Genomic DNA, 89,950 nt, shown 5'->3' with positions numbered 1-89,950 from the left:
CTTTTCTCGACATGCTTTGCGTTAACCCACTCTCCGCTACCTTTTTTTGATACTGTCGATGGCGATATTGCCAACCTTGATCGCTATGTATAATTGGCTTTGAGTTGGGTTTAAGCTTTGATATGGCTTCCGTCAGCATATCCGTGACAAGCGGCAAGCAGGCATTTTTAGCCACTCTATAAGCAACCACTTCCTGAGTAAACAAGTCGACAACGGGAGACAAGTATACTTTCTGCTCTTTTACTTTGAACTCCGTGACATCAGTTACCCATTTTTCATCGGGTTGAGTCGCACTAAAATCTCTTTCAAGCACGTTAGGAGCTGCTGTTCCAGACTCTCCTCGATATGAACGATACTTTTTAATCCTGACCGTCGATTTAAGGTTGAGCTGAGCCATAAGCCTTTGAACCGTTTTGTGATTAAGCTCGAACCCCTGATTTTTTAGTTCCAAGTGAATTCGGCGGTAGCCGTATCGCCCCTTATGCTCATGATAAATTGACTTTATCAACCGCAGCTCACGTTCGTAGCTATTTGGGCGCTTGCTCGTTTGAGCCTGATAATAAAAGACACTTTTTGCCAGCTGTAGAGTGTGCAGTAAGTGCTTTAACGGGTATTTGCTTTTAAGAGTTAGAGCTATGACCGCTTTTTCTTTGTTCGACGGTTTTTTTCCTGCTCCAACTCTTCCAACTTTTTTAGAACGGCATTCTCGGTTCGTAAATAGACCAACTCCTCTTTTAGCTCCTCAAGTGTCATTTCATCATCAGGCTTAGTGGTACGTTGAGGTTGCTGTTTCATTGAGGGTCTTCCTTTCTGGCGCATTTTGAGCCCTTTGATACCGTGCTCATTAAATCGTTTGAGCCAGACAGAGAGTATCCCAGGGGATGAGAGGTTTAATACTGCGCTAGTGTGCGTGAGAGACCATTCATTCGTCCACATTAAATTCAATGCTTTTCGTTTTGTCTGCGCAGTAACCGCTTGGTTAGTTGGTAAAAATGAATCAGCACCATGGATGGCAAAGACTTGAGCCCAATACCGTATCTGTCTTGAAGAAATTGAATATTGTTTTGCTAAGTAGAGAGATGACGTGCCATCTAAGTATTGCCTAGCAATGATACATTTTAGCTCTCGGCTATATTTGGACATAAAAAGACCCCCAATAATTGGTGTCCAACTATTGGGGGTCAGTTCAATTGAGTTGGCTTTTTTCGTTTCTGAGCTTTATCTCTTACTAAACGTGTCTTCTAAAACAACCCTCAACTTCCTAAACACTAACCCGCTACTACAAATAACTAAGCGATCTAGCCCATTCAAACATCAGTGATCCCATACTTCTGCATGACGCTCACAAGCCAGATAAGCAGCGCAGCCTAAACAATGGGTCGATATATGTTCTTCGCATTCGTTCGCAATTATCTGTTTCTGCTGCAAAGTAACCTCAGGCTCCAATACGGGTTCAAAGAACTTTGTCATTACTCATTACATCCAAATAAAATCAGTTAGTTAGTCTCAGGTTAATCCAATCTTTAACTAAGATACATATCATTAGACGCAAAAAAGCCCCTGCTGATTTCTCAGCAGGGGCTTTCTATTATTTGGTGTTATTCCGAATAACTACATCCTATTGATGTTGAGTTAAATCCTGGAATTAACCTTGAATACCAACAATTAACCATGGTGCATTGTTAGTTGTTAGGTCACGCTCTAGATGCCAGATATCAGTGATATCTTCTTCAACGCCATCCGCTGTGTCACGGTAACGACCGCTAAACTGAAGGCTTAGCTGTGCTTTGCTACCATCGTGGTCTGCGCGAACGATTTCAGCATCAACGTACATTACGTCTGTGTGCTGATCACCTTCTAGCTTATTACGCTCAGCTTTTAGGTCTTCAAATAGGCTTGGAGATACGTATTCTTCAATCGTGTTTAGCTCATTGTGGTTCCATGCACCTTGCAGTGTACGGTAGTGCTCACGAGAACCGTTGATGAATGCCGCTTGATCAAAGCCCGGTGGGTAGTTATGTGGAACATCGCTTTGTGCACCAAAACCGAAGCCACCAGCAGTGCCTTGTGATTGAGGTTGTGCTTGCTCGAAGTTATGAACATTTGGTTGTTGCTTAGGTTGTTCAAACTTGTTCTGACCCATGCCGCCGAATGCTGGCTGTTGGCCACGTGCATTCTGCTGATTCATTGAGCCCTGCTTCGCACCCAACATTCCGCGTAGGAATTTAAACGCTAGGAAAGCAATCAGACCCATAATCAGAATATCCATGAACTGGATACCTTCAAATGCGCCACCAAAGAATGCAGCTAAAAGACCACCAGCAAGTAAACCACCTAGCAGACCGCCCATAAGGCCTTTCTTGCTAGAGTTAGCTGCTGTGTTCTTACCTGTTTGATCTTGACGGATCGAATTCGTGTTTTGTTGTTTTGGTGCTGGAGCCGTTTTAAAGCTTTTGCCAAATGACTTACCACCACCAAACTTTTTCGCTTCCGCGATTGGCGTCACCGCGACTGTTACCAACAGGATCGCGACTAGTGAGAAAAATCGTTTCATTATTATCCTTTATAGGTTTTTTATCTTTCGACACCTTAATCATACTCGTTAACAAAGAACAATGAAATATTCACGACGTTTACACATGTATCATAATATTGCGGCTATTAATTGATTACTAAACTAGTGAAGGGATTGACGGCACTCAAGGGCAGCATTAAAATATTGAACGATGTTCATTTAATAGAAAGTACCCATGGCAAGACGAAACGATCATACTCGCGAACAATTAGTGCAATTAACCTTAAAAACGGTAACCGACTTCTTAGAAGAGCACTCTTATCACGAGCTAAGTCTACGTAAAATCGCCAATATGATTGGTTATGTTCCAAGTACCTTGGTGAATGTATTCGGCAACTACAACCTATTGCTATTGCATGTTGTTGCTCAAACATTAGATGAACTGGCGTCAGAATCCGCTGCAGCTGTTGAACAATCGAGCAACCCTCAACAAGCTCTATTCAACCTTGCCTACTGCTACCACGATTTTGCACAGAGACACCCTCACCGTTGGCAACTTATCTTTGAGCACAACATGAACGGTGAAAACCTTCCTGAATGGCAATCGAACCGCATCGATAGAATGACAGGCATGCTAGAGCAGTTGCTAGTAGCGATTGCTCCTGAACATACGAAAAGCGAAGTCGTTAAAGCCAGCCGTGTATTATGGTCTGGAGTACACGGAATTACTCTACTTAGCGTTGATGATAAATTTTTCGCCTCTGAGCCTATTGATGGTAAAGAGCTGATCAATAACCTAGTCTCAAACTACTTAACCAACTGGTAATCATCCAAGGAAAGACAATGAACAACAGCAGCCAATCTTCGCTGTTAACGCAAAAAAGGTTCCTACCCTACTTTATTACCCAATTTCTAGGAGCCTTTAACGACAACATATTCAAAAATGTCCTGTTACTGTTTGTTGCTTTCGCAAGCGTAGACACGCTGCCTATTTCCACCAATCTATTCATTAATTTGGCCGCTGGCCTTTTTATTTTACCCTTCTTCCTATTCTCTGCTTTAGCCGGTGTACTGGCTGACAAATACGAAAAATCGTGGTTTATCCGTAAAGTTAAGCTCCTCGAAGTAGTGATCATGTCACTGGGTGCGGTCGGTTTTATCTACGAAAGCTACGGAATATTACTTCTGCTCCTGTTCCTTATGGGAACGCAGAGTGCTTTCTTTGGTCCGGTGAAGTATGCCCTGCTTCCACAGCAGTTAGAAACAAAAGAACTGGTATCTGGTAACGCTCTCGTCGAGACAGGTACATTCTTAGCGATCCTGATTGGTACTCTAGGCGCAGGCATCATTGCATCTGAAGAAGGCGCGAAGCTCATTGCTGCGGTGTGTATTGTTTCGTTCGCCGTGCTTGGCTATGTATCAAGCTGCTTTATCCCACAAGCGCCAAGTAATGCACCAGACCTTAAAGTAAAGTGTCAACCTGTAAAACTGACCCGCGCGACACTGGCGATTGCAAAAAAAGACCGCCCGACCTTTCAAGCACTGATGTCTATCAGCTGGTTCTGGTTCCTTGGTGCGGCTTACCTAACTCAGTTTCCCAACTTCACTAAACTGCATCTAAACGGCACTGAAAGCTCCGTCGCCTTTTTACTGGCACTATTCTCGGTAGGCATTGCAATCGGCTCTTTAGCTTGCGATAAGTTATCTAATCACCGAATTGAAATCGGCATCGTGCCAATGGGCAGCTTAGGTATCTCGATCTTCGGTCTTCTGATGGCGATATCCATCCCGGAGTCTTTGCCTGACTTTAGTTCTTTCCATCAATTCGTAACCTACTCAGAGCTGTGGCCACTGTTTGCTTACCTTCTGCTTCTGGGTATCTCTGGCGGTGTCTTTATTGTTCCTCTGTATTCACTGATGCAGTTACGTGCCAAGCCCGACGAGCGTGCCCAAGTGATTGCCGGGCTCAATATCTACAACTCACTGTTCATGGTGGGAAGTGCGGTATTAGGTATTGTTTGCCTTAGTGTTCTAGATCTTTCAATTCCGCAGCTGTTTATCTTGCTCGCAGTGGGCAACACTTTGGTGATGCTGTACCTGTTTTATCAGGTGCCTATCTACGCTTTCCGCTTCTTTACGTGGGTGGTCACTCACACCATGTACAGAGTTAAACATAAGAACTTACATCACCTGCCAGAAAAGGGCGGTGCGTTGATTGTCTGCAACCATGTGAGTTATATGGATGCACTGCTGCTGAGTGCGGTTTGCCCTCGCTTGATCCGTTTTGTGATGGAAGAGGATTACACCAAGTTGCCGCCAATTCGACGCTTCTTGAAAAGAGCTGGGGTGATTCCAATCTCCGCGACCAACCGCAACTCGATTCGAAACGCTTTCAAAGAAGTAGAGCGTGCCCTGCATGAAGGTCACATCGTGTGTATTTTCCCAGAAGGAAAGCTCACCTCTGATGGCGAAATGGCTGAGTTCATGCGTGGTATGGAGCTGATCATCAAACGTTCCCCTGTCCCAGTGATTCCTATGGCTCTTAAAGGATTATGGGGTAGCTACTTTAGTCGTTACAAAGGCCGTGCCTGCAAAGGGTTACCCACTCGCTTCTGGACTAAGCTAGAGATAGAAGCTGGCGAGCCGATTTCACCTAAACAAGCCTCTTGTGAAACGCTTCGACAGTCAGTCTCTGACCTTCGCGGATCATTACGCTAGTTAACCAGCCCTTTATTCATATCAGTTGAACAAGCGTTAAGTTTTCCTTAACGTTTGTTCAATTCATTTAGACTTACTTATCATTTTATTGAACGTATAGTGGTCTCATCACAATAACGCCACAACAAAACAAGACTCTAAATACAATGAACCTAAAAAAGTCCGTTCCATTTTATCTTGCTGCACTGTTTTGCTTAACGCCTTGGGTTAGCTCACCGACAGCCCTGGTTATCGGTTTCCTGCTTGCTAGTTTAGGATTAGTCCCTGAACACTTGGAAGTCGGCAAGCTTACCAAAAAGCTACTGGCCTACTCTATTGTTGGCTTGGGTTTTGGTATTCAGTTTGAAAAAGCATTAGCAGTAACAGGCGATGGTATTGGGCTCATTGTAACGACGATTATCGGTACATTAGTCATTGGTTGGTTCTTGGCGAAACAAATGGGGCTAGACCGCACTACGGGCTATCTTATATCTTCTGGTACCGCGATTTGTGGTGGTAGCGCGATAGCAGCAGTGGCACCCGCGATCAAAGCAGACGATGAACAGATTGGCTTGGCATTAGCCACCGTATTCGTGTTGAACTCGGTTGCTCTATTCTTATTCCCGATGATTGGTCACGCGCTTGAGCTCAGCCAACAAACATTTGGTACTTGGGCAGCGATAGCGATTCACGATACGTCTTCTGTAGTAGGTGCAGCTTCAGCGTATGGCGAAGAAGCACTGACGACAGCGACAACATTGAAGCTCGCTCGCGCACTTTGGATCATCCCAATCGCTTTAATTAGTGCGATGATCTTCAAGAACGATCAAAAGAAGATTACGGTTCCCTACTTCATTTTCTTCTATTGCGCCGCTATCGCGGTGAGTGACTTACTGCCACAATTTGAGATGGTCTATCAAGGAATCTTTGATGTGTCTAAGCGAGCACTGGTCGTGTGTTTGTTCTTAATTGGCTGTGGTATTTCAGTTGAGAAGTTAAAAGCGGCAGGGCCGAAACCACTGATGTTTGGTATTACAATGTGGGTCATGATCTCAACGGGTTCATTGGCGTGGTTAACTCTCGCTTAGCCCGCATAGAAACGCTTTAGATGATTGTCTGGTTACCTAGACACTCGGGTTAGCGAGCAGAAAAACAAAAAGGCAAAGCTCCAATGGGCTTTGCCTTTATCGTTTGTGGTAAGGGTATTCTTTGTTGTAACAATCACGAATCAAACAGGGGCTTATCACTCTTCTTGCTCTCTCTTTTCATTAAAACAAGTACCACAACCAACACAAATGCGGTGAGCTCAGCCAACGAACGAGTCAACCCTGACGAGATGATTGCTTGGCCTATCTGCAGTAAAACCGCAATGGTGAGGGCAATTTTCATAATAAGACCTTATTCTATAATCCGTTATTTATATGGCTTATTATGATGGATGGTTATAAAGATAATAAATTCTGTTTTGAACTATCTAATTGCTAAATTAACTAACCTAGCGCAACTGCCCTTCTAACCACTTAATAAAGGTTCTTACCTTAGGGCGTTTTTCCGTGCCTAGCGGGCAGATTAAGTCATACCCTTGGTCTGTATCCATGCTCGGATAAGGTGTTATCAGCTCACCAGTCTGAACATACTGCTTAACAAAATGATAGCGCCCCATCGCGACACCGATATTGCTGAGGGCACTTCTTACGCCCATATCCCGGTGGCTCACACAGTAAAATTGCTCAAACAAGTTCACATCTAAGCCGTGGTGTTTAATCCAACGCTGCCATACATCTGACCCTAGTGCATGAATGAAATTAATCCGGTGCAGCGATTCTAAGCCATCATCAAAGATGTCGTGTTCAGCCGCGTAACTCGGTGTACATACCGGAATATACTTTTCACCAAACAGGCGCTGTCGATGCATGTCTTTGAGATTTTCAGCACCATAGTAAATAGCGACATCGAGATGATTTTGATGAAAATCCTGCTCTTCTTGCGAGAAAATATTGAGATTAAACTTTGGGTATCGCTGTTTAAAATCAGCCAACCTCGGCAGTAACCAACTGTTGGCAAATGCAGGACTGGTACCGATATTGATCTGTCCATACAAGTCTGTGTTGGTAATGTCTTCGATCTCACCAAAAATAGAGCTTAACGACTTGGATAACGTTCGTTGAAAGCGCTGACCTTCTTCCGTTAGTTCCAATTTACGAGTCCCTCGCACAAACAAGTTAAATCCGAGTTCACCTTCTAACACTTTGATTCGATGGCTAACGGCTCCCTGAGTCAAATGCAACTTTCTAGCCGCTAGCGTAAAGCTCATTTTCTCTGCAGCAACATTAAAAGTATGAAGATTTCTAAGTAAAGATTGATGGTTAGCCATACGAACTCATGCATTAAAAATTTTAATTCATACTACTACCCGTTTCGTTTGTTTGCATCAAGAAATAAGTTTTTAATAACCGCAGTTACTTAAAATCCTGCCTCGATCAATATTTGACTCCATACGTTGACGAGCAGAAACATTAAAAAAATTAATTACAAACTTAGGGGCACATATGAATATACTCGGGTATATGCAAAAAGTAGGTAAGGCATTGATGGTTCCCGTAGCCACACTGCCAGCTGCAGCAATCCTTATGGGGATCGGCTATTGGTTGGATCCTGTTGGTTGGGGTTCTGAAAGTATCTTAGCCGCATTCTTGATCAAATCTGGTGGCGCGATCATCGACAACATGGCGGTTCTATTCGCGGTGGGTGTCGCATTTGGTTTGAGCCGTGATAAGAATGGTTCTGCGGCACTGTCTGGCTTTGTGATGTTCCTCGTCGTCACCACGCTACTTGCTCCGGGCTCTGTTGCTCAGTTAATGGATGTTGAACTCAGTGAAGTGCCTGCGGCATTTGGCAAAATCAGCAACCAATTCGTAGGTATCATTGTGGGTATCATCTCTGCTGAGATCTACAACCGCTACTCAACGGTTGAACTTCCTCAAGCTCTAGCGTTCTTCAGCGGTAAGCGTTTGGTTCCTATCCTGACCTCAATCGCAGGTATGGCTCTCTCTTTTGCTCTACTTTACATCTGGCCAGCTGTTTACGACGCTCTGATCGTTCTGGGTATTAAACTAGAAAGCATGGGTGCGGTGGGTGCTGGTCTGTTTGGTTTCTTCAACCGTTTGTTCCTATCAGTAGGTATGCACCACGCTCTTTACCCTGTGTTCTGGTTCGACGTTGTTGGTATTAACGACATTCCAAACTTCTTAGGCGGCGCGCAATCTATCGCTAACGGTACGGGTATTCCAGGTAAAACTGGCATGTACCAAGCGGGCTTCTTCCCTATCATGATGTTTGGCCTACCAGCAGCAGCATTGGCGATGTATCACTGTTCTGATGCGAAAAACAAAAACCAAGTATTCGCAATCATGCTTGCGGCAGCTATGGCTTCATTCTTCACGGGTATCACAGAGCCACTAGAATTCAGCTTCATGTTCCTAGCACCCGTGTTGTTCCTACTGCACGCAGTATTAACAGGCCTATCGCTTTACATTGCAGCAAGCATGGAATGGATGGCAGGCTTCGGCTTCTCTGCTGGTTTCGTTGACCTAGTACTATCAAGCCAAAACCCACTCGCGGTTAACTGGTACATGCTACTGGTTCAAGGTGTGGTGTTCTTCGCGCTTTACTACGGTATTTTCCGCTTCGCTATCATCAAGTTCAACCTACGTACTCCAGGTCGTGGTGAAGAGATGGAAGCAGAAAAAGAAACTGAAACGCCAGAAGCATTGGCTAACCTAACCAACAGCTACATTGAAGCGGTTGGCGGTGCAGACAACATTCTAGAAGTCGATAACTGTATTACTCGTCTACGCTTAACTGTGAAAGACTCAGGTGCAGCAGACAGCGAGAAACTGAAGAAACTCGGTGCGGCAGGTGTGGTACCGGTTGGGAAAGGTGGTCTACAAGTTATCATTGGTCTAGGTAAGGTAGATAAAGTCGCTGAACAAATGAAGAAGGCACTCGCTTAACGCCAAATCTTGAATGACACGATAAATAATTAGAATTTGTGACGGCTTCACCACCGTCACAACCCCCTGAAGCGCAATTACGACTAGTCACCGTGTATTGCGCTTCATTTTATTGCTCTTCGCTCTATTTAGAACGGGTCTGCTGTAACCACTGCGCCAATCCAGCGCGCGAAACCTTAATACCATGTTGTTCCTGCTGAGGCATTCGATAATACTCAATAGGAAATTTGAACCGTTCAAGACGACCAGTTAACTGCTCGATAAACCACTCTTTGGTTGGCAACTCAGCACAATCGACAATCGCTGCAGGTCGAAATCCGAACTCATCATCTTCAATGGGAACAATAAAAGCCTGATTAACCTCAGACAATTGATTGAGTACTCGCTCAATTTCTTCGCAATGAATGTTCTCACCACCAGAAATAAACTGGTTGTCGGCACGGCCAATAATCGACACTTGTTCGCCAAGCCACTCACCAAGATCTTTGCTATCAAACCAACCGCTCTTATCAACTAATGGCGTTAAGTTACCTTGATAGTAATACCCGGACGCGAGCGTCTCGCCACCAATAAAGATACGTTGTTCTTCAATTTTTAGCTGGCGATGGTTAAGGACAAAACCGGCGGTGCTGCCGGCATCAACGGGCTTCGCGGTCACGGTTGAAGCCGCTTCAGTCATGCCGTATCCAAGCCATGTTTCGATGCCCATTTGTTGAGCTTCGAGCCCAAGTGCTTCTGGTATATGACTACCACCCAAAAGTACATGCGTTAAAGTAAGTGCTTGCTTACTCTTTAACAATCGATGTAGTTGAGTAGCGACCAATGAAGCATGACTGCATTCTTCTATATCGGTTTCAAGCTGACCTGTGCCTATTTTGATGCAACCACCAGCCGCCAACCAACGATGAACTATCGCCAGCCCCGACACATGGTACATAGGTAAACTCAGTAACCACGTGTCACCTTGTTGATAACGAAACACCTCAAGCAGCCCTGACGCAGAGCATAGGTGCTGCTCAAGTGTATGAGCGACCGCTTTTGGGTTTCCGGTAGAACCTGAAGTGAATACGATGCTCGCTAGATTTTGCGGATTGAAATTGGATTCTTGAGGTGTCGTTATCTGCTCATCATCACCATCAAACTTCAGTTCACTTAGGCAAGGCAAGGTCACCAACTGAGTATTCAAATCGGCAGTCTCTGATTGCTCTATTCCGCTATTGCCCAAGAGCCAAAGGTAGCTCTGTTGATCTGCTTGATATAAGGAATCGAGCTTTTGCTTCAGGCGTAAACTAGGCTGAGGCATCGTAAACGCACAAACCACACCCAAATTGAGTGCGGCAAGATAAACAGGGATCACTTCAGCTTGATTCTTACCAACAATCGTCAGTACATCACCTTCAGATAGGCCTTGATGAGATAGCTGTTGTTGGTACTCACTAACCAACACAAACACTTGCTGCCAAGTATAAGTGCGGTGAGTGGTCACTAACGCTGGTTGAAGTGGGTTTTGCTGCGCCCACTTTACCCAGAGCGGGGGATGATTAGATTGTGGGCGCATCATATGATAACCAAAAATAGATTAAGAACTTGTTAAGCTAACTAAATAGCCATTCAAATAGCTCGGTCTAAGAAGACCAAATCAATTGTTGCTTTTCAAGCGTAGAGACAGGCAACTGACAGCCCGGCCAAGAAACCTCTAGCTGCTGCTTGAACAAGCCAATCGTATCCAACCCCGGCACTTCATTTGGCAAATATTGCTGCGCCAGACGAGCAATCTGAGTTAAGCCAAGGCTCGACTCAATGCTTGAGCTCAATACAGGTTTCATTCCAAGCTTCTGTGCTCGCTCAATGATTGCCACGCAACGCTCGACAGAACCAATAAGAGTTGGCTTGATCACGACTGCTTTAACACCAGTAAGGTCGCTAAGATCAAATTCCGGGCTGCGCACCGCTTCTTGCAGTGTCTCGTCCCACGCAATCGCCACACCATGGTCAATGGCAAAGGCCAAACTGTCTTCTGGCTTTTGGCAAGGCTCTTCGATAAAGCTTATACGCTGGCGCATTGACGGCGAAATGTATTTAATGAATTGCTTCGCTTTCTCTGGCTTCCACGCACGGTTGGCATCAAGTCTTAGAGTCAAATCAGGGATCGACTCAAGGAATAAGCTAACCAACATGCCATCGCGAATCGCTTCGTAGAGGCCGACTTTCACTTTCGCGACCTTCTCGCCTACCATCTCATTCAATACAGGAATCAGTTCATCTGGATCGCCTGTACACAAAGGCGCCGCTTGGTAGTTACCTTGAGCGTTAAGATCGCCTCGCAATTCCATCATCGCCATTGAAAAGCCAAACGCGACAGAAGGATACAGCTCGTCGAAAGGCGTTTGAGGCTTATTGTGGCTCCAAAGCTCTAATTCGTGTTGAAGCTGAATGCCAGCTTGTTCGGCATCTTCTTGGCTAAAACCGGGCAAAGGCGCAACTTCGCCAAAACCAGTTTTACCATCACACTCAAGTTGGATGATATAGCCAACACGTTCGTTCAACTTATTGTCACGAAGAACCACACCACTATCCATAGGTAATTGATAACGGTAAAGTTTAGCGTGACGCTGAGAATTCACTGAGTTCATAAAGTTTCCTAAAAAACGGGGAACATCAAAACAAAACGAGCCGCTATTAGCGACTCATTTTGAAGAGGAGAAAGACTATGGATTACGCGGGAACTTGTCGAAGTCCGGTCGACGTTTCTCGTTGAATGCGTTGCGGCCTTCTTGGCCTTCCTCTGTCATGTAGAACATCATGGTTGCGTTACCAGCCAACTCTTGTAAGCCTGCTTGACCATCACAGTCAGCGTTCAGTGCCGCTTTCAAGCAACGCAGTGCCATTGGGCTGTGTTGAAGCACTTCACGACACCAACGAACTGTCTCTTTTTCTAGGTCAGCAACAGGAACAACGGTGTTTACAAGGCCCATGTCCAGTGCTTCTTGTGCATCGTAGAAGCGGCACAAGAACCAGATTTCACGTGCTTTCTTTTGACCAACGATACGAGCCATGTAAGAAGCACCCCAACCGCCATCGAAAGAACCCACTTTAGGACCCGTCTGACCGAACTGCGCGTTTTCAGCTGCAATAGTAAGGTCTGCCATCATGTGAAGTACATGACCGCCACCGACTGCCCAACCCGATACCGCTGCGATAACTGGTTTTGGACAAGTACGAATTTGACGTTGGAAATCAAGTACATTCAAGTGGTGCGTACCTGAGTCATCTTGGTAACCGCCGTAGTCACCACGGATACTTTGGTCACCACCAGAACAGAACGCCTTCTCACCAAGACCAGTCAAAATGATTACGCCAACTTTCTCGTCATAACGAGCATCAGCCAGTGCATTGATCATCTCTTTTACGGTTTGTGGACGGAACGCATTGTGCACTTGAGGGCGAGCAATCGTGATTTTCGCAATACCGTCATCAGACTTGTGGTATTGAATATCTTCATATTGACTGCTTTCATCGCGCCAGTTAACGGCTGCGTAAAGTTCTTCTTCTGTGATGCCTACTGTTTTAGCCATGATGATTCCCATTGTTCTATTAGAGAGCGCGACTAGCGTAGAGTCGCGACGGTGTTGCTCTGCTTTCTATAGCGCTTGATACGAGAGGTTCGCTCAGTCAGTTCATCAACGACTGGCGATACATTGGATGATCAGATTTGAAAACATCTCTGGTTGCTCAAAATGAACATTATGACCCGCGTAATCCACCTGACTATATTCAAAGCCACTATTCTCAGCTAGCTCCATGAATTTACGATCTTTTTCTCCACATACATAATGCAATAAATGCTCATGAGATTTCAATGTGGCACGTAAATCCGGTTGCTTAGCTAACGAAGTAGATAACAACATATTTGCTACGGATACTCCAAGGTTACCACTACGCTTTATGACCAAAGTTTGTCTTTGCTCATGATTTAGTGAAGAAAAGACGCTTTGTTGATACCAATCGTCTAAAACATCTTCAATCGACTGCTGTGCAAAGCGAACAGCCCATTGCGTATCGTGTACTAACCTTTGTGCTCTTTCTTCATCACATTCCAAGCCAAAGTTGCCACCTTCAATGATGACTTTCTCTAGGTTGAGTGCCTCAAAGCAAGGGCTTGTCACCCCATACATAGCGAGCCTTCCGCCCATAGAATACCCAATCACCACGATAGGATAATCGGCAGGAAGATCGTTGAGAGCCAGTTGGGATGTGATGCACTGAACTATCTTGGTACAGCAATGATCAAAGCCTACAGGGTCGATAAACCGGCTTTGTCCGTGTCCGGGCAAATCTATGCAAAGACGAGGAAAGTCTTCGAGGAAGGGGTGGCATGCACTCCAATCATCCCCGCTTCCGAGTAAACCATGTAAGAAAACAAGCAAAGGTTTGTCAGAAGAATCTTGTACAGCTGGGTAATAATCGGAGTAAAGCATGTAAAGTCCTTAGGCTAATGCCTCGGTGAGCATTGAACTGAATTGTTTCAGCAAAGTAGACGCCTGTTCGGGAGGCGTCTTAACTTCAACGAGCAAGGTACCCTGACCCTGTTCGAAATGTTGTTCGATAATGTTTTGATAGCAATTCAAAGTTTCTGGCGCCGCATAACCAAGCTGGAATTGCGCAGCAGCGTGTTCAAAACTGAAACCATGAGGCATTTGATAAAGTGACTGTTTTTGCTGCTCTGGTACCGGCAACAAGTCAAAGATCGCACCACCGTCATTGTTGGTCACAACAATAACCATCGGCGTTAAATTATGAGTCAGCAGAGCCAGTGAATTGAGGTCGTACAACAAAGAGGTATCACCAATCAACATCAACAAAGGATTCTGGTTGGCTTTCACCACGCCCGCAGCCGTCGCCACCAAGCCATCAATGCCCGATGCACCACGGTTACTGTAAACTTGATTCGCAGATATTGATGACAGCATATCCACCAGCCTTACCATCAAGCTATTTCCCACAAATAGCTCTCTACCTTTAAGTCTAGACGACAAGTCAACGGCAACACTGAGTTCCGTCAATTGGTCATTGTTGGATATTTGCGCGAGGGCGAGTTGCTGAACAGTATTTGCGACCTCGATTAAAGGAGCCGCCCAACCTGCATGCTGGCCTAACAAGATGGGTAAATGCTGCTCTGACACCCATGACTCGATATCAGCAACGATATGGGTTTGAGGCAGATGATCTTGGTTGATTCGGTGCGTATCTGGTGACACGACAATATATTGTGATGAGCAGAATGATGATGCTTGCGACTTTATCCAATGATTAAGGCGCTTAGAAACAATGCGCTCACCGAACTGAAGGATAAAATCACATTGGTTAAGTTGTTCTTTCGGTACGTCACTCTGCATCCACAGATCATAATGTTTCCAATCACTTGTGACACCTGATTGAGGGTCACAAAAAACTGGCCAGCCTAATGCAGTGGCAAACTGCTGAGCTTTTGTCGCTTGTTCAATATCGAGGGAACCGAGAATAACCACACCCTTACGTCCAAGATACTCACCTGGAGCAATCGGTTGTGTGTTCACTTGATTAGGTAAAAACGTTTGGCTGTAACAACCTCCTCCCGATTTCCACCCAGCGACACTGGATGTGTATTCCGCATACATTTCCGCGCTATTCGCAGAATATAGAGGTTCTGGGAACGGACAGTTGATATGAACCGCACCACTAACATTGCGTTGTTTCACTAGGGCGTGATCAACCGATGTCAGTAACCAATTCAGAGAAACTTGTGTACTAGGGCTTGGTAAGTTTAAAGCACTTTCAACATGGGAAGAAAAGATACCCTGTTGCTGAATCGCTTGATTGGCACCACAGTCGACCAAGTCGATGGGTCTATCAGAGGTCAGCAAGATCAGCTTCTCTCGTGTCAGCCCAGATTCAGCCGTCGCAGGAAGAAGGTTAGCGACAGCAGTACCAGAGGTAACAATCACGGCAACTGGCTTATCACTGGCTTTAGCTAAACCTAAAGCTAAGAATCCAAGACCACGCTCATCAAAGTGCGTATGTAAGGTTAACTTGGGATTAGCTTCCGCTTCGAGAGTTAATGGTGTTGAGCGTGAGCCCGGTGCGACACAAACATGTTCAACACCGTTGCGTGCTAGCTCTTCAAGTAATGTGTGACTCCAAACTCTATTTAATACGGCTTGGTCGTGATTCATGACGCCACACCCAACGGCGGGTGATCCGAAATCAAGCTGAGTAAAGTCGACATCTTCTTGTTCAATTCTTGCCATTCATGCTCGGCAACCGATCCCGGCACGATCCCTGCGCCAGCAAACAGCTGTACTTGATCGTTTACAACTAGCGCACTTCGAATCGCGACACAAAACTCCGCTCTCTGATGACTGATATAGCCAACAGAACCTGCATACCAGCCTCGCGCAAACGGTTCGTGTTCAAGAATGAAATCCATGGCCTCTTTACGCGGTAAACCCGCCACCGCAGCAGTCGGCTGCAATGCAGCAAGCAACTGTACACCGTTAACGCCATTATTAAGCTGAGCGTGGATATTACGCTTAAGATGCTGCACCTTACGCAAGCGCACAAGACGCGTATCCTTTTCAACATGGACCGTTTGAGAATGAGGAGTGAGGCGCTCAATGATGTCATCGACCACATACTGGTTCTCATTGAGGTTTTTACTGTCTTGAGAAAGCCAGTTCGCTAACTCCATATCTTCTGTCGCGTTTTCTCCGCGACCAATGGTTCCCGCTAGAGCTTCAGTATCAAGCTCTGTCCCATATCGGCTATACAAACGCTCTGGCGTTGAGCCAATAAAGCTGTGTTTAGAATCCAATACCAACATAAAGTGAAAGCTGTGATGGTTTTGCAGATAGCTTGCCTTGAGTAATTGAGCCGCGCAGATTGGCGCATCAAGCTGCAGTGTGGTTTTACGCGCTAAAACCACTTTCTTGTACTCTTCGTCGCTAATGCCCTGAAGCACTTTATCGACCAAATTACCCCACTGTTCTCGTTCTGGAACGTGGTTAATCTGTTCAATGTGCGCCGACAAAGGTGCCAATATCGCCGCTTCTACAGAAAGCTTATTCAAAGCATTAATGGAGGCAACGCGATCAGGAGACAAGTTAACCGCTAGCGACCAAGTGTCGTCAAAGCGGATTAATTCAACCTGAGGAAGGAAGAAAAACGATTCCATGCAACGACGGTTCTTTGCGGTATGCCCATCAAATGAACGTCCCCCCCAGATTCGTTGGTCTTCACCAAGAATTGCGTACGCGGGAGCGGGATCAGAAAAAGTGTGCAGTTGACCGAGCGCGACGACCTCTTCACGAGTGTCACGTGACTGCCAGTAGAACTTTGGAAAGAGCGGTTGAGCATGAAGCCATTCTATAAATGCAAACGATGGTTTTTGCGTTAGAACTTCAACACAACGAACTTCACTTGCTTGGGCATTTTGTACTCGCTCAATCAAAGCGGAGATAGTTTGCTGGAAATGTGACAAATCGACCTCGTTCACATCTAAATTATTATTATATTAGTTTGATACTTTATGGGCAGTACCCACTTAGATCAAGAATGTACTATATCTTTTCAACATTCCTGTGATTTTAAGCGATCCCGCCCCTTTATTCATCTTAGCCAATAACCAAGAAAGCGATTAATTAAAATTTAGAAAAGAGTGACAACAAAAAGGCTAAACGTGATACTGAAATGCGACATTCATCAGATTTTTATTCTATCAAACGCCATTTTGCGGTACTTTAATAAAGTATTTAAATTAATTTCAGGAAATCGGCAATGCAAAATATCGGGATGTCGTCAAAACTCAACAGCGTATGCTACGAAATCAGGGGGCCTGTACTCAAACATGCTAAGCGCATGGAAGAAGAAGGGCATAAAATACTGAAGCTTAATATTGGTAACCCCGCCCCATTTGGTTTTGACGCCCCTGATGAAATCCTTGTTGACGTAATCCGTAACCTACCGACATCTCAAGGTTACTGCGACTCAAAAGGCATCTATTCAGCCCGCAAAGCGGTTGTTCAGCACTACCAGAAAAAAGGCCTACGTAACCTTGATGTAGAAGACGTTTACATTGGTAACGGCGCATCAGAGCTTATCGTTATGTCTATGCAAGCGCTACTGGATAATGGTGATGAAATCTTAGTTCCCGCTCCGGATTACCCACTATGGACAGCGTCTGTTGCGCTTTCTGGTGGTACACCGGTTCACTACATGTGTGATGAAGATGCTGATTGGTATCCAGATTTAGACGACATGCGCGCGAAGATCTCACCAAAGACGCGCGGCATCGTTCTTATCAACCCGAACAACCCAACAGGCGCGGTATACAGCCGTGATTTCCTATTACAAGTGGTTGAGATTGCTCGTGAGCACGGTTTGATCATCTTCGCCGATGAAATCTACGACAAAGTACTTTACGACGGTGCGGTACACACTTCAGTGGCAACGCTTGCTGAAGACGTATTAATGGTCACGTTCAACGGCCTATCTAAAGCTTACCGTGTATGTGGTTTCCGTGGTGGTTGGATGTTCTTAACAGGCCCTAAACACCTAGCGAAAGGCTATGTAGAAGGGCTAGAAATGCTGGCCTCAATGCGTTTGTGTGCCAACGTTCCGATGCAACACGCTATCCAAACCGCACTCGGTGGCTATCAGAGTATCAATGAGCTGATTCTTCCAGGCGGTCGACTGCTTGAACAGCGTGACCGTGCATGGGAACTGATCAACAAGATCCCTGGCGTTTCTTGTGTGAAACCGAAAGGTGCAATGTACCTGTTCCCTAAAATCGACACCAACATGTACAACATCAAAGACGATCAGAAGTTTGTACTCGACTTCCTTAAGCAAGAGAAGGTGCTATTGGTTCAAGGTACGGGCTTCAATTGGCCGAAACCGGATCACTTCCGTATCGTGACTCTGCCGCACATCGAAGATCTAGAAATCGCAATTGGTCGTTTAGAGCGCTTCTTACAGACTTACAGCCAAGACGACCTCATCGAAGGTTAATGAGCACAAAGAAAGATGGCTACAATTTGCTGTTTTAAAAGACTTTAACTTGTATTCATTCACTTCTATGCTTAAAAGGCTCCTGTTTAGGAGCCTTTTTTGTATCCGCTGTCTCGTATCCCTGTGCAAACACAAGATACGAGTGGAGTATTGTTTATACCAATCACAGTAAGTAAGTGTTCAGAAATAGCGTAGGGAAAAAGCTTGAGAACAAGGCAGCTCTTTTCGACAAGCAGCTTCGATAAGTAGTTATTCTACAATCAAAAATTCTAACATAGTTATCGAGTTTTTTAACAAGCTAGGATGACCAGTTATTTACTACGATTGGTACTATAAGGACATTTATGAAACAGAGCCATTTCTTTGCCCATCTCGCACGCATGAAGCTAATTCAACGCTGGCCCCTGATGCGTTCGGTATCAAGCGAGAACATTTCAGAACATAGCCTACAGGTTGCTTTCGTGGCACACGCCTTGGCACTGATCAAAAACAAGAAGTTTGATGGTCAGCTTAACCCCGAGCACATTGCTCTGCTTGGCATGTACCACGACACCAGTGAGGTACTGACGGGTGATTTGCCAACGCCAGTTAAATACTACAACCCGGATATTGCACAAGAGTATAAGAAGATAGAAGCCGCGGCAGAACAAAGACTGCTTTCGATGTTGCCAGAAGAGTTCAGAGACGACTTCGCCCCCTTCTTAATATCTGGTACTGCGAGTAAAGAAGAGCAAAGCATCGTCAAGCAGGCAGATACTATCTGTGCGTACCTGAAATGCTTGGAAGAGCTCAGTGCGGGCAATCATGAATACGAGCAAGCCAAGCGCCGATTGGAAGAGACACTCGAACAACGCAAAAGCCCAGAAATGGACTACTTTCTCACCACATTCGCACCGAGCTTTGAATTATCACTAGACGAGATAAGCTAGCTGGGTATAAGTTGTTTTTAATTAGCTAAATAAAATCAATTTGATAGGTGCTATTTTGAATTCTCAACTCGAACCACCCTTTGTACTCGAACAAGAATGGCAGCATCGAAATGACGATGAACATAAAATAAGACGGGATGACCACCGCAGCCCGTATCAGCGTGACCGTGCGCGCGTGCTTCACTCTGCTGCTTTCCGTCGCTTACAAGCGAAAACCCAGATCCATGGCACCACGGTCAACGACTTTCACCGAACGCGCCTTACCCACTCTCTTGAGGCCGCTCAGCTTGGCACCGGTATCGTCGCTCAACTGAAGAAAAAGCAGCCCGAATTTCGAGACCTATTACCCTCAGACAGTTTGATTGATTCACTGTGTTTGGCTCACGACATCGGTCATCCACCCTATGGACATGGCGGCGAAGTCGCACTCAACTACATGATGCACGACCACGGCGGCTTTGAGGGCAACGCTCAAACGTTTCGCATAGTCACACAGCTAGAACCTTACACTGAACATCACGGGATGAACCTATCTCGACGCACTTTGTTAGGTCTAATTAAGTACCCTTCTCTGCTGAGTGAGGTTCAAGCTAAATTGCAGTCTGAACCCGTTAAGCATCAACGACAACTCCGAGCTAAAGATTGGATGCCAGCAAAAGGCATCTACGATCATGATGAAGAGTTGTTTAACTGGGTGCTTGAACCGCTTTCAAGCAGCGACCAACAGCTCCTAAAACAGAAAAGAAAAATGCATACCGAGCCACTTGAGCACAACAAGACCAAATATAAGTCACTGGATTGTTCGATCATGGAACTTGCTGACGACATCGCGTATGGCGTGCACGATTTAGAAGATGCGATTGTGCTTGGCTCTGTGACCAAAGCTCAGTGGGTCGAATCGGCTTACCCTCAACTGAAAGAGATGGCCGACCCATGGATTTGTGAACACCTAGATTCAATTACAGAGATGCTTTTCTCTGGTGAACAGTATCGTCGAAAGGATGCGATTGGTGGGATAGTCAACGCACTGTTGACCAGTATCTCGATTAAGCGAGTGGAGGCTAACTTTGAGAATGTACTGTTGGCTTACAATGCGGTGCTCGAGCCGAGCATGGACGGCACACTCGATAAGCTGAAACACTTTGTCAGCGAGTTCGTTATTCAAGTGCCACAGGTTCAGGTCATCGAATACAAAGGTCAACAGATCATCATGGATATGTTTGAAGCATTCAGCGCAGATCCTGAACGCTTGCTGCCACTGCCCATCAAGAAGCAATGGCTACAACATCAAGATGAGTCTCGAAAAATGCGCGTGATAGCCGATTACATTTCATCGATGACTGATGATCTTGCGCAGAAAATGCATCAGCAACTGTTCTCAGCTCATACCGAGTTTTAATTCCTGACTCACTTTACTAAAACGGCTTAATCTAAGTAGTTTTTCTCAAACACGCCCGGCGGCATTTGATTGATTTGAAACTGAATCATTTGGTCAAATGCCGTTAGCAAAGGGCTAAAGTCGCCATCACGCTCTAACAAGCTAAGTAAATGATAGCCAGCTTCAACGGTTGAAAGGCTATTTTCACTGGGTGCTTTGCGAATTCGGTAATTACCCTTGAGATCTTTCGGTAAATGAACCGTGTTCAACGCATGCAAGTTACTCGATACTTGCCACATCTTGAATGCTTTCTTCCACGTGCCATCCAATAAAATCACACGCAGCTTCTTATTGGGAGATGTCGCCGACTCAACTGAAACAGAGTTTTCGCTTGGGTATAAAATCACATGTTGATACTGTTCATCGCACAACAATGCGTTGAGTTGTTCGTTGTCTGAAAAGTCTTCGCCAACAAACGTCACGCTGTTATTAAGAGATAACGAGAGAATACGCGCTGTTCCCATCGGACGATGCTCTTCTGATGGGTGCTGAAGAATGATAAGCTCAACATTCGATTCGAGTGGTGTAACCCACTGACAAATACAAGCTTTCAAAGCCTTGCTGCATTGGGGGCAATAACGAGACATGGATTTAATGTGTACCCTGTTTTAATTTTCATTTCACTTTTATGCGTCTTATTCCAATTTGAGCCAATACAAGCTTGGGTCGTTTGGGATAGCAATGCGATTGCCGATGGGCAATGGTGGCGAATCCTAACAGGAAACTTTTCACATACCAACTACTCGCATCTTCTGATGAATCTAGCAGGCTTGTGGATCATCAGCTACCTGTTTCAACCGAGTAAAAAACAGCTTGTTGTTGCTTTGCTTGTGATCAGTTTAGTGACTGGCGTCGCTCTGTTGTTTTCAAGTATTCAGATCTACGTTGGCCTATCGGGCACTTTGCATGGGTTGTTTGGCTTATTCGCGCTCAGAGAGGCTTTAAACGGCAGGAAGTCTAGTTGGCTGTTAGTATTCGGATTAGTCGCTAAAATCGCTTGGGAGCAGCTTATTGGCCCTTCTAGCACGACTGGTGAACTGATTAATGCTCGTATCGCGATTGAAGCCCACCTAGCAGGTGCATTGGCCGGAGGCTTCATATCTATCGCTTCATTTCTAACAAGTAGAAAAACGGGTCAAAGTTGAATTCTTTCGCGGTTCTTTTCAACCGTCGCTTCACCTATCCCTTTGACACTCACCAAATCATCAGCAGTAGTAAATGCCCCGTTCTGATCTCTGTAATCGACGATTTCTTTGGCTTTCTTGTCACCCACGCCAACCAATAGTGCTGAAAGTTCTTCTGCCGTCGCGGTATTGATGTTGACCGTAATCTCAATGCCTTCGTAAAGCTCAGCCTTGGTTGGGCTGTCTGCAAACACGGCAGGGCTTAAGAGCATCAGAAATGAAAGAATTAGTGTTGAATATATCGTGCGCATAAATAGTTCCTTTGTTCAAAAAACGTAACTTATGCATTTGCCGCGCTAGATAACACAATCACCAGATAAAAATAAAGCGGATCACCTAAGTGACCCGCTTCGTTATACATCTTATTTTCATCAGCTTGTTTGTTGGCTCACAAATCTGAATTAAAGCCTAACAATCACGTGTTGATTTCAGTAGTAAGCTCTAACTTGAGCTTGCTACTGAGGTAATCAAACGCTTACTGACCTTGACCCACTACGTAGTATTCAACGTCTGCGTTTTTACGAAGTACGTTTAATACGTTAGTCAGGTCTTGCTGGTTACCAACTCGCTCCAACTGTGCACCAATTTGAGTGCTGTAGGCTGGGTTGATCTCAGCCGTTACTTTAGAAAGCTCAACAACAACGATATTACCGTCTTGGTCTTTAGATTGACCGAACACAGCTTGACCTGCTTCTGGTTTCGCTAGAGCGAATACAGATGCCGCTAATGGCGAGTTACGGTCAATCGTTTCAAGTTCAGTGAACTCAAGGTTGTTGTCCGCTAGTACTGCTTCATTGCCTTGCTCAAGTTCGTTCACTAGAGAAACACCTAGCTCAACCGCTTGCTGCTCTGCTTGTACAGCAGACAGTGCAGCGACAACTTGATCTTTCACTTCAGCTAGAGGAAGAACTGTCTCATCACGAGTCTCTTCTACACGAACAACAATTACGTGCTCAGGTGCAACTTCGATAACTTCCGAGTTTAGACCGTCTTCTTTCACTTCAGGGCTCAAGATAGCTTGCATAACTGCAGGCGTCATCAGAACTTCTGGAGCGTCAACTTGAGAGATGAAATCTGTCGTTGTGATCTTCGCGTTGATAGCTTCTGCAGAATCATCTAGAGAATCTGGGAATTCAAACGCTACTTTTTCTAGCTCAGTTTGTTGCTCGTAGAACTGATCAACTGCGTGTTGGTCTAGAAGCTCTGTCTTAATCTCTGCCGCTACTTCAGTGTAAGGCTGAGCTTGAGACGCTTTTAGTTCGTCTAGCTTGATGATGTGGTAGCCGAAATCAGATTTAACTAGGCCAGTAGTATCGCCAATATTCTCAAGAGCGAAAGCCGCGTCTTCGAATGCAGGGTCCATAACATCGCGCTCAATCCAACCTAGGTCACCGCCAACGTCTGCACTACCGAAGTCGTCAGATTTCTCTTCCGCTAGCGTAGCAAAATCAGCGCCTGCATTTAGCTCGTCTAGGATTGCCTGAGCTTTCGCTTCGTCATCGCCTTGAACTAGGATGTGGCTAACTTTACGTTGCTCTTCCGTTGAGTACTTGTCTAGGTGCTCTTGGTAGTATTTCTGTGCTTCTTCATCGCTTACTTCAAGCTGAGACTTAAGCGCTTCAGCAGAAAGCTCAATGTAAGATACCTTAGCTTGCTCTGGACGAGTGTAAGCTGCTGGGTTCTCTTGGTAGTACTGTTCGATTTGCTCGTCAGTTAACTCGATGTCTTTTGCAAGGTCAGCAACAGACAGTGTCACTGTGCGAATGTCACGAGTTTGTGCGATAAGCTTGCTCTGAGTATCGATTTCGCCCTGAAGAACGAATTCACTGCCTTGAAGTGCAGTCACAAGCTGGTTGCGCATAAGGTCACGACGCATGTATTCAGCGAAGCTCTCTGCGCTGAAACCTGCACGACGTAGTGCCGATTGGTAAACTTCTTGGTCGAATTGACCCGCCGTTTGGAACTGAGGCATTTCTAGAATCATGGTGCGGATTTGAGAATCACTGATTCGTAGGCCTAGAGACTCAGCTTGCTGCTCAAGCAGTACGTCATTGATCATGCGATCAAGTACTGATTTACGGAAAGACTCTACGTAAGCAGGGTCTGCAAGCATTTGCGCGAAGTAATCGCCAAGTTGAGACTGCATACGATTACGTTCGTTTTGGTAAGCCTGTTCGAACTCACCACGAGCAATTTCTGTGTTGCCAACTTTAGCTGCTGCGTTGTTACCGCCACCGGTGATGTAGCTGCCTACACCTGCGAATACGAATGACAGGATAATCAACCCAAGGATAATTTTTACCGCGATGCTATTCACGCCTTCGCGTAATCGATCCATCATAATTTAAGTGCTCTCCGGATATGAAGCATTGGCTTCAAAATAAAAATCTATTCACGCGATATTATCAGAAAAAGAAATGCGCATCAGTAGGATGCGCATAATTTAAATAAGTTCAATGTGCTTTGTACACATACTGTTTAAGAATGAAACATCATTTTTCAAACAGTAAACGCATTTTACTGCCTTCCCCTCTTAAATGGAGGTTTCAGCAGTGAAAATTAGTTACATGCGTCTTTAAGTGCTTTACCCGCTTTGAAGCCAGGTACTTTAGCTTCTGCGATTTGGATCTCTTCACCAGTTTTTGGGTTACGACCTGTACGAGCAGCACGAGTACGAACACTGAAAGTACCAAAGCCAACAAGTGCAACTTGGTCACCAGATTGTAGCGTTGTGCCAACTGCTTCGATGAATGCGTCTAGAGCGCGGCCAGCTGAAGCTTTAGAGATGTCTGCGTTTTCTGCGATTGATTCTACTAGTTGTGTTTTATTCACTGTTTTTCCCCTATGTGTCATCTGTGACTACTTCTGATGACTGTACGTTCCATTTTGGTTTTAATTTAGCCGCAAGCCTTATTGCAAAAGGGCTGCCGCTTTGATCAATAACTTAGCGTCCAAAAAAAACGCTGACAAGCCTTTTCGGGCCTATCAGCGTAATTCTTTACTTATTTTTGCTATGCATCACTATTTTTTCACGTCAAACTCGACCCCTGACGGATCTCGTTCTAGCGCGACTTTGAGTACTTCATCAATCCACTGAACCGGGATCACCTTCAAGTCAGCGATTACGTTGTCTGGAATCTCTTCCAAATCACGCTCATTGTCTTTAGGGATCAGTACAGTTTTGATGCCGCCACGGTGTGCAGCAAGCAGTTTTTCTTTCAAGCCACCGATAGGTAAAACTTCACCACGAAGGGTAATTTCACCTGTCATACCGACCTCTGCTTTAACCGGGTTACCCGTCAAGCTAGAGACAAGTGCAGTACACATTGCGATACCCGCACTCGGGCCATCTTTCGGTGTAGCACCTTCTGGTACGTGAACGTGAATGTCACGTTTTTCGTAGAAATCTGAGTTGATACCCAGTTTTTCAGCACGAGAACGAACCACTGTCATTGCCGCTTGAATCGACTCTTTCATCACGTCGCCAAGTGAGCCAGTTTGCGTTAGCTTACCTTTGCCCGGCATTGCTTCGGTCTCGATAGTCAGTAGATCACCACCCACTTGAGTCCACGCTAGGCCTGTTACTTGACCGATACGGTTGCTTTCATCCGCTTTACCGAAGTCGTGGCGTTGAACACCTAAGTACTCTTTCAGGTTATCAATGTTAACCGTTACAGACTTAAGATCGCTGTCTAGCAAGATGTTCTTCACTGCTTTACGACAGATCTTTGAGATTTCACGCTCTAGGCTACGTACACCCGCTTCACGCGTGTAGTAACGAATGATGCCGATGATTGCAGAGTCTTCAATCTCAATTTCATGAGGCTTAAGACCGTTGCGTTGAACTTGCTTGTCCAGTAAATGGCTCTTAGCAATGTTCAGCTTCTCATCTTCTGTGTAACCAGATAGACGAATCACTTCCATACGGTCCAGTAGAGGCCCAGGAATGTCCATCGAGTTCGATGTTGCCACGAACATAACATCTGACAGATCGTAATCTACTTCTAGGTAGTGATCGTTAAATGCGTTGTTTTGTTCTGGATCTAGAACTTCTAGAAGTGCTGAAGATGGGTCGCCACGCATATCAGAAGACATCTTATCGATCTCATCTAATAGGAACAGTGGGTTCTTAACACCAACTTTAGACATCTTCTGGATCAGTTTACCCGGAAGTGAACCGATGTACGTACGACGGTGACCACGAATCTCAGCTTCATCACGAACGCCACCAAGTGCCATACGCGTGTACTTACGACCCGTTGCCGCAGCAATCGAACGACCTAGCGAGGTTTTACCTACACCAGGAGGACCAACAAGACAAAGGATTGGGCCTTTTAGCTTGTTGATACGGTTTTGTACTGCCAAGTATTCAAGAATACGTTCTTTAACACGCTCTAAGCCGTAGTGGTCTTCGTTTAAGATCTCTTCCGCTTTCGCTAGATTCTTTTTCACTTTTGAACGCTTAGCCCAAGGAACGCCCACCATCCAATCAATGTAGCTACGTACTACTGTTGCTTCAGCAGACATTGGCGACATCATTTTCAGTTTTTGCAGTTCTTGCTCGGTTTTTTCACGAGCTTCTTGAGGCATCTTAGAGTCTTCGATCTTCTTCTTCAGAGTCTCGAATTCATCAGGAGCGTCGTCCATCTCGCCAAGTTCTTTCTGAATCGCTTTCATTTGCTCATTCAGGTAGTACTCACGCTGAGATTTTTCCATTTGCTTCTTAACGCGGCCACGAATGCGTTTTTCAACTTGCAAGATGTCAATTTCTGACTCCATTTGGCCCATCAAGAATTCCAGACGTTCAGTCACATCTAAGATTTCTAGAACGTGCTGCTTGTCTACCAGTTTAAGTGGCATGTGTGCAGCAATCGTATCAGCAAGGCGAGCTGCCTCATCAATACCGTTCAGAGATGTTAGAACTTCTGGTGGAATCTTTTTGTTCAGCTTAATAAAGCCTTCGAATTGATTGATCGCGCTGCGAACAACCACTTCTTGTTCTTTTTCGTCAAGTTCTGAGGTTACAACGTATTCTGCGTCCGCTAAGAAAAACTCACTTTCTTTGAATTGGTGAATTTTTGCACGCTGCTGACCTTCGACAAGCACTTTAACAGTACCATCAGGGAGCTTTAGTAACTGAAGAATGGTAGCGACAGTTCCTACTTTAAATAGGTCGTCAATTGAAGGCTCATCAGTGTCCGCTTCTTTCTGCGCTACAAGTAGTACTTGTTTGTTAGCTTCCATTGCCGATTCAAGGCAAGTAATCGATTTTTCACGACCAACAAACAATGGAATAACCATGTGTGGGTAAACCACTACATCACGTAGAGGTAGCACGGGGATTTCGATACGCTCGGAACGTTCCAAGTTCATATATTTCTCTCTTCCGCTTTAACTTATAAAGCAGTATATGGGGCTTAAACGACTGGATTCAATGGAAGAATAAAAAAAAGGAGGTAATTGCTTACCTCCTTTTTCAATTTGAGTGACTTGTCTAAAAAAGACCTACTCTGCAACAGCTGCTTGGTTATCTGAGTTGCTGTAAATTAATAGTGGTTCTGACTCACCATTAATTACCGACTCATCAATCACAACCTTGCTTACATCAGTTGAAGATGGCAGTTCGTACATAGTTTCTAGTAGAACACCCTCCAAGATAGAACGTAGACCACGAGCACCTGTTTTACGGTTCATTGCTTTCTTAGCAATGGCACGTAAAGCATCTTCACGGAATTCTAACTCTGTATCCTCAAGCTCAAATAATGCTGCGTACTGTTTTGTAAGTGCATTCTTTGGCTCACATAGGATTTGGATTAGCGCTTCTTCATCAAGCTCTGTCAGTGTTGTTGTCACAGGTAGACGACCAATGAATTCTGGAATCAGACCATATTTCACTAGATCTTCAGGTTCTACTTGAGTGAACAATTCACCGATAGTTTTGGTTTCATCTTTTGAACGCACTTCTGCGCCAAAGCCGATACCTGAACCTGTTTCTACACGCTGTTCAATCACTTTATCTAGGCCTGCAAACGCACCACCACAGATAAATAAGATCTTAGACGTGTCCACTTGCAAGAACTCTTGCTGTGGATGCTTACGACCACCTTGAGGTGGAACTGAAGCTACTGTACCTTCAACAAGTTTTAGTAGAGCTTGCTGTACACCTTCACCAGACACGTCACGCGTGATTGATGGGTTTTCAGCTTTACGAGAAATCTTGTCGATTTCATCGATGTAAACAATGCCGCGTTCCGCTTTCGCTACGTCGTAATCACATTTCTGAAGCAACTTCTGGATGATGTTTTCAACATCTTCGCCCACGTAACCCGCTTCGGTTAGTGTTGTTGCGTCTGCCATTGTGAAAGGAACGTCTAGGAAACGAGCCAATGTTTCAGCCAGTAGTGTTTTACCACTACCAGTAGGACCGATAAGAAGAATGTTACTCTTACCTAGCTCTACGCCTTCAGCTGTCGTATCACCATTACGTAAACGCTTGTAGTGGTTATAAACTGCAACTGCTAGCACTTTCTTCGCGTATTCTTGACCGATTACATAGTCATCAAGATGCTCACGAATCTCACGCGGCGTTGGCAGCGATTCCGATTCTTTCTTAGGAAGAACATCTTTAATTTCTTCACGAATAATGTCGTTACAAAGATCGACACATTCATCACAAATGTAAACAGAAGGACCTGCGATTAACTTGCGAACTTCGTGTTGGCTTTTGCCACAGAAAGAGCAGTAAAGCAGTTTACCGCTACCACCCTCTTTGCTTTTATCTGTCATTCGCTAACCTCTTAGCCTTAACTCTCTATGCTTGAGTGTATATCAATTTGAATCACTTTGCGTTAAACAATTGCCCTGCAATTATTGACCGCGGTGATTAAGAACTGAATCCACCAAGCCGTATTCTACTGCTTGATCAGCAGACATGAAGTTATCACGATCTGTATCGCGCTCAACAACTTCTAGAGGCTGACCTGTGTGCTCTGCCAATAGTTTGTTTAGCTTTTGTTTGATCGTTAGGATCTCTTGCGCGTGAATTTGAATATCAGACGCTTGGCCTTGGAAACCGCCAAGTGGCTGGTGAATCATTACACGTGAGTTTGGAAGCACGTGACGCTTACCAGGAGTACCACCCGCTAGTAAGAATGCACCCATAGAGCAAGCTTGACCCATACATACTGTGCTCACGTTTGGCTTGATGAACTGCATTGTGTCGTAGATAGACATGCCTGCTGTTACGCTACCGCCAGGTGAGTTGATGTAAAGATAGATATCTTTGTCTGGGTTTTCTGATTCCAAGAAAAGCAGTTGAGCCACGACAAGATTTGCCATGTGGTCTTCCACTTGACCTGTTAAGAAAATGATACGTTCTTTTAATAGACGAGAATAAATATCGTAAGAACGTTCACCACGGGAAGTCTGTTCAACCACCATAGGAACTAGTGCGTCCATAATCGATGGCATTGTATTTTTTTCTTGGTAGCTCATATTCTTATGTCCCTAAAATAAATGGCCCGAATGATTAAATCATACGGACCATTGTTAGCAGAATTGTTGACCGTACGTCAACCTTCTACGTCAGATATTACTATATTAAGCAGGTTGCTGATTCATTAGCTCATTGAAGCTAACTTCTTTATCAGAAACTTGAGCTTTAGCGATGATTGCATCAATAGCTTGCTCTTCTAGAGCAACGTTGCGCATGTTGTTCATCATTTGCTCGTTTTGCTCGTAGTAAGCAATAACTTCTGTTGGATCTTCGTATGCTGTAGCCATCTCTTCGATGATAGCTTTAACTTTCTCGTCGTCAGCTTTTAGCTCTTCAGTCTTGATTACTTCACCAAGTAGAAGACCTACAACTACGCGACGTTTAGCTTGCTCTTCGAACAGCTCACGTGGAAGTTGGTCAGCAGCTTCAGTGTTGCCACCGAAACGTTGAGCAGCTTGTTGACGTAGAACACCGATCTCTTGATCGATTAGAGCAGAAGGTACGTCGATGTTGTTTTCGTTAACTAGACCGTCGATAGCTTGCTCTTTGATGCGGTTCTTAACAGCTTGCTTAAGCTCACGCTCCATGTTCTTACGAACTTCAGCTTTAAGACCTTCAACGCCGTCAGTTGCGCCGAACTTAGCAACGAATTCTTCGTTTAGTTCTGGAAGTTCACGAGCTTCAACTTTGTTCAGCTTGATAGAGAACTTAGCTGCTTTACCTTTTAGGTTTTCAGCGTGGTAATCTTCTGGGAAGTTTACGTCGATTTCGAATTCCATACCTGCTGTTTTACCAACGATACCGTCTTCAAAACCAGGGATCATGCGACCAGCGCCCATCTCTAGTGGGAAGTTCTCAGCTTTACCGCCTTCGAACTCTTCACCGTCGATAGAACCAACGAAGTCGATAGTTGCACGAGAACCAGCGTCAGCAGCAGCTTCAACTTCAGTCCAAGTTGCTTGTTGCTTACGTAGAGTTTCGATCATCTCTTCAACGTCAGCTTCTTTAACTTCTACTGCTGGTTTCTCAACAGTGATGTTTTCTAGACCTTTCAGCTCAACTTCTGGGTAAACTTCAAAAGTTGCGTTGAATACTAGGTCAGCGCCTTCGTTGTTTTCAACTGGTGCGAAAGTAGGTGCGCCAGCTGGGTTGATTTTCTCTTTAACGATCGCTTCGATGAAGTGACGTTGCATTACTTCGCCCATCACGTCTTGACGTACTGCTTTGCCGTACATTTTAGCAACCATCTTCATTGGCACTTTGCCTTTACGGAAACCATCGAAACGACGGTTTTTCGCGATGTTGCGTAGTTCAGCTGTAACTGCATCTTCGATGTTAGCAGCAGGAACAGTAATATTAAGACGGCGCTCTAGGCCTTCTAGCGTTTCAACAGTAACTTGCATTATATAAACCTCAAAACTGGCTCAGTAATCTGAGCATATGAGCCGTAACTTAGCTTTAATTCAAAAGCAGACGTTGTTGGCTGCATCCTTGTGTAGTGCTCTATCCGAACACCTAATTTAAAATCGAGCATTGATGTCTGAATTGATTATTCAACCAAACACCAGACTAATCAGCGATATCTTCGTTCTTCACACGTCGATTAAAACGCAATAAAGCTTGTTTTCAGAAACAAGAAAGGTATCTCCGATTAGCCTCAGGACAGAAATTTTAGACGCGACATTCTAGCGATCTGTTTAATCTCTGTCGAGCCGTTCACCTCTGCATGATGATGAATGCTCTAAATTCGTCCAACTAAGTGATACAAAAACGATCAAATCATCACTTAGCACAACAGAAATGGGGACAATAGCGACTTTTTCAAGGGAATCGAGGGCTTTTTTTGCTAAAAACCTTAAAAAGAGATCTTGCTCTTGTTTTACCCCTCAGAGTCGATAACTTTTTCAACAATCCCCGTTACAAACCCTTAACCTACATCCATCTGTTCACTCTCTGCTTTCAGCAAAAACTACCGCTATTTGCTACCATAAACGAGAGAAGACAGGCTTGATTGTTTACCAAAGAAATCAGCGGAGAGCCTTCATGTTTCAAGCTTTTAAAATCCCAATACTGTTAATGGTCACATACAGTTTACTGATGGTGTTTGGCGGTCATTGGGTGTGGAGCACGAGCCATAAAAGTTTGTTAAATGATCATCAATCTAAGCTGGACCGCTTTTCTGTTCATATTTCAAGCCAATTGGATAAGTTCGCGCACATTCCCGAGCTGCTTTCAAAAGACAAAGAGCTGGTCGATGCCCTGCACTCTCCAAGTAACTCTGCGCAAATCGAACTCACTAATCGTTATCTAGAGCACGTAAACTCGGTGATTCAAGCATCCGACACCTACCTACTAGACAGTATCGGCACCACCATTGCAGCCAGTAACTGGAATCAACCGCGTTCTTTTATTCGTCGTAACTTTGCTTTCCGCCCCTACTTTCAAGAAGCGATTATTGGCAATGAAAATCAATATTTTGCGCTAGGTTCAACCTCTGGAAAGCGAGGCTATTATTATTCTTACCCCGTCTCCTATGCCGCCGAGATTATTGGCGTCATTGTCGTAAAGATGGATTTATCGCTGATTGAAGCAAGTTGGAAAGGCAAACAGAGTTTTTTTGTTGCTGACGATAAAGATCAAATTGTATTTATGTCGAGTAACCCTGAGTGGCTGTTCAAAAGCCTTCAGCCGCTAAGCGAAGTACAACACACTCGAATTCAAGAAAGCAGGCAGTATCTCGATACAAAAATAGAAAGCCTGCACTTCTCCGGCGATTTAGACAGTGCCACCAGTCGTATTGAGTCGCCACACAAACTCGTCCAAGAGCAGTTCTTTAGTTCTTCGCGTTTCCTAGCCGAACCAAGACTCACCATACGGGTATTTTCTCCAACCCACTTAGTTTGGTGGGACTTGGTTGCATACCTTGTGGTTTTGAGCCTAATCTTTGCGATTATTTATCTAACAATGCAGCTCAACCACCATAGACAACAAAGACGAGCACAGATAGACAGGCTGCAATCCGAAGCCAAGCAAAAACTCGAATTTCAAGTGCTTGAACGTACATCGGAGTTACATGTTGAGATCAAACACCGTATCGAAACCGAGCATGTTCTGAGGCAAACCCAAGACGAGCTCATCCAAGCCGCCAAACTAGCAGTGCTAGGGCAGATGTCAGCGAGCATCAGTCACGAACTGAATAACCCGCTTGCCGCGATTCGCAGTTATGCCGACAACGGCCGATTGTTTCTTGCCAAAGAAAAAACCGATCGTGTCGATGACAATCTATCGCGAATCTCGGCACTCACTGATCGTATGGCGAAAATCAGCCACCAGCTTCGCTCGTTCGCCAAAAAATCTACTGCGGAAGAGCTACACACCTTACAAATACTCCCAGTTTTACATTCATCGAAAGAGCTGATGAAGCCACAACTCAAGAGCGAGCGAGTTAAGGTCAACGAACTCCCTGAGACCTTTGATGCTTGCGTGCTCGCCAACGCCATTCAACTGGAACAGGTGATCATTAACCTGCTGACCAACGCGATTCAGGCGGTGGAACAACAAGATGACAAACAATTAGCTATTCTGTTAGAGATTAGAGAGTCCGACCATCAACAAGCCAATACCTTGCTAATTCATGTCGATGATAACGGCCCCGGCTTCACCTCCCCTTCTAGCGGAAACTTTTTTGAACCCTTCCATACCACCAAGAAAAACGGACTTGGACTTGGGCTATCGATTTCTCAACAAATAATCAACGGAATAAATGGCAAGCTCGTTACCGGTAGTAGCCCTCAAGGCGGTGCTCGAATCAGCATAGAGTTGCCCCTTGTTGGACATGAACAGCAAACAAAAACTCAGCAATAACCAGAATACAAAGAAGTAAAGGAATCACTATGTGTCACGTCTATTTCATTGATGATGAATCCGATCTAAGAATGGCGATTGAACAGAGCTTCGAGCTCGCCGACATTGATGCCGAATTCTTTCCCGATGCGGAGTCTGCTCTGCTCGCGATTCAAGAAAACGGCTTACCTCACGTGATCATCACTGATATCTGTCTACCAGGTCTATCCGGGCATGATCTGCTCAACACCGTGATGCACAAAGACAAAGAGATCCCCGTGATCATGATTACTGGTCACGGCGATATTTCAATGGCCGTTCAAGCCATCCAATACGGCGCCTATGACTTCATTGAAAAACCTTTCGCTAATGAACGCCTAATCGAAACCACTAAGCGAGCGATAGAAAAACGTCAGCTCACACTAGAGAACCTTGAGTTAAAACGTTCACTCAAAGCCAGCCAAGCGCTCGGCCCTAGAATCATTGGTGATACGCAATCCATGACTGAGCTGCGCTCCATCATCACCCATATTGCCGACACCAATGCCGATATATTATTGTTTGGCGAGACAGGTACAGGTAAAGAGTTAGTAGCACGTTCTCTGCATGAACAAAGCAGCCGTCGAGAGCAAAACTTTGTCGCGGTCAACTGTGGTGCTGTTCCTGAAAACCTGATTGAGAGTGAACTGTATGGCCATGAAAAAGGCGCATTCACTGGCGCGGAAAGCAAGCGAGTGGGTAAATTTGAATTTGCTCAACGCGGAACTCTATTCTTGGATGAAATTGAGTCCATGCCGATGCAAGCACAAATTCGCCTGTTGCGCGTCTTGCAAGAGCGAGTCATCGAAAGGGTTGGATCTAATGGTTTAGTCCCTCTGGACATTCGAGTGATTGCGGCCACTAAAGTCGACTTAAAGAAAGCCGCTGAAGAAGGCACTTTCCGCCAAGATCTCTATTATCGACTTAACGTTGTGACCTTAGACTTGCCGCCGTTAAGAAGCAGACAAGAAGACATCCCAGCCCTGTTCCATCACTTCTTACTGGTTGCTGCGGCGCGTTATGGCAAGACAGCCCCAGCCCTTCCACAAAAGGAACTGCACGCTCTTTTGGCTCATGATTGGCCGGGAAATGTTCGAGAATTACGTAATACTGCAGAGCGTTTTGTACTTTTAGGTAAGCTTTCTCACTTATCAGACAGCGCCACTGAAACTACTCAAGAACTGTCTTTGGCAGAATTGGTATCTGACTTTGAAAAAAACACGTTGAAGCAGGCACTTATTGAATGCAATGGCAGTATAAAAGAGACCATGGAGAGGCTGCAATTACCGAGGAAAACCCTCTACGATAAGATGCAAAAGCACCAGCTAACGAAAGAATCTTATAAGGTAGAACCAAACTAAATTAGATTTGGGAGCAAGATCACCTATACTTATTTCGACAACAGGATGTTATGCAATAAATATAATAAGGAAGTGGTTATGGGTGAGAAAACAAAAGTGCCATCGATTACAGATACTTTCGAGATAGATGGTATTTTTTATGCTGACAATCATGTCGATCTACACACGCCAGAATTAGAGGCAAAACGCGCTTTGTATGAGCAGATAAAGCCTCATTCAAATCGTGGCAGAAATATAGATGAGGAGGTCTAGCGACCTCCTCATTTTTTATGGATTAAATTCCATGTCAGTGAATGACTCAAATAGCTACTTGGTTATGATCTCTGGTCCCATCAAGGTGGTTGGTAACCATGTTGATACCCAAGGTACGTAAGTGACGATAATCAGGAATAAGAACATCACCCCAACCCACGGCAATGCGGCTTTTACCACGTTCATCATCGACATCTTCGCGACACCTGCGGTCACAAACAAATTGAGCCCGACAGGCGGCGTTATCATCCCTATCTCCATGTTCACTACCATCATGATACCTAGGTGGATTGGGTCGATACCGAGTGCAATAGCGATTGGGAATACCAAAGGAGCAACAATGATCAGCAAGCCTGATGGCTCCATGAACTGCCCACCAATCAAGAGTAAAACGTTTACTACAATCAAAAAGGTGATCGGACCCAAGCCCGCAGATAGCATAGACTCAGTGATCATTTGAGGAATGCGTTCTTCGGTCAGTACATGCTTAAGAATCAGAGCATTGGCAATGATAAACAGCAGCATGATCGTCAGCTTGCCTGCATCGTAAAGTGTGTCTTTGGTGTCTTTATGGAAAAACGTTTGGAACACCTTAACCAAAGCAGGCTTTGTATTGTTCTTGTCAGCGAAAGGCCCCATATCTTTATAGATAAAGTTGGCAATGAAGAAGGCATACACCGCAGCCACTGCCGCCGCTTCTGTCGGAGTAAAGATGCCGCCGTAGATACCACCTAGAATGATGACAATCAGCAGCAAGCCCCAGCTCGCATCTTTCGCAGCTGCGAACATCTCGCCCCAGCCCACAAAAGGCTGTGCCGGAATCTTCTTAATACGTGCTGCGATGTAGATAGCAATCATCAACATCACACCCGCCAGCAAACCAGGAATAACGCCACCTAAGAACATACGACCTACCGATACATCGGTCGCAGCCGCGTAAACCACCATCACGATGGACGGCGGAATCAAGATACCCAAAGTACCCGCGTTACAGATAACCCCTGCCGCGAACTCTTTTGAGTAACCGTTTTTGATCATACCTGCGATAACTATACTACCGATCGCCACTACCGTTGCAGGAGATGAACCAGAAAGGGCTGCGAACATCATACATGCCACAACCGACGCCATCGCCAAGCCGCCGCGGAACCAACCTACCATCGCGATAGCAAAACGGATAATACGTTTCGCCACGCCACCAGTAGACATGAAGCTAGAGGCCAAAATAAAGAAAGGAATCGCTAAGAGTGTGTAGTGGCCTGCAAATGCATTAAACAGCGTTTGTGCGACTGAAGCTAATGACGCATCTGAGTGCATCAATAAGAATATTACGCTCGATAAACCGAGGGAAATTGCAATTGGTACACCGACCAACATGAAAGCAATTACCATTAAAAATAGAAATAACATTGCCATGATTAGTCTTCCTTACCGTTAGATTTTGTACTCGACTCATTCGCTTTGTTCTGCGGAGTCGAATTCAATACCGCTGTTGCATCTTCGTCAGGGCCCGCTAGCACGTCTGCTTTCAGCGCATCCAGCTCTTCTTCGGCTTCGTGTCCTGCAATCATGCGGTCAAGCTTGCCTGTGACGACTTGGTAAGCAACTTGAGCAAAACGGAACGTTAGCATTGCCATACCAATCGGCAGCGCCATATAAGGAATAAAACGTGGCAGTTTCTCGTATCGCTCGCCTTCATTCAGCCAGTCAGCAAGAAACTGAAGCATCTCTGGCATTGGAATATCGTCGGTCTCGTACCATGCGCGATCGGTCGCGAATGGGTACCAATAATTCCAAGAACCGATAAGAAGTAAGATTGAAAATGCTAGGCAGCTTGTCACGGCGATGAGCGCATACACTTTGCGTAGCTTTTCTGGGGCAAGGTTGATGATCACATCAACACCAATGTGGAAGTGTTTTTTAACGCCATAAGATGCGCCCACTAACACCATCCAAGCAAACATGAACACGGTCAGTTCCAGTGCCCATAAGATGTTGTCATTGAATGCGTATCGAAATACCACGTTGGCAAAAGTAAGTAGCGTCATTGCGCCAAGGAAAAATGCGATTAGTGACTCTTCAATCACATCCGTAACTCTTCCGACTTTGGAAAAAAGAGAGGTTTCCAGTGCTGATTCGCTAGAATTTGGTTGTTCCATTTGAGGCTTTTCCATAATTGACTCCGCTTATAATTGTTTTAATAAGGAGTGACGAATACTCGCCACTCCCTTAGCGGTGTTATTGGTTTGAAGCTAACGCTGCATCGATAAGGTCTGAACCGATGTCTTTTTCAAACTTCTTCCATACTGGTTGAAGTGCAGCTACCCATGCTTCACGCTGTTCAGGCGTAAGTGTACGAACCTCACCACCCGCTTCGATGATGTTGTTTTTGTTCGCTAGGTTAACTTTTGAAGATTCTGCGTTACGCGTCTCAGACACTTCTTGAACGATAGTGCCAAGCTGTGTGCGTACATCTTCAGGTAGGTCTTTCCAGAAGTCGTTTGACGTTACAACTAGGTAATCCAAGATACCGTGATTAGTTTCGGTCACGCCGTCTTGTACTTCAAAGAACTTCTTACCGTAGATGTTTGACCATGTGTTCTCTTGACCATCGATAACTTTAGTTTGCAAGCCACCGTACACTTCTTTGAAAGACATCTTCTGTGGGTTAGCGCCTAGTTGTTCAAACTGAGCCACCAATACATCCGATGCTTGAACACGGAATTTCAAACCTTTTGCATCTTCAGGGCTGATAAGAGGTTTGTTCGCCGACATCTGTTTCATGCCATTGTGCCAAAACGCAAGACCTTGCAGGCCACGACGCTTCATCGCGTTCTTCAGCTTTTCACCAGATTCTGAGTTTTGGAAACGGTCAACGGCTTCTACGTCTTCAAATAGGAAAGGAAGGTCAAAAATGCGGTATTTCTTAGTGAACTTCTCAAATTTTGACAGCGATGGCGCCGCCATTTGAACATCACCATTTAACAGGGCTTCCAGTACCTTATTATCATCGTAAAGTGTTGAGTTAGGGAAAACTTGCATACAAGCTTTTCCATTCATTTCTGTGTTTACTCGCTCTTCCAGTAAAGAAGCGGCGATGCCTTTCGGGTGCTTATCGGTATTGGTTACATGACTGAATTTAATCACGATTTCACCAGGGTCACAGTTTGCAGCAGCATTAAAACTTGTGAGCGCCAGAGCAGATACAGACAGCAGGGTAAGAGGCTTAAACATTATTATTCTCCTTAGTAAACAAAGCAGCCCTTCAATGGGAACTGCGTGCTTTCACTAAGGCAATTAGCGCGCCATATTGACACAATTCATTAACAAGCCTTTAACCGCAAGGCTTCATCAGATCTGCCTGCAGTTGTCGCTAACTCGCTACAAAAATTAATGGGTGGAAAATGACACATAGAATATTTGTAAATGGGTGGGAGTTGACCAAAGCATCAGTGATAAATGAGGTCTGACCAAAAGCCCCTTTCACGATGATGCCTTGAAGTAATTTCAACCTATCCTGTAGAGTGCTGCACAACTTAGTCAGATTTACTGATCCACTACTTACCAAGAGTTGCTACCCATGAGTCAGATCTACCATCACCCAGTACAGATTTACTACGAAGATACCGATCACTCAGGTGTGGTTTATCACCCTAACTTTCTTAAATACTTTGAGCGTGCGCGCGAGCATGTGTTGGGCAGCGATAAACTGGCAGAGTTGTGGAATGAACATGGACTGGGGTTTGCGGTGTATAAAGCCAATATGACCTTTCAAGACGGCGTTGAGTTCGCAGAGATCTGCGATATCCGAACCTCTTTTGAGCTCGATGGCAAATACAAAACCTTATGGCGACAAGAGGTATGGCGTAAAGATGCAACCAAACCTGCCGTGATTGGTGATATCGAGATGGTTTGCCTAGATAAAGACAAACAACTTCAGCCTGTACCCGCAGAAGTATTAAAAGCGATGCTTGGCGAAACGAGTTAGCCAATATTACGAATGGCTGAGAGCGAGCCGTGTTCAAGATTAGAAGCTAAAGGTTCTAGTGTAACGAACGTAAACTCAGCCAAGTAGCTTCGATTTGGGGAAGCACTTAATCTCTAATTGCATAGGAAGCGTTGCACCACCAAGCGTCACGGCAAATCGAAACTGGTTATCCAGCCTTCCTAAACTGCATTGCCAATCTGTTGAAGTATTGTCATTTTCAGCAGCATCCAACCCTACACCGTTATGGACAATGATTCCTCCATGTAACTCTGGTCGTAAACCCGACGAATGAACTGGCAGCGTTTGTTGAGTTAGATTGGAAAAATCGAACGAAAAACTTTTCAATGATGTGGCCAACCCCTTACCTGTCGCTTTGATATACGACTCCTTCAGCGCCCAAAGATCGAAAAAACGCTCTCTCTGCAGCTCTTTACTAAGTTCAAGTAAATCCGCCAATTCTTTATCTGAAAAATAGTGCTTCATGATCGAGTCGATATTGGTCGAGCTTCTTGCATGTTCGATATCGACACCCAGTTGGACTGGCTTCCCTTCTCGTTGGCAAACTGCAATCAACAAATGTTCTTTGCTATGACTGATATTGAAGTTTAACCCCGTCATGAGTTGCTGTTCGGCGACTAAACTGGGCTTTCCTTTCTCGCCATATTCAAAGCACCACGCTTCGGGCATTAAATCAGAATAGCTAGACAACACCTTTCTTAGGTAGTTGCGAACATATAGGGCTTGAACTTGAGATGAGGGCATTCGATACCGCTCGACCTTCGCTATTTCATCAGCTGTGAGTGTCTGTTTGAGGTGTGACTTACTGCCTACATCATCACGCAAATTACTCAAAGAACATAGCCACAAATCAACGATTGGATTTTCCAATTTACTCACGCTCACTTCTTCAAACCACTTATCAAAAAACCATCAAAACGAACAAATTTAAGTCACCTATGATTTGAGATAAACATAGAGAATCTGCGCAGGAAACACCCTTCATATGCGGACTTAAAACTAATTTTTCAAATAATAACAAATTAAAACACAGATCACACTTAGCCTTACAGAACAGGCATCTATTAAATGTTACTTACAAAAATCTGACATAGATCTCACCAAGTCAAAAAATAGAGCATAAACACTAAAAAACCACTCATATCCATTAATTATCAATAAGTTAATTGCATTAAAAACACAAAAAATAAAAGTTCAGTAAAATCATCTGGTCTGAACAGATCATAGTGGCCTCTGGGAGCATTGTATCGGCCACTCACCTCGGGTAGCCTGCTCAACCATTAAACAAATTCACACGTTTTTATTGCGGATACCTGCTTTGCATAAAGCAGTACTTTGGACAGGATTTAAATGGACATTAACCTCACATTCGAATACCCCCTTCACGCATGAAACACGTTCTCAACGTCTGCAAGTCAATGAACTTCGCACCCCCTATTTCAGTCAGGTGGCCAACTTTCGGCAGCCTTACTCTTCAGCTGCGTTTGCCCAAATCTGTTTCAGATTTATTTTCGATTCAATTAAAAGCGCAGCCTCAAAACACGACATCGCCCTCAGTGATTTCAAGTGGAGACTCATAATGAGCCAACCCGAAAAAAATACACCGGAATCAGTCGACGACACTCGACTTAATAAACGTCTTAAAGACATGCCTATTGCTATCGTTGGTATGGCAAGCATGTTTGCGAACTCTCGCTACCTAAACAAATTCTGGGATTTGATCAGCGAAAAGATCGATGCAATTACCGAAGTGCCTGATACACACTGGCGCCCAGAAGATTACTACGATTCAGATCGTACTACGCCAGACAAATCTTACTGTAAGCGCGGTGGCTTCATCCCAGAAGTTGACTTCAACCCTATGGAATTCGGCCTTCCGCCAAATATCCTAGAACTGACTGATACGTCACAGCTGCTATCTCTGATCGTGGCAAAAGAAGTACTTGAAGATGCGAAACTTCCTGAAGGTTACGATCGCGATAAGATCGGTATTACACTCGGTGTAGGCGGTGGTCAGAAGATCGCTCAAAGCTTGAATGCTCGTCTTCAATACCCTGTTTTGAAAAAAGTCTTCAAGAGCAGTGGCATCAACGACGAAGACAGCGAAATGCTGATCAAAAAATTCCAAGACCAATACATCCACTGGGAAGAGAACTCATTCCCTGGTTCATTAGGTAACGTAATTTCAGGTCGTATTGCTAACCGCTTTGACCTTGGTGGCATCAACTGTGTAGTAGATGCTGCGTGTGCAGGTTCTCTAGCCGCAATGCGCATGGCACTGAGCGAGCTGGTTGAAGGCCGCAGTGAAATGATGATCACTGGTGGTGTGTGTACTGATAACTCACCAACCATGTACATGAGCTTCTCTAAAACCCCAGCATTCACTACAAACGAAACCATTCAACCTTTCGACATCGATTCAAAAGGCATGATGATTGGTGAAGGCATCGGCATGGTTGCTCTTAAGCGCCTTGAAGATGCTGAACGTGACGGCGACAGAATCTACTCAGTGATTAAAGGTGTCGGTTCTTCTTCGGATGGTAAGTTCAAGAGTATTTACGCGCCTCGCCCTGAAGGACAAGCAAAAGCACTCAAACGTGCTTATGATGATGCAGGTTTCGCACCGCACACGCTTGGCCTACTAGAAGCGCACGGCACAGGTACTGCAGCAGGCGATGTTGCTGAATTTGGTGGCTTAAACTCGGTATTCAGTGAGAACAATGAAGAGAAGCAACACATTGCGTTAGGCTCTGTGAAATCTCAAATTGGTCACACTAAATCAACCGCGGGTACTGCAGGTTTAATCAAAGCTGCCTTAGCACTGCACCACAAAGTACTGCCGCCAACGATTAACGTATCGGCTCCGAATCCTAAACTGGATATCGAAAACTCGCCGTTCTACCTAAACACACAAACGCGCCCTTGGATGAAACGTGTCGACGGCACACCACGCCGTGCAGGTATCAGCTCATTCGGTTTTGGTGGCACTAACTTCCACGTGGTATTGGAAGAGTACACACCAGAGCACACTCGCGGTGACAAATACCGTCAACGCCAAGTGCCGCAAACTCTGTTATTCAGCGCAGAATCTCGTCAAGCACTGATCAATGAACTTAAACAGGTTTCAACTCAAACTGCAGATGCAGCGTTCAAACTGGAAGCGCTTGCTGAGCAACACGCTCTACGCGAAGTTGACGCTAAGCATGCTCGTCTTGGTTTAGTTGTAACTGACCAAGCAGACCTTCAAGCGCAACTGACTCAAGCGATTCCTATGCTTGAGAGCCAAACCAAAGCACATTGGCAGATGCCAAACGGTACTAGCTACCGTGAGTCAGCACTGATTGCTGAAAACGGCACTAGTAAAGTAGCAGCGCTATTTGCAGGTCAAGGTTCGCAATATCTCAACATGGGTCGCGAGCTTGCTTGTCATTACCCAGAGATGCGCCAACAGCTTGCTCAAGCGGACCAAGTATTTGGTCAGCACAAGAAGACGGCTCTGTCCCAAATTCTATTCCCCATTCCAACCTTCACACCAGAAGCAACCAAAGCTCAAGAAGCGGTGTTAACCAACACGGCCAATGCGCAAAGTGCAATTGGTACTGTGTCTATGGGTCAGTTCGACATCATGACTCAAGCTGGCTTCAAAGCAGACATGGTTGCAGGCCACAGCTTTGGTGAACTAAGCGCACTATGTGCTTCGGGTGTTATCTCGCAAGACGATTACTACCAACTAGCTTTCGCTCGTGGCGATGCGATGGCGGCGACACCTGAACAAGGCGACAGCGGTACTATGTTTGCGGTCATTCTAGACGCAGACAAACTTCCAGCCGTTGAAAGCTGCATCAGCCAATTTGAAGGCGTGAGCATTGCCAACTACAACGCTCCGACTCAACTGGTTATTGCAGGTCCAACTGCGACGGTTCAACAAGCAGCACAAGCGCTAACTGAACAAGACTTCAAAGCGATTGCTCTGCCAGTGTCTGGCGCTTTCCACACACCGCTTGTTGCTCACGCTCAAAAACCATTTGCTTCTGCAATTGATAAAGCTTCATTCAGCGCTCCAACACTGCCGCTTTACTCAAATGCAACGGGCAAGCTGCACAGCAAAGACGCTAAAGCGATCAAGAAAGCGTTCAAGCAACACATGCTGCAATCGGTTCGTTTTAGCGAGCAAATTGAAGCGATGTACGAAGCCGGTGCGCGTGTATTCGTTGAGTTCGGTCCCAAGAACATTCTTCAAAAGCTGGTTGAAAAAACATTGGCTGATAAGAACGAAGAACTTTATGCAATCAGCATCAACCCAAACCCTAAAGGCGACAGTGACCAACAGCTTCGTTTAGCTGCCGTTCAACTGTGCGTGGCTGGTGTTTCATTAGACAACATTGACCCTTACCAAGCTGACATTGCTGAACCTGCAAAGGCATCACCAATGAACATCAAGCTGAATGCAACCAACTACATCAGCCCTGCTACTCGTAAGAAAATGGATCAATCATTGGCTTCGGGCAACGTCACCGAAAAGACTGAGATTGTTGAAGTGAAAGTTGAAGTCGAGAAAATCGTGGAAAAAGAAGTGATTAAAACAGAAATCGTTGAAGTACCTGTGGCTGCTCCTCAAGCTTCAAATGTACAACAGTCAGTTGCAGCAGCGCCAAGTGCACAAGTAGCTCAGCAACCTCAAGTGGCGCAAGCTGCACCAGCGACTATTCAACCAACAGCTTCAGTAACGGTTGATGAGTCTTCACTGCAATCATTCTTCAATGCTCAACAACAAGCAGCAGAAGTACATCAGCAGTTCCTTGCGATTCCTCAGCAATACGGTGACACGTTCAACACCCTAATGTCTGAGCAAGCGAAAATGGCAACAGCAGGCGTAGCAATTCCTGAGAACCTACAGCGTTCTATGGAGATGTTCCACCAGCACCAAGCTGAAACGCTAAAAGCTCACGCTCATTACCTAGAAATGCAAGCGCACAGCAACAACTCAGCACTTAACATGCTGACGCAAGGTTCAGTCGAAACAGCACAACCAACCTTCATTGCTTCTGTAAATGCTCAGCCAGCGATTCAAGCTCCAGCTACTCCAACAGCTATCGTCCAACAGCCTGTAGCTCAAGTACAAGCAGCACCTGTTCAAAATGTGGTAGCTCAGAAAGCTCCAGTACAGAAAGCCGTTCCTGCAGCTCAAGCAGCAGCGCCTGTTGCAGCCCAACCTGTACCAGTTAAAGCACAACCAGCTCCTGTAGCTGCACCAGTAGCTGCACCAGTAGCAGTACAATCAGCCGATGCTGAAAAAGTGATGCTTGAAGTCGTTGCCGAGAAAACGGGTTACCCAACGGAAATGCTTGATCTAGAAATGGACATGGAAGCAGACCTTGGTATCGACTCAATCAAGCGCGTAGAGATCCTTGGTACCGTTCAAGACGAAATGCCAAACCTACCTGAGCTGAACCCTGAAGATCTAGCTGAGTGTCGTACTCTTGGTGAAATCGTTACTTACATGAACAGCAAGATGCCAGCATCAGCGCCTGTGGCAGCACAGCCAAGCGTAACCGCTCCTGTTCAAGCAGCTAACGGTCTTGATGCAAAAGTCGTTCAACAAACCATGCTTGAAGTGGTTGCTGAGAAGACAGGTTACCCAACGGAAATGCTTGATCTAGAAATGGATATGGAAGCAGACCTTGGCATCGACTCAATCAAACGTGTTGAGATTCTTGGTACGGTTCAAGATGAACTGCCTACTCTTCCAGAGCTAAACCCTGAAGACTTAGCTGAGTGTCGTACTCTTGGCGAAATCGTTGCTTACATGAATACTAAAAGCATGAACAGCAAACTTCCAGCTTCTGCTCCTGTGCCTTCACTAGCACCAGCAGTTACTCCGGCAACATCTAACAACGGACTAGATGCGGCTGTCGTTCAAAAAACCATGTTAGAAGTAGTAGCAGAGAAAACGGGCTACCCGACTGAAATGCTAGACCTAGCAATGGATATGGAAGCTGACCTTGGTATCGATTCAATCAAGCGTGTTGAGATTCTTGGTACGGTTCAAGACGAGCTACCGACTCTTCCAGAACTAAACCCTGAAGACTTAGCTGAATGTCGCACTCTAGGCGAAATCGTAGCCTACATGAACAGCAAGCTTCCAGCTTCTGCTCCAGTAGCAGCTCAAGCATCTGCGCCAGCAGTATCAAACGGTTTAAACGCAGAACAAGTTCAAAGCACAATGTTGAGCGTAGTAGCGGATAAAACGGGCTACCCAACAGAAATGCTCGACCTAGCAATGGACATGGAAGCTGACCTTGGCATCGACTCAATCAAACGTGTTGAGATCCTTGGTACGGTTCAAGACCAACTACCAACCTTGCCAGAGCTAAACCCTGAAGACCTAGCTGAGTGTCGTACTCTGGGTGAAATTGTAGACTACATGAACAGCAAGCTAGCTCCGAATTCGGAAGCAGCGACAGTAGCTCCTGCTCCAGAAGCCGCTGTAGAAAGCACGAGCAACGACCTAAACCCTGCTCACGTTCAATCAACTATGATGGAAGTGGTTGCCGACAAAACAGGCTACCCAGCAGAAATGCTCGACCTAGCGATGGGCATGGAAGCTGACCTTGGTATCGATTCGATTAAACGCGTTGAGATCTTGGGTACGGTTCAAGACCAGCTACCAACGCTGCCAGAGCTAAACCCTGAAGACTTAGCTGAGTGTCGTACTCTTGGTGAAATCGTTACCTACATGCAAAGCAAGCTATCCGTTGCTGCACCTGTAGCGACTGCTAAAGCTGAATCAGTAACGCCTATCGCAGAAACAGCGACAGCGGAACTTCCTCCACACAATGAGGTAGCGCTAAAAAAGCTACCAGCGGCAGATAAACTCGTCGATTGTTTCTCAAAAGACGCTTGTGTCGTGATCACAGATGATGGTCACAACGCCGGTGTTCTAGCAGAAAAGTTGACCGCTAACGGCATTCAAGTTGCTGTAGTGCGTAGTGCTCTTTCTGCCGCGTCACCTTTAAACAGTGAAATCGCAAGCTACACACTCAACAGCGTCGATGATGCTGGTGTGACTGCAGTTATTAACGACATCGAAGCAGACCTTAAAACGTCGAACAAAGTGATTGCTGGCTTCATTCACCTACAAGCTATCGTTGATGCTAAACAAAGCAACGAGCAAGCGGTTAACTTGAATGCAGACTCAAGAGCTTCACTGACGACAGCGTTCTTATTCGCCAAGCACCTAAATGGCCAACTGAATGCCGTTTCTGGTCGTAGCGTGTTCTTCACACTAAGCCGTATCGATGGTGGCTTTGGTTACCTAGATACTAAGCAATTAGCGAATGCAGAACTTAACCAAGCGGCTCTATCTGGTCTAACTAAGACACTGAGCCATGAATGGTCAAACGTATTCTGCCGTGCATTGGATGCTGACGCTTCTATTGATGCTCGTCACCTAGCTGAAGCTATCACAGGTGAACTGTTCGATATCGATACCAACACGGTTGAAATCGGCCTTAGCCATACGGAAAACGGTGAATCTGGTCGTGCAACACTGATTGCGACAACACCAGGCGCTGCACAAACTAAAAACACAGGCGCTCAACTCACCAAGAGCGACAAAGTTCTCGTAACTGGTGGCGCTAAAGGCGTGACGTTTGAATGTGCACTGACGCTTGCTAAGCAATGTAAATCTCATTTCGTTCTTGCAGGTCGTAGTAAGCATATTACTTCAGTTGAGCTACCTCAGTGGGCACAAGGTAAGCAAGAGAAAGAGCTAAAACCAGCGGCTATCGCTCACCTACAAGCAACAGGTGACAAACCAACGCCGAAGAAAGTAGATGCCTTGCTAAAACCTGTATTGAGCAGCCTTGAAATCAACGCAGCACTTGCCGCTTTCAATGAGATCGGCGCGAGCGCTGAATACCTAAGCCTAGATGTATCGAACCATGAGTCAGTAGCAAAAACACTGGCAAACTTCGAAGGCATCACAGGTCTTATCCACGGTGCAGGTGTGCTGGCTGACAAGCATATTCAAGACAAAACGCTTGATGAACTGAACATGGTTTACGGCACCAAAGTGGGCGGACTAAAAGCGGTTCTTGGTGGTCTTGATAGCAGCAAGCTAAAACTGATTGCGATGTTCTCTTCGGCGGCGGGTTTCTACGGAAACACAGGCCAAAGCGATTACTCGATGTCTAACGAGATCCTAAACAAAGCGGCTCTACAACTATCTGCGCGTAACCCTCAAGCGAAAGTGATGAGCTTCAACTGGGGACCGTGGGACGGTGGCATGGTCAATGCAGCACTGAAACGTATGTTCACAGAGCGCGGTGTGTACGTGATTCCTCTTCAAGCGGGCGCAGAGCTATTTAGTTCTCAACTACTGAACGAAACTGGCATTCAACTGCTGGTTGGCACGAGCATGCAAGGTTCTGACAACAAGGAAGCTGCTGTAAAAAAGCTTAATGCGGAGTCTGTGCATCTTGCAGAGAGTCCGCTGAATACAAGCATCACTGTGACACGTCATCTTGACCCGAAGGCATTGCCTTTCATTCAAGATCACTGCATTGCCGGTAACCCAGTGTTACCGACAGTGTGTGCCATCCAATGGATGCGTGAAATCGCAGAGCAACAGTTAGGTGTGAACGTTAGCGTTCACAACTACAAACTGCTTAAGGGTGTGATTTTTGATACTGATGAAGTGAAAGAGCTGAAACTGGTTCTTTCCTCTGATGCTAAATCAAAAGATCAGCTAAAAGCAGTGATCAGTTGCCAAGGACGACCACAGTATCAAGCTCAGTTGCAAGTTGCCTCTGTGCAAGTGCCTGAAGATGTTCAACAAGCGTCAGCAAAACGCTTTGAGACCAACACTTCAGCACCTGTAACAACGGCACAAGCTCTATACAGTGACGGCACTCTGTTTCATGGACCAAGATTGCAAGGTATTACCTCAGTCGAACGCTTTGACGACTTAGGTTTATTGGCTCAATGCCAGTTGCCCCAGATTGAAAACAGCGACTGCGAAGCATTTATTCCTAAGCAAGGCTTTGGCGATAGCCAGCCATTTGCTGAAGATTATCTGTTGCAAGCCATGTTGGTATGGGCTCGATTGAAATACGGCGCGGCAAGCCTACCATCTGCAATCGGTGAGTTTGTTTGTTACGCACCGATGCACAATGGCGACCAAGGTTGGCTAGAGCTGAGCGTGATAAAAAGCACGGCTCGTTCGCTGCAAGCTGATATCTCGCTTTACCACCAAGATGGTCGTTTAAGCACGGTAATGAAAGGTGCAAAAGTCACCATCAGCAAGAGCTTAAATGACGCATTTTTGCCGAAATCTAGCTCAGCAGTATCGAAGAAAGAGGCGACTAAGAACGCAGAAAAGGAGCAATTGTCATAGTGACTGTTCCTACTAATAAAGCGATGCCATTGCGCATCGCTCTTTTAGCTCAGCCAGCAAACGCGGCTGAGCTTTCTGCCGACTTATTCCCCTCGCTCCCAGACATGATGACTGTTGAGATTGATGGCAATTTTGAACAAGCACTTGCTCACGCCATCGAGGCAGTCAATCAAGGTGGTGTGGTTAAACTTTGTTTGGATTCTCACTCTCCATCATTGGTGATGTTGAGTGCACTGACCGCGGCTCAGAATAAGATTCACCCACACGCGAATTTAGCGGGTTTTGTAGATACAGCTACCGGAGATAGCATTCAGCTAGCTCTGGATATGTCACGCCGCCCCGCTTCAGACTTAAGCCATCAACAGCAATACTCAGCCCTATCTGCTTCGCAGCAGTTTAATGAATTGTTGAATATGGTTAATGCGATATCGAGCCGTTCATTGCCGAGTTATTCATTACCGAGCCGTTCATTACCGAGCCATTATTGGTTCACTGAGCCGAACAAAGCACGTGTTGCTGCGTTAACTTTCAGCGAAGAAAACCAGAAATCCACCAGCCTGATATTGACTCAAGCGACCGGTTTGCACGAACCAAAGCCATTGCTAACGAGCGAGCGTTTGATGTTTGTGGTTTCTGGCTGCGAGCAAACTGAATTGGTTTCTCAGCTAACCTCGTTAAGAGAAGAGCTAAAATGCGTTAGTGATTCAACGGACAGCGAACTTACTATCGCCACCTTGATGCATTCAAACCTAAGCCACTTTCAAAGCGTTCAACACAATGTTGACCTTGGCGCAAACATCGTGATTCAAGCCGCTTCAATTGAGGCTGCACTACAAGAGATCACCGCGATAGAAAATGCGTTGCCAAAAGTAATGGGTGACAATAGCCACTACAAAACGCCAGCAGGCAGTTGTTTCTCACCGATGTCTCAAAGCAAAGGTGGTGTTGCATTTGTTTACCCTGGTGTTGGCACGGTTTATCCCGGCATGTTGCGCGAATTTCACCACCATTTCCCACAGTTATTTGCTCGCTTAGAACGCGAAGGTAACTTGAAAGAGATGCTACAGGCTGACAAAACCTACGCTGAAGACTCGCAAGAAATGTCGCTCAGTGAATTGGCAATTGCAGGTGTCGGCAGTAGTTATTTACTAACGCAGCTCTTGTGTGATGAATTCAAAGTGCAGCCAGACTTCGCTTTGGGTTACTCCAAGGGGGAAGCCTCCATGTGGGCGAGCTTAAATGTTTGGAAAAACCCACATGCGCTGATTGAGATGACTCAAACCAGTCCTATCTTCACCACGGCTATTTCTGGCGAACTCACCGCAGTACGTCAAGATTGGCAGCTGAACGGCGACGAAAGCATCCAATGGAATAGCTTTGTGGTTCGCAGTGATGCACAAGCGATTGAGGCTCTGTTACCAGAATTCCCACGCGCTTATCTAGCTATCATCCAAGGTGACACTTGCGTACTGGCAGGCTGTGAAAGCACCTGTCGTGCTCTGCTCAAGAAACTGGGTAAACGTGGCATTGCCGCGAATCGTGTTACCGCAATGCACACCACACCAGCATTGAGCCAACATAGCCAAGTACGTGAATTTTACACACAGCCACTGTTCGACGAGTTGCCAAAGCATATCCGCTTTATCAGCGCAGCAGGTCTACCGACTGGCGCCCCAATCAATATAGAGAGCGACAGCATCGCCCTTTCGATTGCCGATACTTTCTGTTCGACGCTGGATTTCACCGCGTTGATTCAGAGTGCACGTCAGCAAGGTGCTCGCCTGTTTGTTGAAGTGGGTGCCGATCGTCAAACCAGCACATTGATCGACAAGATCAATCGTAGCGACAACGTAGCAGACCAGTACTGCTCAATCGCTTCCAATGCCAAAGGCGGGGACGATATTGTCACGCTCATCAAATGCATTGGTCAGCTCATCACTCATCAAATTCCACTGTCTGTCGAGCCACTTATTCAAGGGTTAGAACAACAGTTCACCACCGCTAAGCAATTAAGTGGTGTGTCTCAAGGCAGCGCAGTAAATCATCAAGGAGAGCTAGTATGAGTTCTCAATATCAGGCTCAGAATAAGCAGCAAGTGAAGTGTAATAAGATCGCGATTGTCGGTATTGCCAACCAATACCCGGAAGCTGATACGCCAAAAGATTTTTGGCAAAACTTGCTGAACAAAAAAGATTCTCGAACCACATTAAGCGCTGAAAAGTTAGGTGCTAAACCTGAAAGCTATCAGGGTGTGCAAGGTGAGTCAGACCGCTTTTACTGTGACAAAGGCGGCTACATCGAAAACTTCAATTTCGATAACAATGGCTACCGCTTAACAGCAGAATCATTCAACGGTGTTGACCAGAGTTTCCTATGGGCTTTGGATACCAGTCGTAAGGCGTTAGTCGACGCCGGCATTAGTTTAAATGCCGATGTTTTAGAGCGCACAGGCGTGATCATGGGTGCCCTTTCGTTCCCAACAACACGCTCAAACGACCTGTTTCTACCGATGTATCATTCAGTGGTCGAGAAAGCACTTAAAGATAAATTGACTAATGACCAGTTTTCACTGCTACCAACCAATGAAACCGCTCAAGACCTCAACCCGATCAACGGCGCTGCTGCACACAACGCCTCTAAGTTAGTGGCTGATGCGCTAGGTTTAGGCAACGTGCAACTTAGCTTAGATGCGGCATGTGCAAGCTCAGTGTATTCATTGAAGTTAGCGTGTGATTACTTGAACACAGGCAAAGCCGACATGATGTTGGCAGGTGCGGTATCAGGTGCTGACCCATTCTTTATCAACATGGGTTTTTCCATCTTCCACGCTTACCCTGATCACGGTGTATCGGTTCCGTTTGATAGCAACAGTAAAGGTCTGTTTGCTGGCGAAGGTGCCGGTGTGTTAGTCCTAAAACGCTTAGCTGATGCAGAACGTGATGGCGACAATATCTATGCAGTTGTCAGCGGTATTGGCTTGTCGAACGATGGCCGTGGCCAGTTCGTATTAAGCCCAAACAGCAAAGGACAAGTGCAAGCCTTTGAACGCGCATACGAAGCATCAAACCTAACACCAGACAGCATTGAAGTGATTGAGTGTCACGCAACCGGCACGCCATTAGGTGACAAGGTTGAGTTAACCTCAATGGAGCGTTTCTTTGCTGACAAATTGAATGGTTCTAACCCGCCATTGATTGGCTCTGCGAAGTCAAACCTCGGCCACTTACTGACTGCTGCGGGTATGCCGGGGATCATGAAGATGATCTTTGCGATGAAAGAAGGCGTGCTTCCTCCAAGTATTAATTTGGACAAGCCACTGTCTTCACCAAAAGGTTTATTTGGTTCACAGACCCTACCAACACAGGTTCAACCTTGGCCAAGTAAAACGGGCAACCAAGAGCGCTGTGCGGGTGTTTCTGTATTTGGTTTCGGTGGTTGTAATGCTCACTTACTGCTTGAAGCGTATTCAGACACCAGTCATGTAAACCAGACTCTAGAGTCGGCTTCTCCAAGCCTACAACCGTCTAATTTAAGCATTACAGGCCTAGCGTCTCACTTTGGCTCTCTGCAAAGCATCAACGCGCTGAACACAGCGATTGAGACCAACAACGATGCTTTCATTGCTTTACCTAAGAAACGCTGGAAAGGCTTAGACCAACATCCAGAACTACTGAGTCAGTTTGGTTTACACGGTATTCCAAACGGAGCCTACATCGATCAGTTCGATCTCGACTTCCTTCGCTTCAAAGTGCCACCAAATGAAGATGACCGTTTGATCTCTCAGCAGTTGCTACTGATGAAAGTTGCAGACGAAGCGATCAAAGATGCCAAGCTTGTTGCTGGTCAAAAGGTTGCTGTACTCGTCGCAATGGAAACTGAGCTTGAGATGCACCAATTCCGTGGACGCGTAAACCTGCATAGCCAACTGGCCGACAGCTTTGCCAACATGGGTATTGAGCTAACACAAGATGAATACCAATCGCTAGAAACCATCGCGATGGACAGTGTGATGGACGCAGCCAAGCTGAACCAATACACCAGTTTCATCGGCAATATCATGGCTTCGCGCATCTCTTCATTGTGGGACTTTAACGGCCCAGCCTTTACGATTTCAGCTGCTGAACAGTCGGTTGCTCGTTGTATCGATGTCGCACAAAACTTGATGTCGCAAGAATCAATGGATGCCGTTGTAATTGCAGCCGTTGACCTTAGTGGCAGTGCAGAACATGTGATTCTGAAGAACAGCGTGAGCCCAGTGTCACTTGCTCCAAAATTCGGACAGCCGCAAGACGGCAGTTGGAATGTGGGCGAAGGCGCAGGTGCAATTGTTCTTGTGGAAGAGAGTCGAGTGGCGAGCAACCAAGATACAGCTTACGGCAGTATCAACGCATTGGCCTTTGGTTCAAGCGAGCGTAACAATGCCGTTGCTGATGAGTTACTGACTCAAGTCGGTATGAGCTCAAACGATGTTTCTCTGCTTGAGCTTAACCATGCACCTGAATCTTCATTACATCAGTCTTCGTCTCTAAGTTTCGCGAACACAAAGACAATTCAAGCGAGTCAACGTGTTGGTCACTGCTCTGCAGCTTCTGGGATGGCAAGCCTGCTACACGGTCTGCTCAACCTGAACCTTGCACCTCTGAACCCGAATGTCAGTTCTAAGAACGCGATTGTTGCCAACATCAGCGAAGGACAATGTTCACAGCTGCTACTAAGCCAATCGAATGTTGAATCTCAGTCACTGTCCGTTCGTTTAGACAATGAACTGGCGAGCGATGCTAAACGTCAATTGGTTAAGCAAGTTACTCTTGGTGGTCGCGATATTTATCAACACATCGCAGAGACACCAATCGCTAACCTAGCGCATATTCAACAGAAAGCTTCTGGTAAACAAGCAGCAAGAGTGGCGTCGGTTCCAACGACAGCAAGCATTCAAGCAACCCTTGCGCAAAGAGCACTAGAGCCAGTCATCGAAACTCCTACATCAGTATCCCCTACTCTGGCGCCAACTCGCCACAGTCAGCTAACAGGTAACCACAGCAATATGACTCATGTCCTATCCGCTAAAAATGGCGCGTCTCAAGTCGACGCAGCTTCACAGCAGCAACAAAATCTAAGCCAAAACCAAGCTTTTGCTCAAAATCAGCAAGCAGCTCAACAGGTACACAAAGCATTCTTGCACACTCGTGCCCAAGGCATGCAGATGGCTGATACACTACTCAAAGCACAGCTAAACGCAGTTACGTCTGGTTTAGATAGCTCAGCCGCTTCTCAACAAACGCCAGCTCAGCCTATTCAAGCTCAACCAGCTCAGGTTCAGGAAGCACCAGTCAACGTACTTACGACGCCAGCACCAGTAAAACCTATCCGTAAACCATGTATCTGGGATTACGATGATTTGGTTGAATACGCTGAAGGCGACATCGCCAATGTATTTGGCCCTGATTACGCAATCATCGATAGCTACTCGCGCCGCGTTCGCTTGCCAACCACCGACTACCTACTGGTATCTCGTGTAACCAAGCTAAACGCGACCGTTAACGAGTACAAGCCAAGCACAATGACCACCGAATACGACATCCCAGTTGATGCGCCGTATCTTGTTGATGGTCAAATTCCTTGGGCTGTTGCAGTTGAATCTGGTCAGTGTGATCTAATGCTGATCAGCTACTTAGGTATCGATTTTGAAAACAAAGGCGAGCGAGTTTATCGCCTGCTTGATTGTACGCTGACTTTCCTTGGTGACTTGCCTCGTGGTGGCGATACGCTGCGTTACGATATCTCAATCAACAACTTTGCTCGCAATGGCGACACGTTGCTGTTCTTCTTCTCGTACGAATGTTTCGTTGGCGACAAGATGATCCTCAAAATGGATAACGGCTGTGCGGGCTTCTTCACGGACGAAGAGCTAGCAGATGGCAAAGGTGTGATTCACACTGAAGATGAAATCAAGGCTCGTAAGCTTGCAACTAAGCAACGCTTCGACCCTATGTTGCACTGCCCTAAAACCCAGTTTAACCACCAAGAGCTGCGTCATCTACTGACTGCCAACATTGCAGAATGTTTTGGTCCAACTCACCAATCCAATAGCCACCAGCCTTCTCTATGCTTCAGCTCAGAGAAGTTCATGATGATCGAAAAGGTTAGCCGTGTTGAACCGCAAGGCGGCACATGGGGACTTGGTCTGATTGAAGGTCACAAGCAGCTAGAGCCTGAGCACTGGTACTTCCCTTGTCACTTCAAAGATGACTCAGTAATGGCTGGTTCTTTGATGGCAGAAGGTTGTGGTCAACTGCTTCAATTCTTCATGATGCACCTTGGCATGCATACGCTTGTTCAAAATGGTCGTTTCCAACCGCTTGAAAATGCGCCTCAACAAGTACGCTGTCGTGGACAAGTGCTACCACAATCGGCAGAGCTGACTTACCGTATGGAAGTGACTGAGATTGGTCTAAGCCCTCGCCCATACGCGAAAGCCAACATCGATATTTTGCTGAACGGCAAAGTGATTGTTGATTTCCAAAACTTGGGTGTGATGATCAAAGAAGACGACGAATGTACTCGTTACCTACCTTCTTTAGAAACAGCTGTCGCGACCCCTGTTATCGAAAGCTTGGACCATAAAAACTTGGGCCATACGCCAGCAGTGAACCAACAAGCTTCAGCAAATGCGCCACTTATGGCGCAAATTGAAGACCTAGAAACGGCGCCAAATAAAGGTGTGGTACCTCTTCAACACGTTGAAGCTCCGGTAACGCCTGATTACCCGAACCGCACACCCGATACGGTTCCGTTCACGCCATACCACATGTTCGAGTTCGCAACCGGTAATATCGAGAAATGTTTCGGCCCTGACTTCTCTATCTACCGTGGCATGATTCCACCACGTACTCCGTGTGGTGACTTACAGCTAACCACTCGTGTGGTTGAGATCGATGGTAAGCGTGGCGACTTTAAGAAACCTTCATCATGTATCGCAGAATACGAAGTGCCAGAAAATGCATGGTACTTTGATGAAAACAGCCACCACACCTTAATGCCTTATTCGGTATTGATGGAGATTTCACTGCAGCCAAACGGATTTATCTCTGGCTACATGGGCACCACGCTTGGCTTCCCAGGTGAAGAACTGTTTTTCCGTAACCTAGATGGCAGCGGCAAAATGCTGCGTAACGTCGACTTGCGTGGCAAAACGATTACCAACGATTCTCGTCTACTTTCAACGGTAATGATGGGCACTAACATCGTACAGAGCTTCAGCTTCGAACTGAGTACTGACGGCGTGCCTTTCTACGAAGGTACGGCGGTATTTGGTTACTTCAAGGGCGCAGCACTGAAAGATCAACTTGGTTTGGACAACGGTAAAGTGACTCACCCTTGGCACGTTGATAACAACCGCACGCCGGATGTAAACATCAACCTACTAGACAAAACGACTCGTTACTTCAATGCACCTGTTTCTGCTACTGGTGAAGTGCAAGAGAACTACCAACTGGCTGGAGGTCGCTTGAACTTTATCGATACTGTGCAGATCACCAGCGATGGTGGTAAAGACGGTCTTGGTTACCTATACGCTGAGCGTACGATTGACCCAAGTGATTGGTTCTTCCAATTCCACTTCCATCAAGATCCTGTAATGCCAGGTTCTCTAGGTGTCGAAGCGATCATCGAGCTAATGCAAACCTATGCGCTAAACAAAGATCTTGGCGCTGACTTCCGCAATCCAAAGTTCGGTCAAATCCAATCTGAAGTGAAATGGAAATACCGTGGTCAGATTAACCCTCTGAACAAACAGATGTCTCTCGATGTACATATCACAGCGGTTAAAGACGAAGACGGCAAACGCACCATCGTTGGTGACGCAAACCTGAGCAAAGATGGTCTGCGTATTTACGAAGTGAAAGACATCGCCATTTGTATCGAAGAAGCATAAGCCTGACACGGAACTAGGAAAGAAATAATTATGACAACTCAAACTACTATCAATAACGAAAAGCTATCTCCGTGGCCTTGGCAGATTGAAGAGAACACAACTCATTTTGATAGCGCGGCAATGTCGACCATCTTAAAAGACTTAAGCCTTGCTTGTTACGTAGTGAGCCACCCAGAAAAAGGCTTAGGCGTCAGCCAACAAGCTGAAATTACATCGGGTGATTCAGCAAGTGCAGCGAACAGCCAACCTGTTAGCGCATTTGCTCCTGCACTCGGTACACAAAGCTTGGGCGACGAAGAGTTTCGTCGCTGTCATGGCGTAAAATACGCGTACTACGCAGGCGCAATGGCCAACGGCATCTCATCTGAAGAGCTTGTAATTGCGCTTGGTCAGGCAGGCATTCTTTGTTCATTTGGCGCGGCAGGCTTAATCCCGTCTCGCGTTGAGCAAGCGATCAACCGTATTCAAGCAGCGCTACCAAACGGCCCTTACGCGTTTAACCTGATTCACAGCCCAAGTGAACCTGCACTAGAGCGCGGCAGTGTAGAGCTGTTTTTGAAGCACAAAGTGAAAACGGTTGAGGCTTCAGCCTTCTTAGGTTTAACACCGCAAATTGTTCACTATCGTGCTGCTGGTCTAAGCCGTGATGCAAAAGGCGAAATCCAGATTGGCAACAAAGTCATCGCAAAAGTGAGCCGTACTGAAGTCGCAAGCAAGTTCATGCAGCCTGCTCCTGTGAAAATGCTGCAAGCTTTGGTTGATGAAGGTCGAATCACAGCAGAACAGATGGAGCTAGCACAGTTGGTTCCAATGGCGGATGACATTACTGCAGAAGCGGATTCTGGTGGTCACACCGATAACCGCCCTCTAGTTACCCTGTTACCAACGATTCTTGCGTTGAAAGAACAGATCCAAGCTCAGTACCAATTCAAAACACCGCTGCGTGTTGGTTGTGGTGGTGGCGTCGGCACGCCTGACGCAGCTCTAGCAACGTTTAACATGGGCGCGGCATACATTGTTACTGGTTCTATTAACCAAGCCTGTGTTGAAGCTGGCGCGAGCGAACACACACGTAAGCTGCTTTCGACAACTGAAATGGCTGACGTGACTATGGCTCCGGCAGCAGACATGTTCGAAATGGGCGTGAAGCTGCAAGTGGTTAAGCGCGGTACCTTGTTCCCAATGCGTGCAAACAAGCTTTACGAGATCTACACACGCTACGACTCCATTGAAGCGATTCCAGTTGAAGAACGTCAAAAGCTAGAGAAGCAAGTATTCCGTTCAACACTGGATGATATTTGGGCGGGGACTGTGGCGCACTTTAACGAGCGCGATCCTAAACAGATAGAACGCGCTGAAGGCAACCCAAAGCGTAAAATGGCGTTGATCTTCCGTTGGTACTTGGGTCTTTCTAGCCGTTGGTCAAACACCGGCGAACAAGGTCGTGAGATGGATTACCAAGTATGGGCTGGCCCTGCACTTGGCGCATTCAACGCATGGGCGAAAGACAGCTACCTAGATGATTACCAGCAGCGTAATGCAGTCGACCTAGCAAAACACCTAATGCACGGCGCAGCCTACTTGGCTCGTGTTAACCTGCTGACTTCGCAAGGTATCAAGCTTGATCCGGAACTAGCACGCTGGAAGCCGACGCAAAGAATGGCCTAAGCATTTCAATACAGCGTTAATTAAGCTCAACGAATAAAAAAAGCGACCTTAACGGGTCGCTTTTCTTTTGGTTATTCTTCTTAAACTAGCTAAGAGATTAAGACTTCTGCATACGCTTTTTCAAGCGCGCTAAATCAATTGCACTTGAGCGTACAGTAAGCTTGATGCATTCGTAGTCGTATTCTTCCTTCACCACACTCATGTTTGAGCGAATCTCACCGATGATGCCTTGTCCAGAATAAGGAATCGTGATCTCTTCTTCGATCATGCCTTGTTCAGCAACACCTACAATGTACTTGTGCAGCTTGGTGATATCTAACGGGTCACGAGTTGACGTTAGCATCGCATCTGGGAATTCTTCGATCAGCTCTAACTGTTCCTCTTCGCTCAATCTATCGCACTTGTTCAGTACTAATAGCTTTTCGCTGCCTTCAACGCCCACTTGCGCTAGTACTTCATGTACCACCTCAAGCTGTGCGCGAAATGAAACGTCAGAAGCATCAACCACATAAAGCAGCAATGAAGCATCATGCGCTTCTGCTAGCGTTGAGTGGAATGAGGCAACAAGATCGTGTGGCAGTTTCTTGATGAAACCCACTGTATCCGAAACCAGAATACGCGGCTGAGTAATTGGTTGAAGCGCACGCACCGTGGTATCTAAGGTCGCGAATAGCTTGTCTTCACCACTCACTTCTGTTGCGGTCATTGCACGCATCATCGAAGATTTACCCGCGTTGGTGTAACCAACTAGAGCAACAGTGAAAAGCTCCGAACGCTGAGTGCGTCGGTTCTTCATTTCGTCTTGTACGCTAACCAGCTCACGCTTAAGTGCAGCAATTTGGTCACGTACTTTACGGCGGTCTAGCTCTAGTGAAGTTTCACCTGCACCCTGACCCATTTGACGCTCTTTATCACCGTCGGCCGTCTCACGCAGTCGAGGCACTAGGTAGTTTAGTCGAGCGATTTCAACTTGCAGACGTGCGGTACGAGTACGAGCATGACGGCTGAAGATCTCAATGATGATGCCTGTACGGTCAAACACCTCGACACCCAAGTGAGCTTCTACATTACGCAGTTGAGATGGGCTCAAATCACAGTCGAATACCACTACGTCAGCAGTACCAAACTCCACGTCTTCAGATGGAAGATCATCAAAATCTAACTCATCGATACCAGCACGAAAATCAAAAGACTCATCGATAAAATCTTCATCTTCGGCTTCTTCAATCGAACCTTGGTAACCGGTTAAGTGTGCAATTTCTGCAAGCTTACCTGCGCCCAACACGTTTTGTCGTTGTGTTGAACTGTGGTGCTGTGATTGTGTACCGACCACTTTAAACCCTAGGGTTGTTACTAAGCGAGCAAGTTCGGCAAGAGACTCTTTTGCTTCGTCACCTTTGAAGTCCGGTGTCGTAATAGAAATAAGTAAAGCGTTACTAGCTGAGGGTTTTGCTGTTAGTTTCATGTATTCTTCTGTTTATGCACTAATGTGCAACCTAGTATTTGGTCTAAAGTAGCGCGATCCTACGCTGTTCTCGGTCAGCTTTATAGAGCTAACGGAGGCTATTTGGCGATATTATTGCAGTTAATCCATTTATCTCGTTTATCCCTCTGTTTTCGTGAGGAAATAAAACAGGCTAAAACAACAAAAAAGACAGCATCACGTTACTTATTAGTAATTAGTGATACTGCCTTTGCTTAAGCTTAGACTCTCATTGAGCTACTGTCTCAAAAACTAAAAATCAATTCTCGCTTCAGTCTGAGCATCAAAGAATACCGCCTTTGATAAGTCAAAATGCAGCGGCGCCATTTGCCCAACTGACACTTCAAATTCTGGCGACAAGCGACATGCCACTTCTTGGTCGTTCACTTTCACCATCGCAATCGTATCTGGCCCTGTTGGTTCTAGCACTTCTAACTGCAAGTCTAGCTTGGTCGTTGCCGACAAATCTTCACTTTCCTGCTCGGTAATATGTTCAGGGCGCAGGCCAATCACCACTTCTTTGCCATCTTGCTCACGCATGCTTTGTGGTAATCGAATGTGGTGCTCTTGCTCAGCTGTACCCGTTACTTTGATGATCGGATTCTGCTCATCATCCAAATCCACCATGGTCTTAATGAAGTTCATAGATGGTGAACCCATAAAGCCCGCCACGAACATGTTATTTGGCTTGGTGTAGATCTCTTGCGGCGTACCGAGTTGCTGCAGTTCACCATCTTTCATCACCGCAATACGATCCGCCAAGGTCATCGCCTCTATTTGGTCATGGGTGACGTAGACAATGGTGGTGTTCAGCTTTTGGTGCAGACGTTTGATCTGGTGTCGCATCTCGACACGTAGCTTGGCATCCAAGTTAGAAAGCGGCTCATCGAACAGATACAGCTTAGGACGACGCGCCAAAGCGCGCCCCATAGCGACACGTTGACGCTGACCACCAGATAGCTGCGATGGTTTACGATCAAGCAGTTGTTCGATTTGTAGCATTTCAGCGACGCGATTCACTTCTGCGTCGATTTCGTCTTGTGGCATCTTGCGGATCTTCAAGCCGAAGGCGATATTGCCGCGTACCGTCATGTTTGGGTAAAGTGCGTACGACTGGAATACCATCGCGATGTCGCGGTCTTTAGGTTCAACCTGCGCCACGTCAACACCATCAATCACGATTTCACCCGAGCTAATATTTTCTAGCCCAGCAATGGTGTTCATTAGGGTGGATTTTCCACACCCCGAAGGGCCGACAAGTATCAAGAACTCCCCCGAATCGATACTGATGTCGATGCCCTTTAACGTTTCGTTGTCCGCGTTGCGATAGGTTTTACGGATCTGTTTTAAATCTAATGTTGCCATGGGTAATTATCCTTTTACTGATCCTGCCGTTAGGCCACGAACAAAATATTTTCCTGCGAAGACATACACCAACAGCGTTGGCAGCGCGGCGATGATCGCGGCAGCCATATCAACGTTGTATTCTTTAACGCCCGTGCTGGTGTTGACTAAGTTATTTAATGCTACGGTGATTGGCTGAGTCTCTGAGCCGGAATAGACCACTCCGAACAAGAAGTCATTCCAAATCGCGGTGAACTGCCAGATCACCGTCACCATGATGATTGGTGTCGAGATCGGTAATAAGATCTTGAAGAAAATCGTAAAGAAGCCAGCACCATCGAGCTTTGCCGCCTTGATCAATTCATCAGGAATCGAGATATAGAAGTTACGGAAAAACAGTGTAGTAAATGCCATACCGTAGATAACGTGCACAATCACCAAGCCGATGGTTGTGTTCGCTAGCCCCATCTTGCCGAGCATGGTTGCCATTGGTAGTAGCACCACTTGGAATGGAATGAAGCAGCCAAATAACAACAAGCTAAAGAACAGGTTTGAACCTTTGAATTGCCATTTCGTCACCACATAACCATTGAATGCACCCAACAATGTTGAAATCGCAACCGCAGGAATCACCATTTGGAACGAGTTCCAGAAGTAGCCTTTGATGCCTTCACATTTAACGCCAGTACAAGCGGTGTCCCACGCTTTATACCAAGCATCAAACACCCACTCTTTCGGCAAACTCATCAAGTTACCCGCCTTAATGTCTGGCAAAGTTTTGAATGAGGTCAGTACCATTACGAACAGTGGCATTAAATAAACTAAGCAGAAGAAAAGCAGTGCTGAATAGATAAATATTCGAGCAAAATTGATGTTATTCATCATGACTTTTTCTCCCTAAGTTCAGAGTAAAGATAAGGCACGAGAATCGCTAAGATACCAGCAAGCATCATCATGGCACTGGCAGCACCAAGGCCAATTTGTCCGCGAGTAAAGGAGTGTGCGTACATAAATAGCGCAGGAAGATCCGATGAATAACCTGGGCCACCTGCCGTCATTGCCGTCACAAGGTCGAAACTCTTAATCGCAATGTGTGACGTGATGATCACCGCACTGAAAACCACAGGACGCAAGCAAGGTAAAATGATTTTGAGATAGATAGTGGGTAAGCTTGCCCCATCGATTTGAGCCGCTTTGATGATTGAAGAATCGATGCCACGCAGACCGGCTAAGAACATCGCCATCACAAACCCTGAAGACTGCCAAAGTGCTGCGATAACCAAGGTATAGACCGACATTTCAGAGTCGACTAACCAATCGAATTTGAAGTCGGTAAAGCCCCAATCTTGCATCAGTTTTTCAATGCCAAGACCCGGATTGAGAATCCATTTCCAAGCGGTACCCGTCACGATGAATGACAAGGCCATTGGGTATAAATAAATGGTACGAATCGCGCCTTCTTGACGGATGTTCTGGTCAAGCAATACCGCCAAACCCACACCCAACAAGATAGCAATCGCCATGAACAGAAAACCAAACACACCGAGGTTGGTGATTGAGGTGATCCAGCGATCGTTGTCCATCAGCTTTTCATATTGAGCTAAACCAACAAAGTTGAAGCTCGGTAAAAATCGAGAATTCGTAAACGACAGCGCCGCCGTCCAGAATATATAGCCGTAGATACACACCACGGTCACTAACGCGGTCGGCGCCAGTACAATCTTGGGTAACCAATGTTGCAACCTGTCAGCAAAGCTAGGCTTGGGCGCAGGCTGGCTCCTTGTGGGTTTTGGAGTCGACTCAGTCAAAACATGCTCCATAACTTATCCTTGTTGCACAATCGAGCCAATGGCTTACCTTTCGGCACCACATCAGCATCACGCATATCAGAATTGGGAGTGAAGAGTAGATAGGCTCCCTACGAGCCTACCCACCCTGGGGGTTTGGTAAAGCAACACAACCCGTCACTCACGTGCGTTGTGTGTCGCTTATCAAGTTATATTAGATAGCCGCTTTCACAGCTTTCGCTAACTTAGCCGCCGCTTGTTTTGGATCGGCATCTTTTTCGTTGAAGAAGTTGGTTACCACGTCGTAAATCGCGCCTTGAGCGTAGCTTGTTGTCGCTAGGCCGTGAGCCATACTCGGAACAAGATCGCCAGATTTCGCACTCGCTTTGAAGGTTGCCATTGAATCCAACGCACATTGGTCGAACTTAGACATGTCCATATCTAGACGTACAGGGATAGAACCCTTGTTAAGGTTGAAGACTTCTTGGAAATCTTTGGTAAGAATGGTTTTCGCTAGGTCTTGCTGCGCTTTTTGGTTCTCTTTGTCACTCAGCTCAAAGAACGCAAAGCTATCGATGTTGAAAGTGAATTGGCCATCAGTGCCCGGTGCTGGTGCACAGATGTAATCTTTACCCGGTACTTTGCCTGCCGCAGTAAATTCACCTTTCGCCCAGTCACCCATGATCTGCATTGCCGCTTCGCCATTGATAACCATCGAAGTTGCTACGTTCCAATCACGACCCGGAGAGTTGCTGTCGATGTAATCACGCATCTTTTTGAACTTGGTGAACACTTCCACCATTTTGTCGCCAGATAACACGTCCATATCCAGATCAACGAACGCTTTGTTGTAATCTTCACTGCCTAGTACATCAAGTGCTACAGCTTCGAATACCGTAGCGTCTTGCCAAGGTTGACCACCGTGAGCCAGTGGAATGAAGCCAGCCGCTTTAATCTTGTCTGCGGCAACAAAGAACTCATCTAACGTAGTTGGAACCGTCACTCCTGATTTTTCTAAAACAACAGGGTTAGCCCAAAGCCAGTTAACACGGTGAACGTTGACAGGAACCGCCACATATTCGCCATCCCACTTCATCACTTTAGTGACCACTTCTGGCAGTAGCTCATCCCATTGTTCTTGTTTCGCCGTTGCATCGAGAGACGCTAGAAAACCTAAACCACCCCACTCTTGAATATCATGACCTTTGATCTGCGCGGCAGATGGAGGATTGCCCGACACTGCTCGAGTTTTCAAAACAGTCATCGCACTTTCACCGCCGCCACCAGCAACAGCGAAATCTTTCCAAGTATGGCCTTGTTCTTCAATCATCTCTTTCAGTACCGCTGCGGATTTCGCTTCGCCACCGGCAGTCCACCAGTGAAGCACTTCCACTTCACCAGCTTGAGAAAATGTTGAGGCAGCAAGAAGAGATAGAGTAAGTAGGGTTTTATTGATTTTCATTATTATCTTCCATGTTTTAGCGGACTCGACGTCCGGTTCAATAAAGAGTCTACTTATTTTGATTTTTAGGATTGAAACAAAAGGTAAGCCCTATGTAACATAATTGTTACGTTAGACTTCTAGGCCTGTTGGGATATAGACTTTGGCTTCTAAGCCACCTTGAGAGGAGTTGCGAATAATGAGATCTCCGCCGTGTCCATGCAGGATATTTCGGCAGATCCCGAGGCCAAGACCGTGTCCTTGATCATCCGTTGCTAACCTAAAGTAAGGTTCAAAAACTAACTCTAGCTTGTCTTCTGGAATACCGAGACCACGGTCTTGAATGGTCACGACCACCCAAAGATCATCACCGCTGATTTCAACAACTGCTGAGGAACCATACTTAACCGCGTTGTCGATTAAGTTGGTGAGTACACGCTTTATCGCCAGTGGTTTAGCGACCAATGGCTCAATGACGACCGGCTCGAACTCAACCTTTGTCTGATACTGGTTATGAGATTCAATCACTGCAAGTACCATTTCGTTGAGGTCAATAATGGCATTATTCTCGTGTAGATCGGTGTCTCTTACCGCTTGCAAAGCACCTTTAACCATCATCTCAAGCTCATCGAGATCTTTGTTGAATTTGTCTTTCTTTACTTCACTCTCCAACAACTCTGCACGCAATCTAAGCCGTGTTATTGGTGTCTTTAAATCATGTGAGATTGCAGAGAAAAGGTGCTCACGGTCGGCAACATAGCGACGAATCCGTTGTTGCATTCGATTAAACGCTCGGGTCGCCGTCACCAGCTCAGTAGCCCCCTCTTCGTTAAGTGGCGGCTGCTGAATATCCATACTCATCTCATTGGCCGCTCTTGCTAATTTTTTAAGAGGGCGTACTTGCCGACGAATCATCAAGTAAGTCAAAACCAAAAGAATGAGGGTCGAGGAAACTAAGAAGATCACCTGTTCTCTGCCGAGAATCGTATCGTCGAGTTTGACGTAAGGCGCAGGCAACAACGCGGCGATATACACCCATTCATGACTGGCTAATTCTATCTGAACAACCAGAATAGGAGGGTTAAGAGGTTCTAAGGTTAAAGTATGATGTGCCCACGATCGTGGGAGATCGCTCAAGTAGATGTCATTTTTAAGCAAACGAAGATGTTCAGGGCGAGAGAAATCAACCCGCACTGATTCGACTTTATTGAGCTTGCTACTCAAAACACTTTCTATCGCTTCAATCGAGGCGGTTTTTAAACGGGTATCAGGGATCGGTTCGACAATCAACGCCTCTTTATTGAAAGAAACGAAGAAGCGCGTACCGCCCATATTGCGGATTTGATCCAACACGATATGGCGATATTTAACGGGCAGAGACTGGAAGAAAGTCACCGTCGAGGCAAACATATTGGCCATGCTTGAAGAGGCAGAACGAATCCCCTCCAGTTCTTTGTGTTTGGATTCGCTATACCAAATAGACGTTGCGATACCTTGAGCTATCACCACAGCTAACAAGGTCAGTAACAATGTTCTGGCAACCAAAGAGTTTGGCTTTAACCGACTCAACCCGTTCATAGGAAATACTTCATTGCCGAGGTGCTCATTAACATCACTTGATTATCAGTGTTCATACTGAACAGGCACAGCGAGGATATAGCCATTACCGCGCATGGTTTTGATGTAGTGAGGATACTTGCCACTGTCGCCCAATCGGCTTCTCAGACGACTAAGCTGCACATCAATGCCTCGCTCAAAAGGCAACGCTTCACGGCCTCTGGTCGCGAATGAGATAGTGTCACGGTCGAGAACTTCGTTAGGGCGAGTTAAGAACAACATCAACAGAGAAAAATCACTGCCCGACAAATCCATCTCTTCCGAGTTTTCATTGTGGGAAATTCGATGCGCTAACGTATCAAGCGTCCAATCACCAAAAACAATCTGTTTTGGCAATGCATCACTTGTCTTGTCATCCACCACTTGAACGCGGCGCAACAACGCTTTGATACGCGCCATTAACTGACGAGGGCTAAACGGCTTGGCAATGTAATCATCAGCACCAATTTCTAAGCCGATAATTTGGTCGGTTTCATCCGATACGGCAGTCAGCATGATGATAGGCACATTCGATTGCTTACGGACGCGTTGACACAAGGTAAAACCATCGTCACCGGGTAGCATCACATCAAGCAGAATCAGATCTGGATAACCTTGGTTTTGCAGATGAGCTTCTAGTTCAACACCATCTCCCACAGAAGAAACATCGAAACCAGATTTTGTAAGGTACTCTTCCAGCAGCTCGCGGATTTCTTGATCATCATCCACCACGAGAATTCGAGTATTTGTTGGCATCGCCCAAACCTATTAAATTTACAACTTATTCACATAGTGTATAGGCTGGCCGATTGTTTGATTATTGACATGTTTGTAAAGTTAGAAGAACAAACAGATAAAGATCACAACTTAGTGACCTCTATCTGAATCTTTAGGGCTTAATCCGCTATTGGTTGGTTATGAAGAGCAGCTGATCTCCATGGCTTTACCCCACTCAGGAGGTAGAGCCGCAAGGTATTCATAATCCGGGTGTTCCGCATAAGGGTCTGCCAGTACCACCATCAAAGCGTCAATATCGCTGCTATCACCGCGCTCTGCTTTGTCTATCGCTAGCTGAGCTAGGTAGTTTCTGAGGATGTATTTCGGGTTTACCTGTCTCATATTTTCGCAGCGCTCGACCACTGAGCTATCTTCCAATTCGCAGCGTTGTAAGTAGTTATCTACCCACAGTTTTGCTGCCTCTCGATCAATTATCAGATCAATCACTTCTTGTGGCGACAAGGTGTCTAGGTTCGATAGCGTTCTAAAGAACCTTGGGTAGTCGACTTTGTTTTGCGACATCAGCTCGAACATAGATTCAAACAAACGACTGTCGCCTTCTTGTTTCGAAAGTAGCCCCAACTTACGACGCATCATCTGACTAAAGTAACCGTTCATTTGCGGTTCGTACTGCTCTAAAGCCGCCTCTAAGTCGGCCTTATCCACCAGCGGAGAAAGTGAGTGAGCCAGTGCCGACAGGTTCCAAAGCCCTATTCTTGGCTGCTGGTTAAAAGCATAACGACCTTGGTAATCCGAGTGATTACAGATCAATCTTGGGTCATATTCATCAAGAAACGCGAACGGACCATAATCGAAAGTTTGCCCGATGATCGACATGTTATCGGTGTTCATCACGCCATGAGCAAAACCATTCGCTTGCCACAACGCAATCATCTCCGCGGTACGGTCAACAATCTGATTAAACATAGCAGCGTAGGGTTTCTCTTCATCGAGACACTCAGGGAAGTGCCATTCAATGACTTTATCGGCCAGCAACTTATGCTCAGCCAACTGATTGGTATAAAACAGATGTTCAAAGTGACCGAAACGGATGTGTGATTCGGCAGCACGCACCAACAATGCGCCCCACTCTTGCTTCTCTCGATATACCGATGTGTCGCTGGTCATCATAGCCAACGCGCGAGTGGTTGGGATATTGAGCCCTGCCATCGCTTCGCTACATAAGTACTCACGAACGGTTGATCGAATAACAGCGCGTCCATCGCCCATACGTGAATAGGGCGTTTTACCGGCACCTTTAAGGTGTAAATCGAACGTTTCGCCACTTTTCGCGACAATTTGAGCTAATAACAGCCCTCTTCCATCACCTAAATCCGGGTTATAAGAACCAAACTGGTGGCCTGCGTATTTCATTGCTACAGGCGAAAACTGCTCAGGTTCAACATTGCCAGATAACGTTTCAAGCAATTCCTCGGAAGCATCATCAAATGACAAAAAACCGAGTTCATCCGCAAGCTTATGATTCCATGCGAGCCATTGGACATTGCTGAGCGGTGTAGGTTGAATTGGGGTATAGAACAGTCGAGGTAATGCAGTAAATCGATTGTTAAATGAAATAGAATCCCAGACAGACATGAGAGATACACTGTAGATAAAAGATAACTTAAGATTATCACAGTTTCGTAACAACTTCAGAAGTGCGATGGCGCTTGTTTATAGAGGTAAGGTGATAAACCATTCCACAAGAAGAAAGTGGTGACTAGGAGTAAATTACTGGGGGATGCTTGCTAGAAGAAGATGACTAAGAAAAAGTTAAGTGGCTAGCCTGATGAGAAAAGCCACATTTATAAGAGAAAGAGTTCTGACTTTGAAGACTTTTTAACAAGTGATTTCATAATAAAAACTAAAACTATAGAGCCATGAAGCTGACTACATTAGAGCAAGAATACCCACTAGAGAAAGGGTAGAGAAAATCCAAGTACGACTGATTACGCCAAAGTTACTGTGTTGAATCATTTCTTGATGCTGCATATGTCTCTCCTTGAGAACGTGATGGTGTAACTACAATATATCGGCTTTTCGCCAAAAGCAGCAAGCACATTAATATTAACCTTTTATTACAACACCAAGAAACTTCTGTAACTATTCAACTATTTGATAAATCAAAAGCTATGCTCGACTGGTCGTTGAAAGCAGTGCACCAGCCCCAATAAAGACACCTCCAGTGACACGATTGAATACCTTGGCTCGGCCTTTAGCAAACAACCAATTTGACGACTTCGCGCCCAAGTAGGCATACACCATTAACCAAGATAATTCCATCACGGTGAAGGTCAAAGCAAACACGGTGAACTGTGGAACCAGAGCGATCGATGGGGCAATAAATTGCGGAAAAAGTGCGGAAAAAAATAGAATTGCTTTGGGGTTACTCGCGCCAACAATAAAGCCACTTAAGTAATGCTGCGCAGCGCTTTCTTTGACAGATTGAGCACCGCCTTGTTGATCCGATAACTTGTCATAATCTTGTTGGCTAGAGCGCAGAGACTTCCAACCGAGGAAGATCAGATAAGCTGCACCAGTCCATTTTATGACATTAAATACCACTTCAGACGAAGCAATAATTACCCCTAGCCCGGTAAACGATAAAGTTAAAATACCAGTAATCGCAGTTAAGCTCCCCAAGGCAGTAAATATCGATAATTTAAAGCCAGATTGCACACCTTTGGTCATGCACAATAAAGAACTTGGGCCTGGTGATGCCGTTAAAATTAGCACCGCTAATAAATAATAAATCCATGTATCAAAGCTCATCGTGAATCCTCCTTAACTCACTAAAACGACTAAATATTAAACACCAATATGTAATAAGCCCTCATATTAATCAACTAAATATTGCGCTTAACGTCTTCGATATAAATGCAAACATCTTTAATCTAGGCAATAAAAAACGCCATGCATTGCTGCATGGCGTTTAAATAAAAACGTTTCAAATCGAACGTCTTACTAGATGTCAGGTTCTAAGCTTACAGCCCTAAGATAGGGGCACTAACCTAATAATTGAAACCTAGTCTTTGTAGATAGAGAACTCATCAGCGCAAGCAACAAGCTGCTCACGAGTGATCATGAATACGCCATGACCACCGTTAGAGAATTCAATCCAAGTGAATGGAATCTCTGGGTACTGATCCATCATATGAACCATTGAGTTACCAACTTCACAGATAAGAATACCGTCGTCAGTTAGGTAGTCTGGTGCATTAGCTAAGATGCGACGAACCAATTTCAGACCGTCTGTACCCGCTGCTAGGCCAAGTTCTGGCTCGTGAGTAAACTCATCTGGCAGGCTGTTCATATCTTCTTCGTCCACGTAAGGTGGGTTAGATACGATCAGGTTGTATTTCTCTTTTGGCAAATCACGGAAAAGATCTGAACGGATTGGGAACACTTGCTGCTCCATGCCGTGATCTTGAACGTTCTGCTCTGCAACTTGCAATGCGTCAGTAGAGATATCAATCGCATCTACTTCAGCGTCTGGGAATGCGTGAGCACAAGCAATAGCGATACAACCACTACCCGTACACATATCCATGATGCGAGTTGGCTCTTCAGTTAACCAAGGTTGGAATTGAGCTTCGATCAGCTCACCAATTGGAGAACGAGGCACAAGAACGCGCTCATCAACGAAGAACTCAAGACCACAGAACCAAGCTTTGTTGGTTAGGTAAGCCGTTGGTGTACGATCATTAATACGCTTGATTACGCGCTCAACAATACGTAGACGTTCGCTGCTCGTTAGACGAGAGTTCATCACATGCGAAGGAACATCAATCGGCAGATAAAGAGTAGGTAAGATAAGTTGTACTGCCTCATCCCACGCGTTATCAGTGCCGTGACCATAAAATAGGCCCGCTGCGTTAAAGCGGCTAACAGTCCAACGAATCACATCTTGAAGCGTGTGTAGTTCTGATACCGCTTCTTCTACAAAAATCTTATCCAAAATTGTCTCCGAAAAGCGCTACAATACTGCTAATTACGTTTCTAATTAGAATTCATAACCTGATGAGCAAAAAAGACACCGACTTCGATGACGATTTCGCCCTGTTCAACGATGCAGTAAAGGGCGTTAAAAAGTTGCAACAGGATACCATAGTCCAGCAGCCAAAAAGAAATGCCAAGCAAAAAGAAATTACTCGAACGGCAAGACAAGCCAGTGATAGCGAGTTTTATTTCTCGGATGAGTTCATTCCGCATCTTAGCGAAGACGGTCCGACGCGTTATGCGCGTGATGATGTCTCTAAATATGAGGTCAAGCGCCTCCGTCGTGGTGTCTACGTGCCTGACGTGTATCTCGATATGCATGGTATGACTCAACAAGAAGCCAAACGTGAGCTTGGCGCGATGATTGCGCACTGCGTGAAAGAGAGCGTGGCGTGTGCCTGTGTTCAACACGGTATCGGTAAACACATCCTTAAACAGAAGGTGCCTTTGTGGTTAGCACAGCACCCAGACGTGATGGCTTTCCACCAAGCGCCGTTAGAGTTTGGCGGCAATGGCGCGCTGTTAGTCTTGCTTTCGGTTCCTGAGAAGTAATTCTGGTTAACAAACTCTCTCTCACCAAAAAACAACAAAGGGCATCCCAATCATATTGAGATGCCCTTTCTAATTGTCTGCAACTTTGTCATCAAACAGAGCTCAACGAGCTTATGGATTGATGTTCCAAAGCAACTCACCTTTTTGTGTCTCAAGGTTGAAGTCGATACACGCTAGGCCCGAAGTGGGAAACATAGGCGGCGCCATGCCTGTTGCAAACTCTGCAGTTAGGTAGCCAACTAGAGGTAAATGAGAAACAAATAAAATGGTCTCTAGTTTTTCTACTTCAGCCATTGCTAAGGTCAAATCAAACACATCGTCGGACATTCCATAAGGCGTAATATCATCAAAGGTTTCTACTTTCTTTCCAGAAAACGCCTGAGAGATCTCTAACCACGTTTCTTGTGCCCTTAAATATGGGCTCACCAGCACTTTATCGAATTGACTAATCCCCTGCTCATTTGCAGCTTGTGCCACGGCAAGAGAAGCCATTTTCCCGCGCTTGGTCAACGCTCTTTCTGCATCCGAGTTGGCAAAATGTTCTGCTTCACCGTGGCGCATAATGAATATTTTCATGTTCAATCCTGTCTTCGTAACATGTCGAAAGTCGATATATCCCATATATCAGCGAAACGCTACTTAGGTTTGGCTCTCAATCCAGAGAAACCGCAGTCAATATAAATAATTATATCAAGTCACTTGCCAAAGAGTTCGACTTTCTTAACAATCTTGTTAAAAGAAAATAAATTACTGATAAAAATCGATAAAAGTGATTTAGAAATCGCCAAAAAGCACTTCATATCCCAAAATATGATCACAAGGTTTGCACGCCGAATCATCGGGTACATAATTTAAAAACCACCTTCTCTGGAGATGCTCCTGTGCACTTAAGCCCAAATGATGAACATCAATACCGCTACATAACCTTAAATAACGGGTTACGTGTACTGTTAGTTCAGGATCAAAATGCTCAAAAAGCAGCAGCCGCATTAGCCGTCAATGTGGGGCATTTTGATGACCCTACAGACCGAGAGGGTTTAGCTCACTACTTAGAGCATATGCTATTTTTGGGAACTGAAAAGTATCCAAAGGTCGGAGAGTTCCAAAGTTTTATCAGCCAGCATGGCGGTAGCAACAACGCTTGGACAGGAACAGAGCACACCTGCTTCTTTTTTGATGTTGAATTGAATGCCTTTGAAACCGCACTCGATCGCTTCAGCCAATTTTTTACCGCTCCCCTTTTCAACGAAGAAGCGTTAGACAAAGAACGCCAAGCCGTTGACTCCGAATACAAGATGAAACTCAACGACGACTCACGACGCTTGTACCAAGTTACCAAAGAACTGGTGAATCACAATCACCCATTCTCGAAGTTTTCTGTCGGTAATATCGATACGTTGGGTGACAGAAACGGCGAGACGATTCGACAAGAGATCTTGGCTTTCCACCAGCAACAATACTCTGCTGACTTGATGACACTGACACTGTCTGGCAATCAGTCGTTAGATGAGATGCAAAGCTGGGTTGAGGATCGCTTTAGCTCAATCACCAATCACAACCTACAAGGCAAAAAGGTTGAAGTTCCGATTGTCGGCGAGTTAAGTACGGGTGTACAAGTCCGCGTTGAGCCGATTAAAGAAGTGCGCAAACTGATCTTAACCTTCCCGATGCCAAGCATGGACGAACACTACGGCGTTAAGCCTTTGTCGTTCTTTGCCCACCTTTTAGGTTACGAAGGTGAAGGCAGTTTGATGATGCAACTCAAAGAGAAAGGCTGGATAACATCTCTCTCTGCAGGTGGTGGCGCGAGTGGCAGTAACTACCGTGATTTCACAGTCAGTTGCTCATTGACCATAGAAGGTTTAACCAAAACCGATAACATCATCCAAGCGATATTTCAGTACATCAAGTTAGTCGAACAACAAGGCATAGAAGAGTGGCGCTACCTAGAAAAACGCGCCGTTTTAGAGTCTGCTTTCCGCTTTCAAGAGCCAGCAAGACCGCTTGATGTCGTCAGCCACCTTGTTATCAACATGCAGCACTACCAAGAGCAAGATGTGGTGTATGGCGATTACAAAATGTCGCATTTCGATGACGAATTACAGCGTTCTTTGCTGCCTTACTTAACCGTAGACAACATGCGAGCTACCATTGTTGCTCAGGGATTCGAGTATGACAGGGAAGCGAAGTGGTACTTTACTCCCTACTCGGTCACACCTTTTAGCGCTGAACAAGTTCAATGCTTTACGTGCATTAACCCCGGTTGGCAGTTTGAACTCCCAAGCAAAAACCCGTTTATTTGCTACGATCTAGACCCGACTGAACTGGAAGGTGACGCTAAGTTCCCACAACTGTTAGAAGAGCTCGATGGCTTTAAGCTATGGCATCTGCAAGACCATCAATTCCGGGTGCCAAAAGGTGTGGTGTATGTTGCTATCGATAGCCCGCACTCAGTCGCTAGCCCAAGAAATATCGTTAAAACACGCTTGTGTGTAGAAATGTTCTTAGACTCACTCGAAAAAGATACGTATCAGGCTGAAATCGCCGGAATGGGCTACAACATGTACACCCATCAGGGCGGTGTAACGCTCACTCTGTCCGGGTTTAGCGAGAAACAGCCACAACTGCTCAATATGATTCTTGAACGTTTCCAAGCACGCGACTTTAGTCCAACACGCTTCGAAACCATCAAGCATCAATTGCTCAGAAACTGGAACAACGCGTCGCAAGATCGCCCTATTTCGCAGTTGTTTAATGCAATGACTGGGATACTTCAACCAAATAACCCGCCCTATTCCGTGTTAATTGAAGCCCTAGAAACGATAGAGGTCGATGAGCTCTCCTCTTTTGTTCAAGCAATCTTGGCGGAACTTCATGTTGAGATGTTTGTGTATGGCGACTGGAAAAAAGCCGATGCACACAAGATGGCTGAAACGCTAAAAGATGCACTGCGTGTTCAAGATCAGGCTTACGAAGAATCACTGCGTCCGCTCATCATGCTCGGTGAAAACGGCAGCTTCCAACGTGAAGTGGTGTGTAACCAAGATGATTCAGCAATTGTGGTTTATTACCAATGCCCTGATATTTCACCTAAAAATATCGCGCTGTATTCATTGGCAAACCATTTGATGTCGGCCACTTTCTTCCATGAGATACGAACCAAGCAGCAGCTAGGTTACATGGTCGGTACTGGCAATATGCCGCTCAACCGACACCCTGGTATTGTGTTGTATGTGCAATCACCGAATGCCGCCCCTGCTGACTTGTTAGCTTCAATAGATGAGTTCCTCAATGCCTTTTACATGGTGCTGTTGGAGCTTAACGACTATCAATGGCACAGCAGTAAGCGCGGTCTCTGGAATCAGATTTCGGCACCAGATACGACTTTGCGAGGGCGAGCTCAGCGCTTATGGGTTGCGATAGGCAATAAGGATGTTGAGTTCAACCAGAGAGAGCGCGTATTGGAAGACCTTAAGGGGTTAACTCGCTCAGACATGATGCGTTTTGTGGTTAGCCAGCTAAAACCACGCACGGCAAATCGCCTGATTATGCATGCTCACGGTAATGCTCATAATGAGGAAGAGAAGCTGTCAGCAGGTGTTGAAATTGGCTCTATTGATGAGTTTCAGTTACGCCCGAAAGATACTGAGCTAGGCTGATAAAGCTGGAATGAAAATCATAAGGTTGATGTGAAAGCATCAACCTTTTTTATTGGATGCAGTCCAAAAGCAGATCTCCTATTACGCTCCTTCGTCGCTTTAGGAGATGACGGTAGTTTTGATTGACGTGTGTTTGACCACCTTTCTAATCAACGCAATAACTTACTTTTTATCTCTCAATCATCATTCCCGAGAAGGAGGAACGACTGAGTCGGGAATCTCATTCCTTTCACACTCGTTCATAAAACAGAAAAGCCCGCATCAATTGCTTGATACGGGCTTCTTAATCAATGAGTTAGAGAGTTACTTGTAGAAAGACTCACCCAATCCAGCACGTGTCAGTAGGCCATCACATGGCGCGAAACGATCACCGTACTTCTTAGCGAAATCGTTCATCATCTCAACCAGTGACTTAATGCCGATTTGATCCATATAACGGAACGGACCACCTAGGAATGGCGGGAAACCGATACCGAAAATCGCACCGATATCACCATCACGAGGGCTGCGGATAATGCCGTCGTCTAGACAACGAACCGCTTCGTTTAGCATAGGTAACACACAGCGCATCGCGATATCGTTATCGCTCAACTTAGGATCTGGTTGCAGCTTAAGCAGCTTGTAAACTGACTTATCCACCTCCTTCTTCTTGCCTTTGTAAGTGTAGAAACCTTTACCACTCTTGCGGCCTTTACGATTGTCATTCAAAAGAATATCAAACACATCAGGACCTTGGAAACGATCGCCAAGCTCATTCACTAAAATCGGAATGATCTTCGCACCGATATCAACACCCACCTCATCTAATAAAGTGATAGGACCAACCGGGAAACCGAAGTCCAATAACGTGCTGTCGAGCTTTTCAATCGGCTCGTTCGCTAGCAGTAAATGCGCTGCTTCGTTCATGTACGGAGCAAGAATACGGTTCACATAAAAACCAGCCGTGTCTTTCACAACAATCGGCGTTTTACCTTGCTTCTTCGCTAATGCAACAACCGTAGAAATCGTCTCTTCTGACGTAGTTTCATGAGGGATAACTTCTACTAGCGGCATTTTTTCGGCTGGGCTGAAGTAGTGAAGACCGACCACGTTTTCTGGTCGCTGCGCCTTCTCCGCAATCTTATGGATCGGCAATGAAGACGTATTCGTCGCGAAAATAGTCTCTGGCTTGGCATTGGCTTCGATGTCCGCAACCATTGACTGCTTAAGGTCGAGGTCTTCAAATACCGCTTCAATCACCACATCGGTGTGATTAAAGCTCGTAAAGTCGATACCACCAGACAGTTGAAGCATCTTACTTTCAAGGCCCGCTCGGCTCAGAATGCGACGTTTACGCTGCTTATCGAACAACTTGAAGTTGTAGTTAAGCGCGTTCAGTACACCTTCATTTGATACGTCTTTAATGCGTACAGGCACTTTCGCCTTAGCAACACTGACATGGCTGATGCCTGCGCCCATAAGACCACCGCCTAGCACACCAACACGCTTAACCGCTTTGGGTTCTGCGTCTGCGCCGTGTTCTTTTTTCATTTCCGTGGTTGCAAAGAAAATCGAACGAAGGGCTTTAGACTCTGAAGTCATAACCAGTTCTGAGAAACGCTTCGCTTCATACTGAAGACCTTTATCAAAGCCGTTCTCAAGGCCATAACGAATCACGTCTAAAATCGCATCCGCTGCTGGGTAATTGCCGCGTGTTTTCTGATTGGTCTTCTTAGAAGCTTGTTCAAAAATCACTTTACGACCAAGGCCGTTACGTGAAATCAGCTTTTCTTTGGTCGACGCTTGGCTTTTCGACGCAAGGCGCTTACCTTTTTTACTGCCCGTATTCTTTTCAACAAAGCTTTTAGCGACTTCAAGCAGGATAGTTTCAGGCACACAAGCATCGACAACACCGAGCGATTTCGCTTTCTTAGCGCGCAGTTGCTTACCCGTAAGGATTAGGTCAAGAGATGGCAACAAACCAATAAGGCGAGGTAGACGCTGTGTACCGCCAGAGCCTGGTAACAGACCTAACTGTACTTCTGGCAGACCAACGCGAGTCTTATCTGAATCGGTACATACACGGTAATCACACGCCAGTGCAAGCTCTAAACCACCACCTAAACATGGGCCGTGAATCGCTGCGACTACTGGGTACGGTAGTTCAGAAAGCGTTTGGAACATCTCCTGCCCTTGGCGAGCCAGAGACTGTGCTTCGTCAGCCGTTTTACACGCATCAAGCATTCTTACATCAGCACCAGCGATAAAGTTATCTGGCTTAAGAGAATGAACGATTAGGCCCTTAACTCGGCTTTGCTTTTCTTTGAGTTGCTCGAAGATGGCTTTCATTTCTTCAGCAAAAGCCGCTTGCAGCGTGTTCATTTTCTCGTTTGGCACATCAATCGCTAACCAAGCAATATCTTGCTCATCGATATTGAGAGTAAATGCTGTCGCTTTCTTTTTGGTTGATTCAGTCGCAGAGGTTGAATCTGGTTGAGCGACTGTTTCTTTTTCTGTTGTTGCATCAAGAGTCGTAGACATTATTCTACCTCCAAGATCATTGCTGCACCTAAACCACCAGCCGCACACGCTGTGTTCAGTGCCAAGCCGCCACCGCGACGTTTCAGTTCACGTAATGTTTGAGTCATCATGCGTGCGCCAGTCGCTGCAAACGGATGTCCGTAAGCAATCGAGCTACCCAGCACGTTGAACTTCTCCATATCAATCTCACCGATCGCTTTATCGCGGCCAAGATTCTTCTGTGCAAACTCATCGCTTGCGAACATTTTCACGTTAGCCAAAACTTGGGCAGCGAATGCTTCGTGCATTTCGATCAGTGTTAGGTCTGACAACTCTAAACCGGTGTTCTTTAATACTTGTGAGGTCGCGTAAGTCGGGCCCATCAGCATATCTGTTTCAACACCAATCGCTGAGAACGCATAACCACGAATATAACCAAGCACTTCTAAGCCTAGTTCTTTCGCTTTACCTTCGCGCATCAACATCACTGCTGCACCGCCATCGGTAAGAGGCGTAGCATTGGCTGCCGTTACACTGCCGTACTTTCTATCAAAAGCAGGACGCAGCTTAGCGTAACCTTCAACCGTTGAGTCGTGGCGAATGTTGTTGTCTTCCGCTAGATACTTTTTGTAAGGCGCCGGGAATGCCGTCATCACTTCGTCTTTAATCTTGCCTTCTTTCCATGCCTGAGAAGCCAAAGAGTGAGAACGGTGAGCAAGTGCATCTTGAGCTTCGCGAGTAATACCATGCGTCTTAGCCATTTGCTCAGCCGTTTGTCCCATGGATAAACCGGTCGAGTATTCAGCAACTGCAGGTGGTACTGGCATCAAATCTTTTACGGAAAGTGTTTTAAGAATTTTCAGCTTTTGACCCATAGTTTTCGTTTTACTCAGCGCTAATAGATTTGCCGCTAACTTTTTCGAAACACCGATAGGCAATACAGAAGAAGAGTCCGCACCGCCCGCAATACCGATATCAATCGTGCCAGCCATAATGCTTTCGGTCACGTTAACTGCCGCTTGGAAGCTGGTCGCACATGCTCGTGTCACACTGTACGCATCGGTATTAATATCCATGCCGGTGCCAAGCACAATTTCACGTGCAATATTTGGCGCTTCTGGCATCTGTACCACTTGACCAAACACAACTTGTTCAATTAGCGCAGGATCGACATCTGTTCTCGCAAGCATTTCACTCACGACCATTTTGCCTAAGTCGACCGCAGGCACTTGACTAAATTCAGTGCTCTGACGAGCGAATGGGGTTCGTAATCCAGCGACAACGGCAACACGTTCTCCAGAACGGGTTTTGACTTCCTGTTTGCCCATGGTTTCTCCTTAAAGTTAAGAGGTCTGACCTGAAGCATTGTAAAGAAGTTGTTAATTAAATCAAACAAGCGTTTAAATAAACGTGATACGAGTATCTCACTGTTTGAAAATTTAACTGTACCTTCAGGCGAACCTTTTGGGGTGAAAGGTTGTCCTAAGAGACTAAACTATTGTTAAAGGGCACTGTTACTACAGTGTTTGGGGATTGTTTTCTTGAGGCAAAAAAAAACCACACAAAGATGTGTGGTCGGAATGTATATAAAGCAATTAACTTAACGCCAATTGAAATAATCAGTTTCCTGATTAGGAGAAAGTAAAGTCAGCCTTCAAAAGGAAGTGTCGTCTTGCTCAACATGCTAGCCACGAATGACTAACTAGACGACAAGGTGTACTATAACGAGTTCGAGGCCTTAGATTTTGAAGTAGATCAATTTTAATGTGATTTTACGATTTCCTGCCGATCGTTAGCTCTAAAAATATAAAAACGAAGCACAACGTATAGAGGACAGCTATACGCAGAGCAATTATGGAGGCTCGTGTGTCAATAATAAAAATGTTTGGAAAGAAAACAGCCAAGCGTCCGGTCAACTCTGATATGGACAAACAAAGAAAATACGAAGCACTTGTGCGCGCCTATCATCGTGACCTCTTTCGCTACGCCTATTGGTTATGCAAAGACAAAAGCATTGCCGAAGACTTAGTTCAAGAAACTTGCCTTCGTGCATGGAAGTCACTCGATAGCCTTCAAGATGAAAAAGCCGCCAAATCTTGGCTGATTACCATCTTGAGACGCGAGAACGCTCGACGTTTTGAACGCAAACAGTTTGATCTGGTTGATATCGACGATCACGGTAACGATGCTAGTGTCAGTGATGACCCGCACCATCAGCATCAGTGGTTGCAAGCCCAGATCATGAAACTTGAAATTGATTACCGTGAACCTCTCTTCTTGCAAGTGATTGGTGGTTTTAGTGGTGATGAGATTGCCGATATTCTCGATCTCAACAAAAACACGGTGATGACACGTTTATTCAGAGCTCGAAATCAGTTGAAAGAGCTGTTGGATACAGAAGAGGCAGAGAGGGGGCAACATAATGGATGATTTGGAATTTCGTCGTCGTGTATTGTCGGAACCTAAACAACGTACACAAGATATTGTTGATGCGACCGCGAATAGCGAAGCCAATAGTAACTTCTTAGACGATGTACTAGCGCTTGATAAACAGATCCACTCTGCGATGAATGTGGATGTGCCAGACGATCTTGCTGATCGTATTCTGTTCAATCAGACCTCAAGCGAAGAAAGCAAAGTAGTAAGGCCAACGTTTGCGAGACGAGCAATGGCAATGGCCGCCTCAGTAGCATTCGTTGCAGGTTTATTAGTTGGCCAAGTGAATTGGGGAAATGCATTCGTTTCACCTGCGCAAGCTAGTTTGGTCGATACGGCGATGAAGCATGTTGTTGATGAGAAGAGCTTTGTTAGTAACATCGATGAACAGGTTACATCGCAGCAAATCAATGCAAAAATGAACCCATTTGCTTTTCAGTTTGATGACGCTTTCCCTTACCACGTCTATTACCTAAACCACTGTGGTTTTGGTAAATCCAACGCGGTACATATGGTCTTCCAAGGCGCAAAAGGCAAAGTAACACTGTTTTTAACCGGTATTTCGACAGACAAACCTATCGACTTTGATGAAAAAGGCATGTCCGGCTCGGTAACACCCGTAGATGGCAGTAGCTTAATCCTTGTGGGTGAAAATGGTGAGGATGTTTCCAAAATCGCCGAAAAGCTGACAAAAATGATCAAACCAATGAGCTAATTCGCTCTTAAAGCCCCGTCACAAAAGGCCCAGCAATTATATTACTGATATTGCTGGGCTTTATTTATAAATAAACCACAAAACCATTCACACCACCAATACCTCTAGAGTTAAAACTCTAAAAAACAGCATTTCACACCATTTTCGTGCCAGATAGGCGTCATTTCCATAATTTTCCACTCAAAATCCCCAATGGTCGGATTTGTATATCGTATACTTGCGAATAGGATCAGCCACCATTGAGCAATTGCTCAAATTAATCGCCCTGTAGAGGCGGATATATAAAGGAATAAATGAATGACTACCAACAACACGCGTCTGTTTAAAAAGTCTCTTTTAGCAGTAACAATTACACTGGCGTCTTCGCAAGCGATGGCAGCAGGTTTCCAACTTAACGCACAATCAGCAACCGGCATCGGCCGTGCTTTCGCTGGTGATGCAGTAATCGCAGATAACGCGTCAGTAATGGCACGTAACCCTGCAGCAATGGCACTATTTGACAAAACTGAGCTATCTCTTGGTTTTGAAAGTATTACTTCAATGATTGAAGTTAAGGATGCTACCTATAAAGGCTTCATGGGAAGCACCTCCAGCAATGCTGATTATGACGATGCTGGTGATACTTCTATAGCTCCAAATATTCACCTTATTGTTCCTATCAACGAAAAATTTGCTGTAGGCTTCAATGCTTATTCGAACTTTGGTACAAAAACTGAGTTCAGCGATAGCTATGTGGGTGGTGAATACGGCGGTCTTACAGATGTAAAAAGTGTTAACTTTGGCCTAGCTGGTTCGTACCGTTTAAACGATCAATGGAGCTTCGGCGCTGGCCTTGATCTTATTTACGGTAAAGGCGAGCTGAAACGAACAATGAGTTCAGAAGTTGGTACTCCACCTAGCCCATTGCTACCTCAAGCAGGACAAACCGTTCTTGACGCTGAAGCAGATGGCTGGGCTGTTGGCTTTAACCTTGGTACTGTTTTCGAATTGAATGAAAACAACCGTTTTGGTTTGGCTTATCACTACTCTCCGAAACTTGAAGCTGAAGGAGATATCAGTTACCAAGGCACTGAATATAAAGATGATACTCTTTATATGCCTCTACCTGATATTGTTGAGTTCTCTGGCTTTCACAAAATCGAAGATACTAAATTCGCGGTTCACTATTCAGTACAATGGATTGGTTGGAGCTCATTTGACAAGCTAGAAGCAGAAAAAGCGGGTGTTCTAAATAATTACGAATGGCAAAATGGTATGCACTACTCTCTAGGTGGTACATATTACATGAATCGTGATTGGACACTTCGTGCCGGCTACATGTATGACACTAGCGCACAAGATGAAGTAACTTCAGTTTCAGTGCCAGATTCAGATCGCCAATGGTTCTCAGCTGGTTTCACATACCACATCAACGAAGCGTCAAACGTAGACTTTGGTTTCACATACTTAATGGGCGACGATGTTAAAGTTAATGAATCAACTTCTGTTGTTTCGTCAATTTCAGCAACAACTCGTGCAGATGCAATCCTAATGGGTCTACAGTACAGCCGTAGCTTCTAATAAAAGCTAGGTTATAAACCTCAAAGGGTCGCATAATGCGACCCTTTTTTATTGCCTAAACCACTGACCTACATCAATTTAAGCTTACAACTGTAGCCTGCAAGGTCAATATATGACTACAAGTGTACGCTCAAACTTCGCAACACAGCAGAAACATTTAGATTATTTCTCTAATAATTAAACACATTTACTCATTAAATCCCTAAAACACTGTTTTATTCGAATTTCATTTTTAAAGTAATGACTCTAAAAGTAGAATCACGCCACTAAATACTTATGATTCAGCGAACATAATAATGAAAATGAATAAGACTCTTCTATCTGCTGCAGTGGCAGTTGGACTACTTTCGACTTCTACCATAACTCACGCGGCAGGTTTCCAACTAGCAGAATACTCGGCAACAGGCCTAGGCCGCGCATACGCGGGTGAAGCTGCAATGGCTGACGGTGCAGATGCACAATGGCGCAACCCTGCTATGCTGACTTACCTAGAAGGCACTCAGGTTTCTGTTGGTGCTATCTATGTTGACCCTAACATCAATATCGACGGTACCTCTGGCGGAAATACTCCAGCAAGTAGTAAAGATTTCGCCCACAGTGCTGTGATTCCAAGTTTTTATGTTTCTCATAAGTACAACGACAAGTTCGCATTGGGCTTCGCTGCAGGCACCAACTATGGTATGGAAACCGACCTAGGTACTGACTTTGCTGGTGCAAACCACGGCAATGAAGCAAGCGTTATCAGCATGGAACTGAACCTAAATGCTGCATACCAAGTACTTGAAAATGTATCAATTGGTGGTGGTATTCGCTACATCATGGCAGAAGGTAGTATTGGAGCAACGGCTACAGCCCCTGCATTTGGAATCGTAGACGCAGGCGATACATTAAAATATATGGAAGGTGATGATACCGCTTGGGGCTGGCAAATTGGTACAGCATGGCAGATCAATGAAAGTCACCGCGTAGGTTTTTCCTATAAATCGGAAGTAAATCTTACTCTCGAAGGATACGCAACAGGCGCTGGTTTCAACCTATTTACCCCTGCTAAGCATGATATCAAAACCGATGGTTCTATGGATTTAACTCTTCCAGCAACTGCTGAAATTGCATCATTTCACCAACTGACTGATAAAGTTGCGATTCACGCGAGCATTAACTGGACGGATTGGAGTAGCTTTGACAAGCTTGAAGCGAACCTATCAGATCGCAGTAATACGGAGTTAATCAAAAATGAAAACTGGGAAGATAACTACCGCTTTGCAGTTGGCACCACTTACCAAATGACACCTAAGCTGGCTCTACGTTCTGGTATTGCTTACGACACTTCCGCAGTAAGTGAAGAGCACCGTACTGCGACGATCCCAGAAACAGACCGTACTTGGTTAAGTATTGGTGCTGGTTACCAATGGTCTGAACAACTTACACTAGACGCAGGCTTCACTTACATTCTAGCGAAAGACGCTAAAATGCATGAAACCGATGCTGCAGCGAGTTTATTTGGTGGTGACTTCGAAGGTGAAGTGACTGGTAGCATCTGGTTAGTGGGTATCCAAGCGAACTACCGCTTCTAATCTACCGCCCTAAAAGTAGAAAATATTAAAAAGGCTCGATGTTGCATCAACATCGAGCCTTTCTTTTATCGATTTTCTAAATCGTGTTTCTAGTAATCTTCTAGATAACCATCGATGAAGTCTTCTTCTTCAAGGTCGACCTCTTCAGGTTCAATCTCGGCTTTGAAATCACGACGTTGAATATAAACATCTCGCGTTAATGCATATGGATCTGGCGAGTTATCCAACAGAGCCTCTTGTGACACTAACTGAGCACGTGTTTCCATGCCTTCGAATGCCCACTTTCCTAAGCTAGCCCAGAAGTTCAAGAAAGACAGAGGCACATACATACCATCAACGGTTTCAGTCACTTCGCGCGTTGTTACTGGGCCATAACCCGGTACCATGAAGTACGGACCATTCCCTACCCCGTAATGACCAATCGCATCAGAGAACGACTTATCATCGTACTTGGTGATCCCAGCTTCGCTAGCAATATCGATTAAGCCTAACAAACCAATCGTTGAGTTAATCCAAAAACGATTGAAATGGTCGAGTGCTTTTTCACCATTGCCCATAATAAGGTTATTCACCATGCTTGATGGTTCGTCTAAGTTGGCTAGGAAATTGGAGATACCAGAACGCACTGGCACAGGGGTGTAGTCAACATAAGCGAGGGAAACAGGGCGAACTAAGTAAGGATCTAGATATTCGTAGTTGATATCCCACATCGCTCGGTTGAAACCTTCAAAAGGATCATTGGGGTGGGACTCTTCGACGTATTCAGAGGTTTCGAGGTTATCATCGTCAACACTTTCGTCCGGCGCGCTTGAACACCCAACCGTTAAGCTTGCGATAAAAAGTAAACTCGAGAGTCTTAAAACACTGACAGACATATCACCTTTTCCATAAGGAATTCAAATAATAAAAAAGGCCAGCAATCGCTGGCCTCAATTGTTTGGCTAAGTCTATACCGTTTATCTGCAAATCGGAATAGCTAACACCTATGCAAAGTGATGATTAATATTGCTTATTGATATCAATGGTAACTGGAGCACCCAGTTCAACCACTTCACTTTCACCGTACCAATCGCCTTCGCGAGTTGAAACGTTGCCGTCTGTATCAAGCCTAGCTCTAACCATCAGAGTTTCAAGGCTAGACAGCTCTTGTCCTTCCAGCATGCTGTTGCCGTCATCTAGAACAACAGTACGAGGGAAAGTCCCTAGTGGGTAACGAGCGGCTGCGATAGGCATTGGAGAACCATCTGCTCTGTGTACTGAAACAATTAACACTGAGTTAGGGTCAGCATTCACGTCTGCAGATAGATCGAGCGTTACAGCAACAGTCTTACCTTGGTCGACACCCATATTGTCGCCCATTTTCTTCTGAGCACTTTCAATACTGCGCGAAAGCATTTCATAGCGACTGTCTTGTGGACCAATCATCTGCTGCATGATGCTCCAGTACTTCACCGCACCTGGGTAGTCTTGACGCTCAAACGCATCAAACGCAAGCAGTGAGAACACACGAAGGTCAACGTAATCGTTTTGAATCAAACGGCTCAAAATCAAACGAGCTTGGTTTTGATCAGCTTCATCAGGAGAAAGCATCAGTGCTTGTGCGAAACCTAACTGAACATCTTCATTCTTAGGTTCAAGCTTGTAAGCTCGCTCCATAGAATCTTTTGCTGTTTCAGCATCACGGTTAGCCAGTGCAATACGACCGAGTAGTAACCAACCTGTTGAATCTTTTGGTTGGTAATGCAGACGAGTACGAAGCGCCAGAGTCAAATCTTCCAGTTCATCATCCGTTAGTGCACCACCTTCCGATGACATTAGCTTTTTAGACAACTCAGGAAGGTTCGAGCTCACTTCTTGCCAGTGTTGAACTTTGTCCAATGCACCGAACTTAAAGTACATACCATAAGTCACAGCCACGACAAGAATGATCGACGGTACAACCACACCAAGCGTAGAGATTTGAGTTTTCTTCATCTCTTCTTGTGCAGGAACATCATCAAGCAGAGACTGTTTCAAATCAGCGATCAGTTCTTGTTGGTTATCAACAAGACCTTCCTCTGCTTCTACTTCTAACTCGACAAGACGGTCTTTATAGAACGCTTTATTCAACTCGTCGCGAAGCATCTCGTCATTGTTTGCCTTCTTGTTAATGAAAGGCAGAACAATTAAGAAAATTGCCGCTAGCGAAAGGATAATGGTAGAAATCCAAAATAGAGTCATTACTTCTTATCTCCGTCGTTCTCTTCATCGAGTAACGCTTTTAAGCGAGCTTCTTTGTCTGCATCCCAGTCTTTATCTGACTCTACTGCTGCTTTTGATTTTGACTTTCTGCTTCGTAAAATAATCAAACCAAATCCAAACACAACAACCGCAAACGGACCAATCCAAAGGATCGATGTAGCTAAGGTCAGTGGCGGGTTGTACGTTACAAAATTACCGTAACGAGCAATCATGTAATCAATAATTTCTTGCTCAGACTTGCCGTCTTTTGTCATCTCGTACACTTTTTGGCGTAAGTCGACCGCTAGCTCAGCATTCGAATCACCAATCGTGTTGTTCTGACATTTAGGGCAACGTAGCGTATTACTCAACTCTTTAAACTGCTGTTCTTGATCTACGGTATCAAATTCATGGAACTCGATAGGCGCAGCAGAAACAGTCGCTGAAATTGCGAACGTAGCGAATAGAGTAATCAGTGCCTTTCTAATCATTTCGATTCCTCCAACAACTCTTGATACATCGGCTCAAGCGTCGATGCCCAGTTGGTTGGGTTCACGTCACCAACATGGCGGTAGCGAACTACGCCGTTAGCATCGATTAGGAAAGTTTCAGGCGCGCCATACACGCCAAGGTCAAGGCCTAGCATGCCATTACCATCAAACAGGCTAATTAGGTACGGGTTACCCAACTCTTTTAGCCAACCAACCGCTTTGTTGCGATCATCTTTGTAGTTAAGACCAATGATCTTAACGCCTTGATCCGCAAGCTTGTTCAGGTAAGAGTGCTCTGCATAACAAGTAGGACACCAAGTCGCCCACACGTTAAGAAGCAGTGGCTCGCCTTTAAAGATCGCTTGATCATGAAACTTACCTGGTTGTTCTAAGTCTTCTAGACCAAACTCAGGAACAGGCTTACCAATCAATACGGATTCTAGCTTAGTTGGGTCATCGCCCGACTGGTTGCGCATTAATTGCGTTGCAAAGATTCCAGCTAGAACCATGAACGCAATCAATGGAATGAATAAAATCTTCTTGTTCATTCGAATTAAGCCTCCTGCTCTTCAGCCGACTTTTTCATTGGCTTACGGAAACGGTAACGACGGTCACTGATAGCAATAGCGCCACCAATCGACATAATCAAAGAACCTGCCCAGATCCAACGTACAAATGGTTTGTAGTAGATACGTACAGCCCAAGATTTGTTGTCGTCTAAACGTTCACCCATTGCAATGTAAAGGTCGCGCGTTACGCCACGGTCAATCGCTGCTTCTGTCATCATAGACTTAGCTGTGGTGTAGAAACGTTTTTCAGCGTGAAGCGTGTTGATGTATTTGCCTTCTTTAGTAATTTCAAAGTCAGCAATGTAACCATCGTAGTTAGGACCATCTTTGTCACGAACCCCTGTAAACAGGAAGCTGTATTCTTCAAGCTGGTAGCTTTCACCTGGCGCCAGACGTACATCACGTTCGATGCTGTAGTTTTGCACCATCGCGATACCAATCACTGTCACGGCTAAACCTATGTGACCACACATCATTGCCCAGTGGCTACGAGGTAGCTTAGTTAGACCTTTCAAGAATGTATGACGGTGAGTCGCACGCTCATGCAGCTCAAAGCCGTGCATGAAGATGATCCAGAACGCCATTACCCAACCAGCAAACGCAGTACCACTGAAGCGGTCAGCCAGTAGAGCAACCATTAGCGCACTCAAGCCAAGTGAGAGTGCACCTGAAATCAGCATTGGTTTAACAAGCTTAGACAGGTTGTCACGTTTCCATCGGATCAGAGGACCGATACCAAGCAGGAACGAGAACGGGATCATTAACCAGAAGAACAACATATCAAAGAATGGTGCACCGATAGATACCGAGCCCAAGCCTAACTGTTTGTGAACTAATGGCAGTAGCGTACCTACTAACACAACGACAAGCGCTGCAATCAGTAAGATGTTGTTACCAAGCAGTGCGTTTTCACGAGAAACCAGATCGAAGTTACCGCGAACACGAACCGATGCGCCTTTAATAGCAAACAACAGCAGTGAACCACCGATAACAAAGACTAGGAAACCTAGAATAAACATACCACGAGCAGGATCCGACGCGAATGCGTGAACCGATACCAAGATGCCCGAACGAACTAAGAATGTCCCTAGTAAGCTTAGCGAGAATGCAGAGATAGCCAGCAGTACTGTCCAAGCTTTAAATGTGCCACGCTTCTCAGTTACCGCTAGTGAGTGCATTAGAGCAGTACCAGCCAACCAAGGCATGAATGAAGCGTTTTCTACTGGATCCCAGAACCACCAGCCACCCCAGCCAAGTTCGTAGTAAGCCCACCATGAACCTAGTGCGATACCTACCGTTAGGAATAACCAAGCTGCGATTGTCCAAGGACGCGACCAACGAGCCCATGCCGTATCAAGACGACCACTCATTAGAGAAGCGATTGCGAAAGAGAACGCAACAGAGAAACCTACATAACCCATGTAAAGCATTGGCGGGTGAATAATCAAACCCGGATCTTGCAGTAGTGGGTTCAGGTCACGGCCATCAACAGGGAAGAAAGGCAAGGTACGTAAGAACGGGTTAGACGTCACGATAATGAACAGCAAGAAGCCGACAGTAATCAGCCCCATGATAGCCAAAACGCGAGCCACAGACTCTTGAGGCATACCACGACTGAATGTCGCTACTGCTACAGTCCAACCCGCTTGGATGAGAACCCAAAGCAGTAATGAACCTTCGTGCGCACCCCAAACCGCCGTAATTCGGTAGTACCAAGGTAGTTGGCTGTTTGAGTTACTTGCTACGTATTGAATCGTAAAATCATTTGTGTAAAACGCGTAACACAAGATAAAGAACGAAATCGCTAAGAATCCGAACATACCCCACGACAACGGTCGTGCGCTGTTCATCAATAATGTGTTATTTCGAGCGGCTCCATACAATGGGAGCACGCTTAGCAGCAATGCAAGTCCCAAGGACAGGATCATCGCAAAATGGCCGATCTCGGCTATCATTGAGCATTTCCTTCTTTTTGTTCAGTCGTGTATTGCAAAGGCTCATGGGTTTTCTTCATTGCTTCCGCAACTTCAGAAGGCATGTACTCTTCATCATGCTTTGCCAACACCTCAAACGCTTCGATTGTCGTTGCATTTTTAAGGACACCCTGAGCAACAATACCTTGGCCTTCACGGAAAAGATCAGGAAGGATACCATCGTATAGAATTGTTACTTTAGGGCCTACATCCGCCAAATCGAAGCTTACACGTAGTGATTCATTGTCACGGCTTACAGAGCCGACTACGACCATGCCACCAATACGTAGGCGTTGACCAACTTCAGGCTTTTTACCATCTTTGCCGTTGACCAGCTCAGTTGGTGTGTAGAACAGATCCATGTTCTGGTTAAGTGCGTAAACCATCAATCCAACAGTCGCACTGATACCAAAAAAGATCGCTAAGACAATGCCCAGCCTCTTTTTACGTCTTGGGTTCATAGAGTGTTCTCCATATTTTTTGCTGCATCGATACGAGCTTGACGATCAATCTTAGCTTGTACTTCATTTAGTAATTGCTTACCACGACGAACGCTTACGACCAGTAAAATGATCATCGCGAGGAATGTGATTCCAAATGCACTCCAGACATACGAGGCATAACCTCCCATGGCTAAGAAATCACTCAAAGATTCAAAATACATAATTACCTACCCTACTACGCTTTTTCAGCCGCAAGCTTGCGAACCCATGGACGGTGACTTTCTTTACTGATGATTTCGTTACGGAAACGAATCATGGTTAAAGCGCCAAAGAAGAAAGCGAAGCCGAAGATGTTAAGAAGAAGCGGCCATAGCATGTCACTTGAGATCGAAGGTTTTGCGAACTTAGTAATGGTCGCGCCTTGATGAAGTGTATTCCACCACTCTACAGAGAAGTGAATGATAGGGAGGTTGATGACACCAACGATAGCCAAAATGCCTGCCGCTTTCGCTGCTGTTTTTTGGTCGTCAAAAGCGTGGTGTAGTGCGATCACACCCAAGTATAGGAATAGAAGAATCAGCTCTGAGGTTAAACGCGCATCCCAAACCCACCAAGCACCCCACATTGGTTTACCCCAAACTGCGCCAGTTAGTAACGCAATGAAGGTAAACACAGCGCCAATCGGTGCCATCGCCAGTGCGGCCATGTCTGATAGCCTTACCTGCCATACCAAACCGATAAAGGCAGCAATCGCCATCGACATGTAAACGCCCATCGACCAGATTGCAGACGGAACATGGATGTAGATGATACGGAAGCTATCACCTTGTTGGTAATCAGAAGGCGCAAATGCAAGCCCCCACACGGTACCGACGGATAGACACAATAGCGCTAGGATCGAAAACCATGGCAAAAGTTTACCAGCAAGCTGATAAGAGGTTTCTGCTTTGGCATAGGGATGGAGCCATTTCCACATGTTATAATCTCACTCTTACTTCATATTGCTTACAGCTATTA

Annotated in this window: 66 protein-coding genes and 1 pseudogene; 22 read left to right on the top strand and 45 right to left on the bottom strand. The window is 45.6% G+C overall.

Annotated elements, in window-relative coordinates:
* From AB4507_RS16170 to AB4507_RS16160, 3 genes are all read right to left on the bottom strand, one after another.
* On the bottom strand, window positions 1-637 hold a 637-nt coding region (locus tag AB4507_RS16170; protein WP_372182961.1), incomplete at its 3' end, for an IS3 family transposase.
* Window positions 634-1,143, bottom strand: coding sequence for a helix-turn-helix domain-containing protein (locus AB4507_RS16165; protein ID WP_372083516.1), 510 nt, complete (start codon window positions 1,141-1,143; stop codon window positions 634-636). The genes AB4507_RS16165 and AB4507_RS16170, both read right to left, overlap by 4 nt.
* Window positions 1,144-1,645: 502 nt before the next feature.
* Entirely contained in the window at window positions 1,646-2,554 is a 909-nt protein-coding gene (locus AB4507_RS16160; protein WP_372182959.1) for a Tim44 domain-containing protein, read from the bottom strand.
* Window positions 2,555-2,750: 196 nt separating this feature from the next.
* Here AB4507_RS16160 and AB4507_RS16155 point away from each other — a divergent pair, with 196 nt between their 5' ends.
* The 3 genes from AB4507_RS16155 to AB4507_RS16145 all read left to right on the top strand — a co-directional run bounded on the left by AB4507_RS16155 (window position 2,751) and on the right by AB4507_RS16145 (window position 6,300).
* Window positions 2,751-3,341 carry a TetR/AcrR family transcriptional regulator gene (locus tag AB4507_RS16155; RefSeq protein ID WP_017064073.1) on the top strand — a complete coding sequence of 197 codons (591 nt, stop codon included), beginning with the start codon at window positions 2,751-2,753 and terminating at the stop codon, window positions 3,339-3,341.
* Between the two features lie 17 nt (window positions 3,342-3,358).
* Window positions 3,359-5,233: an MFS transporter gene (locus tag AB4507_RS16150; protein WP_372102835.1), complete on the top strand. Its 1,875-nt coding sequence runs from the start codon at window positions 3,359-3,361 to the stop codon at window positions 5,231-5,233.
* A 146-nt stretch (window positions 5,234-5,379) separates the two neighbouring features.
* The gene (locus AB4507_RS16145) at window positions 5,380-6,300 is read left to right on the top strand and encodes a YeiH family protein (RefSeq protein ID WP_017060176.1); all 921 of its coding nucleotides are present in this window, start codon (window positions 5,380-5,382) and stop codon (window positions 6,298-6,300) included.
* A gap of 133 nt (window positions 6,301-6,433) precedes the next feature.
* On the opposite strand, the gene AB4507_RS16140 is transcribed toward AB4507_RS16145, so the two are convergent.
* Together AB4507_RS16140 and AB4507_RS16135 are read right to left on the bottom strand one after the other, a co-directional pair.
* Window positions 6,434-6,601, bottom strand: a complete 168-nt coding sequence (locus AB4507_RS16140; protein WP_017060175.1) for a hypothetical protein — start codon at window positions 6,599-6,601, stop codon at window positions 6,434-6,436.
* Window positions 6,602-6,707: 106 nt separating this feature from the next.
* Window positions 6,708-7,586 (bottom strand): LysR substrate-binding domain-containing protein, encoded by an 879-nt coding sequence (locus AB4507_RS16135; RefSeq protein WP_017064076.1) that lies wholly within the window; start codon window positions 7,584-7,586, stop codon window positions 6,708-6,710.
* Between the two features lie 193 nt (window positions 7,587-7,779).
* On the opposite strand from AB4507_RS16135, the gene nagE reads away from it, so the two are divergent.
* A complete protein-coding gene (gene nagE / locus AB4507_RS16130) occupies window positions 7,780-9,225 on the top strand; it encodes an N-acetylglucosamine-specific PTS transporter subunit IIBC (RefSeq protein ID WP_017064077.1) in 1,446 nt (481 codons plus the stop codon).
* Window positions 9,226-9,349: 124 nt separating this feature from the next.
* Here the strand turns inward: nagE and menE are convergent, their stop codons facing one another.
* The 6 genes from menE to AB4507_RS16100 all read right to left on the bottom strand — a co-directional run bounded on the left by menE (window position 9,350) and on the right by AB4507_RS16100 (window position 16,741).
* Window positions 9,350-10,786 carry an o-succinylbenzoate--CoA ligase gene (menE, locus tag AB4507_RS16125; protein WP_017060172.1) on the bottom strand — a complete coding sequence of 479 codons (1,437 nt, stop codon included), beginning with the start codon at window positions 10,784-10,786 and terminating at the stop codon, window positions 9,350-9,352.
* A 64-nt stretch (window positions 10,787-10,850) separates the two neighbouring features.
* Window positions 10,851-11,858 carry an o-succinylbenzoate synthase gene (menC, locus tag AB4507_RS16120; protein ID WP_017060171.1) on the bottom strand — a complete coding sequence of 336 codons (1,008 nt, stop codon included), beginning with the start codon at window positions 11,856-11,858 and terminating at the stop codon, window positions 10,851-10,853.
* A gap of 75 nt (window positions 11,859-11,933) precedes the next feature.
* On the bottom strand, window positions 11,934-12,800 hold the full coding sequence (gene menB / locus AB4507_RS16115) for a 1,4-dihydroxy-2-naphthoyl-CoA synthase (RefSeq protein ID WP_017064079.1): 867 nt from the start codon (window positions 12,798-12,800) through the stop codon (window positions 11,934-11,936).
* Window positions 12,801-12,905: 105 nt separating this feature from the next.
* Window positions 12,906-13,703, bottom strand: coding sequence for a 2-succinyl-6-hydroxy-2,4-cyclohexadiene-1-carboxylate synthase (gene menH / locus AB4507_RS16110; RefSeq protein WP_372182958.1), 798 nt, complete (start codon window positions 13,701-13,703; stop codon window positions 12,906-12,908).
* A 9-nt stretch (window positions 13,704-13,712) separates the two neighbouring features.
* A complete protein-coding gene (gene menD / locus AB4507_RS16105; protein ID WP_372182960.1) occupies window positions 13,713-15,437 on the bottom strand; it encodes a 2-succinyl-5-enolpyruvyl-6-hydroxy-3-cyclohexene-1-carboxylic-acid synthase in 1,725 nt (574 codons plus the stop codon).
* Complete coding sequence (locus AB4507_RS16100; RefSeq protein ID WP_004736095.1) at window positions 15,434-16,741, bottom strand: isochorismate synthase MenF; 1,308 nt, start codon at window positions 16,739-16,741, stop codon at window positions 15,434-15,436. Before AB4507_RS16100 ends, menD begins: the two co-directional genes overlap by 4 nt.
* 296 nt (window positions 16,742-17,037) lie before the next feature.
* On the opposite strand from AB4507_RS16100, the gene AB4507_RS16095 reads away from it, so the two are divergent.
* The 3 genes from AB4507_RS16095 to AB4507_RS16085 all read left to right on the top strand — a co-directional run bounded on the left by AB4507_RS16095 (window position 17,038) and on the right by AB4507_RS16085 (window position 20,598).
* Window positions 17,038-18,270, top strand: coding sequence for a pyridoxal phosphate-dependent aminotransferase (locus tag AB4507_RS16095; protein WP_017060166.1), 1,233 nt, complete (start codon window positions 17,038-17,040; stop codon window positions 18,268-18,270).
* Between the two features lie 344 nt (window positions 18,271-18,614).
* Window positions 18,615-19,199 (top strand): 5'-deoxynucleotidase, encoded by a 585-nt coding sequence (yfbR, locus tag AB4507_RS16090; protein WP_017060613.1) that lies wholly within the window; start codon window positions 18,615-18,617, stop codon window positions 19,197-19,199.
* Between the two features lie 55 nt (window positions 19,200-19,254).
* On the top strand, window positions 19,255-20,598 hold the full coding sequence (locus AB4507_RS16085) for an anti-phage deoxyguanosine triphosphatase (RefSeq protein ID WP_372182957.1): 1,344 nt from the start codon (window positions 19,255-19,257) through the stop codon (window positions 20,596-20,598).
* A gap of 26 nt (window positions 20,599-20,624) precedes the next feature.
* Here the strand turns inward: AB4507_RS16085 and AB4507_RS16080 are convergent, their stop codons facing one another.
* Complete coding sequence (locus AB4507_RS16080; protein ID WP_017060615.1) at window positions 20,625-21,224, bottom strand: tRNA-uridine aminocarboxypropyltransferase; 600 nt, start codon at window positions 21,222-21,224, stop codon at window positions 20,625-20,627.
* Between the two features lie 9 nt (window positions 21,225-21,233).
* Between AB4507_RS16080 and rrtA the strand changes: the two genes are divergently transcribed.
* On the top strand, window positions 21,234-21,782 hold the full coding sequence (gene rrtA / locus AB4507_RS16075) for a rhombosortase (RefSeq protein ID WP_017060616.1): 549 nt from the start codon (window positions 21,234-21,236) through the stop codon (window positions 21,780-21,782).
* Here rrtA and AB4507_RS16070 read toward each other — a convergent pair.
* From AB4507_RS16070 to AB4507_RS16035, 8 genes and pseudogenes are all read right to left on the bottom strand, one after another.
* Window positions 21,773-22,072, bottom strand: coding sequence for a helix-hairpin-helix domain-containing protein (locus tag AB4507_RS16070; protein WP_017060617.1), 300 nt, complete (start codon window positions 22,070-22,072; stop codon window positions 21,773-21,775). The genes rrtA and AB4507_RS16070 overlap by 10 nt on opposite strands.
* A 224-nt stretch (window positions 22,073-22,296) precedes the next feature.
* A complete protein-coding gene (gene ppiD, locus AB4507_RS16065; RefSeq protein ID WP_017060618.1) occupies window positions 22,297-24,162 on the bottom strand; it encodes a peptidylprolyl isomerase in 1,866 nt (621 codons plus the stop codon).
* Window positions 24,163-24,380: 218 nt separating this feature from the next.
* A complete protein-coding gene (locus AB4507_RS16060; protein WP_012604504.1) occupies window positions 24,381-24,674 on the bottom strand; it encodes an HU family DNA-binding protein in 294 nt (97 codons plus the stop codon).
* 168 nt (window positions 24,675-24,842) lie between these two features.
* Window positions 24,843-27,194 carry an endopeptidase La gene (gene lon, locus AB4507_RS16055; protein WP_017060619.1) on the bottom strand — a complete coding sequence of 784 codons (2,352 nt, stop codon included), beginning with the start codon at window positions 27,192-27,194 and terminating at the stop codon, window positions 24,843-24,845.
* A 132-nt stretch (window positions 27,195-27,326) separates the two neighbouring features.
* Window positions 27,327-28,607, bottom strand: a complete 1,281-nt coding sequence (gene clpX, locus AB4507_RS16050; protein ID WP_009847283.1) for an ATP-dependent protease ATP-binding subunit ClpX — start codon at window positions 28,605-28,607, stop codon at window positions 27,327-27,329.
* Window positions 28,608-28,688: 81 nt separating this feature from the next.
* Window positions 28,689-29,315, bottom strand: a complete 627-nt coding sequence (gene clpP / locus AB4507_RS16045; protein WP_004736080.1) for an ATP-dependent Clp endopeptidase proteolytic subunit ClpP — start codon at window positions 29,313-29,315, stop codon at window positions 28,689-28,691.
* A gap of 105 nt (window positions 29,316-29,420) precedes the next feature.
* A complete protein-coding gene (tig, locus tag AB4507_RS16040; RefSeq protein WP_017065881.1) occupies window positions 29,421-30,719 on the bottom strand; it encodes a trigger factor in 1,299 nt (432 codons plus the stop codon).
* A 294-nt stretch (window positions 30,720-31,013) separates the two neighbouring features.
* Window positions 31,014-31,196 (bottom strand): annotated as a pseudogene (locus AB4507_RS16035) (hypothetical protein); the annotation flags it as partial.
* A gap of 163 nt (window positions 31,197-31,359) precedes the next feature.
* On the opposite strand from AB4507_RS16035, the gene AB4507_RS16030 reads away from it, so the two are divergent.
* From AB4507_RS16030 to AB4507_RS16020, 3 genes are all read left to right on the top strand, one after another.
* The gene (locus tag AB4507_RS16030) at window positions 31,360-33,180 is read left to right on the top strand and encodes an ATP-binding protein (RefSeq protein WP_017068955.1); all 1,821 of its coding nucleotides are present in this window, start codon (window positions 31,360-31,362) and stop codon (window positions 33,178-33,180) included.
* Between the two features lie 29 nt (window positions 33,181-33,209).
* The gene (locus tag AB4507_RS16025; protein WP_372182956.1) at window positions 33,210-34,559 is read left to right on the top strand and encodes a sigma-54-dependent transcriptional regulator; all 1,350 of its coding nucleotides are present in this window, start codon (window positions 33,210-33,212) and stop codon (window positions 34,557-34,559) included.
* A gap of 78 nt (window positions 34,560-34,637) precedes the next feature.
* Window positions 34,638-34,811, top strand: coding sequence for a hypothetical protein (locus AB4507_RS16020; protein ID WP_017060624.1), 174 nt, complete (start codon window positions 34,638-34,640; stop codon window positions 34,809-34,811).
* Between the two features lie 54 nt (window positions 34,812-34,865).
* Here the strand turns inward: AB4507_RS16020 and AB4507_RS16015 are convergent, their stop codons facing one another.
* From AB4507_RS16015 to AB4507_RS16005, 3 genes are all read right to left on the bottom strand, one after another.
* Window positions 34,866-36,227: a TRAP transporter large permease gene (locus tag AB4507_RS16015; RefSeq protein WP_017060625.1), complete on the bottom strand. Its 1,362-nt coding sequence runs from the start codon at window positions 36,225-36,227 to the stop codon at window positions 34,866-34,868.
* 2 nt (window positions 36,228-36,229) lie between these two features.
* On the bottom strand, window positions 36,230-36,985 hold the full coding sequence (locus tag AB4507_RS16010) for a TRAP transporter small permease (protein WP_029235189.1): 756 nt from the start codon (window positions 36,983-36,985) through the stop codon (window positions 36,230-36,232).
* A gap of 64 nt (window positions 36,986-37,049) precedes the next feature.
* The gene (locus tag AB4507_RS16005; protein ID WP_016788636.1) at window positions 37,050-38,045 is read right to left on the bottom strand and encodes a TRAP transporter substrate-binding protein; all 996 of its coding nucleotides are present in this window, start codon (window positions 38,043-38,045) and stop codon (window positions 37,050-37,052) included.
* A gap of 346 nt (window positions 38,046-38,391) precedes the next feature.
* On the opposite strand from AB4507_RS16005, the gene AB4507_RS16000 reads away from it, so the two are divergent.
* Window positions 38,392-38,799, top strand: coding sequence for a thioesterase family protein (locus tag AB4507_RS16000; protein WP_004736070.1), 408 nt, complete (start codon window positions 38,392-38,394; stop codon window positions 38,797-38,799).
* A 75-nt stretch (window positions 38,800-38,874) separates the two neighbouring features.
* Here the strand turns inward: AB4507_RS16000 and AB4507_RS15995 are convergent, their stop codons facing one another.
* Window positions 38,875-39,687, bottom strand: a complete 813-nt coding sequence (locus AB4507_RS15995) for a 4'-phosphopantetheinyl transferase superfamily protein (RefSeq protein WP_372102858.1) — start codon at window positions 39,685-39,687, stop codon at window positions 38,875-38,877.
* A 709-nt stretch (window positions 39,688-40,396) separates the two neighbouring features.
* Between AB4507_RS15995 and AB4507_RS15990 the strand changes: the two genes are divergently transcribed.
* From AB4507_RS15990 to pfaD, 4 genes are read left to right on the top strand one after another with little or no spacing between them, the layout of a single operon-like run.
* Complete coding sequence (locus AB4507_RS15990; RefSeq protein ID WP_372182955.1) at window positions 40,397-48,214, top strand: phosphopantetheine-binding protein; 7,818 nt, start codon at window positions 40,397-40,399, stop codon at window positions 48,212-48,214.
* Window positions 48,214-50,277 (top strand): PfaB family protein, encoded by a 2,064-nt coding sequence (locus AB4507_RS15985; protein WP_372182954.1) that lies wholly within the window; start codon window positions 48,214-48,216, stop codon window positions 50,275-50,277. The genes AB4507_RS15990 and AB4507_RS15985 overlap by 1 nt, the downstream gene beginning before the upstream one ends.
* The gene (locus AB4507_RS15980) at window positions 50,274-56,147 is read left to right on the top strand and encodes a beta-ketoacyl synthase N-terminal-like domain-containing protein (protein ID WP_372182953.1); all 5,874 of its coding nucleotides are present in this window, start codon (window positions 50,274-50,276) and stop codon (window positions 56,145-56,147) included. The genes AB4507_RS15985 and AB4507_RS15980 overlap by 4 nt, the downstream gene beginning before the upstream one ends.
* Window positions 56,148-56,177: 30 nt before the next feature.
* A complete protein-coding gene (pfaD, locus tag AB4507_RS15975; protein WP_136974228.1) occupies window positions 56,178-57,815 on the top strand; it encodes an eicosapentaenoate synthase subunit PfaD in 1,638 nt (545 codons plus the stop codon).
* 97 nt (window positions 57,816-57,912) lie between these two features.
* On the opposite strand, the gene hflX is transcribed toward pfaD, so the two are convergent.
* From hflX to prmB, 10 genes are all read right to left on the bottom strand, one after another.
* Complete coding sequence (gene hflX, locus AB4507_RS15970; protein ID WP_229647704.1) at window positions 57,913-59,280, bottom strand: GTPase HflX; 1,368 nt, start codon at window positions 59,278-59,280, stop codon at window positions 57,913-57,915.
* A gap of 270 nt (window positions 59,281-59,550) precedes the next feature.
* On the bottom strand, window positions 59,551-60,663 hold the full coding sequence (locus tag AB4507_RS15965) for an ABC transporter ATP-binding protein (RefSeq protein WP_372182952.1): 1,113 nt from the start codon (window positions 60,661-60,663) through the stop codon (window positions 59,551-59,553).
* 6 nt (window positions 60,664-60,669) lie between these two features.
* A complete protein-coding gene (locus AB4507_RS15960) occupies window positions 60,670-61,527 on the bottom strand; it encodes a carbohydrate ABC transporter permease (RefSeq protein ID WP_372182951.1) in 858 nt (285 codons plus the stop codon).
* Complete coding sequence (locus tag AB4507_RS15955; RefSeq protein ID WP_017060634.1) at window positions 61,524-62,462, bottom strand: carbohydrate ABC transporter permease; 939 nt, start codon at window positions 62,460-62,462, stop codon at window positions 61,524-61,526. Before AB4507_RS15955 ends, AB4507_RS15960 begins: the two co-directional genes overlap by 4 nt.
* Before the next feature lie 181 nt (window positions 62,463-62,643).
* Window positions 62,644-63,891, bottom strand: a complete 1,248-nt coding sequence (locus AB4507_RS15950; protein ID WP_372132852.1) for an ABC transporter substrate-binding protein — start codon at window positions 63,889-63,891, stop codon at window positions 62,644-62,646.
* Between the two features lie 111 nt (window positions 63,892-64,002).
* A complete protein-coding gene (locus tag AB4507_RS15945) occupies window positions 64,003-65,448 on the bottom strand; it encodes an ATP-binding protein (RefSeq protein ID WP_372102702.1) in 1,446 nt (481 codons plus the stop codon).
* A 45-nt stretch (window positions 65,449-65,493) separates the two neighbouring features.
* Entirely contained in the window at window positions 65,494-66,222 is a 729-nt protein-coding gene (locus tag AB4507_RS15940) for a response regulator (protein ID WP_017060637.1), read from the bottom strand.
* 159 nt (window positions 66,223-66,381) lie between these two features.
* Window positions 66,382-67,839 carry a protein adenylyltransferase SelO gene (locus AB4507_RS15935; protein ID WP_372182950.1) on the bottom strand — a complete coding sequence of 486 codons (1,458 nt, stop codon included), beginning with the start codon at window positions 67,837-67,839 and terminating at the stop codon, window positions 66,382-66,384.
* 534 nt (window positions 67,840-68,373) lie between these two features.
* Window positions 68,374-69,015, bottom strand: coding sequence for a LysE family translocator (locus tag AB4507_RS15930; protein WP_372182949.1), 642 nt, complete (start codon window positions 69,013-69,015; stop codon window positions 68,374-68,376).
* Window positions 69,016-69,268: 253 nt separating this feature from the next.
* Entirely contained in the window at window positions 69,269-70,201 is a 933-nt protein-coding gene (gene prmB / locus AB4507_RS15925) for a 50S ribosomal protein L3 N(5)-glutamine methyltransferase (protein WP_017060640.1), read from the bottom strand.
* Between the two features lie 62 nt (window positions 70,202-70,263).
* On the opposite strand from prmB, the gene smrB reads away from it, so the two are divergent.
* Window positions 70,264-70,794: an endonuclease SmrB gene (gene smrB / locus AB4507_RS15920; protein ID WP_017064096.1), complete on the top strand. Its 531-nt coding sequence runs from the start codon at window positions 70,264-70,266 to the stop codon at window positions 70,792-70,794.
* A gap of 111 nt (window positions 70,795-70,905) precedes the next feature.
* Here the strand turns inward: smrB and sixA are convergent, their stop codons facing one another.
* Window positions 70,906-71,370, bottom strand: a complete 465-nt coding sequence (sixA, locus tag AB4507_RS15915; RefSeq protein ID WP_372146261.1) for a phosphohistidine phosphatase SixA — start codon at window positions 71,368-71,370, stop codon at window positions 70,906-70,908.
* Window positions 71,371-71,675: 305 nt separating this feature from the next.
* Here sixA and AB4507_RS15910 point away from each other — a divergent pair, with 305 nt between their 5' ends.
* On the top strand, window positions 71,676-74,453 hold the full coding sequence (locus AB4507_RS15910; RefSeq protein WP_102320194.1) for an insulinase family protein: 2,778 nt from the start codon (window positions 71,676-71,678) through the stop codon (window positions 74,451-74,453).
* A 303-nt stretch (window positions 74,454-74,756) separates the two neighbouring features.
* On the opposite strand, the gene fadJ is transcribed toward AB4507_RS15910, so the two are convergent.
* Window positions 74,757-76,973, bottom strand: coding sequence for a fatty acid oxidation complex subunit alpha FadJ (fadJ, locus tag AB4507_RS15905; RefSeq protein ID WP_102332825.1), 2,217 nt, complete (start codon window positions 76,971-76,973; stop codon window positions 74,757-74,759).
* Window positions 76,973-78,280 carry an acetyl-CoA C-acyltransferase FadI gene (gene fadI, locus AB4507_RS15900; RefSeq protein ID WP_215403476.1) on the bottom strand — a complete coding sequence of 436 codons (1,308 nt, stop codon included), beginning with the start codon at window positions 78,278-78,280 and terminating at the stop codon, window positions 76,973-76,975. Before fadI ends, fadJ begins: the two co-directional genes overlap by 1 nt.
* A gap of 553 nt (window positions 78,281-78,833) precedes the next feature.
* Here fadI and AB4507_RS15895 point away from each other — a divergent pair.
* The 4 genes from AB4507_RS15895 to AB4507_RS15880 all read left to right on the top strand — a co-directional run bounded on the left by AB4507_RS15895 (window position 78,834) and on the right by AB4507_RS15880 (window position 83,237).
* Window positions 78,834-79,382, top strand: coding sequence for a sigma-70 family RNA polymerase sigma factor (locus AB4507_RS15895; protein WP_017060646.1), 549 nt, complete (start codon window positions 78,834-78,836; stop codon window positions 79,380-79,382).
* Window positions 79,375-80,103 carry a DUF3379 domain-containing protein gene (locus AB4507_RS15890; protein ID WP_136982084.1) on the top strand — a complete coding sequence of 243 codons (729 nt, stop codon included), beginning with the start codon at window positions 79,375-79,377 and terminating at the stop codon, window positions 80,101-80,103. The genes AB4507_RS15895 and AB4507_RS15890 overlap by 8 nt, the downstream gene beginning before the upstream one ends.
* 297 nt (window positions 80,104-80,400) lie before the next feature.
* Window positions 80,401-81,663, top strand: coding sequence for an outer membrane protein transport protein (locus tag AB4507_RS15885; protein ID WP_065605063.1), 1,263 nt, complete (start codon window positions 80,401-80,403; stop codon window positions 81,661-81,663).
* 296 nt (window positions 81,664-81,959) lie between these two features.
* On the top strand, window positions 81,960-83,237 hold the full coding sequence (locus AB4507_RS15880; RefSeq protein WP_136982083.1) for an outer membrane protein transport protein: 1,278 nt from the start codon (window positions 81,960-81,962) through the stop codon (window positions 83,235-83,237).
* A gap of 89 nt (window positions 83,238-83,326) precedes the next feature.
* Here AB4507_RS15880 and AB4507_RS15875 read toward each other — a convergent pair whose 3' ends face one another.
* From AB4507_RS15875 to AB4507_RS15840, 8 genes are all read right to left on the bottom strand, one after another.
* Window positions 83,327-84,112 (bottom strand): VacJ family lipoprotein, encoded by a 786-nt coding sequence (locus tag AB4507_RS15875; RefSeq protein WP_136982082.1) that lies wholly within the window; start codon window positions 84,110-84,112, stop codon window positions 83,327-83,329.
* A 124-nt stretch (window positions 84,113-84,236) separates the two neighbouring features.
* Window positions 84,237-85,457: a c-type cytochrome biogenesis protein CcmI gene (ccmI, locus tag AB4507_RS15870; RefSeq protein WP_136982081.1), complete on the bottom strand. Its 1,221-nt coding sequence runs from the start codon at window positions 85,455-85,457 to the stop codon at window positions 84,237-84,239.
* Window positions 85,457-85,948, bottom strand: a complete 492-nt coding sequence (locus AB4507_RS15865) for a cytochrome c-type biogenesis protein (RefSeq protein WP_065583667.1) — start codon at window positions 85,946-85,948, stop codon at window positions 85,457-85,459. Before AB4507_RS15865 ends, ccmI begins: the two co-directional genes overlap by 1 nt.
* Window positions 85,945-86,496, bottom strand: coding sequence for a DsbE family thiol:disulfide interchange protein (locus tag AB4507_RS15860; protein WP_017060653.1), 552 nt, complete (start codon window positions 86,494-86,496; stop codon window positions 85,945-85,947). The genes AB4507_RS15865 and AB4507_RS15860 overlap by 4 nt, the downstream gene beginning before the upstream one ends.
* 5 nt (window positions 86,497-86,501) lie before the next feature.
* On the bottom strand, window positions 86,502-88,472 hold the full coding sequence (locus AB4507_RS15855; RefSeq protein ID WP_372082568.1) for a heme lyase CcmF/NrfE family subunit: 1,971 nt from the start codon (window positions 88,470-88,472) through the stop codon (window positions 86,502-86,504).
* A complete protein-coding gene (gene ccmE / locus AB4507_RS15850) occupies window positions 88,469-88,951 on the bottom strand; it encodes a cytochrome c maturation protein CcmE (protein WP_017060655.1) in 483 nt (160 codons plus the stop codon). The genes AB4507_RS15855 and ccmE overlap by 4 nt, the downstream gene beginning before the upstream one ends.
* Entirely contained in the window at window positions 88,948-89,154 is a 207-nt protein-coding gene (gene ccmD / locus AB4507_RS15845) for a heme exporter protein CcmD (protein ID WP_017060656.1), read from the bottom strand. Before ccmD ends, ccmE begins: the two co-directional genes overlap by 4 nt.
* Window positions 89,155-89,168: 14 nt before the next feature.
* Window positions 89,169-89,909 carry a heme ABC transporter permease gene (locus tag AB4507_RS15840; RefSeq protein WP_017068974.1) on the bottom strand — a complete coding sequence of 247 codons (741 nt, stop codon included), beginning with the start codon at window positions 89,907-89,909 and terminating at the stop codon, window positions 89,169-89,171.
* Between the last annotated feature and the right edge of the window lie 41 nt (window positions 89,910-89,950).

It is taken from the genome of Vibrio sp. 10N.222.54.A3 (assembly GCF_041474095.1).
In the GTDB taxonomy this organism is placed as follows: domain Bacteria; phylum Pseudomonadota; class Gammaproteobacteria; order Enterobacterales; family Vibrionaceae; genus Vibrio; species Vibrio crassostreae_C.
The sequence above is the reverse complement of the archived record's forward strand: the minus strand, read 5'-3'. Positions and strand labels throughout refer to the sequence as shown.

Excerpts from the sequence above, each read along its gene's own strand:
- AB4507_RS15840 (WP_017068974.1), bottom strand. The coding sequence starts at position 89,909 with ATGTGGAAATGGCTCCATCCCTATGCCAAAGCAGAAACCTCTTATCAG.
- AB4507_RS15855 (WP_372082568.1), bottom strand. The coding sequence starts at position 88,472 with ATGATAGCCGAGATCGGCCATTTTGCGATGATCCTGTCCTTGGGACTT.
- lon (WP_017060619.1), bottom strand. The coding sequence starts at position 27,194 with ATGAACTTGGAACGTTCCGAGCGTATCGAAATCCCCGTGCTACCTCTA.
- pfaD (WP_136974228.1), top strand. The coding sequence starts at position 56,178 with ATGACAACTCAAACTACTATCAATAACGAAAAGCTATCTCCGTGGCCT.
- yfbR (WP_017060613.1), top strand. The coding sequence starts at position 18,615 with ATGAAACAGAGCCATTTCTTTGCCCATCTCGCACGCATGAAGCTAATT.
- AB4507_RS16135 (WP_017064076.1), bottom strand. The coding sequence starts at position 7,586 with ATGGCTAACCATCAATCTTTACTTAGAAATCTTCATACTTTTAATGTT.
- clpP (WP_004736080.1), bottom strand. The coding sequence starts at position 29,315 with ATGAGCTACCAAGAAAAAAATACAATGCCATCGATTATGGACGCACTA.
- ccmE (WP_017060655.1), bottom strand. The coding sequence starts at position 88,951 with ATGAACCCAAGACGTAAAAAGAGGCTGGGCATTGTCTTAGCGATCTTT.
- AB4507_RS16160 (WP_372182959.1), bottom strand. The coding sequence starts at position 2,554 with ATGAAACGATTTTTCTCACTAGTCGCGATCCTGTTGGTAACAGTCGCG.
- sixA (WP_372146261.1), bottom strand. The coding sequence starts at position 71,370 with ATGAAAATATTCATTATGCGCCACGGTGAAGCAGAACATTTTGCCAAC.
- menH (WP_372182958.1), bottom strand. The coding sequence starts at position 13,703 with ATGCTTTACTCCGATTATTACCCAGCTGTACAAGATTCTTCTGACAAA.
- menB (WP_017064079.1), bottom strand. The coding sequence starts at position 12,800 with ATGGCTAAAACAGTAGGCATCACAGAAGAAGAACTTTACGCAGCCGTT.
- AB4507_RS15885 (WP_065605063.1), top strand. The coding sequence starts at position 80,401 with ATGACTACCAACAACACGCGTCTGTTTAAAAAGTCTCTTTTAGCAGTA.
- AB4507_RS16060 (WP_012604504.1), bottom strand. The coding sequence starts at position 24,674 with ATGACACATAGGGGAAAAACAGTGAATAAAACACAACTAGTAGAATCA.
- AB4507_RS15955 (WP_017060634.1), bottom strand. The coding sequence starts at position 62,462 with ATGGAGCATGTTTTGACTGAGTCGACTCCAAAACCCACAAGGAGCCAG.
- AB4507_RS16150 (WP_372102835.1), top strand. The coding sequence starts at position 3,359 with ATGAACAACAGCAGCCAATCTTCGCTGTTAACGCAAAAAAGGTTCCTA.
- fadI (WP_215403476.1), bottom strand. The coding sequence starts at position 78,280 with ATGGGCAAACAGGAAGTCAAAACCCGTTCTGGAGAACGTGTTGCCGTT.
- AB4507_RS16000 (WP_004736070.1), top strand. The coding sequence starts at position 38,392 with ATGAGTCAGATCTACCATCACCCAGTACAGATTTACTACGAAGATACC.
- AB4507_RS15950 (WP_372132852.1), bottom strand. The coding sequence starts at position 63,891 with ATGAAAATCAATAAAACCCTACTTACTCTATCTCTTCTTGCTGCCTCA.
- AB4507_RS15890 (WP_136982084.1), top strand. The coding sequence starts at position 79,375 with ATGGATGATTTGGAATTTCGTCGTCGTGTATTGTCGGAACCTAAACAA.
- ppiD (WP_017060618.1), bottom strand. The coding sequence starts at position 24,162 with ATGATGGATCGATTACGCGAAGGCGTGAATAGCATCGCGGTAAAAATT.
- AB4507_RS16005 (WP_016788636.1), bottom strand. The coding sequence starts at position 38,045 with ATGTTTAAGCCTCTTACCCTGCTGTCTGTATCTGCTCTGGCGCTCACA.
- AB4507_RS16030 (WP_017068955.1), top strand. The coding sequence starts at position 31,360 with ATGTTTCAAGCTTTTAAAATCCCAATACTGTTAATGGTCACATACAGT.
- tig (WP_017065881.1), bottom strand. The coding sequence starts at position 30,719 with ATGCAAGTTACTGTTGAAACGCTAGAAGGCCTAGAGCGCCGTCTTAAT.
- fadJ (WP_102332825.1), bottom strand. The coding sequence starts at position 76,973 with ATGTCTACGACTCTTGATGCAACAACAGAAAAAGAAACAGTCGCTCAA.
- menD (WP_372182960.1), bottom strand. The coding sequence starts at position 15,437 with ATGAATCACGACCAAGCCGTATTAAATAGAGTTTGGAGTCACACATTA.
- AB4507_RS15860 (WP_017060653.1), bottom strand. The coding sequence starts at position 86,496 with ATGAACAAGAAGATTTTATTCATTCCATTGATTGCGTTCATGGTTCTA.
- hflX (WP_229647704.1), bottom strand. The coding sequence starts at position 59,280 with ATGAAACTAACAGCAAAACCCTCAGCTAGTAACGCTTTACTTATTTCT.
- menC (WP_017060171.1), bottom strand. The coding sequence starts at position 11,858 with ATGAACTCAGTGAATTCTCAGCGTCACGCTAAACTTTACCGTTATCAA.
- AB4507_RS15895 (WP_017060646.1), top strand. The coding sequence starts at position 78,834 with ATGTTTGGAAAGAAAACAGCCAAGCGTCCGGTCAACTCTGATATGGAC.
- AB4507_RS15965 (WP_372182952.1), bottom strand. The coding sequence starts at position 60,663 with ATGGCAACATTAGATTTAAAACAGATCCGTAAAACCTATCGCAACGCG.
- AB4507_RS15930 (WP_372182949.1), bottom strand. The coding sequence starts at position 69,015 with ATGAGCTTTGATACATGGATTTATTATTTATTAGCGGTGCTAATTTTA.
- AB4507_RS16080 (WP_017060615.1), bottom strand. The coding sequence starts at position 21,224 with ATGTCTCGTTATTGCCCCCAATGCAGCAAGGCTTTGAAAGCTTGTATT.
- smrB (WP_017064096.1), top strand. The coding sequence starts at position 70,264 with ATGAGCAAAAAAGACACCGACTTCGATGACGATTTCGCCCTGTTCAAC.
- AB4507_RS15945 (WP_372102702.1), bottom strand. The coding sequence starts at position 65,448 with ATGAACGGGTTGAGTCGGTTAAAGCCAAACTCTTTGGTTGCCAGAACA.
- menE (WP_017060172.1), bottom strand. The coding sequence starts at position 10,786 with ATGATGCGCCCACAATCTAATCATCCCCCGCTCTGGGTAAAGTGGGCG.
- AB4507_RS16025 (WP_372182956.1), top strand. The coding sequence starts at position 33,210 with ATGTGTCACGTCTATTTCATTGATGATGAATCCGATCTAAGAATGGCG.
- AB4507_RS16165 (WP_372083516.1), bottom strand. The coding sequence starts at position 1,143 with ATGTCCAAATATAGCCGAGAGCTAAAATGTATCATTGCTAGGCAATAC.
- AB4507_RS15980 (WP_372182953.1), top strand. The coding sequence starts at position 50,274 with ATGAGTTCTCAATATCAGGCTCAGAATAAGCAGCAAGTGAAGTGTAAT.
- AB4507_RS16015 (WP_017060625.1), bottom strand. The coding sequence starts at position 36,227 with ATGGCAATGTTATTTCTATTTTTAATGGTAATTGCTTTCATGTTGGTC.
- AB4507_RS15880 (WP_136982083.1), top strand. The coding sequence starts at position 81,960 with ATGAAAATGAATAAGACTCTTCTATCTGCTGCAGTGGCAGTTGGACTA.
- AB4507_RS16070 (WP_017060617.1), bottom strand. The coding sequence starts at position 22,072 with ATGCGCACGATATATTCAACACTAATTCTTTCATTTCTGATGCTCTTA.
- AB4507_RS16140 (WP_017060175.1), bottom strand. The coding sequence starts at position 6,601 with ATGAAAATTGCCCTCACCATTGCGGTTTTACTGCAGATAGGCCAAGCA.
- AB4507_RS16155 (WP_017064073.1), top strand. The coding sequence starts at position 2,751 with ATGGCAAGACGAAACGATCATACTCGCGAACAATTAGTGCAATTAACC.
- AB4507_RS16020 (WP_017060624.1), top strand. The coding sequence starts at position 34,638 with ATGGGTGAGAAAACAAAAGTGCCATCGATTACAGATACTTTCGAGATA.
- AB4507_RS15940 (WP_017060637.1), bottom strand. The coding sequence starts at position 66,222 with ATGCCAACAAATACTCGAATTCTCGTGGTGGATGATGATCAAGAAATC.
- AB4507_RS15990 (WP_372182955.1), top strand. The coding sequence starts at position 40,397 with ATGAGCCAACCCGAAAAAAATACACCGGAATCAGTCGACGACACTCGA.
- AB4507_RS16145 (WP_017060176.1), top strand. The coding sequence starts at position 5,380 with ATGAACCTAAAAAAGTCCGTTCCATTTTATCTTGCTGCACTGTTTTGC.
- nagE (WP_017064077.1), top strand. The coding sequence starts at position 7,780 with ATGCAAAAAGTAGGTAAGGCATTGATGGTTCCCGTAGCCACACTGCCA.
- AB4507_RS16010 (WP_029235189.1), bottom strand. The coding sequence starts at position 36,985 with ATGGAAAAGCCTCAAATGGAACAACCAAATTCTAGCGAATCAGCACTG.
- AB4507_RS16095 (WP_017060166.1), top strand. The coding sequence starts at position 17,038 with ATGCAAAATATCGGGATGTCGTCAAAACTCAACAGCGTATGCTACGAA.
- AB4507_RS15865 (WP_065583667.1), bottom strand. The coding sequence starts at position 85,948 with ATGATTAGAAAGGCACTGATTACTCTATTCGCTACGTTCGCAATTTCA.
- AB4507_RS15935 (WP_372182950.1), bottom strand. The coding sequence starts at position 67,839 with ATGTCTGTCTGGGATTCTATTTCATTTAACAATCGATTTACTGCATTA.
- ccmI (WP_136982081.1), bottom strand. The coding sequence starts at position 85,457 with ATGACTCTATTTTGGATTTCTACCATTATCCTTTCGCTAGCGGCAATT.
- clpX (WP_009847283.1), bottom strand. The coding sequence starts at position 28,607 with ATGACAGATAAAAGCAAAGAGGGTGGTAGCGGTAAACTGCTTTACTGC.
- AB4507_RS15960 (WP_372182951.1), bottom strand. The coding sequence starts at position 61,527 with ATGATGAATAACATCAATTTTGCTCGAATATTTATCTATTCAGCACTG.
- ccmD (WP_017060656.1), bottom strand. The coding sequence starts at position 89,154 with ATGTATTTTGAATCTTTGAGTGATTTCTTAGCCATGGGAGGTTATGCC.
- AB4507_RS15875 (WP_136982082.1), bottom strand. The coding sequence starts at position 84,112 with ATGTCTGTCAGTGTTTTAAGACTCTCGAGTTTACTTTTTATCGCAAGC.